General features: G+C 42.8%; 93 protein-coding genes, 2 tRNA genes and 3 pseudogenes. 29 read left to right on the plus strand and 69 right to left on the minus strand.

All coding sequences use genetic code 11. The annotated features are described in order from the left end of the window. A partial coding sequence (locus tag JMW90_RS03320) for a transposase domain-containing protein (protein ID WP_201561682.1) occupies positions 1-108 on the plus strand: 108 nt, incomplete at its 5' end. 92 nt (positions 109-200) lie between these two features. Here JMW90_RS03320 and JMW90_RS03325 read toward each other — a convergent pair. The 3 genes from JMW90_RS03325 to JMW90_RS03335 all read right to left on the minus strand — a co-directional run bounded on the left by JMW90_RS03325 (position 201) and on the right by JMW90_RS03335 (position 2,954). Beyond that, positions 201-1,124, minus strand: a complete 924-nt coding sequence (locus JMW90_RS03325; RefSeq protein WP_201561683.1) for a DUF808 domain-containing protein — start codon at positions 1,122-1,124, stop codon at positions 201-203. Positions 1,125-1,183: 59 nt separating this feature from the next. Then, the gene (locus tag JMW90_RS03330; RefSeq protein ID WP_201561684.1) at positions 1,184-1,708 is read right to left on the minus strand and encodes a TIGR00645 family protein; all 525 of its coding nucleotides are present in this window, start codon (positions 1,706-1,708) and stop codon (positions 1,184-1,186) included. A gap of 178 nt (positions 1,709-1,886) precedes the next feature. Further along, positions 1,887-2,954, minus strand: coding sequence for a DUF475 domain-containing protein (locus tag JMW90_RS03335; protein ID WP_201561685.1), 1,068 nt, complete (start codon positions 2,952-2,954; stop codon positions 1,887-1,889). A gap of 213 nt (positions 2,955-3,167) precedes the next feature. Here JMW90_RS03335 and JMW90_RS03340 point away from each other — a divergent pair, with 213 nt between their 5' ends. The 5 genes and pseudogenes from JMW90_RS03340 to JMW90_RS03360 all read left to right on the plus strand — a co-directional run. Further along, the gene (locus JMW90_RS03340) at positions 3,168-3,797 is read left to right on the plus strand and encodes a DedA family protein (RefSeq protein ID WP_201561686.1); all 630 of its coding nucleotides are present in this window, start codon (positions 3,168-3,170) and stop codon (positions 3,795-3,797) included. A gap of 181 nt (positions 3,798-3,978) precedes the next feature. Further along, positions 3,979-4,557 (plus strand): PepSY domain-containing protein, encoded by a 579-nt coding sequence (locus JMW90_RS03345; RefSeq protein ID WP_201561687.1) that lies wholly within the window; start codon positions 3,979-3,981, stop codon positions 4,555-4,557. Between the two features lie 59 nt (positions 4,558-4,616). After that, complete coding sequence (locus JMW90_RS03350; protein WP_265089215.1) at positions 4,617-5,360, plus strand: response regulator; 744 nt, start codon at positions 4,617-4,619, stop codon at positions 5,358-5,360. Positions 5,361-5,363: 3 nt separating this feature from the next. Continuing rightward, on the plus strand, positions 5,364-6,980 hold the full coding sequence (locus tag JMW90_RS03355) for a sensor histidine kinase (RefSeq protein ID WP_201561688.1): 1,617 nt from the start codon (positions 5,364-5,366) through the stop codon (positions 6,978-6,980). A 531-nt stretch (positions 6,981-7,511) separates the two neighbouring features. Beyond that, positions 7,512-7,667 (plus strand): annotated as a pseudogene (locus JMW90_RS03360) (IS5/IS1182 family transposase); the annotation flags it as partial. Between the two features lie 91 nt (positions 7,668-7,758). On the opposite strand, the gene JMW90_RS03365 reads toward JMW90_RS03360, so the two are convergent. The 4 genes from JMW90_RS03365 to JMW90_RS03380 form a co-directional block, all read right to left on the minus strand. Next, positions 7,759-9,411 (minus strand): BCCT family transporter, encoded by a 1,653-nt coding sequence (locus tag JMW90_RS03365; protein ID WP_201561689.1) that lies wholly within the window; start codon positions 9,409-9,411, stop codon positions 7,759-7,761. Between the two features lie 86 nt (positions 9,412-9,497). Then, positions 9,498-12,005, minus strand: coding sequence for a CoA transferase (locus tag JMW90_RS03370; RefSeq protein WP_201561690.1), 2,508 nt, complete (start codon positions 12,003-12,005; stop codon positions 9,498-9,500). A 260-nt stretch (positions 12,006-12,265) separates the two neighbouring features. Beyond that, positions 12,266-13,756, minus strand: a complete 1,491-nt coding sequence (locus JMW90_RS03375; RefSeq protein WP_201561691.1) for a CoA-acylating methylmalonate-semialdehyde dehydrogenase — start codon at positions 13,754-13,756, stop codon at positions 12,266-12,268. Positions 13,757-13,816: 60 nt separating this feature from the next. Then, a complete protein-coding gene (locus JMW90_RS03380) occupies positions 13,817-15,007 on the minus strand; it encodes an iron-containing alcohol dehydrogenase (RefSeq protein ID WP_201561692.1) in 1,191 nt (396 codons plus the stop codon). Between the two features lie 166 nt (positions 15,008-15,173). Here JMW90_RS03380 and JMW90_RS03385 point away from each other — a divergent pair, with 166 nt between their 5' ends. Beyond that, positions 15,174-15,944, plus strand: coding sequence for an IclR family transcriptional regulator (locus JMW90_RS03385; protein ID WP_201561693.1), 771 nt, complete (start codon positions 15,174-15,176; stop codon positions 15,942-15,944). 300 nt (positions 15,945-16,244) lie between these two features. Here the strand turns inward: JMW90_RS03385 and JMW90_RS03390 are convergent, their stop codons facing one another. The 8 genes from JMW90_RS03390 to JMW90_RS03425 form a co-directional block, all read right to left on the minus strand. Beyond that, positions 16,245-16,433, minus strand: coding sequence for a DUF4172 domain-containing protein (locus JMW90_RS03390; RefSeq protein ID WP_201561694.1), 189 nt, complete (start codon positions 16,431-16,433; stop codon positions 16,245-16,247). 656 nt (positions 16,434-17,089) lie between these two features. Next, complete coding sequence (locus tag JMW90_RS03395; RefSeq protein WP_201561695.1) at positions 17,090-17,764, minus strand: glycosyltransferase family 2 protein; 675 nt, start codon at positions 17,762-17,764, stop codon at positions 17,090-17,092. Further along, positions 17,761-18,558 carry an SAM-dependent methyltransferase gene (locus tag JMW90_RS03400; protein ID WP_201561696.1) on the minus strand — a complete coding sequence of 266 codons (798 nt, stop codon included), beginning with the start codon at positions 18,556-18,558 and terminating at the stop codon, positions 17,761-17,763. The genes JMW90_RS03395 and JMW90_RS03400 overlap by 4 nt, the downstream gene beginning before the upstream one ends. Further along, positions 18,542-19,420, minus strand: coding sequence for a PIG-L deacetylase family protein (locus tag JMW90_RS03405; protein WP_201561697.1), 879 nt, complete (start codon positions 19,418-19,420; stop codon positions 18,542-18,544). Before JMW90_RS03405 ends, JMW90_RS03400 begins: the two co-directional genes overlap by 17 nt. Further along, complete coding sequence (locus tag JMW90_RS03410; protein WP_201561698.1) at positions 19,408-20,496, minus strand: acyl-CoA dehydrogenase family protein; 1,089 nt, start codon at positions 20,494-20,496, stop codon at positions 19,408-19,410. The genes JMW90_RS03405 and JMW90_RS03410 overlap by 13 nt, the downstream gene beginning before the upstream one ends. An 18-nt stretch (positions 20,497-20,514) precedes the next feature. Then, complete coding sequence (locus JMW90_RS03415) at positions 20,515-22,092, minus strand: trehalose-6-phosphate synthase (RefSeq protein ID WP_201561699.1); 1,578 nt, start codon at positions 22,090-22,092, stop codon at positions 20,515-20,517. After that, positions 22,089-22,982 (minus strand): trehalose-phosphatase, encoded by an 894-nt coding sequence (otsB, locus tag JMW90_RS03420; protein WP_201561700.1) that lies wholly within the window; start codon positions 22,980-22,982, stop codon positions 22,089-22,091. Before otsB ends, JMW90_RS03415 begins: the two co-directional genes overlap by 4 nt. 522 nt (positions 22,983-23,504) lie before the next feature. Then, entirely contained in the window at positions 23,505-25,769 is a 2,265-nt protein-coding gene (locus JMW90_RS03425) for a nitric-oxide reductase large subunit (protein ID WP_201561701.1), read from the minus strand. A gap of 795 nt (positions 25,770-26,564) precedes the next feature. On the opposite strand from JMW90_RS03425, the pseudogene sdhB reads away from it, so the two are divergent. Together sdhB and JMW90_RS03435 are read left to right on the plus strand one after the other, a co-directional pair. After that, positions 26,565-26,765 (plus strand): annotated as a pseudogene (sdhB, locus tag JMW90_RS03430) (succinate dehydrogenase iron-sulfur subunit); the annotation flags it as partial. An 11-nt stretch (positions 26,766-26,776) separates the two neighbouring features. Continuing rightward, positions 26,777-28,243, plus strand: a complete 1,467-nt coding sequence (locus JMW90_RS03435; RefSeq protein ID WP_201561702.1) for a leucine-rich repeat domain-containing protein — start codon at positions 26,777-26,779, stop codon at positions 28,241-28,243. Positions 28,244-28,427: 184 nt separating this feature from the next. Here the strand turns inward: JMW90_RS03435 and JMW90_RS03440 are convergent, their stop codons facing one another. The 6 genes from JMW90_RS03440 to JMW90_RS03465 all read right to left on the minus strand — a co-directional run bounded on the left by JMW90_RS03440 (position 28,428) and on the right by JMW90_RS03465 (position 38,212). Beyond that, complete coding sequence (locus tag JMW90_RS03440) at positions 28,428-30,068, minus strand: long-chain-fatty-acid--CoA ligase (protein ID WP_201561703.1); 1,641 nt, start codon at positions 30,066-30,068, stop codon at positions 28,428-28,430. A gap of 162 nt (positions 30,069-30,230) precedes the next feature. Beyond that, complete coding sequence (locus JMW90_RS03445; RefSeq protein WP_201561704.1) at positions 30,231-31,382, minus strand: acyl-CoA dehydrogenase family protein; 1,152 nt, start codon at positions 31,380-31,382, stop codon at positions 30,231-30,233. 328 nt (positions 31,383-31,710) lie between these two features. After that, positions 31,711-33,399 (minus strand): AMP-binding protein, encoded by a 1,689-nt coding sequence (locus JMW90_RS03450; protein WP_201561705.1) that lies wholly within the window; start codon positions 33,397-33,399, stop codon positions 31,711-31,713. A gap of 292 nt (positions 33,400-33,691) precedes the next feature. Beyond that, positions 33,692-34,750 (minus strand): CaiB/BaiF CoA transferase family protein, encoded by a 1,059-nt coding sequence (locus JMW90_RS03455; RefSeq protein WP_201561706.1) that lies wholly within the window; start codon positions 34,748-34,750, stop codon positions 33,692-33,694. Then, on the minus strand, positions 34,743-36,914 hold the full coding sequence (locus JMW90_RS03460) for a 3-hydroxyacyl-CoA dehydrogenase NAD-binding domain-containing protein (protein WP_201561707.1): 2,172 nt from the start codon (positions 36,912-36,914) through the stop codon (positions 34,743-34,745). Before JMW90_RS03460 ends, JMW90_RS03455 begins: the two co-directional genes overlap by 8 nt. 89 nt (positions 36,915-37,003) lie before the next feature. Then, a complete protein-coding gene (locus tag JMW90_RS03465) occupies positions 37,004-38,212 on the minus strand; it encodes an acetyl-CoA C-acetyltransferase (protein ID WP_201561708.1) in 1,209 nt (402 codons plus the stop codon). Positions 38,213-38,472: 260 nt separating this feature from the next. Here JMW90_RS03465 and JMW90_RS03470 point away from each other — a divergent pair, with 260 nt between their 5' ends. Further along, on the plus strand, positions 38,473-39,213 hold the full coding sequence (locus JMW90_RS03470; protein ID WP_201561709.1) for a TetR/AcrR family transcriptional regulator: 741 nt from the start codon (positions 38,473-38,475) through the stop codon (positions 39,211-39,213). Between the two features lie 399 nt (positions 39,214-39,612). On the opposite strand, the gene JMW90_RS03475 is transcribed toward JMW90_RS03470, so the two are convergent. The 3 genes from JMW90_RS03475 to JMW90_RS03485 all read right to left on the minus strand — a co-directional run bounded on the left by JMW90_RS03475 (position 39,613) and on the right by JMW90_RS03485 (position 41,885). Next, positions 39,613-39,942, minus strand: coding sequence for an IS630 transposase-related protein (locus JMW90_RS03475; protein ID WP_201561710.1), 330 nt, complete (start codon positions 39,940-39,942; stop codon positions 39,613-39,615). A gap of 311 nt (positions 39,943-40,253) precedes the next feature. Beyond that, positions 40,254-41,576 (minus strand): MFS transporter, encoded by a 1,323-nt coding sequence (locus tag JMW90_RS03480; protein ID WP_201561711.1) that lies wholly within the window; start codon positions 41,574-41,576, stop codon positions 40,254-40,256. 30 nt (positions 41,577-41,606) lie between these two features. Continuing rightward, positions 41,607-41,885 carry a metal-sensing transcriptional repressor gene (locus tag JMW90_RS03485; RefSeq protein ID WP_201561712.1) on the minus strand — a complete coding sequence of 93 codons (279 nt, stop codon included), beginning with the start codon at positions 41,883-41,885 and terminating at the stop codon, positions 41,607-41,609. Between the two features lie 261 nt (positions 41,886-42,146). On the opposite strand from JMW90_RS03485, the gene JMW90_RS03490 reads away from it, so the two are divergent. Together JMW90_RS03490 and JMW90_RS03495 are read left to right on the plus strand one after the other, a co-directional pair. Next, the gene (locus JMW90_RS03490) at positions 42,147-42,887 is read left to right on the plus strand and encodes a HupE/UreJ family protein (RefSeq protein ID WP_201561713.1); all 741 of its coding nucleotides are present in this window, start codon (positions 42,147-42,149) and stop codon (positions 42,885-42,887) included. 16 nt (positions 42,888-42,903) lie between these two features. Continuing rightward, positions 42,904-43,542: a transmembrane anchor protein gene (locus JMW90_RS03495; protein ID WP_201561714.1), complete on the plus strand. Its 639-nt coding sequence runs from the start codon at positions 42,904-42,906 to the stop codon at positions 43,540-43,542. A gap of 309 nt (positions 43,543-43,851) precedes the next feature. On the opposite strand, the gene JMW90_RS03500 is transcribed toward JMW90_RS03495, so the two are convergent. Together JMW90_RS03500 and JMW90_RS03505 are read right to left on the minus strand one after the other, a co-directional pair. Beyond that, on the minus strand, positions 43,852-44,166 hold the full coding sequence (locus JMW90_RS03500; protein ID WP_227691846.1) for a DUF6122 family protein: 315 nt from the start codon (positions 44,164-44,166) through the stop codon (positions 43,852-43,854). 67 nt (positions 44,167-44,233) lie between these two features. Then, positions 44,234-45,526 (minus strand): ATP-grasp domain-containing protein, encoded by a 1,293-nt coding sequence (locus tag JMW90_RS03505; RefSeq protein WP_201561715.1) that lies wholly within the window; start codon positions 45,524-45,526, stop codon positions 44,234-44,236. Positions 45,527-46,227: 701 nt separating this feature from the next. Here JMW90_RS03505 and JMW90_RS03510 point away from each other — a divergent pair. Continuing rightward, a complete protein-coding gene (locus tag JMW90_RS03510; RefSeq protein ID WP_201561716.1) occupies positions 46,228-47,139 on the plus strand; it encodes a haloalkane dehalogenase in 912 nt (303 codons plus the stop codon). A 42-nt stretch (positions 47,140-47,181) separates the two neighbouring features. Here the strand turns inward: JMW90_RS03510 and JMW90_RS03515 are convergent, their stop codons facing one another. The 9 genes from JMW90_RS03515 to JMW90_RS03555 form a co-directional block, all read right to left on the minus strand. Further along, positions 47,182-49,878, minus strand: coding sequence for a copper-transporting P-type ATPase (locus JMW90_RS03515; RefSeq protein WP_201561717.1), 2,697 nt, complete (start codon positions 49,876-49,878; stop codon positions 47,182-47,184). Between the two features lie 92 nt (positions 49,879-49,970). Continuing rightward, positions 49,971-50,108: a hypothetical protein gene (locus tag JMW90_RS03520; protein WP_201561718.1), complete on the minus strand. Its 138-nt coding sequence runs from the start codon at positions 50,106-50,108 to the stop codon at positions 49,971-49,973. A 448-nt stretch (positions 50,109-50,556) separates the two neighbouring features. Next, a complete protein-coding gene (locus tag JMW90_RS03525; protein WP_201561719.1) occupies positions 50,557-51,051 on the minus strand; it encodes a DUF305 domain-containing protein in 495 nt (164 codons plus the stop codon). Between the two features lie 27 nt (positions 51,052-51,078). Beyond that, complete coding sequence (locus tag JMW90_RS03530) at positions 51,079-52,218, minus strand: copper resistance protein B (protein ID WP_201561720.1); 1,140 nt, start codon at positions 52,216-52,218, stop codon at positions 51,079-51,081. 25 nt (positions 52,219-52,243) lie between these two features. Next, positions 52,244-53,950, minus strand: coding sequence for a copper resistance system multicopper oxidase (locus tag JMW90_RS03535; RefSeq protein ID WP_201561721.1), 1,707 nt, complete (start codon positions 53,948-53,950; stop codon positions 52,244-52,246). A gap of 90 nt (positions 53,951-54,040) precedes the next feature. Then, positions 54,041-54,703, minus strand: coding sequence for a DUF411 domain-containing protein (locus JMW90_RS03540; RefSeq protein WP_201561722.1), 663 nt, complete (start codon positions 54,701-54,703; stop codon positions 54,041-54,043). Between the two features lie 172 nt (positions 54,704-54,875). Next, entirely contained in the window at positions 54,876-55,502 is a 627-nt protein-coding gene (locus JMW90_RS03545; RefSeq protein WP_201561723.1) for a c-type cytochrome, read from the minus strand. Positions 55,503-55,580: 78 nt separating this feature from the next. Next, the gene (locus tag JMW90_RS03550; RefSeq protein ID WP_201561724.1) at positions 55,581-55,853 is read right to left on the minus strand and encodes a hypothetical protein; all 273 of its coding nucleotides are present in this window, start codon (positions 55,851-55,853) and stop codon (positions 55,581-55,583) included. A gap of 174 nt (positions 55,854-56,027) precedes the next feature. Next, positions 56,028-56,324: a hypothetical protein gene (locus JMW90_RS03555; RefSeq protein WP_201561725.1), complete on the minus strand. Its 297-nt coding sequence runs from the start codon at positions 56,322-56,324 to the stop codon at positions 56,028-56,030. Between the two features lie 338 nt (positions 56,325-56,662). On the opposite strand from JMW90_RS03555, the gene JMW90_RS03560 reads away from it, so the two are divergent. Both JMW90_RS03560 and JMW90_RS03565 read left to right on the plus strand, forming a co-directional pair. Beyond that, positions 56,663-57,370: a heavy metal response regulator transcription factor gene (locus JMW90_RS03560; protein WP_201561726.1), complete on the plus strand. Its 708-nt coding sequence runs from the start codon at positions 56,663-56,665 to the stop codon at positions 57,368-57,370. Further along, positions 57,367-58,851: an ATP-binding protein gene (locus JMW90_RS03565; protein ID WP_201561727.1), complete on the plus strand. Its 1,485-nt coding sequence runs from the start codon at positions 57,367-57,369 to the stop codon at positions 58,849-58,851. The genes JMW90_RS03560 and JMW90_RS03565 overlap by 4 nt, the downstream gene beginning before the upstream one ends. 46 nt (positions 58,852-58,897) lie before the next feature. On the opposite strand, the gene JMW90_RS03570 is transcribed toward JMW90_RS03565, so the two are convergent. The 9 genes and pseudogenes from JMW90_RS03570 to JMW90_RS03610 form a co-directional block, all read right to left on the minus strand. Continuing rightward, positions 58,898-60,082, minus strand: coding sequence for an ammonium transporter (locus tag JMW90_RS03570; RefSeq protein ID WP_201561728.1), 1,185 nt, complete (start codon positions 60,080-60,082; stop codon positions 58,898-58,900). Between the two features lie 605 nt (positions 60,083-60,687). Further along, positions 60,688-61,734 (minus strand): annotated as a pseudogene (locus tag JMW90_RS03575) (alpha/beta hydrolase). A 237-nt stretch (positions 61,735-61,971) separates the two neighbouring features. Next, positions 61,972-62,739: a DUF3726 domain-containing protein gene (locus JMW90_RS03585; protein WP_201561731.1), complete on the minus strand. Its 768-nt coding sequence runs from the start codon at positions 62,737-62,739 to the stop codon at positions 61,972-61,974. Then, positions 62,723-64,513, minus strand: a complete 1,791-nt coding sequence (locus JMW90_RS03590) for a hypothetical protein (RefSeq protein ID WP_201561732.1) — start codon at positions 64,511-64,513, stop codon at positions 62,723-62,725. The genes JMW90_RS03585 and JMW90_RS03590 overlap by 17 nt, the downstream gene beginning before the upstream one ends. A gap of 114 nt (positions 64,514-64,627) precedes the next feature. Continuing rightward, positions 64,628-64,951 (minus strand): BCCT family transporter, encoded by a 324-nt coding sequence (locus tag JMW90_RS13885; protein WP_265089216.1) that lies wholly within the window; start codon positions 64,949-64,951, stop codon positions 64,628-64,630. Then, positions 64,890-66,320, minus strand: a complete 1,431-nt coding sequence (locus tag JMW90_RS03595; protein WP_265089217.1) for a BCCT family transporter — start codon at positions 66,318-66,320, stop codon at positions 64,890-64,892. Before JMW90_RS03595 ends, JMW90_RS13885 begins: the two co-directional genes overlap by 62 nt. A gap of 303 nt (positions 66,321-66,623) precedes the next feature. Further along, positions 66,624-67,613 carry a membrane dipeptidase gene (locus JMW90_RS03600; protein ID WP_201561733.1) on the minus strand — a complete coding sequence of 330 codons (990 nt, stop codon included), beginning with the start codon at positions 67,611-67,613 and terminating at the stop codon, positions 66,624-66,626. Between the two features lie 204 nt (positions 67,614-67,817). After that, on the minus strand, positions 67,818-69,293 hold the full coding sequence (locus tag JMW90_RS03605; RefSeq protein ID WP_201561734.1) for an aldehyde dehydrogenase family protein: 1,476 nt from the start codon (positions 69,291-69,293) through the stop codon (positions 67,818-67,820). A gap of 64 nt (positions 69,294-69,357) precedes the next feature. Further along, positions 69,358-69,747, minus strand: a complete 390-nt coding sequence (locus tag JMW90_RS03610) for a RidA family protein (RefSeq protein WP_201561735.1) — start codon at positions 69,745-69,747, stop codon at positions 69,358-69,360. A gap of 170 nt (positions 69,748-69,917) precedes the next feature. Here JMW90_RS03610 and JMW90_RS03615 point away from each other — a divergent pair, with 170 nt between their 5' ends. Beyond that, complete coding sequence (locus JMW90_RS03615) at positions 69,918-70,808, plus strand: LysR family transcriptional regulator (protein ID WP_201561736.1); 891 nt, start codon at positions 69,918-69,920, stop codon at positions 70,806-70,808. Positions 70,809-71,080: 272 nt separating this feature from the next. On the opposite strand, the gene JMW90_RS03620 is transcribed toward JMW90_RS03615, so the two are convergent. The 12 genes from JMW90_RS03620 to JMW90_RS03675 form a co-directional block, all read right to left on the minus strand. Continuing rightward, positions 71,081-71,809 (minus strand): nucleotidyltransferase family protein, encoded by a 729-nt coding sequence (locus tag JMW90_RS03620; RefSeq protein WP_201561737.1) that lies wholly within the window; start codon positions 71,807-71,809, stop codon positions 71,081-71,083. Next, positions 71,802-73,148, minus strand: a complete 1,347-nt coding sequence (locus JMW90_RS03625) for an XdhC family protein (protein WP_201561738.1) — start codon at positions 73,146-73,148, stop codon at positions 71,802-71,804. Before JMW90_RS03625 ends, JMW90_RS03620 begins: the two co-directional genes overlap by 8 nt. 84 nt (positions 73,149-73,232) lie before the next feature. Beyond that, a complete protein-coding gene (locus JMW90_RS03630) occupies positions 73,233-75,686 on the minus strand; it encodes a xanthine dehydrogenase family protein molybdopterin-binding subunit (RefSeq protein WP_201561739.1) in 2,454 nt (817 codons plus the stop codon). 2 nt (positions 75,687-75,688) lie between these two features. Then, entirely contained in the window at positions 75,689-76,681 is a 993-nt protein-coding gene (locus JMW90_RS03635; protein WP_201561740.1) for an FAD binding domain-containing protein, read from the minus strand. Beyond that, the gene (locus JMW90_RS03640) at positions 76,678-77,358 is read right to left on the minus strand and encodes a 2Fe-2S iron-sulfur cluster-binding protein (RefSeq protein WP_201561741.1); all 681 of its coding nucleotides are present in this window, start codon (positions 77,356-77,358) and stop codon (positions 76,678-76,680) included. Before JMW90_RS03640 ends, JMW90_RS03635 begins: the two co-directional genes overlap by 4 nt. 502 nt (positions 77,359-77,860) lie before the next feature. After that, entirely contained in the window at positions 77,861-78,406 is a 546-nt protein-coding gene (locus JMW90_RS03645; protein WP_201561742.1) for a DUF3124 domain-containing protein, read from the minus strand. Positions 78,407-78,422: 16 nt separating this feature from the next. Further along, positions 78,423-79,124 carry a potassium channel family protein gene (locus tag JMW90_RS03650; RefSeq protein ID WP_201561743.1) on the minus strand — a complete coding sequence of 234 codons (702 nt, stop codon included), beginning with the start codon at positions 79,122-79,124 and terminating at the stop codon, positions 78,423-78,425. Positions 79,125-79,174: 50 nt separating this feature from the next. Then, a complete protein-coding gene (locus JMW90_RS03655) occupies positions 79,175-80,935 on the minus strand; it encodes a TrkH family potassium uptake protein (protein WP_201561744.1) in 1,761 nt (586 codons plus the stop codon). A gap of 636 nt (positions 80,936-81,571) precedes the next feature. After that, positions 81,572-82,312: a CopM family metallochaperone gene (gene copM, locus JMW90_RS03660; protein ID WP_201561745.1), complete on the minus strand. Its 741-nt coding sequence runs from the start codon at positions 82,310-82,312 to the stop codon at positions 81,572-81,574. A gap of 59 nt (positions 82,313-82,371) precedes the next feature. Further along, complete coding sequence (locus tag JMW90_RS03665; RefSeq protein ID WP_201561746.1) at positions 82,372-83,031, minus strand: DUF411 domain-containing protein; 660 nt, start codon at positions 83,029-83,031, stop codon at positions 82,372-82,374. A 157-nt stretch (positions 83,032-83,188) separates the two neighbouring features. Further along, positions 83,189-84,136, minus strand: coding sequence for a DMT family transporter (locus JMW90_RS03670; protein ID WP_201561747.1), 948 nt, complete (start codon positions 84,134-84,136; stop codon positions 83,189-83,191). A 41-nt stretch (positions 84,137-84,177) separates the two neighbouring features. Continuing rightward, positions 84,178-84,666, minus strand: a complete 489-nt coding sequence (locus tag JMW90_RS03675; RefSeq protein WP_201561748.1) for a M48 metallopeptidase family protein — start codon at positions 84,664-84,666, stop codon at positions 84,178-84,180. Positions 84,667-85,116: 450 nt separating this feature from the next. On the opposite strand from JMW90_RS03675, the gene JMW90_RS03680 reads away from it, so the two are divergent. From JMW90_RS03680 to JMW90_RS03690, 3 genes are all read left to right on the plus strand, one after another. Further along, positions 85,117-85,192 (plus strand) — tRNA-Asn (locus JMW90_RS03680). A gap of 191 nt (positions 85,193-85,383) precedes the next feature. Then, a complete protein-coding gene (locus tag JMW90_RS03685) occupies positions 85,384-85,713 on the plus strand; it encodes a CopG family transcriptional regulator (protein WP_201561749.1) in 330 nt (109 codons plus the stop codon). A gap of 353 nt (positions 85,714-86,066) precedes the next feature. Then, positions 86,067-86,801 carry a hypothetical protein gene (locus JMW90_RS03690; RefSeq protein ID WP_227691847.1) on the plus strand — a complete coding sequence of 245 codons (735 nt, stop codon included), beginning with the start codon at positions 86,067-86,069 and terminating at the stop codon, positions 86,799-86,801. Between the two features lie 75 nt (positions 86,802-86,876). Here JMW90_RS03690 and JMW90_RS03695 read toward each other — a convergent pair. The 3 genes from JMW90_RS03695 to JMW90_RS03705 all read right to left on the minus strand — a co-directional run bounded on the left by JMW90_RS03695 (position 86,877) and on the right by JMW90_RS03705 (position 90,612). Continuing rightward, positions 86,877-86,967: transfer RNA gene (locus tag JMW90_RS03695), tRNA-Ser, on the minus strand. A 92-nt stretch (positions 86,968-87,059) separates the two neighbouring features. Beyond that, positions 87,060-88,235 (minus strand): type I glyceraldehyde-3-phosphate dehydrogenase, encoded by a 1,176-nt coding sequence (locus JMW90_RS03700; RefSeq protein WP_227691848.1) that lies wholly within the window; start codon positions 88,233-88,235, stop codon positions 87,060-87,062. Positions 88,236-88,671: 436 nt separating this feature from the next. Then, positions 88,672-90,612 carry an AAA family ATPase gene (locus tag JMW90_RS03705; protein WP_201561750.1) on the minus strand — a complete coding sequence of 647 codons (1,941 nt, stop codon included), beginning with the start codon at positions 90,610-90,612 and terminating at the stop codon, positions 88,672-88,674. Between the two features lie 280 nt (positions 90,613-90,892). On the opposite strand from JMW90_RS03705, the gene exaC reads away from it, so the two are divergent. The 4 genes from exaC (at position 90,893) to JMW90_RS03725 (ending at position 95,842) form a co-directional block, all read left to right on the plus strand. Continuing rightward, the gene (gene exaC / locus JMW90_RS03710; protein WP_201561751.1) at positions 90,893-92,419 is read left to right on the plus strand and encodes an acetaldehyde dehydrogenase ExaC; all 1,527 of its coding nucleotides are present in this window, start codon (positions 90,893-90,895) and stop codon (positions 92,417-92,419) included. Positions 92,420-92,518: 99 nt separating this feature from the next. Then, complete coding sequence (adhP, locus tag JMW90_RS03715; protein WP_201561752.1) at positions 92,519-93,547, plus strand: alcohol dehydrogenase AdhP; 1,029 nt, start codon at positions 92,519-92,521, stop codon at positions 93,545-93,547. A 165-nt stretch (positions 93,548-93,712) separates the two neighbouring features. Beyond that, on the plus strand, positions 93,713-94,039 hold the full coding sequence (locus tag JMW90_RS03720) for a DUF779 domain-containing protein (RefSeq protein WP_201561753.1): 327 nt from the start codon (positions 93,713-93,715) through the stop codon (positions 94,037-94,039). A gap of 171 nt (positions 94,040-94,210) precedes the next feature. Beyond that, on the plus strand, positions 94,211-95,842 hold the full coding sequence (locus tag JMW90_RS03725) for a GMC family oxidoreductase (protein WP_201561754.1): 1,632 nt from the start codon (positions 94,211-94,213) through the stop codon (positions 95,840-95,842). Positions 95,843-95,893: 51 nt separating this feature from the next. On the opposite strand, the gene JMW90_RS03730 is transcribed toward JMW90_RS03725, so the two are convergent. Beyond that, a complete protein-coding gene (locus tag JMW90_RS03730; protein ID WP_201561755.1) occupies positions 95,894-96,847 on the minus strand; it encodes a nuclease-related domain-containing protein in 954 nt (317 codons plus the stop codon). 410 nt (positions 96,848-97,257) lie between these two features. Between JMW90_RS03730 and JMW90_RS03735 the strand changes: the two genes are divergently transcribed. Beyond that, positions 97,258-97,860, plus strand: a complete 603-nt coding sequence (locus JMW90_RS03735; protein ID WP_201561756.1) for a YceI family protein — start codon at positions 97,258-97,260, stop codon at positions 97,858-97,860. Positions 97,861-98,142: 282 nt separating this feature from the next. Here JMW90_RS03735 and JMW90_RS03740 read toward each other — a convergent pair whose 3' ends face one another. From JMW90_RS03740 to serS, 4 genes are all read right to left on the minus strand, one after another. Continuing rightward, on the minus strand, positions 98,143-98,757 hold the full coding sequence (locus JMW90_RS03740; protein ID WP_201561757.1) for a TrmH family RNA methyltransferase: 615 nt from the start codon (positions 98,755-98,757) through the stop codon (positions 98,143-98,145). A 19-nt stretch (positions 98,758-98,776) separates the two neighbouring features. Beyond that, entirely contained in the window at positions 98,777-99,265 is a 489-nt protein-coding gene (locus tag JMW90_RS03745) for a hypothetical protein (RefSeq protein WP_201561758.1), read from the minus strand. A 116-nt stretch (positions 99,266-99,381) separates the two neighbouring features. Beyond that, the gene (gene tkt / locus JMW90_RS03750; RefSeq protein WP_201561759.1) at positions 99,382-101,379 is read right to left on the minus strand and encodes a transketolase; all 1,998 of its coding nucleotides are present in this window, start codon (positions 101,377-101,379) and stop codon (positions 99,382-99,384) included. A 277-nt stretch (positions 101,380-101,656) separates the two neighbouring features. Then, complete coding sequence (serS, locus tag JMW90_RS03755; RefSeq protein ID WP_201561760.1) at positions 101,657-102,943, minus strand: serine--tRNA ligase; 1,287 nt, start codon at positions 102,941-102,943, stop codon at positions 101,657-101,659. A 483-nt stretch (positions 102,944-103,426) separates the two neighbouring features. Here serS and JMW90_RS03760 point away from each other — a divergent pair, with 483 nt between their 5' ends. Together JMW90_RS03760 and JMW90_RS03765 are read left to right on the plus strand one after the other, a co-directional pair. After that, positions 103,427-104,089, plus strand: coding sequence for a YcxB family protein (locus JMW90_RS03760; RefSeq protein WP_201561761.1), 663 nt, complete (start codon positions 103,427-103,429; stop codon positions 104,087-104,089). Between the two features lie 258 nt (positions 104,090-104,347). Beyond that, positions 104,348-104,833, plus strand: coding sequence for a Dps family protein (locus JMW90_RS03765; protein ID WP_201561762.1), 486 nt, complete (start codon positions 104,348-104,350; stop codon positions 104,831-104,833). 126 nt (positions 104,834-104,959) lie between these two features. Here the strand turns inward: JMW90_RS03765 and JMW90_RS03770 are convergent, their stop codons facing one another. From JMW90_RS03770 to JMW90_RS03780, 3 genes are all read right to left on the minus strand, one after another. Next, positions 104,960-105,661, minus strand: a complete 702-nt coding sequence (locus tag JMW90_RS03770) for a DUF2057 family protein (RefSeq protein ID WP_201561763.1) — start codon at positions 105,659-105,661, stop codon at positions 104,960-104,962. A gap of 54 nt (positions 105,662-105,715) precedes the next feature. Then, entirely contained in the window at positions 105,716-106,537 is an 822-nt protein-coding gene (gene hda / locus JMW90_RS03775; protein WP_201561764.1) for a DnaA regulatory inactivator Hda, read from the minus strand. 267 nt (positions 106,538-106,804) lie between these two features. After that, a complete protein-coding gene (locus tag JMW90_RS03780; RefSeq protein WP_201561765.1) occupies positions 106,805-107,914 on the minus strand; it encodes an AI-2E family transporter in 1,110 nt (369 codons plus the stop codon). Positions 107,915-108,276: 362 nt separating this feature from the next. On the opposite strand from JMW90_RS03780, the gene purM reads away from it, so the two are divergent. Further along, complete coding sequence (purM, locus tag JMW90_RS03785) at positions 108,277-109,338, plus strand: phosphoribosylformylglycinamidine cyclo-ligase (RefSeq protein ID WP_201561766.1); 1,062 nt, start codon at positions 108,277-108,279, stop codon at positions 109,336-109,338. After that, positions 109,338-110,021, plus strand: coding sequence for a phosphoribosylglycinamide formyltransferase (gene purN, locus JMW90_RS03790; protein WP_201561767.1), 684 nt, complete (start codon positions 109,338-109,340; stop codon positions 110,019-110,021). The genes purM and purN overlap by 1 nt, the downstream gene beginning before the upstream one ends. Positions 110,022-110,297: 276 nt before the next feature. Here purN and JMW90_RS03795 read toward each other — a convergent pair whose 3' ends face one another. After that, on the minus strand, positions 110,298-111,677 hold the full coding sequence (locus JMW90_RS03795; RefSeq protein ID WP_201561768.1) for an NAD-dependent succinate-semialdehyde dehydrogenase: 1,380 nt from the start codon (positions 111,675-111,677) through the stop codon (positions 110,298-110,300). Positions 111,678-112,021: 344 nt separating this feature from the next. Beyond that, complete coding sequence (locus JMW90_RS03800) at positions 112,022-113,011, minus strand: LysR family transcriptional regulator (RefSeq protein ID WP_011514179.1); 990 nt, start codon at positions 113,009-113,011, stop codon at positions 112,022-112,024. A gap of 695 nt (positions 113,012-113,706) precedes the next feature. Between JMW90_RS03800 and JMW90_RS03805 the strand changes: the two genes are divergently transcribed. Then, complete coding sequence (locus JMW90_RS03805) at positions 113,707-115,293, plus strand: isocitrate lyase (RefSeq protein ID WP_201561769.1); 1,587 nt, start codon at positions 113,707-113,709, stop codon at positions 115,291-115,293. Positions 115,294-115,343: the final 50 nt, after the last annotated feature.

The raw sequence follows: 115,343 nt of genomic DNA on the forward strand, positions 1-115,343 counted from the left end.
TTAAACGGCTTGGATGTGTCTGCCTATTTGACAGACGTGCTAAGACGCCTGCCTATTCAAGATGATCTGGATGAGTTGTTGCCTCATCGCTGGGTGCCACCGCAATAGGGGATGGTCGGATGCTTACCTTAAATCAAATTCAAACATGGCTTATTACGCTCTTGAAAAGAAGGTTAAATGAATAAAAATAATCGTTATGTCTAATGCGCAGAAGAGGGTTTATTACCGCGTACTTTACCAATCATGGTAACAATAGCCACGACGATGATACCGACGACTAAGCCTACTAACGCATTTAATAGCATCGTTATTATGCTTTCAAATATGCCTGTTAGGTGCGCTAAATCTTCCACTTCATGATGCAAAAAATCAATCCCATGCACCAAGATACCGCCGCCCACTAGAAACATCGCTAATGTCCCAGCAATCGATAAAAACTTCATCAGCTTTGGTGCTGCAGACAATAAAAAGCCGCCTATTTTCTGTTTTGCATTACTCGTCTGCTTCATTAGATAAAGACCCAAATCATCCATTTTGACGATACCTGCTACCAAGCCATAAACACCCACTGTGATACCAATGGCAATAATGGACAGCACCAAGCTTTTCTCTAAAAGCGTCGCTCCAACTGCCGAGCCTAGCGCAATCACAATAATCTCAGCCGACAGAATAAAGTCTGTACGCACCGCGCCTTTAATTTTCTCTTTTTCAAAAGCAACCAAATCAATCGTCTCATCAGCATTGGCGCGTAGGCGAGCGATTTGGTCTTCATCATGAGGTAAAATATGTGGCCAGAATTTATGAATGATTTTTTCAGCGCCCTCATAAGCCAAATATACACCTCCACACATGAGTAAAAAGGTAACTAAAGGGGGATAAATGGCACTAATAAGCAGCGCTAATGGCACTAAAATAAGCTTGTTAACGAATGAGCCTTTGGCGACTGCCCAAACTACTGGCAGCTCGCGGTCTGCTTTAACCCCTGAAACTTGCTCTGCATTAAGTGCTAAATCATCGCCCAATACACCCGCCGTTTTTTTAACGGCAACCTTGGTCATGATTGACACATCATCTAGTATCACACTGATGTCATCAAGTAAGGTTAATAAACTGGCCCCTGCCATGTGCGCTCCTTAGCGTCTATTTTTATAAATCAATGAATGGATTTTTTATTGAAGTTTTTCTAATGTTTTTTGGTATCACCGACAATCTTATCCATCAAAGCAAATAACAAGCCAGAGAATACAAACGTCATATGGATAATCACTTTCCACATCAATACATTAGCATCACTATCGCTCATGTCTTTCGGTATATCCATAAATGATTTGAGAAGATCAATGGCAGAAATGGCGACAATAGCACCGATGACTTTAAGTTTCAGACCAGAGAAATCAATTTTTCCCATCCATTCAGGACGATCCTCATGATCACCGGTATCAATCTTTGAGACAAAAATCTCATAGCCACTAAAGATGATAATGAGCAATAAGCTTGCAACCAATGACATATCGATAAGAGCCAATGTACCGACGATGATATCGGCTTCAGAAGCAGTAAACACATGGGTAATCATATGCCACAGCTCTTGGAAAAATTTGATAAACAGTAAAATAATACCAAGCACTAATCCCAAATAAAATGGAGCTAGTAACCAGCGACTATTAAATATGGTTTTCTCTAATGTGTGTTCAGCTTTCTTTAGCATGTATATCTCTTGTTTCTGGCAATATGAGTCATAAGGGGAGACGTTGACTTTAGATGATAAAAAGTAATGCGTGGCAGGAAACAGGTCATACCAATTGCTTGATATAACCTGTCATTAATAACGCTTTAAGACAAAATCTTTTTACGTTATGTTGTCTATACACCCTGTTATATAAACACTAGGTAATCGACTTTGCTTGTTGCTTGCGATGCTTGAGTGAAGCAAGCAATGCCCAACCAATAAAGGCAATACCAATCAAACCAGTAATAATCTCTGGTACATGGAATTTCACTGATAGCAGCATGATGATAGCTAAAGCACCAATGGCATAGTGCGCACCATGCTCAAGATAAATGAACTCATCAAGCGTGCCTTTGTCGACCAAAAAGATGGTCATCGAACGTACAAACATCGCACCAATGGCAAGACCTAACATAATCACGATCACGTCGTTGGTAATCGCAAATGCGCCAATCACGCCATCGAAACTGAATGAGGCATCAAGGACTTCTAAGTATAAGAAGCCGATAATACCGCCTTTCATAATGGCGCTGGTCGCTGCGGTACCTGAGCCATTCTCTTTGTTTTCTAAGTCTTCTTCGAGATCACCCTCAAGCATACCAGAAACCACTTGTACGCCAAGGTAAATCAAGATACCCCATACGCCAGCGATTAGGACAGCAGCTGATTGTTCAGGGTTAGCAAATGATACGGCAATCATCAAGACGATAAGTGCGACAAATACGCTCATGGCATCAACTTTGCCTAATTTCGCCAAACGGCTCTCTAACCAGTTAAACCAATGCACTTCTTTTTCATCAAAGATAAAGTTTAAGAAGACGAGCAATAAGAAAATACCACCGAACGCTGAAATTTCAGCATGATGCGCCAATAATCTGGCTGAGTATTCTTTAGGGTCGTTCAATGCCAAATCTATAACTTGCATCATACCAAGGTCGGCAGTCACGGCAACGATGACAATCGGGAACACCAAGCGCATACCGAATACAGCGATTAGAATACCAACTGTTAAAAATATCTTTTTCCAAAATTCATCCCAGCCCTTAAGGACTGAGGCGTTGACCACCGCATTATCGAATGATAATGAAATCTCCATGACGGCCAAAATAGCAGTAATAGAAAGGGTGGTTATCAAACCGCCCATACCGCCATGTGAATATCCCCACCATGCAGCTATCATCAATGCGATAGCTGTAAAGATGAAGTCTAAATAAAAATGTCTCATGACACATCCTGTCTGGTTGCGTAAAGCTAAGTGTATCTGCTAAAGATATGTGGTATAAAAAAAGTGGCTATTGCTAGCCACTTTTCTATGTGTGATTTTTAATGGAATATAAAGTATTTTTGAAAAATCTTCTATAGAAAATTGTGAACGCATTTCAGCTTTACTCTACTACAATAAGAAATAAATCAATCACCAACAATATAAGGTAAATCAATGCATCAAATGAGTGAATGGGTGCTGACTATCATGGCAAAGTTTGGCTATCTCGGCATTATATTTGCTATGTTTGCCGAAAATGTTTTTCCACCTATACCGTCTGAGCTTATTATGCCAGCAGCAGGTTTTGCGGCAGCTAGGGGTGATTTAAATATACTGTTGGTCATAGTAGCGGGTACGTTTGGCAGCGTTTTAGGGGCCTTGCCTCTCTATTATTTGGGAACTTTGTTCAATAAAGAGCGCCTAACAGTATTTACTGAAAAGTACGGCAAATACGTGTTTATTAAGTCTGAGGATGTTTTGTCGTCCAATGCTTGGTTCGATAAACATGGTAAGAAAGCGGTTTTTTTTGGTCGCATGGTGCCTGGTATTCGTTCATTGATCTCCATCCCTGCGGGGATGAATAGAATGCCACTGGTCTCTTTTCTAATATTAACGGCTTTGGGGGCAAGCATTTGGACGACAATATTGACCCTAGCAGGGTTTTACTTGGGCAAAAACTACGAGGTCATTGCGACTATGCTAGCGCCTTACTCTAAGGTGTTCTTGTTGCTTGCTATAGTCATTATTATTGTTTGGTTCATTAAAGGTCGACTGTCTGATCAGCACAATAGTAATAATGTTTAATACAAAACTCATTTATTGATCTTCCAAATTTAAACGACCTCTCTAAATAAAATACGACTAATGTAACTCTTAGTCAGCGCTAAGTCTCTCCTATGTTTTATCCCGTATACTGAAATGATAAATACAGTATACGGGATAGCCCATCTGTCATAAAAAATACTCAAAGACAAAGGATAACATCATGAAAAACTTATCAACCCTAAGCAAATCTATCATTATGGTACTGAGTATTGCAGGTGTCAGCACCGCTGCTATCGCTGTAGGGCAAAGCACCACTACAAAAACCGAAGTCAGTGAAGCCGTAGCAGCGGTACAAAGCAAGATCAGTCTTGAGCAAGCCATTATTATTGCTAAAAAAACCATGAAAGGTGAGATTGTTAGCGCTGACTTTGATCAACATGACCATTCAGCAGGTGGCAATTATGAAGTTAACATTGTCAACAATAATACCGAATATGAAGTAAAGATTGATGCAAATAGCGGTAAAATTTTAAGCAATAAGCAAGATAAGCTTGATAAAGAAGATATAGCAGAATATAACGCCATGAAAAAGTCTAAAACCAGTCTCAACCAAGCGATAAAAAAGGCTAACCAAAGTGTGAAAGGAAAAGTCATTGAAGCAGGGTTTGATATAGATTTTGGCAAGCCTGCCTATAAGATTGAGATTGTCAAAGGAACTCAAGTACATAAAGTGGTTATCGATAGCATGACTGGACAGATTATTCGTAGCCAAGTAGAAGCCGCTGACAGTGATGATTAATAGTACGGCGAGTAAGTGCTAAGATAGTAAATTAACCTATCATATCTAATGATTTCTGAATGGCTCTAAGCGATATTATTATAATGTCGCTTAGAGCGTTTTGGTTTAAAGCTGCCATTACCAATAAAGGAAGGCTCATGCGCGTGCTACTGGTCGAAGACGATTTAATGATTGGTGAGAGCCTGAGCGAGGCGTTGCAAGATGAGGCTTATACAGTCGATTGGGCAAAAGATGGCCGCCAAGCCATCCTAACTTTAAAAGTACAACCTTATGATATTATTTTATTGGATTTAGGCTTGCCTGAGATTGATGGTATGGGCGTATTGACCGTTATCCGAGACGCTAAGATTGACACGCCTGTACTCATTATTACCGCTCGTGATGATGTCAAAGACCGTATTGCAGGGCTTGACTCAGGGGCAGATGATTATGTGGTCAAACCCTTTGAACTCGCGGAAGTCTTTGCACGGATGCGGGTGCTTATTCGCCGTGCTCAAGGCAAGGCGGACAATCAGCTGAGTGTTGGTAATTTACATCTAGATACCTCGCATAAGCGCGTCATTATGGATGACGCTCCTGTTGACTTGACGGCTAAAGAATACATGTTGCTTGCTACCTTTATGCAATCCCCAGAAAAAGTCATGTCCAAAACGGAACTTGAAGATTCGTTATATGGTTGGGGCGGTGAGGTTGAAAGCAACGCGATTGAGTTCTTAATTCATAGTCTAAGAAAAAAGCTGGGACAACACCGAATTAAGAATGTCCGAGGACTTGGTTGGTATGTCAGTAACAATAAGGCGTAACCAATGATGTTCATTCGCCAACTCTTTAAATCCATGCAGTTTCAGCTGATTTTTTGGTCCATGTTAGCGTTACTACTATTAGCGATCGTTGCAGGTGGCTATGGCTTTTGGTACAGCTATGAAGAAATCAATGAATTTCAAGATGACAACCTTAAGAGTATGTCAGCGCTACTTGAACAAACGATTGATATTAAAGCATCTAGCGCTAACCCGTCGGATAAGAACAGTACGCACTTCGAGACCGATGAGGACGATGGTAGTATCACTGTCGATGTCATCAATACAGCGATGACCGCACCCCTAACCTATAGCTCATCTGATAAAGACTCCGATCAAGATAGTACCTCAAAGCATCAAAACGATGACGACTTTGACCATCTTGATTTAAAGCATCTCTCCTCAATCCCAACTGGTATCAGCACGCAGACGATAGATGATAAAGTATGGCGTGTCTATCGTAGTGATGGCACGGGTAAAGTTATCATCGTCAGGCAGCGTACCGAGTTCCAAGAAGATATTGCTACGTCTAGTGCGCTGCAGTCTTTTTTACCTTTAATCGTTGGTATGGCGTTTTTAATAGTGCTGCTACCCTTTATTATGTGGCGGATGCTCAAACCTGTCCGTCAACTACAGACTGACATCGGTCAGCGCCATGAAAGTGATTTGAGTGCCTTACCTGTCAGCAATTTACCGACTGAGCTCTTGCCATTAGCACAGTCTCTAAACCGATTGCTGGCACTGGTGAAGATTAGTATTGAACGGCAGCAACGCTTTATTGCTGATGCCGCTCACGAGCTGCGCTCACCGCTCACCGCTATCTCATTACAGCTGCAACGATTACAGCGTCTCACTGATGATGAGGTGATGACTGCAGGTTTAGACAAGCTTGCCATTCGCCTCAAACGCAACCAACGATTGGTCGAACAACTGTTAACGCTCGCGCGTGCTGGGAACATTAATATTACAAATAATGCCAAGCATGAGCCTGTGTCTGTCAAAGTTATTGTTGAACAAGTCATTGGTTTGCTTATCCCAATTGCTGATCATAAGAATATAGAATTGACCGTCCAGTTATCGACTGAAGACAAAGTGAATATGGACGAGACGGCCTTGTTAATACTTGTTAAAAACCTTATCCAGAACGCCATTATTTATACCTCAGATAACGGTCAGGTAACGGTTAAACTGTTACGATTTGGCGCAACTGCCAAAGAAATAGAGCGTCATAATTCTACTTTACTAAGTAGCCTTGGTGTCCATGTAGTCGGGCTTACAAATACAAAAGTCCTACCTCAGCAGCTTGCTGGCAGACTGGCCTTGCAAATAATAGATTCAGGAGAAGGCATTCACCCTGATGAGTATATAAACGTATTTGAGCCATTTGTCAGGCTGAGTCAGACGACTAAAGCGTCAGATAAACTGCCAGAAAATTCTGATAATGGGTTGCGTTCTGATAGTGTGGACAAGAAAACTGGTGAGACAGAGGGAACAGGACTAGGGCTGTCAATCGTCAAGTCAATCTGTGAGCAAGCAGGTATTGACGTTTTTATGCATGGTTCTATATTGACAGAGTCAAGTCGCAAGGATAATAAAGGATTGAGTATGACGCTAGTATTTTGAGACGTTAATATCCAATCTATCCAAACCTGATTGATCAGAAATTTGACGCACATCATCACGAGGCGTGGGTTAGTAACATTACCTATATTTGGACGCTCTATGGTTGTTTGTACTTAATAACCATGGAGCTTTTACAGTCATTACGATCTACAAAATCATCATGACAGACCAAAAAGATTTTAGGTTTATTAGTCGTGAAGTTATTTCAATAAACAAAACAGATGTAATCTCTGTTTATACAAATTGCATATAAAAATATGCTTTTATAACCGAAATGAACGATATCTGATAAATTTTCTTGATTACTGATAATATCACTATAGTGAGTTCAATATAAAAGAGTTACGCTCAGAATAGCATTATGCTGGTATAAATTTCTCTCGCTTGCTGTGCGCTTCACACTCCAAAGGCTGCGAATAATTAACCTGAACCGCCCTTGGATTGTCGGAGACTCAACATTCTGAGAGAATACGACAATCCAAGAGCGGTTCATATTAGGTGTCCTGAATTAGTTGACCACTACACGATTATATAGACTGGCACTTTTACAAGGCTCGCCACTTAGTAGAAAACGCTTTCGCTAAGCTAAAAAATTACAGAGCAGTTGCAACCAGATTTGATAAGCTCAAACAAAGTTATGAAAATACTGTAGCTTTGGCTTGTGCTTATCTTTGGTTGAAATTATGAATGTTCAACACGCCCTAAGAAACGAGTAAGGTAAAAAACAAATATTCAAGTACTAGATAGTCTATTGTTATACTTGTTGTGTTAACCTAAGTTATTGATCGTTTAAGGAATTTATATTATCTGCATTAGCAGGATTTGTATCATAAAGAATGGCCTTAACTAAGGATATTCCCATAAGCACCATCACAAAGCTAAAAGGCAGTGCACCAATAACCATAGCTGTTTTAATGGCGCCAAGTCCTCCACTGATAAGCAGAACGCCAACAACTGAGGCTAAGATGACACCCCAAAATATAATATGTGGGCGACCTTTTGGACCTTCGTTACCGCCTGAATTGATAATGTTGATAACCAAAATTGCCGAATCTAACGTGGTAACTAAGTAGGTCAATAGTAGAACCAACACTAAAATTGCCATTACCCAAGCGAAACCTGAGGACAGCATTACATCTAGCATAGCGAGTAATTGAGCCTCTTGTCCCACACCCGAAATAGCGTCACCGGCCGCACCACTGAGCGTTAAGTCAATCGCTGTTCCGCCTACCACTGAAAACCAAATAAAGCACATAAGAGCAGGTAGGATAACGGTACCAAATAGATAAGTACGGATACTACGACCCCGTGAAATGCGAGCAAAAAACACACCAACGAAGGGACCAAAAGCAATCCACCATGCCCAGTAGAACACTGACCAGTCTTTTTGCCATGTGGCAAGAGTATCGCCAACGGGCGTACCATCTGGCTGCCAAACGGTAACGAGTAGCTCAGGGAGCGCGACTACGTAGTCGAACAAGCCTACAAAAAATGCAGTTAGACCAAAGAAGGTCGAACCGAATATTAAGAAGAATGCAAAGAGAACAAAGCTTAAGCCCATGTTAATATTAGACAGCCATTTGACCCCTTTACCAAGCCCAGAAAGCGCAGACAGTGTTGCTATCCCAACGATAACTACAAGTGCAACGATAATCGCTGCCGTTGACGATGTGCCATCAGCATTGAGTAACCAATCGCCTAATCCAACTCGATGCATGCTAGAAACAAACTGCTCAACCCCAAATCCTAGTGTCTGTGCAACGCCCAAGATAGTGGCAATAACAGCGACAATATCGATCGCATTACCGAGATTACCAGATAGCTTTTTACCAAATAGTGGCGCAAGACCCGAGCGAATAGTCAGAGGTAGCTTACGACGAAATGAGAAATACGCCATAGACAATCCGACTAAGGAGTAGCAAATCCACGCACTAAATCCCCAATGTAGAAAGGCCCATTTATAGGCATATCGTACATTATCTGCAGCAGAGCCTGTTGCCATACCCTGAATGACTTCAGGATTATTGGCAAAGTGATACATTGGCTCTGCGGTCGCAAATGTTAACATACCCACACCGATACCAGCGCCGAAGATCATAGAAAACCATGAAAAGTTAGAAAACTCAGGTTTATCTCCTTGATCCCCCAAAATCAGCTTTCCATAGCGCGGAATAACGGCCAGTATCAAAGCTAAAATCAAGAAAAAAGCGACGGATAATATATACCATGTCGAGAATTGATTGAGTAAGAAGCTATTGATTGCACCTAGCATAGCCGTTGAGTTTTCGGGGAACACGACTGCCCATAAAATGAACAAGCCCAGTAAAATCTTTGCAGTAACAGTAACGTCTTTATTAAAACCCTCATAAAAGCCTTTGCTTGCAACTTTGATCGGCAGTCTAGTTAAAGGTTTTCTTTTTTCAGGCTTCATGTCTATTCCTTTAGATAGTCTTTCATTGGTTTACCTCAGTATCAAGCTACCCAATCCTTCGGGTAGCTTGATACCTATCATTTGGTTTAACTTGGTAAATACTCACTACTCCAGCTATCGCTCAAATCCCCACTGGCGATACTGGCATCAATTTCCACCACACTATAGCCAAGTTCCAGCATTATTTGACGGGTTGATTGCCCAAACTTTTCAGGTCGAGAAAGCGCGTATACGGCGCTATGCGATGGTCGAACAGCATAAGGATCAAGTTGGGTAACTTTATGACCACTTGGATGGTTCTCATAAATCGAAAAAGAATAACTACCACGATCAGTACCTGGTTTATCATCCGCTATGTGACTATATTCAGTACGTAAAGCATTAATATCCGCACAAATTACAGCAGCAATATCAGCAGCTTGTAAGCGTTTAACCCAATCATGAGCAGGAATTTTTTGAAATGCATTAGACAAAAATGTAGAACGGTCATTTTCATCTAACTGGCTAAAACCTTTTAATCCCTCAACGTTTTCAAACTTTTTCACATCGATTTCAGAAGCGTTTAATAACAAGTAATTCCCTGAAGAGGTATAGTAAAAGCGCGTCAATTCATCATGGCCGTTCGTTTCACGACCTGATGGCTCATCAAATAACCCACGTTTTTCGAAGTCATAACAATATGGAATTTGCAGTAATGCACTATTCGCTACTAATGAAGTACGACCGCGTCCAATACGGCCTGTACGATATTTTTGATATAGCGCCACGCCAATACTCATTGCTCCACCAAAGCCACACATGACATCAATGGTACCAACGTGTGCGTGTTCTTCAGGAGTGTCCATAGCTCCTCCGCAACGCAACATGATGCCAGTAGAAGCCTGTACCACATCGTCATAGCCTATGAAATCACTACTCGGACCCTTACGCACACCACTAAAACAATCAAGCTTGCAAAATATAGCGTCAGGATTTAATGCTTTTAAGCCTTCAGCATCCAACCCCATTTTCTTAATTTGTGTATCTGTCGCATTCCAAACAATAACGTCCACCGAACGAACCAATTTCTCAAATACTTCTCGTCCTTTACCCTTACCAATATCAGCAAGAATTGATCGTTTACCTACCATTTGAGACATACCATAAATGACAGTATTCCAGCTATCGTACAATGGAGATGCAGAATCAAGCTTAATCACTTCTGCACCAAAACGTGCTAAATAGCACGCCGAATGTGGCCCTGCAATGACATTACAAAGATCAAGTACCTTAATACCGTCTAACCAACCACGTTTTTCATCGTTATTACTGACTAAAGGTAACTTGGTTTTGATATTCTTTAATTCTTTTAATGCGCCATCAAAGTCAATAGGTTGCGGCGGTTTCGGTTGCAACATCAACTCACCACACTCTTCTAACCAAACAATCGGGCCTGGTTGAATCATCTTGCCATAAGTTGGATCTTCGACTTCAATCATTAGCCCTGCAGTTTCAGCATGATCATCATGGATCCATTCTTGTAACCAACGCTGTGGCGCTCCAGGTATACCGCGTTTACCAAAAATCTTTTGCCACTCTTTTGAGGTACGTATTAGAAAAGCAGCTTTCATTTTCTCAGCGATACGATCTGCCCAATGTTTTGGCATGGGATAAACACCAAGCGATGTATCAGATTTCCACTGACTAGAAGGCAAATAAGTGTCTTCCTCTTCAGTCAATCCTTCCTCAATTAATTCATCGTATAACCCTAATACTTCTAAACAACGTTTAGCATGATGTTTGTGACTAGGACACACCACGTAAAACATACGCCCATCTTTACACATATAACTGCGGTAAAAAGGATCTAGCAGTTCTTGTAATTCTTCGTAGTCCATATTCATTGGAATACCTTCAACGCGGCGGCGTTGAATTTCAACTTCACGTTGGGTCAAATAACGTTCAGGTAAGTTTTCAATTTCTATTGAATTGTAACAAAGACCTTCCATTACAGCTGCTGCAAGAGGAACTTCAATAGCATCGCCAACGCCAGTGTTTTCCCGTGCTTGTAGAGCAAAAACTACTGAAGAACCTGCTAGCATTGCACCATAAGCAGAGGGAAGTGGAAGGGGTGAGAACGATGGATTAATGCCCATTAGTACACGATTTAAACCCATGTCAGTAAAAACGCCTGAGCTCGCTGATACAATACTTTCATAGGCACGTAGCTCACGGCGCTTTTCATCATTCGAGGCAAATCCAGGAATTGATAGCGTAATCAGCTGCGGACGTTCTTTACGCAGCTTTACCAAATCTAACCCCATTTCTGCCATTTTTCCAGGGCGAAAGCCTTCGATAACGATGTCGCTTTCTAAAATTAATTTTTTAGCCTGTGCCAATCCTTCATCAGTCTTAAGATCGAGTTTTAACATCAATTTATTGCGATTTAATACGGCGTTAGCCGGACTATCCCATTTTGGACCTGACGGTGGATCTATATGAACTACTGTTGCGCCTAAGTCGCCAAGCATCATGCCTACAGCGGGACCTGCAATATATTGACCAAAATCAATGACTTTGACACCTGTGAGTGGTAATTCAGAAGTTTCTCGCATAGCTATCCATCCTTAGAATTTTATTGTACTACTATGAAAAATTAGAATTTAATGAGAGGCGACAGCATAGCCGTAGGTAGCTATCAAACTATAATCAGCCTCACTTCACGCATACATCTGCGTCCGAAATGTAAACGTATCAATAACACTGTACCGAGGTATGTATTGCAAAATTCGATACGGTGTTATTGGACTCTTCTATTTCACAGATACTATAAAGGCACTGCCCATAAAAGAGGTTGTGCTCAAAAATTGGATGGTTAAGTAGGCATAGAGAACTGCTTTTCTTCTCGTAACACTGCGCTAGGCCAGCGTTGCGTGATTGTTTTGCGTTTAGTAAAAAATCTCACACCGTCTGGTCCATACATAGCTAAGTCACCAAATAGTGAACGCTTCCATCCGCCAAAGCTTTGAGAAGCTACAGGTACGGGTAGTGGAATATTCACACCAACCATACCTACTTCGATGTTATCGATAAAATGACGAGCCGCTTCACCGTCTCTTGTATAAATACAAGTACCATTGCCATACTCATGATCGTTTATGAGCTGTACTGCCTCGCTCATGGTCTGCACACGCATAACCTGTAAGACTGGCCCAAAGATCTCTGCCTCGTAACTGTGCATCTCTTTGGTGACATGATCAATCAAAGTAGGACCCACGAAAAATCCTTGCTCGTAGCCTTCTGGTGCAGCATCAGAGCCATCGATGACCAGTTTTGCACCTTGATCGGTAGCGCTTTTGATGTGCTCTAATATCTTAGATTTGTGTGCCTGAGTAATAACAGGGCCAAAGTCGTTACTTTTATCTGAATGAACACCCAGTTTTAGCCCTTGAATAGCAGGCTGCAGTGCCGCAATCATCTTGTCAGCAGTCTCATCACCGACCGCAACTGCGACAGATAGCGCCATACAACGCTCTCCTGATGAGCCGAAAGCTGCCCCTAATAGTGAAGTAACCACATTGTCTAAGTCCGCATCTGGCATGACGATCGCATGATTTTTTGCACCGCCGAGCGCCTGACAGCGTTTACCTTGTGCGGCGGCTGTCGTATAGATGTATTCAGCAATAGGAGTGGAGCCTACGAAGCTAACGGCTTTGACATCAGGATGATGTAAAATAGCATCGACAGCTTCTTTGCCACCATTCACCACATTAATAACACCATCAGGTAAGCCTGCTTGCTGCAAGAGTTGTGCAATAAAGAGTGTGGCGCTTGGATCACGCTCAGACGGTTTTAATATAAAGGTATTGCCGCAAACGATAGCCATAGGGAACATCCACAGCGGCACCATCACAGGGAAGTTAAAGGGGGTGATACCAGCGACTATGCCCAATGGATGAAACTCACTCCAAGAGTCTATATCGGTAGCAACATTACGACTGTGCTCACCCTTTAATAGCTCAGGCGCTCCACAAGCATATTCGACATTTTCAATACCACGCTGTAGCTCACCGGCGGCATCATGAACGATTTTTCCATGCTCCTCACCGACTAATCTGCATATCTCATCAGCATTTTGCTCTAATAATTCTTTGAATTTGAACATGACGCGCGCGCGTTTTAATGGTGACGTTTTGCTCCATGCTGGAAAAGCAGCTTTAGCCGCAGCGACTGCTTCACCGATAGTTTTTTCACCACCCAAAGCCACTTGCTTACTCACTTCACCCGTTGAGGGGTTGTAAATATCTTGAGTTTGGCTGTCATTATTTGACATGCTGCCGTTAATTAAATGTCCGATAGTTTGCATAATATTTTTCCTTTTATAGCGTTTGGATTAAGGTTAAGTTAGTAGCGAATCAAAAGGTTATCAACTTGGTGAGACGTCAGCGGTACTATGACCATCCCATAGCAAGGTATACAGCTGAATCATCTCTTCTAGACTGGGTATTCGAGGATTGTTATTAGGGGAACCTGAGGCGAATGCTTGCTCACACATCGTATCGATGAGCGCATCAAAATCTGCTTTTTGAACGCCAAATTCTGCCAGTGTGGGAACTTGTAGTTCTTTATTGAGACTTTTTAGATACTTAACCAAACTGGCGTTTGCTTGATCATCTGATTCACTGTGATCCGATATTCCTAATGCGCGCGCGCAATCAGCATAACGATCGGGTGCACTAGAGATACCAAACTCTGTAATGGTTGGCAGTAGCATCGCGTTCGACAATCCGTGCGGTACGTGAAAAAAGGCACCGATTGGACGGCTCATACCATGTACTAAGGCGACTGAGGAATTGCAGAAGGCAATGCCTGCTAAGGTAGAGCCTAGCATCATCGCCTCACGGGCTATTTCGTCTTTTCCATTATGATAAGCGGTTTGGATATTAGGCCCAATTAAGCGTAAGGCTGCGAGCGCCTGTTGATCGCTATAAGCATTACGTTTAGGACTGATATACGCTTCAATAGCATGGGTCATGGCATCGATGCCGGTGTCTGCGGTCGTACGCGGTGGTACGCTCATCGTCAGACTGTAATCGATAATTGCCGCTATGGGCATGAATCCCATCCCAACACACAACAGCTTTTCATTATTAGCTTCGTCAGTAATGATGGTGAAACGTGTAACCTCTGATCCTGTACCAGCTGTCGTCGGTATGGCGATGATAGGTAGGCCTGTTTCATCGACTTGACGGGGAAATTTATAGTCACGAATGACGCCACCAAACTTACCCAAGATAGAAATAGCTTTAGCACTATCAATAGGACTGCCGCCACCTAGGGCAATTAGGCCATCGTAGTCTTGAGCTTTTACCTGAGATACTCCAGCCTCGATAGAGCTTTCAGTGGGTTCGGGTACGGTATCTGAGAATACATCTGCAGTAATGTTCACCTTTTTCAAGATGGTTTGCACATTATCAACGTAGCCGAGTTTCACCATCATCTCGTCAGTAATGATAAGTGGCTTTTTTACACCTAAGCTGGCTAATATTTCTGGTAGCTTTTGGCAGGCATCGCGTCCAATTTCCATTGTCCTTGGCAGAAGGATACTGTGTGACATAGTTACTCATCCTTGTATTAATAAATTTCACATAACGATAAAAATCCTATCGATATGTGAAATTTAACAGAATATTTTTGTAATAGCAAGACGCAAAAAGATAAATTTTATCGTTATAATGGATAAATTTATTCGCTGAGAGTCAGCTAGAGGTTTAGAGTAGGAAATGATTAATACCAAAAAGAAGGGTTCAAGCGTTGAGCGCGTTTTACAGATAGTAGAAGTGTTAGCCAGTTCACAAAGGCCGATGAGTGTCAGTGATCTAGCAGAAACGTTAGAAGTGCCTGTGCCCAGTATGTATCGGTTATTGGATCAACTGCACGGTCTTGGCTTCGTGCAGTTAGATTTGCCAGGGAAGGTCACCTGCGGAAAACGCATGTATAAGCTTGCCATGAACTTATTGCAAAACAGTGATTTCAAAAATGAAAGGCTAGCCATACTGAATGAGTTGTCAGCAAAAATAGGAGAGACGGTAGGTATTGCGATTTTACAAGACTTAGATGTGGTTTATATCGATCGCGTCATGTCGGATTGGCCGTTGCAAATATTTCTACCTTCTGGCACTCATGTTCCCGTCTGGGCCAGTGCCAGTGGTAAATTATTATTAGCACAATTATCTGATGAAAAATGCAAGCGTATCGTTGAGAAAATGTCGATACATGCGCTAACGACCAATACGCAAACAGATAAAAAGCAACTGATGCAAACGATTACAACAACACGCGATACTGAAGTTGGGGTAGATAACGAGGAGTTTATTCCAGGTATGGTAGCCTGTGCTGTGATGATTCCTAATAATGACCAACAAGCATTTGCTACGGTGTTTACCCACGGTCCGACAGTTAGAAAAACTTTAGAAGAGTTGCTCAGTTACGTGCCTCTTATGCAAGAGGCAGCTAATGAGCTATCAGTAATTTTTAATCAAAACTATGAGTAAAATATCGTCAAAAAATCGCTGAAAAACTTGAATATAAATGATTGAATAGCTTTAGATTTGTAGAATATCCATTGATCTGGGTAGAAAACTACCTTGCTATCACGTAGCCCTGTGTTTATAGAACATTTAGTCATAACTTGTCATTCTTCAGTGGTCAGCTTGAAAAGTTAATGAGTAAGATATTCAGTATTGTTACTTGTCGATCATTCAAAACGTGCTATGAATGTGTCTGTCAGAAACTGGCTTCATTGTTAATATATCCGTAGTCTTTTAAGAAGCGATCAGAGCTTGCTCTAGAATTTATAAAAACAAGACCAGCCAATCAGTGATATCCCTGTCAACTTTGAGATCGAATTCAAAGGTTTGCAACTTTCCAAGCAAACGACCCTGTAGTATCCGCACACGACTGACCAATGGCAGCAGTTTTTTATCTGACCATCGCCACTCAGTCCAGTCTGAATGTTCATGAATATAGGTAATATGCTTCATATTTTTCTCAATTATATGCAGAGATTAAAACATTAATCTCCTTATATTTTACAGAGAATAGAAAAAGGATACAGTTCGATGCCTGTATAGTGACCCCTGCCCTCAAATCCATTCACATAAGCTTGGAAGATTTCAATTGAGCAACCTAACGATAAAAGTCAAACCACATCTGCCTTAGCATTTTATAGCGTAAACCCTTCTGAATTCTAATCCCACTCGAGCATAGATCTTATCTTATGTCGCTGCAAAGCAGTGCTTTGCTAATCGCTCCTCGCTATACTTAAGCTCACTGTATTTAATAATGTCACTGAACCACGCCTCGTTAGAGCGATTCGCAGCAAACGGCTAGTCTTGCAGGTTTGGGTAGATATGCTTATGATGATTTGAGCTGATGGTGACTTAAAAGCGCTTATGACAACGGCATTGAATGCCATATTGTGTAATGCGTCTGACCCTGTATCGACTGATGTGATGATCTTGCTCTGAAAGATAAGCAAGCAATCGCTAAGAAGCACCATAGCGCTGCTTAGTGTCATTATGATCTGCTCTGACCAGTGATTCACATCGATTGTGATGGATCTGCTGGTTACTAGTATCACGATTTATTCAGTCGTAGTATATTGAAGGCTTAACAGCTAATACTTTACCTTAAAATGCTACTTTAAATGATTATTTTCTAGATTCGCTAAAAACGCTGCAAAACCTTTTGTCGCCCGAGCTTGCAAGCGGCTACTGGTCTGTACACGAACGCGATTGCTCCAAGTGATGGCATAGCCTTGATCTTCAAACCTTTTAACCAAATCCACATCTTCATGGCATGGCAAATGCGCAAAGCCGTCAACAGCCAGATAAGCTGCACTGCTAAAGCTTAAATTTGCCCCATGAATATGACGATGTCCCATTCTATCTTGGTAATGAGCAATATAATCTTCGCGCGTTTGCGGCGTCAAATGAGCCCAGCTATCAACGTCTACCACGCCGCAAATCATATCAATCGGCTGCTGGGAAATATGTTCAATCTGCTGTAACAACCAATCCATAGGAACTGTTGAGTCAGCGTCTGTACAGGCAAGCCATGTTACACCATTTGTAATCGCATGACGAATGCCCATGTCTCTCACTTGTCCCACACAATGATAGTCACAGCATAGGTAGTCAACACCCTCGGCTTTGACGATGGACTGCGTATCATCGGTGCAGCTATCCAACACCACTAATATAGATGCCTTAATCGTTAAGGGTAATTGCTCGATAGCGGTCTGCACTGATGCCAAGCACTGAGCGATAGTCATCGCCTCGTTATGAGCTGGAATCACAATACCGATTTTCATATCAGGTTTTCTTGCATAGCGACTGAATCTGTAGAACGTTGCCAAGTGTCTAATAGGAAATCTCTGTCTATCAGTTGGCTTTGATGAGTGAACGCAATTTGACGCTTGTCATTATTTTCGGCATTAAAAGCATGGTATAAGCGCTGATGCACGGTCTCACCTGTCATGGAAAAGTCATCAATAGCATAGCGCCAATGACAGCACAGTAATGTACCGCCTATAGCAAGGTTTTGCTGAGTCCAAGTGATTACCGTGTCAATATCATTGGGTGATAAATAATATAAAATCTCACTAATGACAATTAAATCAAAGGGCGACTCTCTAGTAGGCGTATCACTCGATAAAGGATAAGTGTCCAAAAGGGCATTTTCTAAAGTCAATAATCTATTAGGGATCACACCTTGAATGACCTTAACATGAGGTAATCCTGACAAGCGCGCTTTGGCAAGTTGCACCGCCTGATGATTGCCATCAATACTGACCAAAGCCTGACAACGTTGAGCCAATAGTTCACTCAGCATACCGTTACCGCAGCCTAACTCAATACCATACTTATATTGAGATTGCGGCAGTATCGCTAGACACATATCACGTTTTCGTTTTTCATACCAACGAGTTTGATACTGCCATGGGTCGCTATTGCCATTATATAACGCATCAAAATAAGATTCTAAATAAGCAGCTGATTGGTTACTAATAGCAGTACCGCCAGCTGAGACAGTTTTAGAATACTCTAAACTATCGACTAAGTTACCGGTATCTATTGGTGGCTTAGGTTTAGGGGTGTGACTCATATAAATAAACCTCCCAAGGTTGGCTGATTCTAGCAATCGCTTGCGCGGATAAAATCGGTGGGCTGCCCGTACTTTCATCAATAGTAATTTGACTCTCAAAGCACGAGATGGCTGCAATCTTACGTCTTAACTGCTCGTTAGTTAAATCAAGTCTTATAGCTTGGTGCCAAGGAATACGGCTATCAGCAGGTTTTGCCCAATGCCATGCCCAAATTAATACTTGATAACAGGCTAAATGATGCTGCTTAGCAAATGAGGCAACCACTTGCCCGGTTGCCTCGTGGTCGGGATGCCCATCGCGCATAAAAGTGGTTATTAAAATATCGTCAGCTTGGATAATAGAGGTTAATTTTTGCTGAAATTGCTCTTGTTGGGTAAAAACTTCGCCATCTGCTAAGTTTAAAGCAACAGTCGTGACCTGATGAGCCACACCCAGTATCTCTAATGCTTGCATACTCTCTTGCGGACGAATGGTATTAAGTTTTTCTTGTGTATAGATTGTCGAGTTTGGATGACTTTGCGTGCCGTTCGTCACGTGAATAAGAACGATAGGATTGCCATTCGCCGTAAGTTGTTGCAACAGACCGCCACAGCCTATGATTTCATCATCAGGATGCGGGGCGAAGATGCAGACACGCTGATGCGGGGCAAAGCTTTTTGTAATGTCAAATCGAGGCATGTCTTGCAGTCCTGACCAATTTTTCCAAGCCTCTTGACTGGTACCATCGCCTTTGATAACACGATCACCCACAATCGGATGGTGTCCTTCATTACCTTCATTACCTTCAAAGGTAGCAGCATGCGTGACAGCGTCATCTTTGACTGTAAGCTTTATAGTCTTACTAGATATTATAGTTGCCATATATTCTCCTGCCCATCGGTTAAGTCATTGGCTACAACGCTAGATAATTCGCCGATTTTCTGTAAGTCAAAAGCGCCATGGCTTTGGCGGATAAACACGGGCAGATCTGCTGATAATCTTGCAAAATGGGCATTGCGGCAAAATGGCGCTGCCCCCAATGCCTGCCCGACAACTTCCATTACTTGGCGAGCGACTTTTTCAACTTGTGATCTCAACTGACGTATGGCAAGTTCATGGCTGAGCTGTGGCTGACTATCTATTAAATCAGCAACATGATAAAAATACTGCTGAGTGACTGCCAATGCCGTACTAACTTGACCCAGATACAGGGCTTTATAATCGTTTGGTTTTTGCTGATAGGCGCTGATTAAATAGTCTGCTAGGTAAGCCGTTGCTCCATACCAGCAAGCAGCAACCCCTGCCGCCCCATGCCAAAATCCTGCCCGTTCTAGATAGATATTTGCGGCACCAACTTGACTGACCGTGACCTCATGGAACTGTATAGTAGCCGTATCAGTGGCTTGCATCCCCACCGCTTGCCATTCACTATTGTCACTCTCAATACCAGGTTGGTGCATATCTACTATAAGCAGTTGCGCGTGACCATCAGTATTACGATATGTTATGAGCCCATGATCAACCACACTAGCCCCTGAACACCACGCTTTGGTACCACTGACTTTTCCTTGTTCATAGCGTATAGGATCGGGATGACCTTCTGCTGCCCAAACTGCCCACAACCCTTGATCCGCTTTATCATAACCCACTTCATATAAAATGCTTAGCGCATCCAAGTGCGACTCAAACCATTTTGCAATTGTTAAATCAATGCTGGCAACATAAGCCAAAACCTGCCAACGTATTAATGTGCCTGAGCTTGCATCATCTGCATTGGCAATACCACTTGCGGGATGCGGGATTTGCTCGCTATAAGTGATTAAGGTTTTTAAAATATCATGACGTAATTTGTCAGTTAAGCTAAGCGTCCTACTGGTTTGATTATCAGCACGTATGATATTTTCTATACTGGCTTTTATCTCTGATAATAAAGGATTTTTTGTATTTAACAGTAGCATGAAGTCTCCTAATTATTCTTATGAGTCGGACATTTGGACTGCGGCAGGTTTCAAGTTATCTGTTTGACGTTTTTTGCCATCATACAGACCTTCCAAAAAACGTTGCTGCCAAGCCTGTAAGTTATCTTGCTGTAGTCCTTGCAGTAACGACTGATAGCGCGACTGCCGCTCACTTAACGGCATCGTCAAAGCAATGCTTAAACCCTCTATCATGCTTTTTGGCTTATGTGGATCGATAATAACCGCGGCTTGCATTTGCTCGGCTGCCCCTGCATAACGTGAGAGCAATAACACGCCAGGATTGTCAGGGTTTTGCGCGGCAATATATTCTTTGGCAACCAAATTCATACCATCTTTAAGCGAATTGACCCAGCCGATATCACTCTGCCAAAATAGGGTCATTAATGTCTCATGGCTTATGACGCTTTCGCAATAGTTGATAGCTTGCCAACTATTTATAGTATTCTCATTTTCAGAAATATCATTTCTACACGTGCTAAGTAAGAACTGCTGATTAATATCGTTGATAGTATATTTAACGTCATCATAGAGACGCTGATAAGCAGGCACATTTAGGCGACTAGGACAGGCAATTTGCAATAATGTCAGCTGATTCTGATATAAAGGATTTTGCTGTAAAAAATTGCGGTATGCTGAAAAACGCTTTAACAACCCTTTTGAATAATCGATTCTATCCACCGCAATAATCTGCTGGGCAGCAGATTTTATAGTCTTTTTATTCTGATTGGCTTTGTCATATTGCAAGGATAAGTGGCTAATTTGCTGCTGTATTCTTGTCACATTTATGCCTATTGGATATGCATCAATCCGCAAATAGTGAGGATGATTTAGACCTAAGTTAAGCATAATCTGCGTATTTTTTGACTGGGTAGAGGTGCTAAAACCTTGCGGGGCATATAAGACGTTTATTAGCGAATCTTTTAAATAATATTGGCAAACAAAAATACAGTTGGCTCTATCTTGCTGGGTTTGTGTGCCAAGTACATCGTAATGGGCAAGATGCGTAATGAGCTCACCGCTTTTATCAAGCGATTGCCAAAATGGTAATGAGACAAAGGGGATGTGGAAAAAAAAGCCGATACGATTATGAACTCCTAATTGCCTACAATGATACGCCACACTTAAAAAATGATAATCATGCACCCAAATCACATCATCAGGCTCAATAATCTTCTTTAATTGCTTAGCAAAGAGGTGGTTTACCGTTTGATAGCCTGCGTAATCCTCTGGCGCTTGACTGATTAAATCAACTCGCTCGTGTAGTAGTGGCCACAGTACATTGTTGGCAAAGCCGCAGTAAAACTGCTGATACTGCTCAGTAGTAAGTGCAGTGGTCATATAAGTGATGAATGTATGCGCACACGACCCGTCAGCGTCTGCTAAAGCAGTTTGTTTGATACTACTAAATTCATTAGTATAATCATCATTATAGTGTTCGACAATTTCACCATTCCAGCCCATCCAAATGACTGATTTTCCATTTAATACGTCTTGCAGTGCTATTGCAAGTCCACCTGCCATTGGTTTGTCATCGGGAATTTTAACCCGATTAGATAAGACGATTAGGCGGCTCATATCACGCGCCTCCCTCTCACTCTCACGGTTGCTTCTACTGGCGCAGTATGTTTTTGGCAAAAGCTTAAAAAGCTATTCAGTAAAACAGTCACCTCATGAGTATTACGAACATAATAATCGGCATGCGTGGGCTCACAACCGACCTTAATCCCCATCCCTTTTATTAACTGTGAATCGTCTTCTAGCGATTTACTTTCACCTTGCACAGCCACAAACCCTGCTTCATCGGTAATATCATCACCCATAAAAATAGGACAAAGGCTCTCACTACTTTGCATTTTTTCTAATAAGGTTAGAATGGCTGTACCTTTATTCACCCCTTTTGGCACCACCTCCCACACATATTTACCGGATTTCAATGACCAATTATTATGAGTTTTTAAGGTTTCTGCCATAATGGCATACGCCTCATCAGCCAAAGCAGGATTTTTCCGGAAATGGAGCGCAACAGAATAAGGTTTATTTTCTACAGTGAAGTCATCGAAAGGAATACAAGATTGAATAATAGACTGCTTGATTACAGCGAGTTCCATGGTGTCAACAGATACAACGTTTGTCTGGTTAGTATCGCTACTATCATCAAAGGCTATTTCTAGTCCATGCGTTGCTGCAATCGGTAATATCAAAGGAGACAGCATTTGCCTTGCTTCAGCCAGACTACGTCCTGTCACGACAGCGATTTTTATGCCATGACTTTGTATTTTTTGTAAAAGTATTAAGGTTGAATCTGGAATGACACTGTCTTTAGGATTCATTGTAAAGTCAGCTAACGTGCCATCTATATCTAAAAACAAACAGTACTCTTGCTGATAGGATAAATAGTCAGCAAAGTTTTTTGGCGGGATATAGATAGGTCGCCTATTTATGCTGGGGCTTCTTCCTGAAGTCACGTTGCTTCCTTTTTAATATAGCGTCATATTTCAGACAAATATGCTCTACATTTGAAATAATTCGCCTATCAAAAGCCGTTGCGGTTTTTAATATGGACCTATAAGAAGGCGAATATTAAGCCATTGAATTTAATAAGAAGTGTGCCATAGCCACAGTAAAAATCTAGTGACCAGAGTGTGCTATTTGACGTGTGTTCTGTAACTTATTAAACACGGTTGTCATTTATAACAGGCCGCTATATATAGTATGTGTTTCAACATAGTCAGTCCTAAATAAAAGAAATACAAATATTACAAGTTACTGCTGCTATCAATTTTTCTTGCTTGCTGGGCCTACGCAGACAGAGGCTGCAAATAATTAACCCTAGTAACTCTGTATCCTTTTAAAAGTGGATTAACTATAGCACTTAGCTTTTCACGTAGCGATCTCATTTGTAATTCGCCGTTTCTGTAATACTCTCTATATCCATAAAAAATCCCTGCTTAAAGCAGAGATTTTTTTATTCTTATAATTATTAAAATCTACTTTTTACTTGGCTTATAGTTGGCGTGTGATGGTCTTGCAAATGCTAACTTAGCCGTTTGTAATGCCACACATAATGCACCGATGATAAAAATCACGTCGCCAAAGGTACGAATCCAACGCAGCCTCTGTAGGAAGTCTTGTTGCATGAACCCTTCACTACGGGCATACCACAAGCCTTCAGTCAAAGAAGCCTGAGCCTGATAAATTCCGATAGGAAGTAAACTGGTAGATATCATTAGTACCAAACCGATATTAAGTGCCCAAAAGCCAGTTTTCATTAGCTTTTCACTGAACACATAATCTGGGCGGATATATCGCATGACCAGTAGAACAAATCCGATCGATAAGAATCCATATACCCCAAACAAGGCGGCATGAGAATGCGTTGCCGTGGTGTTCAGACCTTGTAAATAAAACAAAGATACAGGTGGGTTAATCATAAAGCCAAAAACACCCGCCCCTAACATATTCCAAAAGGCGACGGCTACGAAGCACATGATAGGCCACTTGAGCTTCTCCATCCAAATGGCTTGACGCTGCATAGACCAATGCTTATAGCCTTCATAGCCTAATACTACTAGCGGTACGACTTCTAATGCACTGAATGAGGCCCCAATAGCCATGATAGGCGTGTTCGTACCTGAGTAGTACAAGTGATGAAAAGTACCAGGCACGCCACCTAATAAAAATAAGGCAGCAGACGCAATGGACGATGCGGTAGCAATGCGCTTGCTCACCAAGCCTAAGTTATAGAAGATAAAGGCCAGAGATACAGTGGCGAAAACCTCAAAGAAGCCTTCAACCCATAAATGCACGACCCACCAGCGCCAGTATTCCATAATAGTAAGATGCGTGCGCTCACCATAGAATAAACCTGCCCCGTAGAACAAACCCACACAAAGAACAGAAGCTACGAAGATGGTGAGTAAGTTTTTATCACCGTGTTGCTTAAAGCCATTAACACAGCCACGCATCATTAATACGAGCCAAAAGAGTATGCCGATCCACTTAAGAATTTGCCAAAAACGACCAAGGTCAATGAACTCGTAACCTTGATGACCGAACCAAAAGTTGTACTTAGCTGGCAAGATATCTGCCAAAGCAAAATACTGACCCGCAAAAGAGCCCACGACGACCACAATTAATGCGACCCAAAGTATATCAACCCCAAGCTTTTGGTATTTAGGATCTTTACCACCGTTGATGATTGGGCTTAAAAACAGACCCGTCATTAAGAACGCAGTGGCAATCCAGAATAGCGCTGATTGAATATGCCATGTCCGTACCAGTGCATAGGGGAAATAGTCAGAGACCGGAATACCATAGAAGTTCTGACCCTCAATAGTATAGTGAGCCACAAAACCACCGATGAAAACCTGAAATACAAATAAAGCCATGACCAATATGCCATATTTTGCGAGTGCTTTTTGTGAGGGCGTCAGTGCAATTTTGGTCAATGGATCAGCGTCAGGCGTGAGGAGATTGATGTCTTCGTCTTTATGCAAGAATGCCCAACCCCAAATTAAGAAGCCCACACCGGCGATTAAAAAAACCACACTAGCAATAGACCACATGATATTTTCAGTGGTAGGCACATTATCAATAAGGGGTTCATGAGGCCAATTGTTGGTATACGTTGCTTCAGTACCCGGGCGTTCTGTGGATGCAATCCAAGTGGTCCAAAAAAAGAAATTGGTGAGTTTCTGTCTGTCTTCTAGATCTGGCATGGTGTTATTTTTCATTGCAAAGCTTTCACGCGATGTTTGCAATGATGGCTCGTTACCATATAGACCTATATAGTAAGGCGCAATTTTAGTCATCGCAGCGATACGAGTCGCTGACAAAACCACTTGAGCTTTATCGTTGACGGTGCTTTTTCGATATTCTTTTTTTAGCTGAGCGTTCAATACGGCTTGCTGGTCATCATTGAGAGACTCAAAATCACTGCCATAGAGTTCTTGCCCTCTGATATCAAGCCAAGCGACGAGCTCGCGATGTAGCCAGTCGGCTGTCCAGTCAGGTGCTTGATAGGCACCATGACCAAGCACAGACCCCAACTGCTGACCACCCGTACGTTGCCAAGCAGACTGACCGTCTAAGATATCGTCTTTGGTAAGAATGACTTGACCATTAGTATCAATAAACTGCTCAGGAATAGGAGGTGCCGTACGATAAATCTCGACCCCGCCCCAACCTAATAAGGTAAAAGTGACGAGAATAATAGCTACTAAGCCAAACCAGTATTTTTTGTACTCACCCATTTGCCGCTCCTATTGCGAAACAAAGGCAGATAATAACTTAAAGATATATTTTAAATGAATCTTTAAGGATACTATAACACCTATAATGCATTATAAAATGACGCTGAAAACGATTGAAACCCGCTGCTGTCGATATGACGCATGGTTCCAATACTCATCCCATCATACGAATTGCTTCTTTTGAGTTAAGAATAATATCTCTGATATTTTGAAAATCACAGAAATCTATAAAATATCTTTAGATTAACTTAAATATAGCCCTTATTGTATCATTGATTTAATCATTAGGTTCAGTCTTAATTTAATTTAATTTCGTGCATACTCAACAGTCATGTCTAGCGCTTTAGTACCGCCTTCGTTGTAAACGAGATTTCACTGATTTCAGTTGCGAATATGACGCTACTTTGTAAATTCCAAAGCATCATCTATTGTTATTAATATATTTCCGAATAACGCTACGCTCAATATTTAGAGTCTTATTCTTAAATTTGATGCTTCTCTCTCTAAACTTTATTTTCTCCGCTAAAAGTGTTACTGATCTAGTACTATCTATAGTTAAAATATCTCAAAAACGCTACAGTGCTGCTGGTATAAATTTTTTGCAGCCTCTGTCTGCGTAGGCACAGCAAGCAAGAAAAATTAATATCAGCAGCACTTGATGTATCGATATTACTTTTCCCTGACTATATATATGGCGATCTCTATTGGCTGAGAAATTAGTATATAGTTAAGTATAGCTATAAATTCTATAAAAAGCGGATTGTGAAGGTATTTGTGGCTCTGATGGTATGAATATCAATGGTAGAAAACGCTAATCGCTTTGCGGTTGATAGCTGTGATACCGACATTCGGGCGCGTTTGGCACGCCTAGAAGATCCATTTAGTTTATTCCGTTGCCGAGGCATTATAAATTGCGTGTTGTATTGTCCAAAGGGCTTAAACCCCACTAAAGCTATTGGTAACTTGCGTAATATGCTAATCAATCAAGCAGGCTAAGGAGCAAGGCTATGTTTCAAGTTAATAATAACTCTCATCAAGAAACTTCTAACACTTCTAACAAAACGTTAGATATAGACGATAATTGGGTTAAGAAAATATGGGCATGGGCAGACGAGTTTGAGTTGCTTGACTCTGAAGTCCCTCGTGCTAAAGAGGCATTACTGGACATGAAAAAGCTAGCAATTTTAGAGCCTGAGCTTGATGAACAACATTCTAGAGATGCCCATAGAGTGGGCTATATACCCGACGAACTCACTAACCTTATAAATCTCACAGAAATAGATATTAGTGGTATTGATGCAAGTTATTTACCGCAGAATATAGGTCAATTGACTAACCTAACCAAACTGTCTATTAGGCATTCTAACCTCGTAACATTACCGGATAGTATCGGACAGCTCACTAACCTTACTGAGCTCTTTATTGATGAAAGTAAGCTTGAAAAGCTACCTGATAGTATCGGACAACTCACTAACCTTTACAGAATGTTCATCGGTCGCTGTCAGCTTCAATACTTACCTGACAGTATTGGACAGATGAGTACCCTTAAGATACTTGATCTCATTCATTGTGGTCTTGACGAGCTGCCTGACAGCATCGGGCAACTCGCCAATCTTGCTAAGCTATTTATTAGTTATTGTCCACTCAAGAAATTGCCTACCGACATTGGGCATCTCTCTAATCTTACGGAATTTGATCTTATTCACTGTAATCTTACATATCTACCTGATAGCATCGGAAAACTTACTAATCTTGATAAGCTGTATATTAATCATTGTGAGCTTATACAGCTCCCTGAGAGTATCGGGCAACTTCGTAATTTAACTGAGCTCTTTATTAGTCATTGCCCTCTTCAACAGCTCCCTACTAACATTGGACAGCTCTTAAACCTAAATAAACTGGATCTTATTCACTGTGAGATTAAAGAATTACCTAATAGTATCGGGCAGCTTGCTAACCTTGCTGAGCTGAACCTTATTGACTGTCAGCTTAAGTATTTGCCTGACAGCACTGGGCAACTCAGTCATCTTGCTGTACTTAATCTGACTCACTGTGAGATTGACGAGCTACCTGAGAGCATTGGGCGACTTACCAATCTTGCTGAGCTTTTTATTAGCTATAGCGAGCTTAAACATCTACCTGACGATATTGGGCAACTGACTAATTTAACTAAGCTTTATATCAATCATGGCGATATTAAAAACCTACCTGATAGCATCGGACAACTTAAAAATCTTACTGAGCTATTTATAAGCCATTGCGATCTTAAATATCTGCCTGATAGTATCGGGCAACTCACTAAGCTAACTAAGCTTGATCTGATTCACTGTAATCTTAACAACTTGCCTGACAGTCTTGCTCAGTTAACCAATTTAGACTGTATTAATCTTAAGGGAAACCCGCTTAATAATCTGTCTCCAAATATGCTGGATTACTTGCATTCTATAGAGACTGTATACGGTTTAAAATTATAATAATGGGTGTAGTAGTCAAAAATCCCCTTTCCCCTGAATAAATCAAAAAAGCCCTACCTGCTATGACTGACACAGCAGGTAGGGCTAAACGATAAATGGTAGCTTTTAAATGATACCTTTTAAATGATATTGTCATCACCAAGGTTTAAAATGAAAACCATTATCGTTTTTGATAATGGCTCAATCAGTCGATCAAACCGCGCTCGATAAGATGATTACCATACTGCTCGCGTAAGTCTTTTTTGAGCATTTTTCCCGTACCATTTAATGGCACTGCTTCTACGAAGATGACAGCATTAGGAAGCTGCCACTTTGCGACCTTACCTTCATAATGAGCGATGAGAGCTTCCTCACTTACCTGCTCGCCAACCGCCAGTTGGGTAATGATAATTGGACGCTCATCCCATTTTGGATGTGCGGCGCCAATGACCGCTGCCATCGCTACTGCCGGATGCGACATGGCAATATCTTCTAACTCTACTGACGATATCCACTCACCACCCGACTTGATTAAGTCTTTAGCACGATCTCGAATTCTTAAATAACCATCTTCGTTGATCGTTGCAATATCGCCCGTATCAAACCAACCATCGGACTCAAGCGCCGACTGTTCATTATTAAAGTAAGTATCGACAATCCAATACCCTCTGATTTGTACGTTACCCGAGGTCTTACCGTCATTAGGTAGCAGTTTGTTATTCTGCTCGCTATCCACTATACGAATCTCAACGCCAAATGGTGGGCGACCCTGTGACAAACGGACAGTCAGCTTATCTTCCTCTGATAAATCGCTATGCTTAGCTTTGAGCTGGTTGGCTGTCCCTAGTGGACTGGTCTCAGTCATACCCCATGCATGCAGGGTCTCACAACCGAACTCATCACGGAAAGTCTTAATCATAGAGGACGGACACGCTGAACCACCGACCACGTTACGTTTCAGACTAGGCAGCTTAGTGCCCGTCTCTTTAGCAGCGGCTAGTAAGGTTTGCCAAATAGTCGGTACGCCAACAGCGACATTAACCTTATAGTCATCAATCATATTCGCCAAACTGTGCCCATCTAGATTTGGTCCTGGTAGCACTAATGAGGCACCAATCATCGCTGCGGCATAAGGCAGACCCCAAGCATTGGCATGGAACATCGGTACTACGGGTAGGACAACATCTTGTGCCGATAGATTGATGGAATCGGGTAAGCTAATACCAAAGCTATGCAACACCGTACTACGATTGGTGTATAGCACCCCTTTAGGATTACCCGTCGTGCCTGAGGTATAGCATAATGACGCTGGTGCATTTTCATCAAGCTCAGGCCATTCAAACTCATCCGACTCTTCATCGACGATATCATCATAGAAGATGACGTTGGGCAGTTGCGCTCTGACTTCTTCATCTGGCGCGGTCATACAAACGAAATGTTTGACCGTCTTTAGATGATCTTTGACACCCATTACTAGCGGTAAAAATGTCTTTTCAAAAAACAGTACTTGGTCTTCGGCATCATTGACAACATAAATGATTTGCTGTGGGAATAGACGCGGGTTGATCGTATGGCATACCATACCAGCGCCAGACACCCCGTACCAGATCTCAAGATGGCGACGGTTATTCCAAGCGATAGTCGCTAAGCGATCGCCTTGCTCCATGCCAAGCTTAGCTAAGGCATTTGCAAGACGCTTACTATTACTATGTATGGTTTTCCAATCGGACAGAGTGGTACTACCATCAGTCTCACGCGAGATGATTGGGGTATCGCCATGATATTTGGCTGCATGTTGAATTAGATGACTAATCAATAATGGACGTTGCATCATTTGTCCGAGCATACTTTCCTCCTTGAAAGTTTCGTTCTAAAAAGTTTTATTCTAAAAAGTTGGGTGTTACCTCCTCTAACAAATTCATCAAAAGTTTAATAAACCGAAATGAAAACGCTACTATTGATAACACCCAAAAAAGTTATTTTGATACTTTATTTAATAAATTAAAGATTACATAAAGCGTGACGCCAGCTCCTTCATAATCTCATTGGTGCCGCCATAGATTTTTTGTACCCGTGCATCAGCATATAACCGGGCGATAGGATATTCCATCATATAGCCATAGCCACCGAATAATTGCACGCATTCATCCATCACATCACACTGCTTTTGCGTGACCCAATATTTGATTAGCGCGGCGTGTTGTATGGTTAGCTTCTTCTCTAACAAGGCTTCTATAGCGGCATCACATAGCGCACTTGCAGCAATATAATGACTGTTACACTCAGCTAATTTAAAGCGGGTATTTTGAAAGCCCCATACCGGTTTGCCAAAAGCGGTACGCTCTTTGGTATAGTCAATGGTCAAATCTAGTGCTAACTTCATAGCACCAATACCAGCAAGTGCGACGATCAAGCGTTCCTGCGGCAACTCTTGCATCAACTGCATAAAGCCCATACCTTCGACCGTACCGAGCAAATTCGCTTGCGGAACACGCATATTGCTAAAGAATAGCTCTGAGGTATCTTGTGAAGCCAAACCTAGCTTTTTCAGCTTTTTACCGCGCTCAAATCCTGGCGCATTGTCAGTTTCTACCACAATTAGCGAAACGCCTTTAGCACCTTGCTCTCTATCCGTTTTACAAGCAACGATGATTAAGTTGCCTAGTTGACCATTAGTAATAAAAGTCTTTGAGCCATTGATAATATAGTCATCACCATCTTTGACCGCAAAGGTCTTGATGTTTTGCAAATCAGAGCCTGTACCCGGCTCAGTCATAGCAATAGCGCCAATAAGCTCACCGGTCGCCATCTTCGGTAGCCATTTCTGCTTTTGCGCCTCTGTTCCGTGATGCAAGATATAAGGTGCGACGATTCCTGAATGCAAAAAGCCGCCAAACCCTGCTTGGTTGGCTTCTGCCTGTGCATAAATCAAAGCTGCTTCGTGACGAAAGTCACCGCCTGCTCCGCCATACTCTTCTGGAATAGAGGCACATAAAAAGCCCATCTCGCCAGCTTCTAACCATGCTTCCCGATCCAGCATGCCACTTTCACGCCACTTTTCATCATGCTGCTCCCAATCTTTAAATAGCTTCAATGCACTCTCGTGCAGCATTTCAATCTCTTCGTCAATCCACTTCGGTTTAAAACAGGCGATAGCCATAAAGTCTTCCTTGATTGTGTGTTGATCTTAAGTTAATAAATAATTTATAAAATAACTTATAAATTATTCAGGGTTTTCTCAAAACTTATTTGTGAGATTTATGATTAAAGTAAACGACTTCATTAATAAAAATGTACGGTAATAAAAATTACTATTAATATTTAATATATTGCTTAATACCCTATTATTTGTCAATATTCCGATAGTAGTCAAGCATTAAATGAATTGAATTGAATTACAAATAGTAATCAAAATTACCATTGGTATTAGAGGCGGGTACAGATAGAGATACTGTTAGCCTCATGAATAAAATAACATTCCTTAATGTCTAAGCTGCCTGATTTGCTTGTTTTCTCAGTTCATGACGGAGTATCTTACCAACCGTTGACTTGGGTAATTCAGCAATAAACTCAATATCACGAGGACACTTGTAGCCTGCCAAGCCTTCTTTGCAAAACGCTTTAATGTCCTCCTCGGTGACACTAGGATCTGACTTTACTACGTAGGCTTTTACCGACTGACCTTGTGATTCACTATCAACTCCGACCACCGAACATTCAGCCACTTTGGAATGGGTCTCAATGACATTTTCGACTTCATTGGGATACACATTGAAACCACTCACAATAATCATATCTTTTTTGCGATCGAATATTTTTACGTAGCCTTTGTCATCCATAGTGCCGATATCACCTGTCTTTAGGTAACCATCAGCGGTGAAAAAACCCGTATTGTCGATATTATGATAACTGGAAATCACATTATCGCCTTTGATACAGAGCTCCCCGACTTCCCCTATCTCTAGGACATTTTCATTTTCATCACGAATATTGATGTCTACACCGGGTAATGGCATGCCGATGCTACCGTTAAATTCTTTATTGGTAAAAGGATTGGCGGTGCCCACGCCGATGGTCTCTGACATGCCCCAGCCTTCTAAGATAGGATGACCCGTTGCTTCAAGCCATTTCCTAGCGGTTTCTGGCGTTGCTGCCATACCACCAGCCACCGCGATTTTAAACGCTGAAAAATCAATTGTTTTAAACTGAGGGTGCGCCATTAATGCCTGAAACAGGGTATTTACTGCTGGTAAAAGATGGAATGGACGCGATTTAAGCGTTTTGATAAAACCATCTATATCACGCGGATTGGTAATCAGCGTTAGGTGCTGTCCCACTCTGATCCCTACCATAGAGATTACAAAAGCAAAGATATGGTACAGAGGCAAAGCAACGATAGTGTTTATTTGCTCTTTACTAGTCATTCCATCATAAATAGGTTGAAACCAAGCCTCATACTGTGAGGTTGCAATTTCCACATTGTGATGGCTGACGATAATTCCTTTAGCCATGCCAGTCGTACCACCAGTATAAGTCAGCAGCGCTACGTCTTTAGCATTCATCTGCGGTCGGGTATAGCGCATACCCTTACCCTTTCTTACAATAGACTTGTAAGAGTGAACTTTATACTGGCTATTGGATTTGAGCGTGTGGGCTGGAACCGCTTTTTTGACATATTTGGCCGCCAAATCGACGATTTTACCTTTGACAGTACCTAACATATCGCCGATATCGCTACACACAACGGTTTTTATACCGGTTTCACCGATTATTTTTTCAAGCGTTGCGCAAAAAGGTGTCAAAATAAATATGGCTTTACAGTCAGAGTCATTAAGTTGGTGCCTAAGCTCTCGTGCGGTGTATAGAGGATTGACCAAGGTAATGATCAGCCCTGCTCGCAGAGCACCAATCACAATAGGTAGATACTGATTGACGTTGGGCATCATGATGGCAACCACCGACCCTTTCTTCAGACCCACGCCTTGCAGCCAAGCGGCAACCGCTTTTGATGCCTCATCAACTTGAGCGTAGGTATAAGTTACGCCCATATTGGTGATCAGCTCATCTTGAGAAAATTTTGCAAAAGAGCTCTCAAATAGCTCTAAAAGGGATTGGTTGGTCGCTGAGACATCAGCTACGACACCTTTAGGATAATTCTCTAGCCAAACCTTTTTCATAACAAACCCTCCTTGGTTTTGATCCTTGATGGTTAATTCGATGAGCTATAGTCAAAATACTCTAGAAACACTACGGTACTGCTGGTACAAATTTTTTGCAGCCTCTGTCTGCGTAGGCACAGCAAGCAAGAAAAATTGATACTAGCAGTACATAATGTGTCGATATTACTTTTCATTGACTATATAGTCGGTTCAATATAATTTGGATATAAGGAAGGCGAATAAAAGTACTACAAATAGTAGACTAAGCGAGCCTGACACCGTATCTGATTTATATAGGACTGACTGTGTTTTACTGCCAGCCTAGTGTTGCACTGTGTTCATCTTGATGGGCAAATAAAGGATGCGCGCGGGCTTCCTCCAACGTCAACACCGGAGTAACACAAACATCCGCTGTTTCAAAAATCTGCTGCCAATGCGCAAGATCATGACTGGCAAAGGTATCAGCGACCACTTGAGCCGCCTCTTGACTGTCTTTGGTATTTGGCATGACACCCATTTGCCAGTGTTTGGTCTTAAGCTCCGGCAATTCTAGTACTTCACACAACCCTTGCCAGAACTTTAACTCTAGCGAACCGACTGCCATATAGCGATCGTCGGCTGTTTTATATAAACGATAACAAGGCAGTAAGCCTCCTAAAAAGTCATGCTGCGGCTTTGGATTTTTACCAGAGAAGCTTTTTACTAGCTTACCAGTCGCTTTTGGCATGACCATATGCTGATATAAGCTGTGCGTCATGCTGACCGCGACGTGACGACCTTGGCCGGTACGCTGTGCTGAAAACACGGCGGCCAAAAGTGCAATCACTGCCGTGTCACTACCGCCTGCCAAGTCTGCAAACTGGATATTAGGCATGGCCTGCTCGCCAGCGGCAGTCTTGAGCTGGTCAAGCACGCCGCTCATCGCCATAAAGTTGATATCATGACCAGCTTTGTCAGCCCAATTATGTGTAACGTCATCACTATCAGCCATGCCATAGCCAGTAATCGATACCATGACCAGCTTGGGGTTGAGAGCATGCAAGGTTTTGGCATCCAGTCCCATACCTTCAAGCACTTCAGGACGAAAGCTATCAAGCATGACATCGGCATCTTTAAGATGCGCTTTGATTGACTCAATACCTTGAGGATCACGGAAGTCAACTTTCTCAATCGTCTTGCCGTGATTGAGTGCGCTAAACAAATCACCCAACGCGCGCGCAGGATCTCCATTTTTGGGTTCAATCTTGATAATCTCTGCGCCCAAATCGGCAAGCAGTCTGGTGGCAAAAGGTCCGGGGAGATTGCGCGTCAGATCAACGACGCGCAAACCATCCAAGCAATCTGTCATAGTATTAGCTACATTAGCCATCGACAAACTCCTCACCCTTTTCGGCCATTTCTACTAAGATCTGAGCAGGCTCAAAACGCGCGCCGTACTTGCTAGCAAGCTCGCGGCTACGCTCAACAAACTTTTTAACGCCTACTGAGTTAATGAACTGCAATGTACCGCCTTGGTTAGGTGCAAAACCCCAGCCAAAGATAGAGCCGATGTTGGCATCCGCCACAGTACGTACGACATTTTCCTCGAAACATTTCGCGGTCTCATTCGCTTGAACGTATAATAAACGGTCTACCAAGTCTTGCTGCGATGGTTGCTCCTCTTTGGTTGGATATAGCTCAGTGAGCTTGGGCCATAAGCGTTTTTCACCATTTTCAGGATAATCATAAAAGCCTTTAGCGACTTTTTTACCTTCTCGGCCAAGCTCACTCACCATTTTTTCAACCACTGGCATGGCAGGATGTGGCGTGAACGTTTTACCTTCAGCTTCTAGTGCGCGCTTGGCTTGTTGCATGACATGTAAGGACAGGCTGAGCGATACTTCATCTTGTAGCGCCAGTGGCGGCATAGGCATGCCAGATTTCATACCAGCCACTTCGATGCTGCGTGGATGTATGCCTTCACCGAGCATCGCAATACCTTCTGAGACATAAGTGCCAAACACACGAGAGGTATAAAAACCGCGGCTATCGTTGACGACGATTGGCGTCTTAGAGATTTTACCGACATAGTCAAAAGCTTTGGCTAAGGTTGCATCATCCGTATCTTTACCAACGATAATCTCAACCAACGGCATCTTATCGACTGGCGAGAAGAAATGCAGACCAATGAACTGGCTTGGACGTATGCTGGCTTTTGCAAGCTCAGTAATAGGCAGCGTCGATGTATTTGAGGCATAAACAGCAGTTTTTGGTATCACTGCTTCAGACTTACGGGTACATTCTGCTTTAATGTCTACATCTTCAAAGACCGCTTCGATAATTAAATCACAGCCTTCTAGATCGTCATAAGACACCGTCGTTTTGATTTTATCTAATAACGCTTGTTTTTTGTCCTCGTTTGATTGACCACGGCTGATCGCTTTATCTAACAATTTAGTAGAATAGTTTTTGCCTTTTTCAGCGCCTTCGATAGCCGTATCTAAAAGAACCACATCTATGCCCGCTTTGGCTGAGACATAAGCGATACCTGCGCCCATCATGCCAGCACCGAGGATACCGACCTTTTTAGTTTTATAACGCTCAAAACCATCAGGTCGTGATTGGCCTTTTTTGATGCTATTCAGCTGTGTCCAAAGGGTGTTAATCATATTTTTGGATTCAGCAGACAACACACAAGCGACAAAGTAGCGTGACTCGACCTCAAGACCGGTATCGATATCGACCATGCAACCTTCAAACACGCAAGACATAATGTGCGTGATCGCAGGATAGTTGCCATGTGACTTTTGATTGGCCATCGCAGGTGCAATAGAGAATATCGGTACTATTTTAGGATTTTTGCTATCACCACCTGGGATCTTAAAGCCTTTCTTATCCCACGGTTGCTGAGCATTTGGATTGGCTTTGATCCACTCTTTGGCTTGCGCAATCATATCTGCTTTATCAGTGGCAACGGCATCAATCAGACCGATATCTTTTGCCGCTTGAGGGCGCAGCTCTTTACCTTGAGTCATGAGCTCTAATGCCGCTTGAATACCAACCAAGCGCGGTAAACGCTGAGTACCGCCACCGCCCGGTAGCAGACCCAATTTGACCTCTGGTAGACCCAGTTTGGTTTTAGGCGAATCAATCGCGATACGATAATGACAAGCCAATGCCAGCTCTAAGCCACCACCGAGTGCCGTACCCGTCATTGCAGCGACGACAGGTTTTCCTGATGTTTCAAGTTTACGTAAGCTAGTTTTGAGATCTTCCACTAAGTCAAATGCTTGTTCGGCGGTTTGAATGCTTGCCAATTGGTCAATATCGGCACCGACGACAAAGGTTTCTTTGCCAGAGGTTAAAATCAAACCTTTGACGGACGCATCGTTGATAAAGCTATCGGTCATGGTGGCAAAGGCTTCTGTGAATCCATCACCGATGACATTCATTTTTCGATCTGCTTGATCGATAGTAACGGTGATAATTCCATTATTAGATTCGGCAGAAAAGTGGTTCAATGCATTGATGGCATCTACGCTATTTGTGCTCATATTAAATCCTTCTTATATTATTGTATTTTGCTTTAATCACTAAAAACTAATGACAATCACTAAAAATATATCCGCGCTGTCTATCAGTGCTAGACACGCTCAATGATAGTCGCAATGCCCATACCACCACCGACGCACAAGGTGATCATCGCTGTTTTTAGGTCGCGACGTTCAAGCTCATCTAGGACGGTCGTCATAAGCATCGCGCCTGTCGCGCCAAGAGGATGACCCATTGCGATAGCGCCACCATTGACGTTGACGATATCAAGTGAGATACCAAAGTCGTTAGCCGTATTCATTGGTACCGCTGCAAAAGCTTCGTTGATCTCCCAAAGATCGATATCCGAGGCTTGCATGCCAGCTTTATCGAGGGCTTTTTGACAGGCAGGTGTCGGACCTGTCAGCATGATGGCAGGTTCTGAGCCGATGACTGCGGCCATAGTGATTTTCGCACGTGGTTTTAGACCAGCTTTCTTACCAGCAGCAGCGCTACCGATTAAGCAAAGCGCAGCGCCATCGACGATGCCTGATGAGTTACCCGCGTGATGGACGTGGTTGACGTTTTCAATGGTAGTGTATCTGTCCAAGATAACGCTATCAAAACCCATTTTCCCCGGCATAATAAACGAAGGGTTAAGTCCAGCTAAGGTCGCCACATCTGTGTTTGGACGAATGGTTTCATCTTTATCCAACAGCAGCATGCCATTCATATCAGTGACAGGAACGACTGATTTATCATAGTAGCCTTGCTCCCACGCTGCAGCAGCACGGCGGTGCGACTCAGTGGCAAACTCATCGACATCCGTACGGCTAAAGCCTTTCAGCGTTGCTATAGTATCTGCACCAACCCCTTGCGGGACAAAGTGTGTCGCCTCGTTGACGCGTGGATCCATGTACCACGCCCCACCATCAGAACCCATCGGTACGCGACTCATCGATTCAACGCCACCTGCGACCACCATATCCTCCATACCTGACATGACTTTGGCAGCGGCAAGATTGATCGACTCAAGGCCTGAGGCACAGTAACGTGACAACGTCACCCCTGCAACACTCTGATCCCAGCCGGCATCAATGACCGCAATGCGGGCAATATCAGAACCTTGTTCGCCAACGGGCGTTACACAGCCAAGCACCACATCATCAACTAAGCTGGTGTCTAAGCTATGACGCTGCTGCATCTCTTTTAACAAAGTGCGAACCAGCCAAATAGGCGTTGCTTGATAAAGCGAGCCATCTTTTTTTCCTTTGCCACGTGGTGTGCGAAGTGACTCATAAATGTAGGCAGTCTCAGTCATAAAAAATCCTTTTTTGTAGATGATAAATAAAGTTGGAAAATAACAGCTATATTATATTTATAAAATAATGGTAATATATATTACCTTTAACTATAATGCTTATAATCTCATTAAATACTAATCTATATGGCTATTATATTAGAAAATTAATACAAGTTATGCAATAAATTAATTTATAATGGTAATATATATTATCTTTATAAATTAATTATAAACGCTAAAACTATTCAACAGCGAATACCATAAAGGATCAATAAGGTATGAAAAACACTCGCTCAAAACCACAACTTAGTGCTGATACTGGCGCTAATCACAGAGCTAGCAAGACTCATGCTAAGACTAATAGTAAAACCAATAGTACAGCCTCCAAAAAAGAGGCTCAGAGTAACCCCTTATCCTTAGCTCCTTTATCAGAGATGCGCCCCGCCACTTTAGACAAAATAGAAAAAGCAGTGCGCCAATTATTTGCAGGTCATGATGCAAGCGATATCACTATGATACAGATTGCAAATGCGGCAAACGTGTCGCTGCAAACACTCTATAAATATTTTGGTGATAAGCAAACGGTGCTCTACACTATTATGGACTTGGTACTCGGAAGATTAGCGGCGAGAATGATGGATCATCTACAAGGTATCGACAGTGTGGAGGATCGCTTACGTAAGACATTATGGGTATGTCTTGATTTTGTAGATACTCAGCCTGATGCTGTGATGGTGCTATCTAAAGTATCGATAGCGCGTTTTCACAACATTGCTATTTATAAGAATAAAGAGCTTATTGATGCATTTTTGAGTGTACTAGAGGATGGTCAAAAGCGAGGGGTGCTCGTCGATACAGTGCCACTGCATATTCTGTTCGATGTGTTTATGGGATTCGTCAGTCGACTTGGCATTATGCAGAATATCCGTCAAGCAGATACGCCGCTAAATGCAAATTTTGATGTTTTATTCGGTATGTTGTGGCGCTCAATGTCTAAACCTGAAATATCGGCACCCTAAAGTAGCATGAAAGTTGCTGGCAGCATTGCTCATAATAAAATAGCTCTATAGTTAATCCCCTTCTAAAAGGGTACAGAACTACTGGGGTTAATGATTCGCAGCCTCTGTCTGCAAAGGCACCGCAAGCAAGAAAAATTAACCCCAATAGTGATTGATAATATTTGTCTTTCTTTTATTTAGGACCGACTATAGTCTTTAGGATTTTGGAGTCTTTAAGATTTTGGACGCTAATTTATATGGTCAACCTTAAACAAAGAGATACATTCCATATCATGGAACGGTTTTTTCAAATGATTTTCCATCCATCTTTGGCGTAGAAAGTTAGCTTGTGCCCACTTGTTCTCTATGGGATTTAGATCAGGATCTCGGGCAAAGCAGTGCTTTGCTTTATCCTCGCTCCTATCCATCACAATCACGCACTTGGTTTTGAGGTTTGGAATAAATGCCAAGACGTTTTAGAGCGGCCTCGATGCCTGACTTGCTACAGTTAAAACGCTGTGCTCGCTCGTACATGTAGTCGTCTGGATACTGTTCAATGTCTTTTAATAGCGCTTCATTAGGTATTTTACTTGGCGGTTTATTGCGAGTTAGTTTGATACTAGGATCTTTGAGCCAACGTTGTAAAGTGGTTTTACTGATATTGTAAAAAACACAAGCTTGACGAATGCTCATGTCTTTCTGTTTGATATTTTTAACGACTTGGTCACGAAAGTCTGCAGAGTAGGTCATAATTATTTATATCGCTTTGCCTGTTTTAAAGCAATTGTATCTTATTTATAAAAGACTGGCTATATATAAGATAACGATATATTTCAGCGGTTGGTCGACCTACTTTAACATATAGTCAAAATATGCTAAAAACGCTCCGGTACTGCTGGTACAAATTTCTTGCAGCCTCTGTCTGCATGGGTATAACAAGCAAGAAAAATTGATACCAATAGTGATTTATAACATTTGTACTTCTTTTATTTAGGACCAACTATTGCATAGCAGAGTACTTTTCAATATGAAATAGCATTTCTTCATGTACAGACTCTATATCAACGACCAGAGCTTGGCCAACGCGGATGATAGTCATCGACTACAAAAGGATGGGTATGGCGTATGCCGTTAGGTGTAGGAGATCCAGTAGCATGGACATGACCTTCTGGCAAATCCGAATGCTCGTGTTCAATCTCTTTTAAATCAATAGATGGCCAGACTCTAAAAGCCGCCCATACCGCTAGTGCAGCCGCACCGCCTAGTACTGCAAAAGCTACGGTCATACTGTAGCGAGCACCTAACCAACCCGCCAAGGGATAAAACACCAACCAACTGACATGAGACAAAGCAAACTGAGCGGCAAATAAGGCAGGGCGATCTTCTTGATGTGAGGATCGCCATAACAAGCGTCCAGAAGGGGTTTGAGCAGCAGAATAACCCAAACCTAGCACGAACCATAAAATCATAAGCGAGTTTTGTCCCATCATCACTGTTCCAGCGAACATCCCCACTACCAACAACCCCACGCCGCTCAACATCACACTACGGTCTGTCAGCTTAACCAATAAGCTTGGCAAAGCTAGGGCAGCAATCATAGAACCAGCACCGAAGCTCGCTAATGCTAATGCGACTGCACTCTGAGTGAGTCCCATGCCACCCTGAATAATCACCACTGTATTCACAAAAACCATAGACGCAGCAGCGGACACAGCAACATTGACCGCGAGTAATCCGCGCAGTCGAGGGGTGGCTAAATAGATTCGAATGCCGCGCGTGGTTCTATCATAAATGCTACGGCGCGCGGGCATTGCATGCGCAGGTAGCGTGACTGATACCACCAATATGGCAGACGCTAAAAATCCCAGCACCGTCCCCGTAAACAGATTGTGAAAGCTCATTACTGTCAGCAATGCCGCCGCTAACATGGGACTGACCAGACTTTCCATATCGTATGCCAAGCGTGAAAGTGATAAAGCTTTAGTGTAATCCGCTTCATCAGGCAGAACATCAGGAATAGTGGCTTGAAAAGTAGGCGTAAAGGCTGCTGAGGCGGCTTGCAATACAAAGATCAGCACGTAAACTTCCCAAATTTGGGAGACAAATGGTAAAAGCAGGGCGACACCTGCTCGTATCATATCCAGCGTTACCAGCATCGTACGTTTGGGCAGCCGTTCGGCGAATGCTGCTGCAATGGGGGCTATACCAACATAGGCAATCATCTTGATAGCCAATGCCGTTCCCATAACCACTCCAGCGTTATTACCTGCTAAATCAAACGCCAAAAGCCCAAGCGCCACAGTAGCTAAACCTGTGCCAATCAAGGCAATCACTTGCGCGGCAAATAAATGGCGATAAGTTCGGTTTGCAAAGATACTGAGCATGGGCTGTCTCTTTAGGTCAGTCGATTGATCTTATAGGTAACGGGTTATTTTCTTGAACTCCTCGATAGAATCCTGTTGATCTTTATCAACAGACCCTAGCAAGTCTTCAAGGCAATGATCCAAATGGTCTTGAATTAAAATTTTCTTTGCTTGATGAATGGCATTCTCTACCGCTTGCAGTTGCTGCGCTATATCAAGACAAGTTCGACCTGCAACTAACATCTCTATCGTACTGCTTAGATGACCATTAGCTTTTTTAAGGCGTGTGATAACGGCTGGGTGAGACTCGTGAATGTGTGGTTTTTTCATAATGGAAATATCCTTCCTCTAGGGAGCATTATTATACCTTATAAAAAACTTAAACTTTTCATTGACCTTATCCCCCCCTAGGGGATAATATCATACTCCTTAGTTATTCGTTTTGCATTCAAAATTTTTATGATTTTAAGTATTACTCTATAAAGAAGCACTTAGTCATGAAAACCATAATGCCTTTTTTAACTGATATCAGAAGTTTTAATGGTATTACATACACCGCGTATCCACTATTTTCACATCATAGGAATTCTAATGCACAGCCATGTCTACAATAGGCTTCCAAGATCGCCATGGGCGACTTGGCAGACCCGTCTACTATTGTTCTCAGCACTTCTTATTTATCTTTTTATTGGTAGTAGTGAAGCTTTGGCTCACGCGGTAACCGCAGGGGACAAAGGCTACATTCAGGAAATTTCAGGGGTTAATATTTTACCCTTTATGTACTTGGGCGCTAAACATATGATCACGGGATATGACCACATCCTGTTTCTCTTCGGGGTTATCTTCTTTCTCTACCGTATGAAGCATATCGGCATCTATGTGAGTTTATTTGCGTTAGGTCATTCTACAACGATGATCTTAGGCGTGTACTTTAATATCGGTATGAACAGTTATCTGATTGATGCCATTATTGGCCTCTCTGTTGTTTACAAAGCTTTAGACAATATTGGTGCTTTTCAGCGATGGTTCGGGTTTCAGCCAAATACCAAAATAGCGGTGCTTATATTTGGACTTTTCCATGGCTTTGGGTTATCAACTAAGCTCCTTGAATATGAGATGTCGCCTGACGGCCTGCTACCTAATTTGCTTGCATTTAACGTGGGTGTGGAGATTGGGCAGCTACTGGCTCTAGCAATCATACTAATCGGTATGAGCTATTGGCGTCGTACGCTAAGTTTCATCCGTAACGCTTACACCGCCAACGTCGCCATGATGAGCGCAGGATTTATATTGGTGGGCATGCAGCTCACTGGCTATTTAATGTCTTCTTAATTCAAGGATTTCTAATATGTATAACAGTGATACCCCAATACAAGCTGAACTTCCCTCTTCGCAGAAGCTTATAAAATCTACTATTTTAGCTGCCATTTCAGCAGTGGTTCTTTTATTTACGGTGGTTCTCCCCGCTGAATATGGTATTGACCCCACTGGGGTTGGTAGTATTCTGCAATTGACAGAGATGGGACAGGTTAAGCAGCAATTGGCTGAAGAAGCTGCCGCAGATGCAGCTGGCTTACTAGCAACTGATACGATGACATCCGAAACAACAGACATTAATAATGTGACCGAACAAGCAATGAGTGACACACTTGCTGATACTGCTGTCGCTAGTGGTGAATGGCGCGATGAAATTCCATTCACCTTGACATCAGGGGAAGGAATAGAGATTAAAATGAAAATGGATTCAGGTGGCAAGACTGAATACTCTTGGGTCGTGACTGGCGGTGATGTCAACTTTGATACTCATGGCGATGCATTAGGCAAAGCCATCAGCTATGAAAAAGGTCGCGGAGTTGCCGCTGATGAAGGCGTTCTAGAAGCTGCTTTTACAGGCAATCACGGCTGGTTTTGGCGAAATCGCGGCGATTCAGATGTTCAAGTAGTTTTACGTACCCGTGGCGATTACAGCACTATTAAAACGATGTAAAAAAATAGTGGTTAGTGCGATCTTACTGTTGCCTACTTAGAAACTGAATTGTCTTATCAAACGTGCATTAAAAAATCAAATCACGCCGATCCTTGCAGTAGAATATATTTGGTCTGCTGCTGGGATTTATTTAGGATTGTATATCAAAACACAGTTGCCGCCTTTGGAGTTATTGAATAAGTGATTTATGAAAGAAGCGCAAAAGAATGTGGTCACGGCCGTATCAAAACTTAGTGGCTCTGGCAAGCCATTCTACCAATTCACGGGCAGGCGCCTCACTCAAACACTGCGGACAATTAAGATAGGTCATTATGCAGTCATTATGCAGTCATTCAAATCGGTTAGCATATGTAGCAATAACCCCAGACCAATTATTTTATAGGGCTTAGGTAGAAATAGCATAGCCGCATATGCTGCCATTGCATAGTAAGTATGCAGTGGATGAAAGTTAATACTACAGCGATTGGGCGCAAAAATAGGCGTGGCCAGCAGATGATCTAAATCTACTAGCATGGTGGCTAAAAGAATCAAATATACGCGTTTATAGTCGTCACGAAAAAACATACAGGCGATGATCAACGGCATACCAAAGTGTAGAAAATAATGGATAACGGTTTGAATCATCGCTTTTTCCGAATTAACAGGGTATTTTAAAAGTGTACTAAGAGTCGCATACCATCAGAGGTATACCTCACACCTGAAAGACAGGTGCAAATCCGCCTCCTAACGTACGGAAATTGGTCGCCTGACCCTGATACACACGCGCCGCAGGTAGTAGCAGTTTTCCGCCATATGTATAAAGACGTATATCTACCTTTCTTATTGCTACAGTGTCATCTATTTTCAAGGATCGCTCTGTTGCCGGAATAAAAGTCTGTGCGATATAATCCTCATCCAGAATGTTTTCGAAGACTCGGCGCGTCAGTTTGCTACCGCGATAGACGCCTTTGCTTCCATAGCCAGAAACTGGCTTAAAAAACAGTTGTCTTCGAGTATGCCACAACTCTGCCGCATCGTCTCTTGATACGATTTTTGTCCTTGGTACAGACCTTTCGAGGCACTCCACTGCAGCCTCATCTAAACCCCAATCGCGTAGTGTTTGCGAGTCTGACAGCAAGGTCAGGTTTTGCTTATTGGCCAACATGGCATGCACATGGGGATTGGGTGTCACTACCACAGCACCCTCTAGATAAGCCTGCTTCAGTAATACATGGTCAGGTTCTTCAAATGCGAAATCGACAAGCCGATTGTAAACCATATCAATTTTTTGACCATGAGCTGTTAACGCACCATCGACATACTCAAGTTCAGAGGGATCAAGTATTACGGTATCAATACCCCTAGCTTGAAGCAGTTGACAGGCTAACTCAAACTCTAAAAACATGAACTGACTTTTGGGATCATTATCCACGATAGCTATCCGATTGGGCATAGCAACAGTAGATTGTCGCTGCCATTCCTGTATGAACATATTAGTAACAGCTTCTTCAAACCCCTCAAGCATTTTAGTAGTAACGAAACTTTGCTCGGAAGGCTGACAGCATTGTTTTTGTGCGCGGGCAAGTGCTACGTTTAAAAATGCGCCTCCAGCATTGGTATTGACTTCGATGAGCTGAGGACCATCGCTACCTAAGTGAAAGTCATAACCCATAAGCGCCCCTATTGGACCCGGATCGAAAGCAGCGATTTCTGGTGCCCACGACAGCACTCGCTCTTGATAAGGCGGCAATCTAGCAGCTGACTCGATAGCTTTGACGATCCGTTCCATCGCCTCTATCTCTGTTTTGGGAACGAACACTGGTGTTGCAGAAAAAAGCTTATTAAGCTCATTCGCTCCTATTGGATTGTTTCTAGTTTCTGCCAATTGATTTTGGAGGCTTGTATTGAGCGCTTTGCGATCAAGAGTAATGCAATAGCATTTTTGGTTTAGTCGATCTGCGAGACTATCATTCGTTTTATGGTTATTGCTGCTTAGATTTTCCATGTGGCTCCCGTCGCTAACTAGATAATTAAAGCTATCATCAATAAAGGATTCAGTGGGTCATCATCAGTCCGGATTGTAATCTAGCCCTGATGCTTTTCCAGTAAATATGCGTGTGCCTGTATTTAACTACTTTTGAGCCACGTGTCGTTGATCCACTTTTAAAAGAGCACAACACTACTGGGATTCATTATTCGCAGCCTCTATCTGCGTAGGCACAGCAAGCAAGAAAAATTGATACCAGCAGTACCTAATGTGTCGATATTACTTTTCATTGACTATAGTCAGTAGTATCTTCTTAAGATAAAAACTCAATAGGTACTTACACGCTATCACGGCGACCGTGAAACAGCAGAATAAAGACCTATGTCCAGCTTTCTTATTGTCGCAGTGCCGTAAATTTTCAGTAATCGCTCTATTGTAGGAACCAAGGTTTGTGCGCTATAGTCTTTATTGAGAATATTTTTGAAAATGCGTCCGTTGAGTTTGCGGTCGTGCTAGGCGTCGCTGCTTGCACAGCCAGAAACTGGCTTGAAACACAGTTGTAGCCGAGTACACCCCAATTCTGATCTTGATTCGCATTTGATAAATCTGAGCGAGAACTGGTCAGCCTCAGCTATCTGGTTCGACTGCCTCAGTGATAAGCCGGCTTTCCGGCAGCTGCGTGAGAATGCGCGGTTATTTACCCAATACAAGGATGACATATGAAAACGCTTAGAACCCCTGATTCGTGTTTTGAGAACCTTTCCGATTACGATTTTGCGCCGCACTATGTAATGGTCGACGATAGCGAAGGGGGTGAGTTGCGAGTACATTACCTCGATGAAGGCCCAAAAGATGCCGATCCAATATTGCTACTGCATGGAGAGCCTTCATGGTGCTATCTGTATCGCAAAATAATCCCGATATTAACCGCAGCAGGACACCGCGTCATTGCCCCAGACCTTCCCGGTTTTGGACGCTCAGACAAACCTATGTCTCGTACTGACTACACCTACCAGCGCCATGTCGACTGGATGCAATCGGTACTCGACCAGCTAGATTTGAAGAACATCACCCTATTTTGTCAAGACTGGGGCGGCCTAATCGGACTGCGCTTGGTTGCAGCGCATCCAGATCGGTTTGCTCGAGTAGCCGCTGGCAATACTATGCTGCCTACTGGTGATCACGATCCAGGGGAAGGTTTTCGTAAATGGCAGCAATTCTCACAGGAAACGCCGACATTCAATGTCGGAGGAGCAATCAAGAGCGGTACTACTACAGAGCTGCCACAGGCGGTGATCGACGCCTACAACGCGCCCTTCCCTGACGAGTCTTATAAGGAAGGTGCCAGACAGTTTCCTCTGCTCGTACCTACGACACCAGATGACCCTGCTTCAGAGAAAAACCGCGCAGCTTGGGTGGAGCTGAGTAAATGGACGAAGCCTTTCATTACGCTGTTCAGTGATTCTGATCCGGTCACTGCTGGCGGCGATCGGGTAATGCAAAAGCTCATTCCCGGAACCCAAGGTCAGAGCCACACAACCATTGTCAACGGCGGGCATTTTTTGCAAGAAGACCAAGGCGAAAAATTGGCAGAGCTTTTACTCCAGTTCATTCATGACAATCCTGAATAACTTGCAACCCTTAAACATTGAACATTGAACAAGGGCTGCATATCATAGCTTTAGACGACGCAATCTTAACGCGTTGCCAATGACAGATACTGACGAGAGACTCATCGCCGCCGCCGCTATCATTGGGCTGAGTAATAGCCCGAAAAACGGATACAGCACACCAGCAGCAATCGGTACCCCAAGGGCATTGTAGATAAACGCAAAAAATAGATTCTGCCTGATATTGCGCATTGTGGAGCGGCTTAATTTGTGTGCTCTCACAATCCCCATTAGATCGCCCTTAACTAGCGTGATACCAGCACTTTCCATGGCCACATCTGTGCCAGTACCCATTGCTATACCGACATCTGCCTGCGCAAGCGCGGGCGCATCATTGATACCGTCACCTGCCATAGCCACGACTTTGCCGCTGCTTTGTAGCTCTTTGATAATTCGGTTCTTGTCCTCTGGCGAAACATCAGCATGTACTTCATCGATGTTCAGCTTACTGGCAACTGCTCTAGCCGTTATTTCGTTGTCGCCTGTCAGCATAACGACACGTAGTCCAGCTTCGTGCAGCAGAGATATGGCCTCACTGGTACTTGACTTGATCGGGTCAGCGACTGAGATTAGACCAGCAGCTTGGCCATCTACGGCGACGAACATGACGGTTTCGCCGTCTTTTCTGCGTTTGTCAGCACGGCTTGAGAGCTCACTATCAAAGCTATTAAGGCGTTGCATAAATTTTGAGTTGCCTACCGCGACCTGCTTACCATTCACCAGCGCCTGCGCGCCTTCACCCGTAGTTGAGCTAAAATCGCTTGCCTTAACCATATCGAGAGATTTTGCCTTTGCAGCATTGACGATAGCTTCTGCCAAAGGATGCTCGCTGGCAGTCTCTACCGCTGCGACAAGCACAAGGAGCTCATCTTCATCTAAGCCGCCAAGCGCTTCGATAGCAGTAAGCTCTGGCTTACCTGCGGTCAACGTGCCTGTTTTGTCCACAACGATGGTATCGACTTTTTCCATGCTCTCTAATGCTTCAGCGTTTTTGATAAGCACGCCATTTTGCGCCCCTTTGCCAGTACCAACCATGATTGACATCGGCGTAGCAAGTCCCAAGGCACAAGGGCAAGCGATAATTAAAACTGCGATGGCATTGACCAGCGCAAAAGCCATTGCAGGCGCAGGTCCAAACATTGCCCAGACAATAAAAGTAATGACGGAGCAGATAAGTACGATGGGCACGAACCAACCTGCTACTTTATCAACGAGTTTCTGTATGGGCGCACGGCTACGTTGGGCTTCAGCAACCATCTTGACGATCTTGGATAATACGGTGTCATCACCAACGTCAACCGCTTTAATCAATAGGGTTCCCGTACCGTTTACCGTACCGCCAGTAACCGTATCGCCTTGTGCCTTTAAGACTGGGATTGGTTCACCAGTCACCATCGATTCATCGATGCTGCTACTACCATCAAGTACCGTACCGTCTACCGGAAGCTTTTCTCCTGGCTTCACTCGCAGTGTGTCACCGCTGATGACTTCGTCAAGAGCGACCTCTACCTCAGTACCGTTTTCATCCACACGTCTTGCTGTCGGCGGTGCTAACTCAAGTAAAGCTCGAATTGCGCCTGAGGTCTGACTTCGGGCCTTGAGTTCTAACACCTGCCCCAATAGCACCAATGTCACAATGACCGCTGCCGCTTCGTAGTACACCCCTACTTGGCCAGTGGCGTCCCTAAAGCTGTCTGGAAAAATATCCGGAAGGAAGGTTGCTACCAGACTGAAACCAAAAGCGGCGCCTACGCCCACTGCTATCAGAGTGAACATATTCAGGTTTCGGCTTTTTATTGATTGCCAGCCACGAATAAAGAACGGTGCACCTCCCCATAACACGACGGGTGTTGCAAGCGCTAGCTGAATCCACTGAGCGATCTGTCCAGAGATATCACCCTGAATAAGGTTGTCTAGGTTTAGACCTACCATATGGCTCATTGCATACAAAAACAGCGGTATGGTGAGCACCGTACAAATCCAAAAACGGCGTGTCATATCGTCGAGCTCTGAGGTATCTTCCTCACCAATGGTAGCCGTCTCTGGCTCAAGTGCCATGCCGCATATCGGACAGCCGCTATTCTTCACGTCCCTGACTTCGGGATGCATCGGACAAATATAAACGGTACCATTATAGTCAGCTGGCACTTTGTCGTACTTGCCGCCTTTGACAGGCTTTACCTTAGTACGGTCAGTATCTTTGCCATGACAATGTGAATGACTGTCCTTATCAGCAACCTCGTCTTCAGGTTTGAGGAACATACCACATATCGGGCAATCGCTTTTTTCAACATCTCTCACTTCGGGATGCATCGGACAAATATAGACCGTACCGCTATAGTTTTGTGGTACTTTGTCATACTTACTATCTTTAGTAGGATGGGCATCGGTATTCGTCACGCTGTGACAGCTTGCATGATCATCTTTTATTGCTGCCATCTCGGCAACATTGTCTTCGGCAACATTTTCTTGGGCAACAGTGTCTTCAGGTTTAAGGGACATACCGCATATTGGGCAGCCACTATCCTCAATGTCTCTCACCTCTGGATGCATCGGACAGCTATAAACGGTGCCATTATAATCAGCTGGCACTTTGTCGTATTTGCCGCCTTTGACAGAACTTATATCTTTATTCTCCATACCCTCGCAGCTTGTATGATTAACATCCATGTCACTTTGTTCATGTCCATTATTTTTCATAAAGTTACTCCTACAATATAGTGAATATAGATTTAGACTCTGCGCAATTGATACCCAATCATTGTGTCTCTACTGCCAAATACAGTTGTTTATTATGAGATTTTATCTGGTTTACGTAGATATTTAAGAAATGCTATAACTGCCAACACAAGTACAGCAAAAAATAGTAGCGCAAACAACAGGCAGAGAATCATCCAGCCCATGCCCTGCATCATCGTTCCGTTCATCATAGTATTTCTCCAGGATTCATAGCACAAATATTAACAGGGGTGAGCGAGCGTATACTTTTAGATGCTTACTATCACTCAAGAATAGCAATCGATAGCTATTGAACATTTCATAGGCATAAGAGGTTTTGAAATAGCAGCAGTAAAAAAAGCGCAGTTGCAGCAGTTGAACAAGTTATAGTCAGTGAAAAGTAATATCGACACATTATGTGCTGCTGGTATCAATTTTTCTTGCTTGCTGTGCCCATGCAGACAGAGGGTGCAAAAAATTTGTACCAGCAGTACCGTAACGTTTTTAGAGTATTTTGACTATAGGTAAAAAATCACATTAATTATCTGTGCAATCTGTCCTTTTAAGATAAAGATACCAACGCAAACTATGACACCGATACCATATCACCATTTTTTTAGAATCAATTTCTTATCTTGCCATACCACTATAGATAGCCGTCTATTCGAGCTCTTCAATAAGCGCTTGCATCTCACCGATTTCACGCTTTTGTGCTTCGATAATGCCATCCGCTAACTCTCTTACCCGTGGGTCTTCTATATTGGCACGCTCACTGGTCAAAATAGCAATCGAGTGATGCGGTATCATTGCTTGCATCCAATCGACTTGATCGACTGTTTGTTGTGAGCGCACTCCCCATAGACCAAAGGCAAATAACACCACACTAACCCCATAAACCATCAGGTTTATCTTGGTTTTTTTGTACATATTACCCATAAAGGCGAGCATGATAATGGCCATCACAGCGCCCATGTAGAGCGCCATATAAGCTCGGGTCTCACTAAAATAAACATGATCCAATTGATAGGTATTAAAATACATCATAATAAACATTACAATCGTAGACGTCAGAATCATCAAAGTGAATTTCACATAAGGGTTCATACCCTGTTGGTGGCTTTGATGATTCATGTTGTTTTGATCTGAAGGATTCATAGTGTATCTCCTATCAATTTAATAATGTTAGAACCAGAATTTAACCCCGGCCGTCAAACTACTGCTATCAACCGATTCATTTTCTTGACGTCTTTGACCACGAGCACTGCCAAGAGCCGTCTCATAACTTACACCGACGTAAGGTGCCAGTTGGCGACTTAATGTCTCATAAGTAAGCCTGACTTCAGCATCTAATTCATTAAAGCCTTTAGTAATATGATTGTCGCTGTCTTCTTTACTAAATGCCGTTAGTTCTAACTCCGGTATCACAACCCAGCGCTGACTCAAACGCCACTCATATTCTGCACCAAGGTCCAATCGGACTTGTCCATCAGAATACAGATAAGCTCTAGCATCGGTTTCAATAAAGTAAGGCATGGTACCGACAATACCGGCCATAAGGGCAGGCTTATCATTCTTGGTATCATAAGCGACACCTGCTTCACCATTCCAAAAAATACTCAACGGCTTCCAGTAAGCCAGTGAGCTCAAGCTGTCAATGTCTTTCTCATCTTGAGTCTGTATACTGCCTTCACTACGCAAAGATAGACGGCGCTCATCTACGCCATACCAAGCATCAACCTCATAATTAATCTGATCATCATCAAACTGATAACCTAAATCATCTACAGAAACACCCCATAATGGCATGTCACCCATCATCATAGGCTTACCATACTGTCCATAAGGAACGCCGTTTGAGTAGTCGGAACTTCGTGCATCAGCTGGAGCCTCACCACCTTGCATACCTGACATATCCATACTGCCATGATCCATACCTGACATGTCCATTTTGCTATGGTCCATATCCGACATGTCCATACCTGACATGTCCATTTTGCTATGATCCATATCCGACATATCCATATCTGACATATCCATTTTGCTATGGTCCATATCCGACATATCCATGCCCGACATGTCCATTTTGCTATGATTCATACCTGACATATCCATACTGCTATGGTCCATATCTGACATATCTATACCTGACATGTCCATATTGCTATGGTCCATATCCGACATATCCATTTTGCTATGGTCCATACCTGACATAGTTATATCTTTTTTAGCAGTGGCAGGGTCAGCAGCGTTTGCTAAAGGTGACATTAGTAGTAGCAAAGATGAAATGCCAATAAACGATAGACCTACTTTATATTTTTTCATAATAAGGCTCACATTCAAAGGTTTATTAAACAACGGCAACTTCTCTAAACATACCAGCTTCCATGTGATAGAGCAGATGACAATGCCATGCCCATCGACCAGCCTCTCCTGTGACATCAAAGCTGATTTTTTGTGCCGGTTGCACCATCATAGTATGCTTACGCACCTGAAACTCACCGTTAGGCATGCGCAAATCGCTCCACATCCCATGTAAATGCATCGGATGGTTCATCATCGTGTCATTGACTAGAGTAATGCGCACGCGCTCACCCGGCTTAATATTAACCGGTGTCGCCTCACTGAACTTAACCCCATCAAACGCCCAGATATAGCGCTCCATGTTACCGGTTAAATGTAGCTCGATCTCTCTAGTAGGCTTGTGCTGCTCCGCAAATATGGCTTCATCGACAGAACGCAGCTGGCTATAATTCAACACTTTTCTATCAATATTGCGCAGGTTGATACCGGGATCATCAATGTTCATACGTGGACTGTCCACACGCATATCGCTCTTGAAGTCGTATTCTGTTTTGGCATGTTTAGCTTTATACCCATCAGCGCCCATAGCGCCCATCATATCTGCCATGGTGAGCCATTCGATTTTGTCCATGGCAGGCGTTGCCGCACGAGCGCCTTCTTTAGTGGCAAGCGTCGCTGCGACATAGCCTGAACGGTCTATGTTTTGGGCAAATATGGTATGTGCCTCTTTGGTCGGGGTGACGATGACATCATAGGTTTCAGCCACGCCAATACGAAAATCATCAACACTTACAGGCGCTACATCGTTGCCATCCGTTGAGACGACTGTCATCTTCAAACCCGGAATACGCACATCAAAAATGGTTTGCGCTGATGCATTGATAAAGCGTAGCTTAACGCGCTGTCCTGCTTTGACGATTTGCGCCCAATTAGCCGCGGTTGTTTTACCATTCATCAGATAAGTAAAGGTATTTTCGCCCGACAAGTCCGTAAAATCAGTGGGCATCATGCGCATCTGATTCCACATTTTGCGCTTATCAAAGGCGGTTTTCATATCTGTTTCGGCAATATCAGCAAGCAGTTTTTTGAAGTCTGGTAGATGATAGTTATCAAAATCTGAGCGCTGTTTGAGCAGCTTTAATAGATTATGCGGGTTGCGGCTGGTCCAATCACTAAGCACGATTACGTGGTCTTCTTCGATAGGATGGCGCTCACGACCTTTAGGTTCAATCACAATAGCACCTAACATACCGGTTTGTTCTTGGAAGCCACTGTGTGAGTGATACCAATAAGTGCCTGATTGTTTGAGCTTAAATTTATAAGTAAAGGTGCTGTTCGCAGGAATACCGTCAAAGCTAATGCCCGGCACTCCATCCATCTCAAAAGGTACCAACAATCCATGCCAATGAATGGAGGTTGATTCATCCATCTGATTATGAACACGTATCACCACCGTATCGCCCTCACGCATCTTTAGCGTCGGTGCTGGCAGTGAATCATTGATGAGCGTTGCCATGCTCTTTTTACCATTCACAATAGCGGACTGTTTACTGACGTATAAATCAAACTCTTTACCGGTCAATACCGGTACTTTATGCGTGTTTTGATCACTGTTGATAGTAGCGCCCTGACTGCCTGAGCGACTCGAATGTCCCAATGCACTACTGGCAATGGTCGGCAGCAAGGAGGCGCCAAGGACAACAGAGGACCCAGTTAAAAAACGTCGGCGGTTCAATATGTTCTGTTTATTCATAATGATGACCTAATTTAATTTGAGAGATGATGAGCTTATAGTTATCATATTTTCGATATTTAACAGCATCTATTCATAGCTAAGCCAACACTATAGTTGCTGCTGAACAGACTCAATAGCAGCATACACTTCTGTGCTGCCATCCTTGTTGATCTGCATCACTTGATAAGGCGTAAATTTGTCTCCATTTTTCATACCCGGACTACCGACCGGCATACCAGGTACGGCAAGCCCAATCGCATCACTTGGTGGGCTGGCTAAAAACTGTGCCATGTGTTTGGCCGGAACATGACCTTCAAAGACATAACCGTCTGTAGTGACCGTAGTGTGACAAGCGCGCATATTCTGTGGCATACCATAACGCTCCTTGAATAAGGATACATCTGCAACATCGTGCGTGGTTGCGCTTAATCCATTATCTTCTGCATAGCCTACCCATTCTTTACAGCAGCCACAGTTGGCATCTTTATAGACCGTCGCTGAGACGTTTTTGAGTAACGTGGACTGAGTGGTTACGGGGGTCATAATCGGTGCAACTTCAGCTTTTCTTACTTCTTGAGTAGTAATTTTAGCTTCTTGTACTGTTTGTGTGGTAATAGCATCAGACTGGTCAGGCTTTGCATCAGAGGCGCTGGTATTAGATTGGCTGCAAGCGGCTAATGTGAGAGGTAGTGCCGTTATCGCCATCAATAAAAGGACACGACCGGATAACCAGTGATGTCCATTAGAAAATACGTGTGCGTCATGTCTCATTAAATCACCTCTAAATGTCTATTGTTATGCTAGATATCCTAAAAATCAGACCCTATATTTATGACCTTAACTACTTAACTACTTAACTACAAACGTTAAATGCAGCACCATTCAGTACTGCATTGTTAATAACGACACCCGCGAGTGATGATGCTTTTATATCTAGACAGGGTTAATGCTGCATTCCAGATCCATCATCCGACATATCCATATCCATGCCCATACCATCATCCGACATATTCATATCACCATCAAATGACATGTCCATCATATCGTCATTGATCCTAGTGGTTAGAATTGTGTACTGAGCTTCATCTAATTCAGGTAACGATCTGATAAAAGCCACCATTGCCCACATTCTATCATCATCATGAGAGGCGCCCCATGCAGGCATTCCCGACGCCATAATGCCGTGTTTGATTACCCAAAAGCCTTGCTTTGCACCATCCTCAGTTTGATAACGCTTGACGATATCAGCCTTGGTAAAGTTAGGCGGCTTTGGATATAAGCTTTCGCTAAAGTCAGTTTTTGCCACTCCCGGAGACAAGTGACAGCCTGCACACATATCCTTATAATCCGCGCCACCAGAGCTGATCATGTCAACCTTTTCTAAGTCTGGTACCACAATATCTTTACTGGCGTTTTTTATAGAACGATTGCGCGCGGTCTCTAAAAAACTATACATCATTGGGTTATGCTCTTGGTCGGCACCCACATTGACAACGCCGCTGCTAACAACCGCAAATACGCCGACGATTGCCACAAATACAGTAAAGAGCGCACCCAATAAAAATTTCATATACTTTCCTAAAAACTTATTTCCGTTAATTTTTCTCTGTTGCTAGAGAAGAGCTATGATTTAACAGAGCTGAAATTTTTAAGATTTACTGTCAGTAGTCACGCAATGTTTTTGGTACATTTGCTTCATTTTACTCATGTTAGCCATCATGGCTTTCATGGCAGGATCAGCCATGTCCATCTTGCTATGATCCATTTTTCCCATCATCTGCATATGTTTTTGCATCTTTTCACAGTTCATTTGATCTTTTTCAGCATGCATTTTGGGGTCATGAGCCATCGCTGAGGTTGATACAACAAGAGCAATGGCAGTAAGGGCGATTGATTTAGACAGTGATTTAAATTTTGACATAATTAATTCCTATTTATTTATTGAAAGTTATTAACGCCTGAGTCTGTTTAAAGTCAAGACTGTTAAATTGATTTAAATAATACCTTATTCATTCTGACTGGTAGATGACAATAAGATTACAATGCTGTCAGACTTCTACTTTTGTATTTTAATATCGCAGATAATCTTTTAGTATTACTTCTCACTACCATATTTTTTCACAAAATACTTTTCAGATTGCAAATGTTGATCTTGATGCTGAACCTGACAAGCCACTCTAGCATCGATATAACCTTTCATTTGAGCATCAGATATCTTAGCATCATTATGATCAGCGTTTTTTGCAAATTCAGTAACCGCATCGCAGTTATCAATAATTGAAGTACTTAAGTTGGTCGTATGCGCATTGGCCGCTGACATGCCGACTAACATCGATACTGACATTGAGACTGACAGTAACGCTGCTTTTTTTAATGAACTATAATTTTTCATATAAAACCCTTTTAAGATAAATAAACTATGTAAGTAAGATAATCGCTTAACTCATAGAAGCGGTCTGTATCAAACACAAGCCTCTATGTGGCGTTGATTTAGAATACTAAATGGTGGCTGACAGTTAGATGACACCAACATGACATGTTTGTTAGAAACAAAACAATATTGTCATCTTATTGTCATTAAAACCAAATACCAGCATCCACTTTTATCCAGAGCGCACCGTTATAACACAGATTCTTGATAACACAGGTTCTTCAGAAATGTACAAATGATAAGCTAACCACCTTAGTGATATGCTATTGACAACTATAATGATATGAAGGAAAGCTGCGGTGAAAGTACTGTTAGTAGAAGATGAGGAAAAACTTGGCGAATATATTAAGAAAGGCTTAACTGAGGCCGGTTTCATCGTGGATCATCACATGACAGGTTTAGATGGCTATCATGCGTTGATGACTGAAGAATTCAGTGTGGTGCTGATGGATGTGATGCTACCTGACGTCAGTGGCTTTGAGCTGGTACAGCGCTACCGTGCCGCTGGAAAGCATACGCCTGTTTTATTTTTAACGGCTAAAGATGATTTAAGCGATCGGATCAAAGGTATTGAAATTGGTGGCGATGACTATCTGACCAAGCCTTTTGCTTTCGCTGAGCTGATTGTCAGAATAAAAAGTTTGCTGCGACGTGCCAATCAATCGGACTATAAAAGCACGGTCATACATATCGCTGATCTAAAAATGGATATCACCAAACGTATAGTGCACAGAAATAGTGTCGCTATTAAACTAACGGCAAAAGAGTTCTCTCTACTGCAATTCTTTTTAGAGCGTCAAGGCGAGGTACTGCCGCGCTCTGTCATCGCCTCGCAAGTATGGGATATGAATTTTGACAGTGATACGAATATCATTGACGTTGCTATCAGACGTTTACGAATCAAAATCGATGACGACTTTGATACTAAGCTGATTCATACAGTACGCGGGATGGGCTATCGGTTAGATGCGCTGGCGGCCGACAGTAACAAAGACGATCTAAAATGAGATATAAATTTAAGAATCGACGTTGGCCGCTGTTATGGCGCACTGTCTTTTTATTGACCATATTTGTTGTCATCTCTCAAGTCATTATTTATATATGGGTTCAGCGCTCTGTTAACGAGCACTTTGAGCAAATGGACTCAGAAATCATTACTCATGCTGCGTTTAATCTGCGCAAGCGTATGATTGCCTTGGACAAAAAAATAGAGCCATTAACCGCTTCAAAGACCCAATCACTCATTGATGCCAATCACCTGCATTCTTCTTGGTTAGATTATGATTTAAAAACGCTAATATCAGACAAAAACGGAAATTTATTGTCTAGCGATCCCAGTAGTTTTATCCATGATTTACCGGCAGGTTTTAGCTTGTTACACCTACGGCAGAACTATCGCGATCAGCAGTTTATGATCAAAATAGGTAGTAGACATTATCGAGCGATGGTCATTGCAAACCAAGAGGCTTTGGCGCTTATTGCACTGCCTATCGATGTTCATCATCAGTATCTCATCCAGTTTAACCGTCATCTGATTATGATACTGATTGCGATCACACTATTACTGGTGTCAATTGCCGCATTGAGTGTCTATTGGGGGTTTGCGCCACTAGCGACTATTGTCCAAAAGATGAAAGGTATCGATCCTGAACAGCTGGATGAAAGAGTGGTCGTCGGTAACATGCCGCAAGAGCTACGACCATTGGCTGAGTCTTATAACTTAATGATGGAGAAGCTGGAAAGTAATTTTGAATCATTATCACGCTTCTCAGACAATATTGCCCATGAGCTACGTACTCCGCTGGCGACGCTTGGCACTCAAACCCAAGTGATGTTGACTAAGCCTAGAGAAAGCCATGAATATGTGGAGCAGCTGCACCATCAGCATGACACCCTTGAGCAGTTATCTACGCTGATTAATAACATGCTGCTGCTGGCAAAGACACAAAAGGGCTTGTCTGACTCACAGCTCAATCGGGTTGATACTGAGTCAATGTTCACTAAGCTCATTGATTACTATGAGCTGATCGCAGAAGATCGGAATATAACTTTTGAAAAGACGGGCAACTTTAGAGCCGTATTAGGAGATGAAAGCTTATTGCAAAGACTGTTCGCCAATCTCATGTCAAATGCCATTTACTATGCTGCTAGTGACAGTATGATCACGATTGACGCCTCTAATATTGAGATATCAACGGTTACTCATACTGGCACGAGTGATAAGCAAAACATAAAATCCTCTGTGTTAAAGCCCGCCTCTTTCAAAGTAGTGATCTCTAATCGCTTGGATCAGCCATTGACTCAAGTAGAGGCAGATAAACTGTTTGAGCGCTTTTATCGTCATCATAGAACGAATACCATGCATTCGGGAACAGGCTTAGGCTTATCCATCGTGCAGGCTATCGCCAATGCCCATAATGGCAAAGTCAGTATTACTATAAAAGAGGAGTATTACTTTCAAGTCAGTGTCGAGCTGTTGCTGGCTTGATCGATAAGAGCAAAAGAGATAAACATACAAATATCCATTTTGATGGCTAAAATCCATTTTCACCATACGTCGCAGACACTTTGTGTATGGCTAAATCAGCACCGTCGAACTCATCTTCTTCACTTAGACGAATACCGATCGTATACTTCAACATACTATAAACCAGTAGCCCGCCTATAGTAGCGAAAAGTATAGCTGCGACACTGCCAATCAGCTGTGAAACTAAGCTGACGCCACCGAGGCCACCCAATGCAGCGCTACCAAAAATGCCTGCTGAGATACCACCCCAAATTCCGCAAATGCCATGCAAAGGCCAAACACCAAGGACATCGTCGACTTTGATTTTGTTTTGCGTGATCGTAAACATATAGACGAATATTGCGCCTGATACTGCGCCAATGGTGAGCGCTCCAAGCGGATGCACTATATCAGAACCTGCGCAAATAGCGACTAACCCCGCCAATGCCCCATTATGCATAAACCCTGGATCGTTTCTGCCGATGACCGTAGCTGCCAATACGCCACCTGCCATTGCCATCAATGAGTTGAGCGCCACTAAACCTGAGATACCCTCCACTCGCTGCGCACTCATTACATTGAAGCCAAACCAGCCAACGATTAATATCCAAGAACCTAGTGCCAAAAAGGGAATAGAGGACGGTGGATGCGCATTGACACGACCATCCTTGTAACGACCACGTCTGGCACCAAGCAATATTACAGCGCTCAAAGCAATCCAACCGCCCATAGCATGGACAACCACTGACCCTGCAAAATCATGGAAAGGCGCGCCAAAGCTAGCCTCAAGCCAGTCTTGAAAGCCAAAGTTACCGTTCCAGATGATGCCTTCAAAAGTAGGATAGATCAAAGCGACAATTACGAATGTGGCAATAAACTGTGGCCAGAGTTTCGCACGTTCGGCGATACCGCCTGAGATGATAGCGGGAATGGCAGCGGCAAAGGTCAATAAAAAGAAAAACTTAACGAGCTCATAGCCACTAGATTCGATCAGCTCGCTGGCGCTTACGAAAAAACTGACATCATATGCTACATAGTAACCAATAAAAAAGTAGGCCATGGTTGAGATGGCAAAATCACCCAAGATTTTACTAAGCGCATTGACTTGATTCTTCTCACGTACTGTACCTACTTCTAAAAAGGCAAATCCTGCATGCATTGCCAAAATCATGATAGCACCAAGTAAAATAAACAGTACGTCGATTGGAGTCATCGTGAAAAGCCTTTTGTAGAGTGAGGTAAGTATTAAGTTATGAGAAAAATATAAAGATTGAATAAAAAGTTTAACTTCGCCAATAATTTATCAGATAACGGCATATGGTAAAGAAAAAATATATCTCTATAAATACCGCGCTAATTCTGCCTGAAAATACATTTTTGCTCAAACTTATAACATAACCTCGTCAATTCAACATTATCCTGATGCTCGCTTAATATTGGTTACTTATGATTTAATAGTAGACCTATAAAATACTTAGACTGACGAAACTTATACCATTATCAATTAGGCAAAAATGCTGATAGTTATCGATTTAACGACTTATGACTCATATAGTCAGTCCTAAATAAAACAAGTACAAATATTATCAATCACTACTGAGGTTAATTTTTTGCAGCCTCTGTCTGCGTAAGCACAGCAAGCAAGAAAAATGAATATCAGCAGTACTTGATGTATCGATATTACTTTTCCCTGACTATACCATTACACCAATGAATAAAAGATAGGGTTTAGGACGCCGCATAAAAAAGGGTAGGACTGAGTCCTACCCTTTTTTGGTCATTTGGAAGCAAGAACCTACTAACTACTATATAAAATAATTATTTAGTGAAGTTATTTTTTAAGAAATTCGCCGCTTCCGTAATTGCCGTTTTCGTCGCAGGCGTTTGTGCATATGGGTTTAGCATCACAAAATCATGGGTTGTAAAGTCGTAACGCGTGCTCTGCGTCTTCACGCCAGCTAGCGTCAGTTTAGAGGCAAAAGCTTCACCCTCGTCACGTAACACATCATTGGCATCCGTAATCACGAGCGCAGGTGGTAAGTTTGCAAGATCTTTTTGGCTATAGTTCAATGGCGACACGCCTGGATTGGAGCTGTCGACACCTTTAGGTAGATACGCATTCCAGAACCATTGCATACTTGCCTTGCTAAGCCATGGACCATTTGCAAAAAGCTTGTAAGAATTACTGGTCAAGTCTGCGGTAGTCACCGGATAGAACAGAACCATTGAGTCGAGTGGCAGACCTTCGTTTTTGGCACGTACAGCATTGATGGCGACCATCTGACCACCGACTGAATCCCCTGCGATAGACAGCTGATTGGCATCAATACCAAACATAGCAGCATTCTATGATACATACTTCAGTACAGCATAGGTCTGATTAAGCTGAACGGGATGCTTTTTCTCAGGGGCAGGACTATACTCTACAAAGACCATCGCCGCATTTGCTTGGGTCGCTAAATCACGCATCAACCTTTCATGAGTGGTAAAATCGCCCAGTATCCAACCGCCGCCGTGGAAGTAAACCACACCCGGCAGTGCCTTACCTTTTGTGCCCACTGGACGGACCGTATAGACTTTGAACTCACCATCCATACCGACTTTAAAAGTCATCTCTTTCACATCTGCAGGTGGCATAGCAGTGACACCTTTGGTTTGGGTATCGATCAAGACCTGACGCGCTTTTGCATAAGGCAGTTGATTGATCGGCGTCGTTCCTTTTAGGCTATCAATGAACTGTTGTGTGGTTTTTTCTAGGACGACCGTTGGAATATTGGTATTCGGTACTGAGTTATCATGGGCGAAACTCAAAACTGGCATAGCAAGAATGGCAACGCTGGTTGCAAGGGTACGAAAGATCATCATATAAGTCTCTTTATTCAGTGAGTTTGTGAGATAAATTCAGCAGACAATGACCAAATCATGTTCGAATAGAAAATCTGATCCAGAGTTCACCTACGTAGACAGAGAGAATAATTGAAAATAAAAAGTAATGAAAAACAATACCTTCTGTGTACTACCTTAATCTCGTAAGGTTTTTTACCTTACCACACTATTACAGAATTCCTTTTATAATTTCGTAATGAGTGCTTGTTCTATAGCCTATATACCTCCTGCCCCTTTACTTGATGCCTCACTGTTTTCGACCAATATTGCGGTAGCGCTTTTTTTCAGAACTGCCCACTGCTCGTCATCAACATAAATGCCTTCTTTCCATGCCCGCTGATGGGTTGCATACAGCTCATCTGTTGATACTTTATAATCAAAGTGCTGAATATCCTGTTCAATATCAAAGTTGGCTGTTGATAGCTCAATGACCATGTCATTGGTATTGGTATTGGTATTGGTATTGGTATCGGTATCGGTATCGGTATTATAGTTAGCCTGCGCCTCATTAAAAAAATACAGATCAGGATAAACAAACCTTTTATCTAATGTAAATATCGTATGTTTGGGTGCGCTGCCATTGTCCCATTTAGCCAAACAAGCGATGCCTTTTGCCGCCAGTTTTGCAAGCTCACTATAAGCCAGCCAGCGGTTATGACAATTTTGCAAATATACTTTAAAATGATCGCGACTGCCCATCTTTTCAATCACATAATCCATCACTGCGGGTAGATGACAGACCAAACTGCTCCCATGCAAGTCTAATCTGACTTCACCCTCGCCTTGATAGATGATATCAATCGCAACATCACGCTCAGACAAAATAAAAGGACTGGCATTATTGAAATGCAAAATACCATTTAGACCAGCCATTTGTAGCTCAGCTACCATGGAAGCAATAAGGTCAGCTTCACCTACTTCACGTTGCATGCCCAAAAAAGCTTTATTCACCATGGTCACTATTTCATTATGCGATACGATCATGGGTTACCTCTCTTTCTGATACAGATAAATCCGGTAATAAAGGAAACAGCCACTCATCGCTGTGTACTTCGGCAAACAAAGGCGCACCTTGGAATAGCGTGACACGCACCCAGCGATCTGATCTTGGATCGAACTTGGTCGCGCCAAACATAGACAATTTACAACGTAACAAATGCATTGGTAATGCCGTCTTTTGCAGCACATTAATCTGAATATCGCCCATCTTTTTATGCCCCATTGTCCAGACGCGCCGAGCAATTGAGCGATACTTTGGTTGTTTTAAGATAAATTCTGATAACAGTTGCTGTGGATCCGCTTGTTGTAATGCCAGATATAATGTATTCGCCTGCCTACCAATATCTAATAGGAACTCCTTATCATCACCACGCTCTTGTCCGCGCACACCCATTCTTGGCTCTTCTTTATCTTCTGAGCGATACCAGAACCAATAGACATTATCTTCTGCCTCAAAATCAATACTGATCGCCCACTGATAACGCGCTTCTAATACGTCAATCAAATCTTGCACGACTTTGCCGCTAGGTAGTGACATAGTTTCATCAGCATTGGCTTGCCCTGCAAACACATCAACAAGCTCAGGATACAGCTCCATCAGGCAAGAAGTAATGACCTCTTGGCTCTCAAAACTAAGGTGTGCCTGACGCTGTAAAAAATCAGCCCACGTAACGCATCCTTCAATCTCGCTCATAAAGTTATTTTGTAGCTTATTCAGCTCATCAACGACGGTACTATTCAATAGAATTTGCGGCTCATTGATAGTCACCACTTCAGAGAAATGCTGGATAGCGCGCTTTATTAAATTTGAGAGCTGCTGGATTTTATTATTGTTATTGTTGTTATTGTCATTGTCATTGTCATTGTTATTGCTGTTATTGTCATCTTCAATATCACAGACCAACACCGCTTGTAGCGCCCCTTCACGAGCACTCAGCCATTGATCAACGACACAAGGATGATTGATCAAATAAGGCGCCATGCCAAGACCAGTCGCATTACCTATGCCCAGATACCGCTTAATCTCCGGATGCAAGCTGGCCGCTTTAGCGCCACCCTTTTTTTGAGCCAAATAATCGACCCAATCAAGGCTAAACTCTCGAATGAGATACACCGCACACATCTGGGCTCGAAAAGATTGATTAAAATCCTCGCTGTGATCCAGCGGTTTAAAGTCATAAATACCGAATTTACCGTTGCCATAAACTGCTGTAGTACGCAGGATATAACCCACTTGCGCCAGTACGTCCAAATCAGGCTGCTGACCTTTAGCTAAGGATGAGACGATATGGTCAAAGACCCGCACGCTTTTATTTGCACGTGCCAGCACCATTACCATGTTGGAGTTACGACCCGCTTCTTGCAATGGCACATTGGCTTTTAGATTGGCAAGTAGCTCGTCCCCTATTTCGCCATAGACGAGGGCAAATGTGACATCCCATTTTTGCGCAATGACGCGATCGTTACGCTCTTCATCGGCAATCTGATTGCAAAACACCACCAGATGATAAACATGCTCAGGGGTTTGCAAGCGATAAATGACCTGTCCGTAGCCGTCGTTATCTAAATCCCATAGGTGCTTGCTTAATGTCCAATGCTCTTTGTCGATTTTACGCAATAACGTACGCACGAAGCTGATACGCGTTTGGTGCATGGCACCCAGTCGTTCAGAATGCATCACCACGTCGGGTGTACGGAAGCTGACTGCATCTAGCTTATCGTTGCTTGTGTCACCATTGATTAGTAGGCTATGTTCCATATAACGATCACCTTAAATAATAGATTAAACCAGCAACTCATTTGATACTTGTATACTGACGTCAGCTGACAACGTCAATATACAAGCAAGGTGTTGGCTATAGTAATAACTCACTCAGTCGATTTTTTTGACCGTTGTTTCTTTAGCAAGCTTTTCCTCAGCGATTCGATGATCGGTCTCAACTCGGTTAGGACGATAAAGGTCTTGATCTCGCGCCATTTGCTGAGCAATTTTGGGTCCGTTCCATAACGACGGCAGAAGAACAAAGGACACCGGAACAGCAGTAATCACGATAAAGGATTGCAAAGCGGTCACCCCGCCTGAACCAAGCGATATCAAAACGATAGCCGTAACCCCCATCATAACGCCCCAAAAGCTACGAATCATAGCGTTTGGTTCGTGCTCGCCACTGATAACGACACTGATGGTATAGGTCATCGAGTCGCCTGTAGTCACGATAAAGATCATGGTCAAAACAATAAACAATAAACAATAACGAGGTAATTAATGGAAATGGTAGCTGCTGAGTGATGGCAAGCAGTGCGCCAGGAAGATTAAAGCCTTCAAATGCGGTACTGACACTACCAGGGTTAGCAATCTCAAATGCAAGACCCGAACCACCGATGACTGTGAACCAAAAGCAGGTAACCAATGGAGCAATGATACAAACCGTCGTAATCAATTGGCGAATAGTGCGACCACGAGAGATACGGGCAATAAAGATAGCCATCATCGGACCATAACCTAAGAACCAGCCCCAAAAGAATACCGTCCAGCCACCAAGCCACCCTTCATCACCGCGATATGTTGCCATCGGGATAAAGTTTTGCACCATAGTGCCAACACCTTGTATGTAACCATTAACAATAAATTTGGTAGGACCAAACATCAGAATAAAGACCATCAGACCAAAGGCTAATATGACATTAAAACGACTAAGCAGCTGCATACCTCGAGCAAGGCCACTGATCGCTGAAATGGTGTATAGAACAATAGCAAATATAATAATAATAAGCTGAGTGACAAAAGTATCAGGAATACCAAATAGCGTGTTGAGCGCATAGCTGGTTTGTAGACCCAAAAAGCCAATAGGACCGATCGTACCGGCGGCAACGGCGATAATGCAGCAAGCATCAATAATCGCTCCGGTATGACCTGTGAGCACACGGTCACCAAACACAGGATATAGCAGCGTACGCGGCTTAAGTGGCAAGCCTTTATCATAATGCAGATGCATCACTACAATAGCAGTCAAGCTACCGACAATCGACCAAGCCAAAAAACCCCAATGCATAAAGGATTGCGACAATGCGTTAATAGCGCGTTGTTGTATATCAGCGGATTCACCATACAAGGGCGGTGCCGACACAAAATGGGCAATAGGTTCAGCAGCAGCCCAAAAGACGCCACCACCTGCAAGTAGCGTACAAAACAGAATGGCCATCCACTTAAAGGCATCCATTTCAGGCTTAGGCAGATTACCTAAAATAACTTGCCCAGTGCGCCCTGCAGCGACCGCCAAAGCAATCACAAAAGTAGCTAACAATAATATTTGCCAAAACGGACCAAAGATCTTAGCCGACCAAACAAAGCCTGCATTAACGATGGTAGCCAGCTGTGCCTCAGCAAAGATTGCCATAAGTACAAAAGCAATAATAAAGCCGCCGCTGTACCAAAATGCGGGGTTTTTGAGTCCTAAAGTATCGGTAGAACTTTGTACCTGCGTTAAATTATCCGCTATCTTATCGGCTTCGTGAGAGCGTCCTTGCTCATGTCGCTTACTGTTAAATCCTTTTAAATCAGCCATGATGTGATTCCATATGATAATGTTGCGTCATTTAAATTGGCGTTTTATCTAAACCGTCTTACCTATCTATACTTTAATGATGGACTTTAATGATTGACTTTAATGCTTGTTACTTTAAGTTTTAGCCAGTCTTTCAGAAAGCTATAGTCAGTCCTAAATAAAAGAAATACAAATATTATCAATCAATACTGGGATTAATTTTTCTTGCTTGCTGTGCCTATGCAGACAGAGGCTGCGAATAAGGAACCTCAGTAGTTCTGTACTCTTTTAAAAGTGGATCAACTATATCTAGGTGCCTAGCATTTATACTAAAGGCTGAATGCCACTCTCAAGAAAATCAAACCAGTTTTGTCCAATGATTTTTCCAGCGTCTGTATCATCAAAACCATGTTTTAGTAGACCGTTATAAATATTCTCCATTCCGTCCTTGCCTGCAAACCATGGCAAAGTATCCGGCCAACCAGAATTGTTGGCATTGCCCTCGCCATAATCCATCGCCTTTGACCAGCGTCCATTGCGCATCCATTCAAGCACCGCTTGCGGCTGGTTTAGGCACAAGTCACTGCCAATGGCCAAATGCTCAGTACCGTATTTATCGGCACAATCAGCAATCATGCTGCAAAAATCATTGAGCGTGCACGCGCTACCATTCGGCAAATGAAATGGATATAAGCTAAAACCCAACAGCCCGCCCGCTTTGGTTAAGGCACTAATGACCGCATCAGATTTATTACGTAGCGCATCGTGTGCAGCAGTTGGATTGGCATGACTGATACAAATGGGACGGCTCGATATCTCGATGGCCTCAAGCGTTGATTGCTCTGCGCTGTGCGACATATCGATAATCATTCCAACCCGATTCATCTCTGCTATCGCTTGCTGACCAAAGCGCGTAATACCACTGTCATTGTTCTCGTAACAACCCGTTGCTAGTAAGCTTTGGTTATTATAAGTCAGCTGCATGATCAGTAGTCCTAAACGGCGCATCACGCTGATCAGACCAATCTCATCATCAATCGGTGAACAATTTTGCGCGCCAAAAAGGATACCAACTTTACCTTGCTGCTTTGCCATTTTAATATCTTCAACACAATACACAGGCAATATCAAATCGCTATTTTGCTCAAAGCGTGCATGCCATTCTGCAAAGCGCGTCATCGTCTGCCGCGAATCCTCGTGATAAACCAAGGTGGCATGTACCGCATTGATACCGCTGGCTTGCAGCATTTTGAAATAGTCACGGTCCCAGTTGCTATACTGTAAGCCGTCAATGACGATATGGTCTTGATACATTTTTTATTCCTTTTATACTTTATAGATATAGTCAGTACTAAATAAAATAGAGTTATAAATATTTTCGTATAGCTGGTAAAAATTTTTCTTGCTTGCTGTGTGGCTACGCCACTCCAGAGGCTTCGAAAATTTCTCCCAGCCATACTGTAACAATCTTAAATCTGCCTTAACTACATCTCTAAACACTTTCTAAAACAGCAACGATTAATACGCTTTTTGATAAGCCGTTTTGACAATGGTATAAAACTCTTTGGCATACGAACCCTGCTCGCGTGGACCGAAGCTGGACTGTTTACGACCACCAAATGGCACATGATAATCGGTACCAGCAGTTGCCAAATTAACCATGACGCAACCTGCTTGTACTTGCTCTTTGAACATCGCGCTATTACGTAAGCTTTGGGTAATAATGCCGCCAGTTAGACCAAAGCGAGTATCGTTGGTCATCGCAATCGCTTCTTCTAAACTGCTAACGCGCATGACACAAGCTAATGGCGCAAACACCTCTTCTTGGTTGATATCCCAGCTGTTATCGGTCTCGGTAAACAAGGTTGGCGACATATAATAGCCATCATGTGGCATATCTAAACGCTCGCCACCAAAGGCTAAATTGGCACCGGCTTGCTTGGCTTTTTCAATCCAGTCTAGGTTAGAAGCAAGTTGCTTATCATCAACCACAGGACCCATAAAGATACCTTCATCAAGCGCATGACCAACTTTTAGGGTTTTCATTTTTGCGATGACACCATCGACGAAAGCATCATGAATACCATCCATGACAATCAAGCGTGAAGATGCCGTACATTTTTGTCCTGAACCGCCAAACGCACCTGCGACCGCAGCATCAATAGCGACTTGTAAATCAGCATCATCAGCGATGACCAAAGCATTCTTACTACCCATCTCCAGCTGGCAACGGACAAAGTTTGGTGCGGTTGCCGCAGCTACTTTACGACCGGTTGGCACAGAACCTGTGAAGCTGACCGCATCGATATCTTTTGAATGAATGAGCGCATCGCCGACTGATGAGCCGCCGCCCAATACTAAGTTAAATGTCCCTTCAGGCAACCCTTGACGGTGAATGATTTCAGCTAATGCTACCGCACTGGCTGGTGTTAAATTGGCAGGCTTCCAAATGACGCTATTGCCAAATGCTAAGGCTGGGGCGATTTTCCACACAGCAGTTGCGGTTGGGAAGTTCCAAGGAGAGATAATGGCGACGACGCCGACTGCCTCACGAGTCACTTCCACTTTGACCCCTGGACGTACTGAATCCGCAGTATCGCCCATTTGGCGTAATACTTCAGCGGCGTAATAATGAAAGAACTGACCTGCACGATAAATCTCACCGCGACCCTCAAGAAAGGGCTTGCCTTCTTCACGTGACAACAAAGTACCTAATTCATCGCAGCGGGCAATCATTTCATCGCCAATCGCCTGCAGAATCGATTGCTTCTTCTCTAACGGCGTTGCCTCCCACTTTGGCTGCGCTTGGCGGGCAGCAGCAATAGCATCCTTAACTTGATCGCTACTGGCTTGGGCGAACTCGCCGATAGTTTCAGTGATATCAGAGGGATTAATATTAGTAATGGTATCGCTACCCGCTTGCCATTCACCATTGATATAAAGGGATTGCTGTGGGTCTTGCTGTGATACTTTGTGTATGTTTTGAGCTGACATAGTGGCGTCCTCAGTTTATTAAAATTCAAATGATTGAAAGCGTTGTATAAATATAGTGGAAAAACTATGGTACGTTTGCATAAACGACTAGCTCAACCAACATCTCTTCACGAGCAAGTCCTGCTATCACTAACGCTGCACGATTTGGGTATGGTGCTGCAAAGTACTGCGCATAGACTTGATTGACCGTTTTTAGATATTCACGATCAGTAACATAAATGAGTACCTGTAAGACTGAGTCCATGCCTACATTGGCACATTCTAAAGTATGCTTTAAATTATCAAGGGTTTGCCGAGTTTGGGCTTCGATACCACCTGCGACCACATCACCGTTTTCATCAATAGGAATTTGCGCGGTGTATAATGTGCCATTACTTGTAATCGCCCATTCAAGAGGTGCTTTTGAGGCATAAAGTGAAGTCTGAACCGCTTGTTTGGTTGAGGGAGTCGTCATATCGTCATATCCTTTGAATGAATGGTTTGGCAATTTCTGTGTTATTGATTATCCTACGCAATAAATAATGACAAATCTAACTAATTAAATGTTAAATATGATAGATTTAATCTATCGCTATAATGAATAGCTTCTGATCAACGGCAGCAAGCACAAAGGCACTAACGATTATGAAACTACAACAGTTACGACATTTTTTATTTGTGGTAGAAGAAGGGGGTTTTCGTGTGGCAGCCAACCGCGCTAATAGAACACAGGCCGCATTATCCGCCTCTATAAAAGAGCTGGAAAAAACACTGGATCAGCGTTTATTTGAAAGTGGCAATAAAGCAACACTGACGCCGTTTGGGGAAAGTTGCTTGCCAAAGATTCAGCAGTTCATCAGTGTTTATCAAGCATTTGAGGAGGACTTAAGAGCGACCGCAGCAGGCGATAAAGGGAAGATAAGAATTGCTAGCGTGCCATCACTGGTGACTAAGCTATTGCCTAGCGTACTGGTCGCCTATTCAAAGAAATACCCTGACATTGAAATTGTTTTGATAGATGATAACGCGGTTGGCGTTGCAAATCGGCTGCTCACGGGCGAGGTGGATTTGGCGTTAGGTAATTGTACGAGTATCAATCAAACAGATATTGATTTTACCCCACTGATATCAGACCCTATCGGGGTAGTTTGTCTTAAAAGTAATAAGCTAAATAATGAATCAAGTCAATCTCAGGGGCTAAAATGGCAGCAACTCATGGCAGAGCCTTTTATTTATAATGGCACCTGTCGATTACTCGAGAACACGCCAGCCGAAGTGCTCAATCGCAAAGCTCGCTACACGGTAGAAAACATCACTTCATTGTTCTCATTGTTAAGAAACGATCTTGGTATTACTACCCTACCGAAACTTGCCTTTCCCTCTAATGAGCCCGAATTGGTTTGGCTAAATTTGCTTGACCCTTCTTTAAACAGACAAATCGGTATCTTTAAACTGGCTAATAAGACCATCTCCCCACCCGCTCAAGCTTTTTATGAGCTGTGTGTGACTTATGTGCAAGAGCACTATCTATTGTGATGCATTAACACTATTTCGTTTATTCAATAAATCATTAACGCATAAAAAAAGGTTAGATTTGGCAGTACTATGTCTATATATTCTTCTCACTTATATGCAGAGATTAGAACGTTAATCTCCTTATATGATGCAGAGAAAAGAAAAGAAAATGCACACCAGTCTCAACTATAAGAAAGTAGCTTAAATAATAATATGAGATAACCATTTTTTGATCATAAAAGTATTATTTTTGGCTTAAATGACGCTAGAGTGCAGGTAAAAATACTATTGCGTCAATCAAGCCAGCGCTGCTGTCTGGCATAAAAAAGCTGCTTGGGCGTATCGATATCATAGCTAAGTTGATGGTTTATGACCGTACTTAATTGATTGGACGGCAAGGCTCTAATCAAATGGCGCAGACCTTTATCCCCTATCAGTGCTGGTTGCCACTGTTTGAGACACTCAACATCAATGACTATCGGCAGACCGACGATATTATTTTTACTTGTATCAGTAGAAGAAGCTTCATCTAGACATTGATAGCTACTAGCGACCACTGTGCTCTTAGCGGCAAACAACGCCGTTAAATGATCAGTATCTAACAATACTTGATCCACGCCCATGATTAACACCCGATTCATTAACGAGATCTTCGGGGTAATCAAAGCATCAATACCAAGAGACAAGCTATGTGCCATACCCGTTTTAGGTATCAAATTAATCACAGAATGGATTGTTGTATTTTGACGGACCAACCCATGAATCACATCAGCAATTTCTGGTTGGTCTTGCGGAATGACCACAATAACGGCAAGAGGCTTTGTGGCTAATGCTATTTTAGTCATATAACAGATGAGCGGTTCGCCATGCTTGCTGAGCAGTTGCTTAGATTGACCAAGACGCTGGCTCAGACCGCTTGCCAAGATAATAACAGCGTGGTCTTTTTCATTATTTTCTGTACTGCTAGGCATTGGCGTTTTGGGTGCTAAAACAGAATGATTAGTATCAACGTCGCTAGTCATGGGCGTAATCATTTTTATAGGTATTGACGTCTGATTGCTCTGAGGTTTGCAGATTATATTGGCTATTTGGCAGTATTGTTTGCGGCGTGTGTCCGTGAATCACCGCGCTCATTTGTGCCATGATACTGAGTGCCAATGCTTCAGGTCCCTCCCCACCCAATTTATAACCGATAGGATAATGCAGTTTACGAATACCATCTGCTAAAATATGCGGGTTAGCACTTGTCTGACTAATCTCTTTGATTAAACGCTCAGTACGATAGCGAGGTCCCAGTTGTCCAAGATAATGACAGTGAGTAGCGTGTTCTAGTAGTACGGCTAGTCGAGCGCGGTCTTGGGCCAGACTATGAGACATCACAGCAACGGCGGCGCCAGCACTAAGCTTAAGCAATGTTTCGCTATCATCCAAGGCTAAACACAACACTGAATCTGCTTGGCTAAAGCGCAAACGTGTCGCATATTGGGGTCGACTGTCTATGACGGTGACATGCCAATCTTGTAGCTTTGCCATTGTCACCAGCGGTATAACATCGTTACCTGCCCCGCAAATGAGTAATCGTGTCTGTGGGCAAATCCGCTGCAATAACCATTCAGTCTCATACTGACGATGACCTATAGCTTGTAACTCTAATTCGCCCGTTAACTTAATATATTCAGCATTTTTTTTATGAAACTTATACTTTGATAATTTTTCAATCGCATTTAACAACACATCATCTATGACAGTATTCGAGTTGCTTGCCATATTTCGCTTCAAATATACATCAGCCAGACTTTCTGCTTTTAGATACTCATCTAAATAAATACGGGTACCAACTTTCATTTCTGGCACTTTAATTTTAGGAATATCAGACCTAATAAGAGTGGCAATCGTTACTGGTTGTTGAGTATGACGAACCTGACGGATTAAATCGAGTAGCGGTATTGCTGTCGCTAAACGCTCAAACAATACATGAACCCGACCATTACAACCCAAACCAAAATTGAGATCACCCTCCAAAAAATCGTCTTCAGACATATCCTCATCTTTGACGGTAGGGTCTTCTACAGCAGTTGACTCAGGATTGCCATTGTTGCGATATCCAATGTCATCGCCTGTCTGATAGACTTGTACATTCGCACCGTTTCGAGTCAACCAAAACGCGCGTTTGATAATATGCGGCTCAAGGCAGCCACCACTAATCATCCCCACCGAACGTCCATCGGCGCAGATAAGCATCATCGCACCCGGTTGCCGATATGCCGAGCCTTCTGTACGAACCACGGTGGCTAATACGGCATCGATGTCTTGTTGTATCGCTTGCGCAGCAAGGTCAAGGATATCAGCAGTTTGATTCATAACATTCCTTATAGACTTAGCAATAAGCTAAAAAAACCCGCTGTTTAATCGGGTTTCTTTAAGCAAAACAGTATTTGATAACAATCAATCTGGCAGTTGGTCAATAAGCTTATCTAGAGTAATCGGAAAGTCTCGAACCCGGATACCGACCGCATTATAGATAGCATTTGCAATCGCTGCTGCAGCGCCTGAAATTGCTGTTTCGCCAATCCCTTTGATATGCATTGGATTGGTATAACGATCATCTTCTTCTAACAAAATGACATCCAGTTGCGGTACGTCAGCATTAACAGGAATATGGTATTCAGAGAGATCATGATTACACAAGCGCCCGTCATGCTTGTCATGGATAACCTCTTCCATCAACGCTGAACCTATACCAAAAACCATACCGCCATAGCACTGTGAAGTAGCAGTTTTATGATTGAGGATACGCCCTGCAGCAAATACTCCCGTCATACGCTTGACTCGAATCTCACCCGTCACTCTGTGTACAGCGACTTCCGCAAAGTTAGCACCGAATGAAGATTGACGATGGGTTTTTTCATTTTTACCCGGCTTAATCTCCCCTTTGGCACTGAGCTTTTGGTCGTCATATTGCGCAATAATATCGGCTAGTGAATAATTTTTATGGCGACTAAAATCATATCTGTTTTGCTTGGCCTTTTGTTCTTCTGGCAAGAGGTCTAATACAGAGTCAGGAATAGCCACGCTCGTCTTTTCTGCTAACTTCTCTACAAGTTCGGTGGCGACATTTTTACCAGATTCGATGATAGTCTCTGTTACTGTAGCTTCCTGCTCCCCTATTTTGCTTATCTGCCCGTTATTTAATTGGATGGTGTCGGAATGTAGCCCGACTTTGTCTGCTAGCATTTCACGCAATTGCTGACAAGCCAGATAAATACTGCTACCTGAGCTTGCCGCGCCCATGCTACCGCCTGAACCAACGGCAGGCGGCAGACTGGTATCGCCAAGTTTCATCTCAATATGGTCAACCGGTAAACCCAATAAATCAGCAGCAATTTGGCTAAATACGGTATAAGATCCCGTACCAATATCGGTCATATCCGTCTCAATAATGGCTTTGACCCCAAGCGTTTTTGAGCCATCGATTTGTAGGGTTGCTCGTGCTTCAGAAAGCTTTAACTTGTTACCACGGGCAGAGGCAGCCATACCAATCCCCAACCACCAGTCTCCTTCTAAGCACTTAGCAGGCATCTTATTGCGTTTTTCCCAACCAAACTGCTCAGCCCCTTTTTCCATACAGGCAATCAGTTGCCGAGTTGAAAAAGGTATCTCTTGACTAGGATCTTGCTCAGGCTCATTACGGCGGCGTAGCTCTATAGGATCCATATCTAATTGAATCGCCAATTCATCCATCGCGCATTCAACGGCAATCATTCCAACGGCCTCACCAGGAGCACGCATAGAACCTGATAGTACTTTATTGACATCAACCATCTGATAGTCGACCTGACGATTTTCACCGCGGTATAGATAGTGAGTAGACAGCGCTGTAGGCTCAAAGAAGCTCTCACCGGGTAAATTACTGGTGATGGTATTATGAATAAAGGTATTAATAACACCTTCTTTATCGCAGCCAATGCCGATACGTTGACGCGTATCTGAGCGCCTTATGGTGGTTTCCATGACTTGCGGACGAGTCATCACAATCAATACCGGACGCTTTAGCTCTTTTGCAGAAATGGCTGCGGCAATTGATTCGGGGGCAATACCAAGTTTGCTGCCAAAACCGCCACCAACATAACGAGCAATCAGTTGCACATTATTTGGATCCAAATTTAAGGCATCTGCCACTTGTTGTTTGCAAGAAGACAACATCTGGTTGGCCGTATACAAGACTAACTTTTCATCCTCCCAATACGCCAATGTAGCATGTGGCTCCATAGGCGAATTACTTTGGCTTGGCGTATGATAAATCTGATCAAACGAAACCTCAGACTCTTTAAGTCCTTGCTCTGGGTTGCCCTGTTTATGATTTTTGTCCGAGCCTTTCTTTTCATCAACCGGATGCGCATCTGTCAATGCTGAATCAAAATCTATCACAGCATCTTCTGTTTCGTCTTGATAAGTCACCTTGAGCGCTTTTGCGCCTTCAGTAGCCGCTTCAAAGGTTTCAGCGATCACGGCAGCTATTGGCTGACCATGGTAAAAAATCTCAGCGACTCCTTGAGTGGGTGCTTTTTTCTCTCCGCCTTGCTGAGCATTACGCAAAAAATGCTTGGGGTCAGTGACCACTTTAATAATGCCTGGAAGCGCCTCTACTGCACGACTGTCGATGTGCTTAACCTTGCCTTTAGCAATAGTCGCACCAACTAAGACGCCGTAAACCTGTCCTTCAATATAAAATTCTGCGCTGTAAGTCGCTTGTCCACTGACTTTCAAGGAGCCATCGACACGGTTAATTGGCTTACCAACCAGTTTGCTCGCCGTCGTACTGAGCAAGGATTCAACAGGCTCATCCATGGTCATCTTTTTGGTAGGTTCTGATGGCAGTACTGCGTCCAATAATGACATGATTATGCTCCCTTACCCGTTAGTGCGCGCTCAATGACTTGTTTTAACAAGCGACGCGTCAGCGGTATCTTAAAGTCGTTTTGACCACTACCACTAGCATCCTTTAATAACAAATCTGCCGCTTGCGAAATAATGCCAAAATTACCATCTGTGCCTGTGAGTAAGGCTTCAACCGCTTCATTACGCCAAGGCTTAGTGCCAATACCACCAAATGCCAAACGTACGGTTTCTAATTCTCTTTGATTATTAACATTGATTACTGCAGCACATGATACTAAAGCAAAGGCGTAAGAGGCGCGATCACGAACTTTGTCATAAGTGTGCATCCCTTTCATTGGAGCTGGGAGAATAATATGAGTAATCAGCTCTCCTGTCTCTAAAACAGTTTCGATATGTGGCGTATCTTTTGGCAAGCAATAAAAGTCTTTAATCGCAATCTGGCGAGAAGTGCCATCTGCTTTTAGAGTCTCAATGGTGGCATCGAGTAAGCGCATAGCAACTGCCATATCTGATGGGTGCTGTGCAATACAATCGTCACTCGTTCCTAAGATGGCAAGTGGGCGGTTTTCACCATTGATAGCTGGACAACCAGAACCCGGCTCGCGCTTGTTGCAGGGACTGTCCGTCTGATAAAAATAGTAGCAGCGAGTACGTTGTAATAAATTGCCGCCCGTCGTTGCTTTATTACGCAATTGCCCTGACGCCCCTGCTAACATTGCCCGCGCTAGTACGGGATAACCTGCTGTAACCGCTGGGTGCGCGGCCAAATCACTATTCGTCACCAGCGTGCCGATGCGTAATCCACCATCAGCGGTAATCTCTATTTGTTGCAGCGCTAAGCGCGTAATATCAACCAATTTTTGAGGAGTCTCAATCTCAATCTTCATTAGGTCCAATAAATTGGTGCCACCGGCTATAAATGAAGCGTCTTTAGGCGTGGCAAACATCACAGCTTGTTGCGGTTCAAGGGCACGGATATATTCAAAGCGTTTCATGAACGTTCTCCTTGAGCATTGGCAGCATTGGAAGCATAGTCAGTCGGCTTTATTATTGACTGATTGCCAATTTGTGCCTCGCTTGGCGGCGGTGACCAAATACCGCTAATAGTGACATCGGTCGCCTTATCATTAGGCGCATTGTCGCTCACTGAAGAGGAATTTGACACTTGCTTTTCGAGCACCTGTGAGATGGCTCTGATAATATTAGGATACGCTGAACAACGACAAATATTGCCACTCATGCGCTCAGCAATTTCTTGTACAAGCAGTCCATTAGGATTTTGCAAGTCAGTAGTCACATGACTTGACCACTGTTGCTTGACTTCTTCTATCAATGCCGTTGCTGAACAAATCTGTCCCGGCGTACAATAACCACATTGAAACGCATCGTGATCTTTAAAGGCTTGTTGCAATTCTGATAGCGATTCAGGCATACCGATACCTTCAATGGTGGTAATCTCATCACCATCATGCATGACCGCTAATGTCAAACAAGAATTGATTCGCCGACCATTAATAAGCATAGTACAAGCGCCGCACTGCCCATGATCGCAGCCTTTTTTTGGTCCGGTGATATGTAGATGGTGACGACATACATCCAGTAATGTCGTTCGCGGATCAAGATTATCAAACTCATAATCCTGCTGATTAATGGTTAACGTTAAGTTAGACATGCTGGCTTCTCGCTGGCAAAAGGTAATAAAATATTAGAGTAGGTCTTGTCACGAGTCTATAGGCTAAATGTTAACCACGGATGACGTCACCGTCTTTGTAAGTTTGCTGTCGCCCACCCATACTACTGCTGATATATTTAAAATATCTCAAAAACGCTACAATGCTGCTGGTATAAATTTTTTACAGCCTCTGTCTGCATGGGCACAGCAAGCAAGAAAAATTGATACCCGCAGTACATCATGTGTCGATATTACTTTTCACTGACTGTATTTTGCACAAAAAGGGTAGGCATTATTTTAAAATAGAGTTGATCCACTGTTAGAAGGAGGAGTCGTTTGATGCTTCAATCAGCGTGCAAGCGGCGCGCGCTTTAATCTCGAGGGTGTGGTTTCGTTTTTTCGTTGTCGTATTTTCTCAGAATGTTGAGTCTACGACCATACTGGGACGGCTCACTTAATGAGCATTCACGCTGGGCATACATTTATCAATGTACAACAGGTATCAATGTACAACAGGCTTACCCTCAGTCATAAAAGCAAAGCTTTTATTGCTAAAATTACCGATCATGACAGCCTCAATGACAGGCGTAACGGTATCGTCTATCCCTTCTACCTCAATAATAAAGTTGGCACCAGAGCCGCCCTTATCTTCTTCTTTTTCTACAATATAATTTAGAGTTGCCATCGCTGGCAGCTCAATAGGATCTCTTAAGTAGGACTTTACCAGTGTGCCGCCAGTATCGTAATAATCAATTTTATTAATATATAGTGATTTTTTTAACGTGGTATTACGTACGCTGAGGGTTGCAGAAAGCAATACTTTGCGATTGTCTTTATCGGTATAAATGTCTGAATATATGGGCACATAAAACGTTTGCTTATAGCCAAACTGGCTATGATCCGTTTCTTTTGACGTCTTTTCAAGCTCCTTAATTGGATCCTTATGCTTCTCTGAAAACACCACATTTGGATCTTGTATAGACCGATCACAACCTGAAAAAAATATCAGGGCAGTCACACATAGCATAGATACTCGATATTTTCTCATGGCCTCTTTCCTTAATCTAATGAGCTTTAACCCCAACACTCCGTAGAAACTTATTAATATGCTTATTAGCACCATAAATGACCAGCACATCATCATCTTGTAGCACTTGTTCAGGTGTTGCTAAACCTTGTATATTTGGCTTGGTTTGCATACGACCAAAGCTGTCTTTATAATGCTCATAACGCATAGTACTGAGCAACTTTATACTAAATCGATGTCCAAGCTGTAGCTCGCCGATGGTTTTACCAATCAAATCGCTAGGAATACTAATCTCAACGATACTAAAGTTGTCACTCAATTCGAACGAGTCTACAAAATAACGCAATGACAGCCGTTTTGCCCAGCGCATTGCCGCCTCCTTCTCAGGATGAAAAATATCATCAACCCCAATCGCCTGTAGGACTTTCTCGTGTAGTGGATTGATACTGCGACTGATCAAACGCCGTGCTTTTAGTGTTTTAAAAAGGGCGGTCGCCATAACATTGGCACCTTGGTCTTCACCAATGGCTACCACGACAATATCGGTGTCTTTAATCGGTAGACCATTGACCGTATATTCATCGGTCGCATCCATACAGATGGTATGGGTAATCACTGTCTTATAAGTTTCGACCTTTTGCATACTGCAATCAATAGCAATGACCTCATGACCTTGACTGGTCAGCGCCATACCAAGCGAAGACCCAAAACTGCCCAAACCTGCGATAATGAATTTCATAATACTCCTTTTCACTCATCTCTATACTAGAGTGGTAGCGATGGGACGGGTTAGTTGATAGTAATCTCTTCTGTTGGATAACGGTAGTTACGCTCATCTTTATTTTTGAGTAAGGCAATAAAAATTGTCAGCATACTAACGCGCCCAACGAACATAATGACTGAGACCACAATTTTGCTAAAAGTGGACAGCTCAGTGGTCAGATTTAAGCTTAAGCCCACCGTGCTATAAGCTGAAAAACACTCAAATATCACTTTAATCAAATCAAGCTCAGGCTGATCATAACTGATCAAAGTCACACCAAAGCCAATGACCAATAAGGACAGCCACATAATAGAGAACGCCCGACGAATAGAGTTATCTGCAATTTCTCGTTTGAACACTTCAATCCTTGTCTGTCCACGCGCCAAACTAAACGTATTTAGCACAGCAATGGCAAAAGTGCTGGTCTTAATACCACCACCAGTGGAGTTTGGAGATGCTCCAATCCACATCAAAAAAATGGTCAGCATGATGGTTGGAAAAGCCAAGTCAGTCAGGTCGATATTATTAAAGCCTGCGGTCCGCGGTGTCGCAGCAGTAAAAAAACCCGCTATCAGCTTGCCATACCAGCTGCTGTGCTCAGCCAACACACCATGGTATTCAAACATCATAACCCCAATAAGCCCTACTAACAGTAAAGCGCCCGACGTGATCAAAGTAATCCGACTATTAATACTCAGCAGCCATGGCTGGTAGGCATAGCGCTGCCCATCACGACACATCGCTCTTTGCATACTGTAACGCAGATAGCGGAGCAAGTTAACAACAATCAAAAAACCCATACCGCCAAATAAAAAGGTGATACTGATAATCAGCTGTAAAGGATAGTTGAAACGTAGTGACTCATCGTATAAACCTGCACTAAAAGTAGAGAATCCAGCATTACAGAATGCCGAAATAGCATGAAACACTGAAAAGAATATACGCTCAAGTACGCTCATTCCCGATAAGTCATAAATACTGATATAAATCAGGATTGCTGCCAGTGCCTCGATACCAAAGGTGACATATAAAATAGACTTTAAGGTTGTTACCATATCGCCCATACGTGACGAGTAAGTCATCTCACTGATACTAAGCTGGGTCTCATAACTGATGCCCCCTTTAAAAAAGTAGCTAAAATAAGTCACAAAAGTTAGGATGCCAAGACCGCCAATTTGGATGAGACCTATAATAATCACTTGACCAAAGGTCGTAAAATGGGTTGCGGTATCGACGACAATGAGCCCCGTTACACAGACGGCGCTGGTGGCAGTGAATAATGCGTCTATAAAGGAGATGGGTTGATTCGTAGCATTTGGCATCATTAGCAACAATGATCCGATTAATATCACCGATAAAAAACTTAAGATGAAAATTTGACCGGGGTTCAAAAAACCTCGGTTGAGACTGAAGTTGTTGTCCGATATTTCGCGGATGAACGTGACCAGTACGGCAATCTTGATAGCAATAAAGCCATCAGCGGGCGCAGACAACCCAGATTGAAACAATTCAGTAAAATGCAGGACGAGCAAGACTAAGATTGCAATGCTGATCAGCAAATCAAAAACAACCACCTTATTGACCGTCAGACGTACTTTTGGACGCGTATAACGTCTTACTGTATTAACAAAACTGAGTAAAATGATACTCATATAAAACAGATGAAACAGTTGTTGTAGCCATACTGACAATTCAAAACCACTGTCAATTAAGGCGACACCGACACCAATAAGGCTAATTACAACGATAAATTTATTCAATAACCGATACGGTATGGTCACGTACATAGCCTAGATCCAGAAAAGGAATAACCAGAATACTTATACTCCTTTTTTTCGGCAGATACTAAGCGGGGCGTTAGATAATTGTAACCAGTTATGTGTTCTGGCAGCACTCAATAAAGTGCGCAATATGCTTAGTTGACGAGTGTTTGTTTTAGCAAGTTTATCTCTACTGTTTTTCCAGCAAAGCACCTATGTTCAAAAGCACTATCTATTGTAAAGCATTAACAATAAAACCACTGATTGCTATATGGATTATTGCCAGACTGAATAAACGATCAAGGACGAGGATGCATTATGAAAACGACTTTTAAAGATAGCGTACATTCATTGATACCGACGGTACATTATAATACTGGCTGTACCTGCCCAAAGTGTGGCTGCAGCGCCCCATCAACTTGTGATAAATGTGATCGATGTTCGAAATGCTGTGAGTGTGGTGAAAAGTAATAAGCGTTATCACTTTAAACTTTACGGTCTGTCTATAGCCATACAGTACCAATGATAATTAAAAAGCAGCACTCTAGGAATCTATTCTAGAATGCTGCTTTTGTATGTTTCAAATTGACAAAACACTTGTTAAATAAAGGTTCTAAAATTTATTATCTTAAGGTTGAAGGTTTAAATTTATGATGACCATATCTAACCTTTATTTGCTGCAATCCAGCTCTTCATCTGCTCAATTTCAGGCTGCTGTGCATCGATAATTTCTTGCGCCAGTGTACGCATCTCAGAATTTTTACCATATTTAAGCTGCGTTTCTGCCATATCGACTGCCCCAGTATGATGAAGTAACATGCCACGAGCAAAAGCCATATCTGGTATTGGATCGGCAATGGCTGCCATCATGTCACCATGCATCGCATCCATACCCTTAGCATAAGCTTGCTGCATGGCTTTGGTATCCGCTGTTGGCGTTTTGGCATCAGGATTGTTGGCGAACCATGCCTTCATCTGCTCAATCTCAGACTGCTGGGCGTCGATGATTTCTTGCGCCAGCTTACGCATCTCTGCATCGGTGCCGTATTTTAGCTCAATCTCTGCCATATCTACCGCGCCAATATGATGAGCAAGCATGCCCTGAGCAAATGCCGCATCTGGATCGTTATAATCCATACCAATCATATCTTCATTCATTTTAGTCATTGAGTCAGTGTATTCTTTGAGCATAGCCGTCATTGGTGTTCCGTCTGCTACCATAGCGCCTGCACTCATGTCATGAACTGCATGCGGGTCCGCTGCAGCAGTATTTTCTTGTACGGTTTCTTGCGATGCTGCATTTTCTGTGGCGGTCAAGTCAACCTTATCATTGGTTGGTTGACAGGCGCTTAGTGCCAATAAGACACTGGTAGCGAGAACAAAGGTACTTAATTTATTATTCATGGTACCGCCTTGGCTGATAACGATTTAATTTAGGTATTACAAAGCAAAAAAGCGCCAACTTATAGCTGTTGCTCGGTTGAGACAATATCAGCATAGACCTCAGTAGTGCCGTCTTTATTAAGCTGCATAATCTGATAAGGGGCAAATTTGTTTTGATACTCCATACCTGGGCTACCAACTGGCATACCGGGTACCGCAAGACCCAGTGCTTGTACGGGTGGGTTTTCTAAAAACTGCGCCACATATTTCGATGGTACATGACCTTCAAAGACGTAACCGTCGGTTGTGACCGCAGTATGGCAAGAGCGCATCTCAGCGGGTACGCCGTAACGCTCTTTAAATACTGCCAAATCCGTAACATCTTGCGCAGTAGCGCTCAGACCATTATCTTCTGCATGGCTTATCCAGTCTTTACAGCAGCCGCAATTGGCATCTTTGTAGACCGTTGCTGAGACGTTCTTTAATAGGTCTGGATTGCTAGCTGTTGTCGATATGAGCGGTGCCGTTTGAGCGTTTGACTCAGCAACGTTTGATTCAGCGACATTTGCTGTGACCGCCGTGCCTTTGTCATTTTGTAAGGAGCTTGCAGCAGACGCGCTGGCGTCAGGTTGACTACAGGCGAATAAGGTTGATAGAGCAGCCAAGCACACTGCACTTTGCAAGAGTTTATAAGACTGACGTTTAAAAGTAGGGCTAGACTCGGATGTAAAGGCATTCATAATGCAATCTCATGTATTTTTTGTATTATACCAAAGAACACTTATACTCAATCAAGACAGTCAGTCGCTTAATACCCTGACATTAACAAAATATGACATTCAGATAACAATGCGGGCACGTTGGCATATCATTAACTTTAGCCTAATATCAAACAACCTAACTTACTGACCCTCTCTCTGCCCTCAACATCTTTACGCCACCATAGCTGACCAACATCACCCCAAGTCCGATTAATGAAGCACCTAAGATTAGCCCTTCTGGTGGACTTTCATTTTGTAAAAAAATAGCTATTGGCACACCGACTACTGCCCCCACTGCCCCTAATAAGCTCAGCAGCACAGGACCTCCTGTTTTTTGTAGTAAAAACAACAGTAAAAACTGCGCAGCAAACACAAATGCTTGTAGCACAATTAAACCAAGTGGTAAAAGCGCTGTCATCGGGACCGCTAAAGAGTAATGAGGAACGATACTGACCAGAGCCAGTAACCCTGACGCCGCAATCAGCATACCAGGCGCAAGCGCACTAGCAGAGAGATTGGCTGGCCAATATAGCGTCCGATAAATATTACCAATGGCAAGCAAAACAGGACCACAAAGCGTCAAGACGATCCAAAATACACTGGCATCTGGCGCAGAAAACTTACGCGCTGCCAATACGCCCGCTCCCGCAAGTGCCGCGACCACGCCAAGCGCTCGGAGCTTAGTAAATGGCTCTATACGCAACACGATTGCGGCAAGGTAAGTAAGCAGCGGCGGCAAGGAGATAATCAAAGCGACAAAACTTGCGCCAACGTGTGGAATCGCTGAGAAAAATATTAAATTGGAACCTGCAACACTGACCAATGCTGCAACAAAATAATAGCTGAGGATAGGTTTGTTTAAAGGCGGTAGCTCACGACGCAGCAGCGCATAGATAGATAAAATAACGGCGGCACCGGTAATGGACCAAAACAGAAATGCCAGTGGCGTCAGACCAATCTCGCCTGCATATTTTGCCAAATTGGTAGAGATGCCGATTAGAGCGCCGCCAGCGAGCAGACAAAGCAGAGGAATGAGCCATGCTTGCCTTTTACTCAAAGTCCCTTGTTGCGCTGACGCCGCCATAGCCTATCCTACTCATCCATTATTATGCCAACCACGATAAATTAGCACTCGTGCCATTGCAACCACAAACGCGTATCCAGCTCCAACTGATGATAATCAGGCTCCATATGACAGCACAGCTGATAGAATGCTTTGTTATGCTCCTGCTCTTTGAAGTGCGCCAATTCATGGACGACAATCATCCGCAAAAACTCAGGCGGTGCCTCTTTGAATAAGCTTGCAACCGTAATACTATTATGCGCTTTAAGCTTACTCCCTTGCACGCGAGACTGATAAGTATGAATGCCCAGCGCATGTTTGAGCACCGTGAGCTTCCTATTATAAGTCACTTGGGTCAGCGAATTGCTTTTGCGCATGTACTGATTTTTTATGTCATTAATATAATGGTACAACGCTTTGTCGTTTTGGATTTGGTGTCTCTGGGGATAGTTTTTGTCCAAATAATCGCCCAGTTTGCCGCTGCTAATTAACGTGGCAGCTTGGCTTTGAATCTGCTCCGAATAATGAGCAATATATTTTAAGGTGGTCACCGCTTTTGTCCTTTATCTTTATGCGCCATATTTTTGTCTATCAATTATACGGTAAGGATAGCTTTTTGCTTTAATAGTTTGCTCAAATATAGTCAATGAAAAGTAATATCGACACATTATGTACTGCTGGTTTCAATTTTTCTTGCTTGCTGTGCCTACGCAGACAGAGGCTGCAAAAAATTTGTACCAGCAGTACCGTAGCGTTTTTAGAGTATTTTGACTATAGATAGTGGTTATTCTATTATTGAGTCATGCTAGCTGTTATTAAAGTAGACAATATAATGGTGTTATGGTTGTTATTTGGATAATTATGATTAGATTCATAATTAATCTCATAATAAGGTTGACAGCCTATGACTACTTGGCTAAAATGTGCCCCACATAACGCAAACAAGATAAGCAATTAGGTCTCTTAAAGCCTTTTTAGAACTTGTGGTTATTACCAATTATTCTCCAATAGCTCAGTTGGTAGAGCAACGGACTGTTAATCCGTGTGTCCCTGGTTCGAGCCCAGGTTGGAGAGCCATATACGAAAAAACCTTCATCACTTATTTGATGGAGGTTTTTTTATGGTTGACGTTTAGAACCCTAGCAATACGGCTATTAATACAGCGCTGGTGTTCTTTTGGGTACTTTTGTTGTATGGTAAGGGGAGATATGACCAAGTCAGTTTTGCCTGAGTGCTTTATTCCTACTCACTAATAGTAATGGTTTATTATGATACCTACACGTATAAAAAATAAGTTCTCTGATTATCCGCAAAAAATCATGCGCCCTGTCAGTATTCGCCTATCTGAAGAGATGATTGAGCTTTTGACGGCGACGGCATCAGAGCTTGGGTTTAAGCGTATTCAAGGTTTGATTCGACTATATATTCGTCAGGGTCTTGACCGTGATCACCAAGACTATACGCTTGCCTATGATGAGGTTTTTATTGAGACGTTACGCAAAAAAGGCGTGAGCCAGCGCATTATTGACGAGGCAATTGTGGTGACTCATAATAATAATATTACCCATTCGTTGTCTGAGCTGCAAGAAAATAAATAGCAGTAGCATTTGAATATTTGTGCGTTTAAGCAGGTAATATTCGAAACCTTAATAAAGTTCGAAACCTTAATAAAGACTGAGTTCACCTAACGGTGCTCGGTCTTTTTTTCGATTGATGATACGGCACTCACTTTCATTTGGCGATAAATAAATATACATAATCGTGAGATATAGTCAAAATACTCTAAAAACGCTACGGTACTGCGGGTATAAATTTTTTGCAGCCTCTGTCTGCGTAGGCACAGCAAGCAAGAAAAATTGATACCCGCATTACATAATTTGTCAATATTACTTTTCACTGACTATACAATATATTAAGATAATAATTATCACAGCTCATATGGAGGTATCAGATGATGGGTTTAGATAACCGTTTCAACAAAGTGCTGTTATTGACTATGAGCTTGGGGCTGTTTCCTGCCCTCTCCGGTTGCGAACAGCCGCAAGTGGATCCTAGCCAGCAAGCCATACCGACCAACTCTGATCAGTGGCAAAAGACACTGGGCGATACCTTTGAGCGTTTACCTGAAGCAGATAGAAAGCTTCTCAGCCGTTATATGCTACGTATGAAGCTCAGTAGCGCTTATGAGTCAGGTGCCATGCCGCGTATTACTATTAAACAAGCTTTGACCCAACAGCGCGAGTATGAGCGTCTACATCCAAACAACCCAACGGGTAAAAAAAGCCCTATTGTGATCAGTCAACAGATAGAAACTACAAATAACCTAAACTATCCTGTCGACTTACTACCAGTCAAAACCAGCGAGAGTGATAGCTTAAACCAAGTGAAGCTACAGTTTATACTGTCAAATCATGGCAAAGTGGCTATCGAGAGTTTTCAAGGTACGCTCACGATGCAAGAGAAACGTTTGACCAAAAATAAACGTTTCAATGTACCATTGACCCAGTTTGAGCCACCTATTGCCCCAGAGCAATCTGGCAGGATAGTCATTGAAAGCAGTATTGAAGACATCAATGTCATGCGAGCCATTAAAAATAACAAAGGGGTAAACATTGAGATTACTGAAGGTAAAATAATGTTAGCGGGTGGACAAGAAATCGAGTTCGATGAGTTGCTAGAAAAATAATACGAAGGTTTTAAAGCGTCTGGAAATATCGTATAAAAAAATCCCCAATCATTACTGATTGGGGATTTTTGAATTTGGCGGAGACGGAGAGATTCGAACTCTCGAAGGGCTATTAACCCTTGTCGGTTTTCAAGACCGGTGCATTCAACCGCTCTGCCACGTCTCCATTTGTGCATTATTATAGCGATCTGAAATGAGAATGCAAGCAGTTATCTCAAAAAAGCTAAATTAATTTCTTAACTGCTTATAATCTCTAGTCTAAGGCTTGCTAGAAGCAAGATGTAAGCACATATCTAGCATACGATTAGCATAGCCCCATTCATTATCATACCAAGCAAAAACCTTGTATTGATTGCCCACTTGCATCAGTTGCTGACCATCGATAATCAGCGACTCAGGCTGGTGGATAAAGTCACTTGATACCAGTGGCTCCTCTGTATAATCCATGATCGTCGCCAAATGTGCCTGACTCGCTAATTTTAAAACATCACGTATCGCGTCAATACTGACATTTGGCGTCTCAAATACAAACGTTACATCAATTGCAGCAACATCAATCGTTGGCACGCGAATAGAATGACCATTGATCTTACCCACCATATTCGGTAGCACACGCTCAGTAGCCGCGATACTACTTGAAGTCGTCGGAATGATATTATAACCGGAAGCTCTCGCACGTCTTAGGTCACGGTGTGCTTGATCAAGAACGGTTTGATCGGCCGTCACTGCATGAATCTCGGTCATCATAGCCGATTCAACACCAAACGCCCGATCAAGGGTATCGATGAGTGGTACGAGCGCCTGAGTGGTACAAGAGACGCTAGAGATAATGGGCAGATCACGCGTCAACGTCTCGCTATTGACACCCATCACGATACAAGCATCGACATCATCGAATGGTGCCGCCCCAATAATCACTTGCTTAGCGCCCGCCTCTATATGCAAGCTTGCCTGCTCATATGAGCGGTAATGTCCGGTACATTCAAGCACCACATCGACCTGCAAGTCTTTCCATGGTAGTGTTTTTGGGTTCTCTCTTGATAATAAACGGATGCAGTAAGTAAGATTGTTTTTGGTCAGGCACAGCTGAATGTCATTTTTTGCTGTTGCACAGGGCTTTTGCTGATGATCGGTGAAGCCATCTTGGACGATATCAGCGGTCACACCCAGTTGGCTCAAACGCCCATGCGTACTATCGAACCTAAGTAAATGCAACAAGGTTTCGGCGGGCGCCAAATCATTAATTGCCACTACATGAATGGCGCGTCCTAGCACCTCAAAGCGCTCTAGTAGCGCACGCAACACATTACGTCCAATACGACCAAAACCATTGATGGCCACTCGCAAAGGCTGAGTCTGGTCACTGGTCGTATGAAACCCTGCTGTCGCAGGGTTAGACGTCAAACGGTAGGTGGCACTAGAAAAATCAGGCATAACAAATTATCACTGTAATAGAAATAAAAAATGAAGGCTAAAATCGAATGTCATCGACCGATCAAAAAAGAACCACGCAGAATATATAGTGAGTTTACTACAAAAGTGTTATAGCGCTATTAGTATGAATTTTGCGCAGCCTCTGGGAACGCAGCATGCCAGTAAAATTTATACCAATAGCGCGTTTAAATTTTCATAACATTTTTATTTTCATCTGACTATAGTGGTTCGCGAATAAAAGAAATACAAATGTTATAAGGTACTACTGGAGTTAATTCTTCTTGCTTGCTGTGCCTACGCAGACAGAGTCTGCGAATAATGAACCCCAGTAGCTCTGCACCCTTTTAAAAGTGGATTAACTATATAGGCAGCCGCGAATAAAACAGTTACAGATGAAAGAATCATCTGTAAAAACGTACTTATGACTTAAGAATTACTAAGGGGTAATAAATATCAATGCCAAACGAATGGTATTGTAATCAGCACTTTGTTTTAAATGCTCAAATATCGGACGCAGCTTAATACTACCATCATCATTAAAGTCGTTCGGGTTATTAGCGACTTTAATCGCCACATAAGCATTACCCACTGCCGTCATCACTTCATCCTCTGGACGCAAATGATCACAAGCAAGGCTGGGATCTTGAGATTTCAGCTCAGCAATATGACGCATAATGGTAGATTGTGACAGCTGACGCGCTTGCGAAATCTCTGCAATGGACAAACTTTCCTCTAATAATAGCCGTGTCGCGAGCAAAGTACTGTCTGACTTATCCGAAACTTGATTGCCAAGTTTCTGTTTTTTTCCTATTTGCGCTTGCTGCTGTTCACGGCGCTTTGTTTGTAGGTTTGCGTAGGCGTCAATCACTGACTTGCTTAATGTACCGCCCGATTTTAAAATAAACTTCTCATGCGCCTGTGTCATACTTTCTTCATCAAGCATTGCATAATTGGCATCCGCCTCATCAGATAACACCAAAAAGCGCTTATCTGCACCGCGTGCCAGTGGATCAAGCTGCAAGCTCATGTCATTCATACCAAGCAGTTGCAATCCCGCCAGCGATTTTAACCGTGATAACGCCACATAGCCTTGCCCAAGCTCAAAGGTACGTGACAAGTCAATCTCAGCAGCTTCAAGCGTCATACCCTGCGACTTATGAATGGTAATCGCCCATGCCAAACACAACGGCACTTGCTCATAGCTTGCGAGCACATCGCCCGTCTCGTCCTCGATAATCCACTCTTCCGGCTCAGCGATAACCTCACGCCCAGTATTTAATCTAACCACTGGCATTTTCTGTGTCGTCGGCTTTTTAATTTTTGCTTTATCTTTTTTGGCTTTTTCTTTTGCGCTTTTGGCAGCCTGCTTATCGTTATCAACATCACCGTCTTTATCGCTACCAATATCATCGTCTTCGATTAAATCGTCACTACTGTCTTTGCTATCATCAACCTTAACAGCGGCAAAGCCAATAAGCTCACCCATAGTGCCATTAGACACGCCAAGCTCGGTATTGTTTTTAATAAACATCACTTTTGAGCCGACTTTTAATACCAAGTCATCTTGGGTACGAACCGTCTTCTTTAGCGTCTCAACCAGTTTACTATCGCCAACAGATGTGGCTTCAAAGCGCATCATCTCACCAGATAAATCAGCAAGCTCTTTATCATTAATCTTATTGACGTTGAGATTGTGGGTATAAAGACGCGTACGCTTGATATCGACATTTTGATCAAAGGTAGCTTCTAAGGCGGCAATCGCCTCAAAAGTCACTTCTTGACGACGAATTTGATTGAGAATATCGTCCAAATCAAGCCCACCATTCGCCGCTTCACTGACCTGTCGATGTTGCTCAGACAAATAGCAGATATGGAACTTAGCATCGAGCCAAGCTTCCGACATAAAGGCAAACTTCTCACGATTACTCTCGCCCTTACTGCCAATCGGTGGTAACTGAAAAAAGTCTCCTGCAACCACCACCTGAATGCCGCCAAAGGCTTTGTCACTTTTACGCACGTGTTTAAGCACTTGGCTGACCAAATTAATCTGCTTGGCATGCAGCATGGATATCTCATCGATGATAAGTACCGCGGTGTCTTTTAATCTATCTGCCAAAAACTGCTTGCGTGATAAATTGGTTAAATCGCGATCCGTTAGCTCATCTTTGATGCCGATACCTGACCAACTATGAATGGTCGTGCCGTTCATATGTGTCGCCGCGATACCCGTACTCGCGGTGACGGCAACAGGTACACGGCGCGCGCGTAGATAATCGATATATTGATTGAGCGTATAAGTCTTACCTGAACCTGCTGAGCCAGTCAAAAAGACATTTTGACCTGTTTTTAAGATATCAAGAGCAGAAGATTGACGCATATATCCAAACCAACCAAGAGTATAAGAAAAGAAAGCTGCCATGATTAAAGGGATAACCATGACGAGCTAAAAGTATTTGACCTCAATTATAACAGCTACATTCATTTTGCGAACCACTTTAACCACCCTACCTCACATAACTTTAAGTTATGTGATACAAAGCATATCATTATAAAAAGTCATTATCACTTGGAGACAAAGCTCAGTACGATAGAGTGATAACTTGGTCAGGAAGGTCAAGTATTCTCAAGCAACCATAATACACAACAAGGAATCGTTCATGTTATACGCTTATCCCAATACTGAAAACAGTCCCGTCCAATTCCGCGAAAAATACGACAACTTTATCAATGGTGAATGGATCGCACCAATCGATGGCGAATACTTTGACAACTCAAGTCCAATCGACGGTAAAATCTTCTGCCAAATCGCACGCTCTAAAGAAGCAGATGTGGAAGCTGCGCTAGATGCCGCTCATGCCGCCAAAGACGCTTGGGGCAAAACCAGCGTCACTGAACGCTCTAATATGTTGCTCAAACTTGCCGACGGTATCGAAGCCAATTTAGAAGCTATCGCTATCGCTGAAAGCTATGAAAACGGTAAACCCGTCCGTGAAACTCTAGCCGCAGATATTCCAATTGCAATCGACCATCTGCGTTATTTCGCTGGTGTCATCCGCGCGCAAGAAGGCGGCATTAGCCAAATTGATGAAGATACCGTCGCCTACCATTTTCATGAGCCACTAGGCGTTGTTGGTCAAATTATTCCTTGGAATTTCCCTATTCTAATGGCGATTTGGAAAATTGCCCCAGCGCTTGCCGCAGGTAACTGTGTCGTCCTTAAGCCTGCCGAGCAAACCCCTGCTTCTGTTTTATATATGCTTGACTTAATAGGCGCGGCGGATATTTTACCAAAAGGCGTACTCAACGTTATTAACGGCTTCGGTGTAGAAGCCGGTAAGCCAATCGCTTCTAATCCACGTATCGATAAAGTATCCTTTACTGGTGAGACCACGACTGGTCGCTTAATTATGCAATACGCTAGTGAAAATATCATTCCAGTAACGCTAGAGCTGGGTGGTAAGAGTCCGAATATCTTCTTTGCCGATATCATGGATGAAGACGATGACTTCTTAGATAAAGCGGTCGAAGGCTTGGTGATGTTTGCGCTGAACCAAGGTGAAGTCTGTACTTGCCCATCGCGCGCCCTCGTCCACGAAAGCATCTATGACGAATTTATGAAACGCTGTATCGCCCGCGTTAAAGCCATCAAAATGGGCAACCCGCTCGATACTGATACGATGATTGGCGCGCAAGCCAGCTCAGATCAGTTAGAAAAAATCCTATCTTATCTCGATATCGGTAAAAAAGAAGGTGCTAAAGTCTTAGTCGGCGGTGAACTTGTCAAACATGATGGCGATATGGCAAACGGTTATTATGTGCAGCCAACCATCTTCGAAGGCACCAATGATATGCGGGTGTTCCAAGAAGAAATCTTTGGTCCTGTGCTTGCCGTCACTACTTTTAAAGACGACGAAGAAGCGATGGCGCTTGCCAATGATACCTTATATGGTCTAGGTGCTGGCGTATGGACGCGTAATGGGACTCGTGCTTATCGTTTCGGTCGTGGTATCAAAGCGGGCCGCGTTTGGACGAACTGCTATCACCTTTATCCTGCGCATTCAGCATTTGGTGGCTATAAGCAGTCTGGTATTGGCCGCGAAAACCATCTAATGATGCTTGATCATTATCAGCAAACCAAAAACATGTTAGTCTCTTATAGTCCTAAAGCGATGGGCTTCTTTTAGGTCATTAGCGGACAGCACTTCATTTACAAAATCGTTGAATCATAAAGTAGATAGTTTTTTCATATTAAAATCAAAGATAAATAACTAGGAAGTATTATCATGAGTAATAAAATGAAAGCAGCTGTTTTACATGAGTTTGGTCAACCTTTGCAGATTGAAGAGGTTGATATTCCTACTCCAAGTTCAGGTGAGATCGTTGTAAAAATGCAAGCCTCAGGAGTCTGTCACACTGACTTGCATGCTATTGATGGCGACTGGCCTGCCAAACCTAACCTACCCCTTATTCCTGGACACGAAGGCGTTGGCATAATCACTGCCGTTGGCGATAACGTCCACCATGTCAAAGAAGGCGACCGTGTTGGGGTCCCTTGGCTGTATTCTGCTTGTGGTCATTGCACTTATTGTTTAGGCGGCTGGGAGACCTTATGTAAACGTCAAAAAAACAGTGGCTATTCGGTCAATGGTAGCTTCGCAGAATACATACTAGCCGATGCCAACTATGTCGGTATTATCCCTGACAATGTTGACTCTGTTGAGATTGCCCCTATTCTATGTGCTGGTGTCACAGTATATAAAGGTCTAAAAATGACCGAAGCTACAGCTGGTGATTGGGTGGTCATCTCAGGAATTGGCGGACTTGGTCATATGGCAGTACAGTACGCGGTTGCTATGGGATTTAATGTCGCTGCTGTCGATATTGATGATGATAAGCTTGAATTCGCCAAAAGCTTAGGGGCGACAGTCACTGTAAACGCTAAAAACACTGATCCTGGTAAGTTCCTAAAAAAAGAGATTGGTAGTGCTCACGGTGTGCTTGTGACCGCCGTCTCTTCAAAGGCGTTTGATCAAGCGCTAAGTATGGTAAGACGCGGTGGTACAGTAGTTTTTAATGGTATGCCCACTGGTGATTTTCCTTTGTCCATCTTTGATACGGTGTTAAATGGTATCACCATTCGCGGTTCAATCGTAGGTACTCGCCTTGACTTACAAGAGTCCTTAGCAATGGCAGCAGCAGGTAAAGTAAAAGCGACTGTCACCGCTGAACCGTTAGAGAATATCAATGATATTTTTGAGCGTATGCGTGCTGGGAAAATCGAAGGTCGCATTGTAATCGACTATGCTATGTAGCTACATGCTAGCTTGGTGATTAACACGCTTAATCATTAATAATGGGTCGTATTATTTTCAGCCACATGCTATCAGTGCTGTGACTGGATATGATACGACCTTTTATTTTTTATTGGCAACACTTATCTTTAATAAAATGAGTGTGCTAATGATAAGGAGTTTGGTATGAAAATTACTGCTACGGAATCCTGCAAAGCGCTCATTGGGCTTTTAATATCCAAACACGGCGAGCTGATGTTTCATCTATCAGGAGGCTGCTGTGATGGCAGCTCGCCGATGTGTTATCCATTAGGTGAGTTCAAAGTGGGTGGTCAAGACGTGCTGATTGGTGAGCTTGCTGGCTGTCCGTTCTATATGGGCAAAGCACAACATAAATTGTGGCAAAATACCGATCTAACCATTGATGTGGTCAATGGTCGCGGTGCCAGTTTCTCCTTAGAGATACCCGAAGGCAAACGATTTATCGTACGCTCAGAAGTTTGTGCGGTATAACTTCCTATCAAATAACGACAAACGTAGACTTAACTTTGCAGCACTTTTATGCCATATTATGTTTGGATAAAGACACGCTCTAGTCATTTTTATTTTGATATTTCAGCAAAATAATAGATACTGTAGAGCGTAAGCTATTTTAATGAGCATGGACGCTATAAGGAATATAAAATGGAATTTGATTATGTCATCGTTGGTGGTGGCTCAGCAGGTTGTGTACTTGCTAGCCGTCTTACAGAAAACCCAGATATTAGTGTCTGTCTCCTAGAGTACGGTGGCGACGGTAAAGATTTGGCAGTCCGTGTCCCAGCTGGTCTAATTCTTTTGGTACCGGGCAAACCGCTTAAATTAAACAACTGGTGTTTTCATACTGAGCCACAAACTCATCTAAACGACCGTCGTGGCTTTCAACCTCGTGGTCAGTGCTTAGGCGGCTCCTCAGCTATCAATGCTATGGTTTATACGCGTGGTAGTGCACTAGATTATGAGCGTTGGGTTGAACAAGGCTGCACGGGCTGGGGCTTTGATGATGTGCTGCCTTATTTTATCAAAGCTGAAAACAACGTTCGCGGTGGTGATGATTTACACGGTGATAGCGGACCGCTTCATGTCAGTGATCTATTAAGCCCACGTGATATCTCAAAAGCCTTTGTAGAAGCCGGCATTGCCAACGGGCTTGATCATAACGAAGACTTTAACGGTGAGAAACAAGACGGCGTGGGTCTCTATCAAGTCACCCATTTTCATGGCGAAAAGCAAGGTCAACGCTGCTCTGCTGCGGCCGCTTATCTGCATCCTGTACAGAGCCGGCCCAATTTAACCGTTATCACCCACGCTCAAGCCAATCGCGTCATCTTTGATGGCAAGCAAGCGACTGGTGTCATCTACGAAAAAGACGGTACTAAACAAACGGTGATGGCTCGTCATGAGGTTATCCTCTGCGGTGGTGCGTTTGGTTCACCGAAAGTGTTGATGCTATCTGGCATCGGTCCCAAAGATCAGTTGCAAGCGCTAGGTATCGGAGTGGTTGCAGATGCGCCAGAGGTAGGTGAGAACCTACAAGACCATTTGGATGTGGTGTTCGATTATGAAGTCAATACTACAGATGTGTTTGGCGTTGGCGCAGTCGCTGGTATGAACTTCTTTAAAGCCATGCGTCAGTGGCGAAAAGATGGAACGGGTCTTTTGTCGACTAACTATGCTGAAGGTGGCGCATTTTTCAGCGTCGGTGATGATCCAAAAGAATGGCCGAATACCCAACTGCATTTTGCCATTGCTCGTGTGATGAACCATGGTCGTGATCTCAAACTTGGCTATGCTGTCTCCTGCCATGCTTGCTACTTACGCCCAGAAAGTCGCGGCACAGTCAAGCTTGCTTCTAACGATCCCTCAGCTGCGCCACTCATTGATCCAAACTATCTTTCGCACCCAAAAGATATAGAATATATGGTCGCAGGCGCAGAGCGTACCCGCGCTATTATGGCGGAGGCGCCAATGGCTAAGTATATTACTGAGGACTACCCGGCTCCCTATATCGAAAAGGATGGCATGCTAGGCTATATCCGTAATAGATCTGACACTATTTATCATCCTGTCGGCACTTGCCGTATGGGTTCAGATGAGCGGTCAGTAGTTGATTTAGAATTAAAGGTCAGAGGGGTACAAGGATTGCGAGTCATTGACGCATCAATTATGCCGACTTTAATTAGCGCCAATACCAATGCACCAACGATTATGATTGCTGAAAAAATGGCAGATCTTATCAAAGCCAATCACGTTAATAAAGAGCCAGTGCCAGCCTAAAATGTATTAGGATAATTCATTGAGTTCAAAATAAAAAATATTGTTTTGGGCTCAATTTTTATTTATTACCCCGCGGCATTGTGGGAACTGGCTACAGCCATAAAATATCTGACCTTGACGCGCGCCTTTTTTTGCCACGCGTTCAACCATCTCGCCCTGACAGTTTGGGCAATTAGGCATTTGCATCAAGCTATCAGAAATTTGCTTAATAGCAGCAACTTCGATAATTTTATTTTTAGGTTCAGACTCTACAACGTCAAATGGGGTGATAAAGACCATGTCGTCATTGCTGAGCTGTCCATCAATAAGCTCAACTTCCGTTTGACCAGACCAGCGCATGACTTCTCTACTGTTAGCAACCTCTCTGTTTGCAGGTTTAAGGACAGGCTTCACTACTGGCTTTGTATTACGATGACTGCTTAAAGGTTTATCAGGTTGGCTATGCTTATCCTTTAAGTAGGCTTGATGCGCTTGATTGGTTCGCCACGACTTACTAAATCTATTATTTTCAATCTGGGCAACAATAGATTGAACCTCATCTTCGCTTAATATCTCATGCTGCTTTCTTTTGATATAAGACACCATCCCACTCGTCAATACATGCTCCGGCAACTCATCACGGGTTTTTAGCTCACACTCACCTATGAAGGCAATCATCGAATGAAAGTAGCTCATATCTAGCGCTAATAAATCCGCCAGCGTTTTAATATGCAAATAATTCTGACGTAATGGGTTTTGGAATTTGTACTTGCGACCCATAATGACTTGTGTCCACTGTCTTTGCGCCTCATTACCAAATATCCAACCTTTATAGTTTTTGGTTTCGATGACAAAGATGCCATATTTAGAGACAATGACATGGTCAATTTGGGTACTACCACCATTGGTTAATGGTAAAGTGATATTATTTAAACGATGATATATGTCTTTTTCAAGCTTAAGCCACATGGCTAAGTTGATGACCGTTTCGCCTAAGACACCTTTGAAGCTAGACATGAGGGACATAATATTCTTCCGATATAGAGGTAATAAAAACACTTATTCTAAGCGGTAAATAACTATAGTCAGTCCTAAATAAAAGAAATACAAATATTATAAAGTCCTACTGGCGTTAATTTTTCTTGCTTGCTGTGCTTACGCAGACAAAGGCTGCGAATAATCAACCGCAGTAGTTATGTACTCTTTTGAAAGTGGATCAACTACAGTGATACTTACTTCTTTGGTTCCTTATAACTTTAATAATACATTGAAAACGCTTAGTTGTAGTACGCTGTCGCATTATTACTTATCGCATAAACGACCAAAAAATGTATAGATTAGCGCACAGCCTCATCAAACATCTTAGTTAATAAGTATCTTAAGTAAAAATTGTCTTAAGTATCGATCATTTTTATATTACCATCTGGATTATACCTATGAATACACCTGTCACTTCTTTGTTGAAAATCACATTAAGCACCTGCCTATTAGTATCATTACCAGCAGTGACGTTGGCCGCGACCGTTCCACAAAAATGGAAACTGGACGTACCAAAAACCAATGTGGACTTTGAGGTTAAATATTTGGGTAAGGCCACCACCGATGGTAAGTTTAATAAGGTGAATGGCGCCATCAATTATGATGTGAAAAATCCAACAAGTACGACCATTAATTTTACTGTTTATACCAATAGTATCGATACAGATCGCCGCTTGAGAGATTCCTTTTTGCGCCGAAAGGAGCTGCTAAATACGAAACAATATCCGACGATGACTTTTGTTTCCAAAAAAGTCAGCATGATAAATCCTAAAGAAGCCAATGTGACTGGTGACTTTACAGTGTTGGGTCAGACCAAACCTTTGACGGTGAGAGTAACGCTATCAGATGTAGAGAACGACCCTATCACCTCTAAACCTACTTTAAAATTTCGCGCAACGGGCTTGGTAGATCGTTATAGCTATGGGGTCACAGCTTTTCCAAAAGTGATTAGCAATATCATTCCTCTTGAGATATCAGGAAAATTAATTGCTGCTAATTAATTTGAAATAGCTTAAAAAACAACCAAAAAAAAGAGTTACTAGATATTTTAGTAACTCTTTTTTAGTTTGAAGTTTGTATGTTTTACAATTAGAAAAAGATTAGCCTCTAGATATGAGTGCTTTAAAAGTGGGAAAATATGCGAAGCATGAGTCATTTTTCTTTAATGGTTTCGCTCTGCGCTCGTCCCTCGCGTATACACTTTCATTATTGTAATTAGACAAAGTATTGCGTAGTTTTCGAATGTCATAAGCTTAAACCAGCCTAGCCTACGTTCACTAAAACTAAGCTATATTCTTAGCAATAGGAGGATTAACTCGTCTACCTCGTTTATTCATATTCTGATACTCACGACGTTGTTTCGTTATTTCATAAAGTACAATTCCTGTAGACGTTGCTAAATTCAAGCTTTCAATCATGCCGTACATTTCAATCTGTACACATGCGGAGCTATTTGCAATGACAAGTTCACTTATACCTCGAGACTCATTTCCAAACCAAACAGCAAGACGTTTTTGCGTATAGTCACCATTTTGCAATAGCACATTATTTTGTCCTTTTATATGTGGCGACGTCACTATAGAAGTAAAGCGATGCTTTTCTAAATGTTGTAGACAGTCTTCAGTGCTTCGAAACACTTTTATAAAGCTCCACTTAATCGCTGACACGGACGGTTTGAGTAATGACTTCCTCTCCCTCATGACTTCCCAGTTATCAGGAAATAGTTGACGACTATCTACTACATAAAGTGTATCTACCCCGAGGGCGTTAATATTACGGATAACAGTTGCTAAGTTCCTCGAGTCATTAGGCTCTTCTAGAACAACAATTAAGTTTTTACATTGGAATTTTTTTATAGCATCAGCACGCTGACGTATTGTTGATTTTTGAGTAGTCATATTTTTATACTTAATTTATTTAGATAATATATTCTAGAGCAGTTTTTTCAAACTCATCAAACTCTTTAAAAGGAAACTCATCTTTCCTAGTCAGCGAAAACTCTTTACCTTTCATTAACTCAAATATCTTCTTAAACTCATAATATAACATTCGAACAAGTTGTATTTTATTAATCTGAAATTCAAGCTCTGCTCGGCCTTTGGCTAGCTCTTCAAAATTCAGCTCTTGACCATAATTCACTTCTATATCAATAACTTTAATATAAACATCTTTACTTAAATTTTCTATTTCATTTAATATGACCAAGTTTCCACCAGGTTCCCCATACCAGACAAATGAAGTAGATTTATCTCCTTTCATAATTTTCATTAATGACTGCATGCAAACTACCATGGGGTCATCCCCAAACGAATGAGAAATATTTACTTCATACGATCTACCATCTTTGTAAAACCAACAAACACTCCATCCATATGGTGCTAAAAAGTAGCTAATGTTCGTACCCATATCTACTTCCCTCTTTCTTAAGGCACTAAATCGAAATCTAGAAAATAATTTACCATAAAAAAAGAGCCACCTGAATAATCCAGCAGCTCTTAATAAACTTAAAAACTAAGTCTTAATTAAACCAAACTATTCACTGCATCAATAACAGCTTCAGTCGTAATACCAAACTCTTTATATAACTCATCAGCTGGAGCCGATTCGCCATAAGTGGTCATGCCGATGACTTTGCCATCAAGACCAACGAACTTATACCAGTAGTCCACATGAGCGGCTTCTACTGCGACGCGAGCACGGATATTGGCTGGCAATACAGCTTCACGATAGCTAGCATCTTGCTCAACGAAAATCTCTGCACATGGCATAGAGACCACACGCACGCCAACGCCATTTTCGCTTAACGTCTTATACGCTTGCATAGCAAGACCGACTTCTGAGCCAGTTGCGATGATAATTGCTTGTAGCTCGCCTTGCTCTTTAGCTAATACATAACCACCTTTGGTAATGTTAGCGACTTGCTCGGTATCACGTGCTTGATGTGGCAAGCTTTGACGGCTGAAAATCAAAGCAGATGGGTTATTTTCTGATTTAATCGCTTCTACCCAAGCGCTTGCAGATTCAGTCGCATCACAAGGACGCCATGTACGTAGGTTTGGCGTGGTACGTAAGCTGGTCAATTGCTCAACTGGCTGATGCGTTGGACCATCTTCACCCAGACCGATTGAGTCATGGGTATAAACATGAATCACACGCTGCTTCATGAGTGCGCCCATACGTACGGCATTACGCGCGTATTCCATAAACATGAGGAAGGTCGCAACATAAGGAACAAAACCACCATGTAACGCGATACCGTTAGCAATCGCCGTCATACCAAATTCGCGCACGCCATAATAGATATAGTTGCCAGCGTCATCGTCTTGAATACCTTTGGCGTCTTTAAATAGCGTGAGGTTTGAGCCTGCAAGATCTGCTGAACCGCCAAGCAATTCTGGTAGTAATGGCTGTAAGGTATTGATGGCATTTTGGCTGGCTTTACGGCTGGCAACATCGCCGCCTTGGTCTTGAGTTTGCTGGATATATTCTTGCGCTTTTTGCTCAAAATTCGCTGGCAAATCCCCTTCTAAACGACGAAGTAACTCAGCGGCTAGCTCTGGATAAGCCTTCTTATAAGCTGCAAAGTCAGCTTCCCAGTTCTTTTGTTGTACATCGCCTTTGGCTTTACCATCCCACGCTTGATAGATTTCATCCTCTAATTCAAACGGCGCATGCGTCCAAGATAGCGCATCACGGGTTAAAACGATTTCGTCATCGCCGAGCGGCGCGCCATGACTGGCAGCCAAACCTTGTTTGTTTGGACTACCTGCACCGATAGTCGTTTTGCAAATGATTAAGCTAGGCTTGGTGATTTCTTTAATCGCTTGCTCAGTCGCTTGCGTAATCTCATCGGTATCATGACCATCGACCTTGATGACTTGCCAACCGTAAGACTCAAAGCGCGCCCCAGTATCGTCAGTGAACCAGCCGTCGACATTACCATCGATTGAGATGCCATTGTCATCATAGAAAAACACCAATTTGCCAAGCTTTAACGTGCCCGCCAGCGAACACACTTCATGGCTGATACCTTCCATCAAGCAACCATCGCCCAAAAACGCATAGGTATGATGATCAACGATATTATGACCATCACGATTGAACTGTGCTGCCAACGTTTTTTCTGCAATCGCAAAACCAACCGCATTGGCAATACCCTGTCCTAATGGACCAGTCGTCGTCTCAACACCGGGTGTATAGCCAAGCTCAGGATGACCTGGCGTTTTCGAATGCAATTGACGGAAACCTTTCAGATCATCAACGCTAACGTCATAGCCTGATAAATGCAGCAATGAGTAAATCAGCATCGAGCCATGACCGTTTGATAATACAAAGCGGTCACGGTTGTGCCAGCTTGGGTCAGCAGGATTGTGCTTCAAAAATTTGCGCCACAAAACTTCGGCAATATCAGCCATGCCCATTGGCGCACCTGGGTGCCCAGAATTGGCTTTTTGAACCGCGTCAAACGACAGTACGCGGATGGCATTGGCTAATTTACGTTCGCTAATTGGAGCTGGCATAGAGTGTCCTAATATTCGAATGAGAAGTATAAAGCATCAGAGGAAAATCAATTGAACAGTAGAATAAGAACGCGACAAACGCTCTTTGGAATAAGATATTTAATTAAACGGCAATATTAACATATTCGCTATCAGCCAAGCCAAAAATGGACTGGCAATATCGTTTGTATTTAACAATCACTCATATCAGTTTTGTTAAATCATAAACAATTATAGAGGTCTATAAACAAACTACGAGACAACCTATTGACTCGCAGTTCATACCGCTAAAATTTTATTAAGCAGAAATCGTTTCAGCACCGCCCATAAACGGACGCAATACTTCTGGAATCGTGATGCTACCATCAGCGTTCTGATGATTTTCCATCACCGCCAATAACGTACGACCTACTGCCAAACCTGAACCATTCAAGGTGTGAGCAAGGCTGGTTTGTTTGCCGTCTTTGACACGAGTGCCCATACGGCGTGCTTGGAAATCACCACAGTTTGAGCAGCTTGAGATTTCACGATAGGTCTCTTGGCTTGGCAACCATACTTCGATGTCATAAGTTTTTTGCGCGCTAAAACCCATATCACCGGTGCACAATTTGACGGTGCGATATGGCAAATTAAGCTGCTGTAAAATAAATTCTGCTTGTCCAGTCATCGCTTCAAGCAGCTCATCTGATTGTTCAGCTGTGGCAATATTGACCATCTCGACTTTCTCAAATTGATGCTGACGGATCAGACCACGGGTATCACGACCATGTGAGCCGGCTTCACTACGGAAACAGGGCGTATGCGCGGTGAATTTTAATGGCAGCTCTTTGATGTCCAAGCGCTCACCACGTACCAAGTTGGTCATCGGTACTTCCGCCGTTGGAATGAGATAAAAATCGATACCATCATTATTGGTATGATTGGTCAATTTAAATAAATCATCTTCAAACTTAGGCAATTGACCCGTGCCTTTTAAGCTTTCAGAATTGACGATATAAGGCACATAAGTTTCAGTATAGCCATACTTCATGGTATGGGTATTGAGCATAAATTGAATCAAAGCACGATGCATCTGTGCAAGCTGCCCTTTTAAGACGTTAAAGCGACTGCCAGTCAGCTTGGTCGCGGCTTCAAAATCGAGCATACCAAGGGTCTCGCCAATATGCGTATGATCCTTAATCTCAAAATCAAACTCGCGCGGCGTACCCCATTTGCGTACTTCAACATTGTCGTCTTCTGACGTGCCAACTGGGACATCGGCGGCTGGTATATTCGGTATCTGCAATGCCGCTTGGTTAATACGCTCTTGCAAAGTCCGCAGCTCATCTTCTGCGGTTTTAATCTCACCGCTCACGCTTTGCATCTCAGCAAGCAACTCACTGGCATCTTCGCCAGATTTTTTGAGTGCGCCGACTTGTTTGGCGCCCGCATTACGGTGCGACTGCAACTCTTCGGTTTTTACTTGCAGAGACTTACGGTCATTCTCAATATTTTGCCAGAATGCTATATCAAGCGTATAACCACGGGTGGTCAATTGCTGCTGTAAATCTGTCAAATCGCCGCGTAAGAGTTTTGGGTCTATCATAATAGGTGCCTGTCGCGCTAAAAGTGGATAAAAGGTCTAGAAAAGATGAAAGGCTGGACTGGAATGCCCTATTTTTCTTAAAAGTAGCTGGTAGCCGCTATAATACCAAGCTGCGGCTGTTTTGACCATGTTTTGGCGGTTTTTTACCCATCTCATGAGTGCTATTAGGGTTAATTATTTTTGCTTGCTATGCTTACGCAGACAGAGGCTGCGAATAATTGACCCTAGCAGTTCTGTACCTTTTAAAAATGGATTAACTATATAATTTAAGGCCGCAAGCTCTCTATAAATACTACATACCTTTATAAATGACTTTAATATGGCGTCTATTAGTCAACAGAGTGGCTTATATGTTTCATTTGAGGACAGTTTTCGGTAAGATAAGCGCATATCTTTATTCTATTTCCAGCCAAATATTGCCTTGCTGTTGACGTTTGGCGCTTTTAATTTAACGCATTTACTATAAGTCTTTGAGAAACCTTTATGGCTCTGTACCCCTACACGCTGCAACCTGTTGCCTTGAACCTAACCGAGGCAGAATTCCATCAAGCACAGTATGAGCTATTTGCTAGTGCCAGCCCGTCATTTGGTCTGTCGAGTATCAAGCTTAAAGAATGGATTATCATGGCAGTCGCTGTGATATTAGCTGTTGCTGGTCTGGTCTTTTTGACGGGTTATTCGACCATTATCTTTTGGGTCATGCTAGCAGCCGTTGTCATTTATCTACTGGTTCGTACCCTTGGTTTTAAATGGTATGTCAAAAGAGAGTTTGAAAAGCAAGTCGCTGAGCAAGAAATGCCTGATGAGATGCGCCAAATGAAACTGGGTGTACAGAAACATGGGATTGTGATGGCAGTGCCGGTCAATCAGTCAGAGATGCTTAATAGTAATAAGATGCGCGGTATGCAGATGCGTGCAGGCAGCACCCAACAAGCGGTGATTCCATGGTCGGCGGTCAAAAGCTGGGATGAGACGGATGACTATATCTTTATGATGTTTGAGATGAAAGGTCAGCAAGGCAGTCAGATTATCCCTAAGCGCCTGCAAGCGCAAAAGTTCCCTATCGATACGGTACGCCAGCATTTATTAGAAGTGGTTGCCGTAAAAGGCTTAAATACTGAGAAATTGCAGCTACCAGTCAAATAGTCTTAGCGCTTTACCTTAGACCAAAGCTATAGTTGTTTTATAAAATATATTACAAATTTTAATTTGATTCATTTAACTTATTCTTGATTGCTTGCTATGATAGTAAGCATCAAAGTTTAAGCAACAAACAGCTAAGCTGTTGTTTGTGTTTCAGGCTAATACTAGCTCACCGTAAGTTGCTTAAGTTTAAAGGCTTAAAGGCTTAAAGGTCTAATGATTTAATATTTGATACCCACACTCAATGAAAAGGATAATACAATGAGTAACAATAATAGTGATACCAACCAAATCGGTCTAGAAAAAGCAGATATGAGCGAGATTATCGCTAAGTTAAACAGCTTGTTATCAAGCTACCATACGTTCTACATCAACGTCCGTGGGTATCATTGGAACGTTAAAGGTGAGCACTTCTTCACTCTACATCCAAAGTTTGAAGAGCTATATACTGCGCTACAAATCCAAATTGATGAAATCGCTGAACGTATTTTAACCTTGGGCGGCACCCCGCTACATGCTTATAGTGATTTTGCTCAGCATACCAGTATTCAAGAAGACAAGAACGTTAAAGACGGTACTATTTGCGTCAAAGGTGTCGTGACAGGCTTGCAAACTCTGATCGAAGAACAACGCCAAGTATCAACGCTAGCAAGCGATTCTGACGACCAAGGTTCAGCAGATCTTGTTGATGCGTATGTACAAGAGCAAGAAAAACTAATATGGATGTATAACGCCTTTTTGGGTTAATCGTTTCATGTCGATAGTCTAAGTTTACTAGAGATTTCCTAAAAACCATGAAATTTGAAGCAGAAAAAAGCACCTAAATAGGTGCTTTTTTCTGCTTAAGCGCTGTACCTTTTCATCATTCAATGCTTATTTTTGCATCCATTGACGCATTTTTTCACGCTCAGCAGGCGTGGCTTTTAGCCAAATCTGCATAAATTGATCAAGTGTGCTAGCAGAGGCATTGATACTCGTTGTTTGTGTAGCCGTAGCACCCGTATTTGCCGACGCTTTAGTGCTTACAGACGGCTGATCGAGCGCGGCTATCGCACGCTGGTTCTGTAGCTCAGCATCGCCACTACCACCGAATACGCCGCCCAATGCTTTGCCAAGTCCTGAGAATAAGCTGTTGTTATCACCGCCGACACTTTCTTGACTGGCGATGACAGTATTATTAAGCTGTATCGCTAGCGTTGGACGCTTAGCATATTCCTTAGCAGCGGCATAATCTTCTGGCTGATTTGGCATGGTTAAGCGATAGGTTTGATTGTCTGCCATTTCAGCCGCAACACTGACATTACCCGAACGCAGATAATCGTGCTCATCACGGCGCAAATCATAGAGACGATCATATTTGGCCGTAATCACATGCTTGCCAGGCTGCAAGGTAAATGACTTGGTTAATGGCTGAAAAACGCTCTGTGTCAGCTCTTGACCATTGATAGCTGTCACTTTTATATTGTCATCAACCACTAAAGTGACTGCCGCTTGCGACAGCATAGAGACAGAAGCTGCACCAACAAATACAGTACTGATAGACAGTTTTTTTAGCAAAGACGCGTTTGATTTCATAATTCTTCCAGTAATAGTAGAGATATTTTGAATAGAAAATTTGTATTCTGACGGCTAAAAGTCAAGTGGCATTGTATGCTGGGTATGCTGGGTATGCTGATCTTGATCGGCGGCATCGTTGTCTACTTGCGACTCCTGTGCGATATCAGCAAGTTCGGCGGCAAGCGTCTGCTCATCAATCGTACGTAGGGCATCACCAATCACCGCTTTTGATATATTACTACGACCTAAATTTGAGAACATAGGCTGAATATAATTAAGCACCTCCATCATTGCCCCAATACGATGGGGTCCTTCGGTAAGCAGATAATTGGTAATACGCTCATCAAACTGCCAACCCCGTCTGCGCAATATCGACTGCAATAATGCTTCACGATCTGCAAAATCATGACCTGTCGGTACTTTAAATGAAGGCGCTTGTGCCAAACGCGTGAGCAAATCTCTTAACTCAAATGGCAGCTCGGATGCGGGTTTATTGGCGGCAAATAAGAGCTGACGCTGCCCTTCACGGCTACGATTGATCAGATGAAATAAAGCTTCTTGCCATTGACTGTTTTGTTCAATAACTTCTAAATCATCAATCGCAATCAAGGAAAAATTCTCTAGTGATGAGAGGACATTGACATCGGTATGAATCAGCTCATTTAATGACAGACAAATCGCTGACTTGTCCATCTCAATAAACGACTCGCAAATAGCGGATAATAAATGTGATTTGCCAGTAGCAGGATCGCCAAATAGGTATAGCTGACCAATCAGGCCGACATGTAACTGCCGCACTGCATCGATAATAGACATCCAACCCGGACCGCTAAAGTCGCTAAGACTTGCATCATGCTTAATGTCCAGATTGAGACTTAGCTGTGCTTCTGCCATGAATCATCAACTCGGTTTGCGTAGCACAATCAATAAAAAGGCTAAACGACTAATATACTTATAAACTGGCTTGAAAAAACTTACTCAATTCAAAGCCAACCTAGTAACGGTCAATACCGTTACTACTGCGCCTATATATAACATATTTGCAAAATGACTGACAAGTCTTTTACCTATAACACGTAATCAATCTACTTTTATTCAGCAAGTGACTGATGGTCATGAGTCATATAAGCTAATGTCTTTATATTAAATAAACTTACAAGGTCAGTATTTTTTGTCAAATAACGCTAATTGCTTACGTCCTTTATAAAAATCAGTGGTTTGATAATAAGCATATAAATGACGGAATAACACATTAAGGACAGCAGACACTGGCAGCGCAATCAGCATACCCACGAAACCCAGTAAACTTGCGCCTGCTAATACGGCAAATATCACCCATAATGGCGATAGACCAATTTTGTCACCCAATAATAACGGCTGCAATATATAGCCTTCGGCCGCTTGTCCAATCAAAAACGCGCCCACAATCAAGGATAAATATGTCCAATCTAAACCAAACTGGAACAGACAAGCGATAATCGCGGCGACAAAGCCAATACCAAAGCCCAAATACGGGACAAAGCTGGCAATACCAGCAACCATACCGATAATCAGCCCAAGCTCAAGCCCAATGAGCTGTAATTGTATGGCATAAATAGCACCCAGTAATACCATCACCAATAGCTGACCTTTAATGAAAGCCATCAGCGCAAGGTCACACTCTTGGGCAATTTGAACCACTTTTTTACAGTACGGCGCAGGTATCGCCACTTTCCATGCCTGTAAGCGTTGATCCCAATTAAATAAGAAATAAAAGGTCAGAATCGGTACCAACACAATGAGCCCAGCATTATTAATAAAGTTCATACTGGACACCAATATTTGGCTCATCATGGTACCAGCATCTTCAAACTTATAATTGGTTTGCATGTATTCAACCAAGGTCTCAGAGAAGCCTTTGGACTCAAGCTCTGGCAGGCGAATACGGCTATTACTTACAAACCATCCACGCACCACTTCATTATACCAAGTTAAAACCTTTGGCAGATAATCCCATGCCGCTTGCAGCTGATGCCACAATGTCGGTATCAACCACCATAACAGCAGTACCATGCTCAGCGTAATGGTCGAATATACGATAATAATGGCAATCCAGCGTTTGATATATTTCGACAAACGCCTGACAAGTGGATTAAACAGATAAGCCAATACAAAAGCAAAGACAAACGGCACAATGACCGGCATCATTAAATACAATAAAACCATAACCACAACAATAGCAACGACGATAAATAGGCGTCGAAAAAAGGGGTCTATTGATCGGTTTGTCATGAAGGCTAGTCCTACAAATGGGCTGATTTAAAAGGATAATTTTATTAAAAATTGATTATAGATCTTATTGAACGACGATACGCCAATAGCAAACAGTTATTGACCGTAATTTCAGCCTTATATTATCGCAAAGTACTATAAAAAAGCCGTCATTTTTTGTTTCTGGTTTTTTATCTCATTTTTATTGCTGTCTTTCTAAAATATTAGCCAAATTCCGTTCAATTTAGGTCAAATAAAAGCAAGTTGCTTTGCGAGTAAGGGTGGTTTTTGGGTATAATGCGCGCACAATCTGCAAAATTCATATGACCGACACGCGTTTTTACTGACTGACCTTCATTCCCTATAAAATTTGTGAGATGACCATGAGTAACAAGCCTTCTTTAAGCTACAAAGATGCTGGCGTTGATATTGATGCTGGCGATGCGTTGGTACAACGTATCAAATCCGTGGCAAAAGCCACCTCACGCCCTGAAGTGGTGGGCGGACTTGGCGGCTTTGGGGCGCTTTGTCGTATTCCGACTGGTTATACCTCACCTTTACTCGTTTCTGGTACTGACGGCGTGGGCACCAAGCTCAAACTGGCATTACAATTGAACCGCCATGACACCATCGGTATCGATTTGGTCGCCATGTGTGTCAATGATCTATTGGTATGTGGTGCTGAGCCGTTATTCTTTTTAGATTACTATGCAACTGGCAAACTTGACGTCGATGTCGCAGCTACTGTCGTCACGGGTATTGGCGAAGGCTGTAAGTTATCAAACTGTGCGCTTATCGGCGGTGAGACGGCTGAGATGCCTGGTATGTATCAAGACGATGATTATGACTTGGCGGGATTCTGTGTCGGCGTGGTCGAAGAAGCGGAGGTCATCACCGGCGAAAACGTCACTGAAGGTGACGTGCTTATTGCCCTTGCTTCAAGTGGCGCGCATTCGAATGGCTATTCATTGGTACGTAAAGTTATCGAAGTCAGCGGTGTGGATGTCACTACTAGCAATGAGCAGCTAGATGGTCAGTCTATTCAAGATGCCCTCATGGCTCCTACCCGTATCTATGTTAAGGCGATTAAAGCACTACAAGATACGCTTGGTAGCTCAGTCCTGCATGCGATGTCGCATATCACTGGTGGCGGCTTAACGGATAATTTACCTCGCGTTCTTCCTGATAATTTAGCGGCTAGTATCGATACCGCTAGCTGGAAGTTCTCAGAGTTATTCACTTGGTTACAAACCCAAGGCAATATCGAACAAAGCGAGATGTACCGTACCTTTAACTGCGGCGTTGGGTTTGTCATCGTCGTACCAAAAGATAAAGCAGAGGCTGCTATCAAAACCTTGACCGATGCTGGCGAAAAAGCATGGAAATTAGGTGAAATGGTCAAACGCAACACTGATGACCAGACGGACGCCGTGGTGTACCTTTAATGTTAGACAGTCTTACAAAAGTTAATAATAAGCTGTTACGCATTGCTGTTCTGGTATCTGGTAATGGTAGCAATCTGCAAATATTGATTAATGCCATGCAAGCTGGTGCGTTACCGATTGAGATTGTCGGCGTTATTAGTAACCGTGAAGACGCTTATGCCCTCACACGGGCAAAAGATGCTGACATTCCAGTGGCGGTATTATCTCACGTTGCTAGCGGCAAACGCATGGGCATTAAAACCTTTGAGACTCATGCCAGTACACAATTATCTGCATGGCAGCCCGATTTGATTGTATTGGCAGGCTTTATGCGAGTGTTAAGCGCAGGATTTATCGACAGCATCCCAGTGCCTATGATCAATCTGCACCCTGCTCTATTACCAGCTTATAAGGGGCTTGATACTCATCAGCGTGCCATACAGGCGGGCGAGCGGCATCATGGCTGTAGTATTCATGTCGTCACAGCCGAGCTCGATGCAGGTGCTGTTTTGACCCAAGCCTTGCTAGAGGTGTATCAAAAAGATACTGCTGATAGCCTACAAGCCCGTGTGCAAAAACTTGAACATCAGCTGTTACCTTGGACTATTTTGTTATTAGCTAAAAGTGTAATCAACCTGAATAATCAGGGCAAAGAGACTTTTTCTATGTTACCCACCTTACCTTTAAAGCTATATTTAAGTTAAAACAATGGCAAGAAGAAAAGAAAGATATAGTCAGGGAAAAGTAATATCGATACATCAAGTACTGCTGATATTAATTTTTCTTGCTTGCTGTGCCTATGCAGACAGAGGCTGCAAAAAATTTATACCAGCAGCACTGTAGCGTTTTTAAGATATTTTAACTATAGCACTCATTTAAAAGTGTAGATCACAAAAAGCCCGGTCACTCAATTTATGAATGACTGGGCTTTTCGTTATTTAATATTTAAGACGTTTTAGCTTTAAAATCCGTATACAGTCTTAGCTGTTATGAACATGTACACCTTTGATGTTTACGAATTCTTTAATACCGAAACCACCATGCTCACGACCATGACCCGAGTTTTTCACACCACCAAATGGGAGTGCTGGATTTGCAAGACCATAACCATTGATATAGACCATACCTGTATCAAATTCTTCATTGGCTAGGCGGATCGCTTTGTCTTCGTCTTTAGAGAAGATAGCACCACCTAAACCATAACGGCTATCATTAGCAATACGTAATGCATCGTCTTGATCTTTAGCGCGTATCAGCGAGGCGACCGGACCAAACAGCTCATCATCATAAGCTGGCTGACCTTTTTCGACATTTTCCAAGATAGTCGCTGGATAAAAGCTGCCTTTACCTTCTGGCAATTTACCACCAACAGATATAGTAGCGCCTTTACTCACACTTTCCTCTACTTGCGCATGCAATTTTTCTTGCAGATCTTTACGCGCTAGTGGACCAAGATCAGAGCTGTCATCCATAGGGTCGCCCGCTTTTTTACTTGCAAACTCTTCAACGATGCGTTTACGGAACTCGTCATACAAGCTATCAACGACGATAAAGCGCTTTGCCGCAACACAAGTTTCGCCATTATTTATAAGACGCGCTAGAGTGCAGGTTTGTACTGCAAGCTCTAAGTCAGCATCCTCTAAAACGATAAATGCGTCATTTGAGCCCAACTCTAAGACTGCTTTTTTGATTGCCTTTGCTGCTTGTTGACCGACGATACTACCTGCACCATCACTACCAGTAAGCGTCACGCCGCGTACTTTATCATGACCGATCAACGACTCTGATTGGTCGTGATCGATTAAAATCGTACGGAACAAATCATCGGGTAAGTCAGACTCGTGGAATATTTTTTCAATTAATAAGCCAGAACCAGTCACGTTTGCTGCGTGCTTAAGCAAAATACTGTTACCTGCCATCAAATTGGCGATGGTATAACGGAACACTTGATAAGCTGGGAAATTCCAAGGCTGCATGCCATAAATAACGCCAATGGGCTGATAAGTGACAATGCCTTTTTTGAGACCTTCGATGTCACGTTCATCATCAGCAAGCGCGGCCACACCCTTCTCTGCAGTATAATCACAAATCGCTTTACATAGATCAATTTCTTGTAGACTTTGACTATAAAGTTTACCGCGCTCCTCCGTCATAAGACGAGACAGCTCCTCTTTGTACTTCATCAAGGTCTCGCCGATAGAGTTAATAACCTTTGCACGCTCTTCATGGCTAGTTTTTCGCCATTCTAGAAACGCTTGATGCGAGGCTTCAACAATGTTGTTCACTTCATCATTACTCATATAGCTATATTCTTTAATGTCTTCGCCTGTTGCTGGGTTTACAGTAGTAATATCTGCCATGATTGTTGCCCTTATTTGATTTATTAGAATGTCTTTTATATATAAAACAACCTTTGATAACGGTGCAACATTATAGAGCACCTTAACAATAGAGATTTTATTCGTCATTTTTCTTAATGTTTCATTATCATAACAAAGTGCTTGGTGAGTAGGTTTACAAGTTATAAAGAATTGTGCGTAAGATGTTAAGAATGTGACGGTGTTATTAAGCAAACCTAAATCTTATATAGATTCTCTTATATAGAGTCTTTCGACAGTTTTAGAAAAATAAAAAACCAGCACGGTGGCTGGTTTGATACGTAATTGCGCTTTAGAAGACCATGTACAGTTGTACAATAAACAATTTAAAACAAGTGATTGATCACAGGGATTTCTTGTGGAGGATTTTCTTCATCATTAACGATTTGACGTGCGACGTGCATAATCAGCTGGCGTAACCAGCGATGCGCCGGATGATGCTGCAATAACGGCGACCACGCCATGGTCAGCTCAAATTCTGGTATAAAAAACGGTGGTTCTTCCATAATAATGCTGTCGTTATTGGCCTGCATTTTTGCCACACGGGTCGGTAAGGTCGCAATCAAATCTTTATTAGCGGCGAGCATGGCTGGCATTTGATAGTGACGGGTAAATACGCTGATTTGGCGCTTTTGTCCCAAACGCTGCAAGGCTTGATCGATAGAACCTAAGCCACCCGATTTTTCTGGATTGACACCGAAGCCCACGCCCATACCGGTTTTAGACACCCAAACGTGCTGCGCTTTAAGATAATTTTTAAGATTAAAGCGATGAGCATACGGACTTTCAGAGGACAATAGGCAGCTAAAAGTATCACGCCATACCAACACTTGATGGAAACTTTGCGGGATTTCATTAAAGCGGTTGATTGCCAAATCTACTCGCCCCTGCTCCATATCACGGTAGGACACATCCGATGGTGTTAAGAAATCTAAAATGACATTGGGCGCCTCTGAACGTAACGCCTTCACCAATTTCGGTACTAGCGTCGCTTCAGCATAATCTGAGGTCATGATACGAAAAACACGTGAGGTACTATAAGGACGAAACTCAGTACGTGGCTCTAACACTTGCGTCAAATCGGCGAGTATCTCACGGATACGAGGCTGTAGCTCAAGGGCGCGTTCAGTCGGCGTCATCCCTTCTGATGAGCGCACCAATAAAGGGTCGTTAAATAACTTACGCAAGCGGCGCAAAATGTTACTCATGGCAGGCTGAGTAATGCCAAGTTGCTCAGCGGCGCGCGTTACGTTTTTTTCTCGCAACAATACATCCAAATGTACCAATAAATTTAAATCAACCCGCTGCAGATTCATATATTTGTCTCTTTACCTTAGAATAAACACCATTACAGACGTGGCATTTTTTGTCCTATTATTTATTACAATTCATCTATAACAGCATGATATAAGAATATTTTTATGTTAATTTTTTTGGAATATGCTTATTATAACTGAATTTACCCATCACAAACCATTGTTTTGTATATACTATAATCAAACGAAATACCCAAGATAATAATCATAAACTAGATAAATCAAGGCAACCTAGCTATAGTAGCTAGCAAGCGCTCATTAGGCATTGTTCAATATTAGACCGTTACTATGTGTTTTAATGGATGAGCTATCAAGTGCATTTTATCGTATTTTCATGCTGAAATACGGACATAAAATTCATTACAACCTCTTATAAAAACTTAATTTTTTGCGCTTGTTTTTTAAGCTTGGATGAATATATTAATAAGCTTGAAGATGACAGTTACTTCAGCCGTCGAAAAACTCTTCTAAAACAACCAATTAATCATAAAATAACCGTTCAAAAAATAGACTGGAAAATAAAAGCTGACCAAAGCGACAGGTTTTAATTGCTTTTATCACAGTTTTCTTATAGTTTAGTAGAGATTGCTCACGCAAGAAGCTTATATTGCAAATTTTTACTTCTGCCAGCATCTGTCTATACAGACCAAAATTATCTTAATTTACTCATTTATTCACCACCAAGGAGACTATAGATGTCAACTGCATATAAATCAGCGATCGATTTAGTACGTGAACTAAAACAAAAACACGGTAACTGGCAAAATATCAGCGAAACCGATGCGGCACGTATGATGTCACAAAACCGTTTTAAAACGGGTTTAGATATCGCTAAGTACACCGCAAAAATCATGCGTCAAGACATGGAAGAGTATGACAATGATACGTCTCAATACACCCAGTCTCTAGGTGCATGGCATGGTTTTGTTGCACAGCAAACCATGTATGCGAAGAAAAAATACTTTGGTACAACGTCTAAAACGTACATCTACCTATCTGGTTGGATGGTAGCTGCCCTACGTTCTGAGTTTGGTCCTCTACCTGACCAATCTATGCATGAAAAAACGTCTGTACCTAAGCTGATTGCAGAGATCTACACTTTCTTGCGTCAAGCCGATGCAAAAGTATTGAACGACTACTTCCGCGAGCTAAATGCTGCTGAAGAAGCTGGTCAAGATACCTCAGCTATCTTAGAAAAAATCGAAAACTTTGATTCGCATGTTGTGCCAATCATTGCAGATATCGATGCAGGTTTCGGTAACGAAGAAGCCACTTACTTGCTAACTAAGCAAATGATTGAAGCGGGTGCTTGTGCCATTCAGGTTGAAAACCAAGTATCTGATGCCAAGCAATGTGGTCACCAAGCGGGTAAAGTTACTGTACCGCATGAAGACTTCATCTCTAAAATAAACGCGATTCGTTATGCATTCTTAGAGCTTGGTGTTGAAGACGGTGTTATCGTTGCTCGTACTGACTCTGAAGGCGCGTCACTCACGCAAAAAATCCCAGTATCAAATGAGCCAGGCGACCTTGCTTCTCAGTATATCGATTTTATCGAGATGGAAGAAGTTACGCTTGAGAATGCTAAAGAAAACGACAGCCTGCTTAAGCATAACGGCAAACTAGTACGTCCAGTTCGTTTGCCTAACGGTCTTTATCAGTTCCGTGAAGACACCAATATCGACCGCGTTGTCCTTGACTGTGTAACTGCTCTAGAAAACGGCGCTGACCTACTATGGATCGAAACACCGACTCCAGACGTCGCACACATCAAGATGATGGTTGATCGTATTAAAGAGCAACAGCCAAAAGCCAAGCTTGTATACAACAACAGCCCGTCATTCAACTGGACGCTGAACTTCCGTAAGCAAATCATCGCTCAGTGGGAAGAAGAAGGCAAAGACCTATCTGCCTACAATAAAGATGACTTGATGAGTGCTGATTACGACGGTACTGAACTTGATACAGCAGCTGACGAAGCGGCTAGAAACTTCCAACGTGACGCAGCTCGTGAAGCGGGTGTATTCCATCACTTAATCACCCTACCTACGTATCACACCACGGCTCTTAGCGTACATGAACTTGCTAAAGGCTACTTCGGTGAAGACGGTATGCTTGCTTATGCAGCTGGCGTACAACGTAAAGAAATCCGTGAAGGCATCGCTTGTGTTAAGCACCAAGCAATGGCCGGTTCTGACCTTGGCGATGATCACAAAGAGATCTTCTCAGGTGAAAACGCCCTTAAAGCTGGCGGCGGCAAGAACACCATGAACCAGTTCTAATGTCCGACCACTTATAAGTCCATTTTATAAGTAAAAGTTTTAAGAAAAGC

It is taken from the genome of Psychrobacter glacincola, from assembly GCF_904846215.1.
In the GTDB taxonomy this organism is placed as follows: domain Bacteria; phylum Pseudomonadota; class Gammaproteobacteria; order Pseudomonadales; family Moraxellaceae; genus Psychrobacter; species Psychrobacter glacincola.

What these genes read in the sequence shown, in the direction of transcription:
- JMW90_RS03325 (WP_201561683.1), bottom strand. Translation starts at nt 1,124, where the DNA reads ATGGCAGGGGCCAGTTTATTAACCTTACTTGATGACATCAGTGTGATA.
- JMW90_RS03330 (WP_201561684.1), bottom strand. Translation starts at nt 1,708, where the DNA reads ATGCTAAAGAAAGCTGAACACACATTAGAGAAAACCATATTTAATAGT.
- JMW90_RS03335 (WP_201561685.1), bottom strand. Translation starts at nt 2,954, where the DNA reads ATGAGACATTTTTATTTAGACTTCATCTTTACAGCTATCGCATTGATG.
- JMW90_RS03340 (WP_201561686.1), top strand. Translation starts at nt 3,168, where the DNA reads ATGCATCAAATGAGTGAATGGGTGCTGACTATCATGGCAAAGTTTGGC.
- JMW90_RS03345 (WP_201561687.1), top strand. Translation starts at nt 3,979, where the DNA reads ATGAAAAACTTATCAACCCTAAGCAAATCTATCATTATGGTACTGAGT.
- JMW90_RS03350 (WP_265089215.1), top strand. Translation starts at nt 4,617, where the DNA reads ATGGCTCTAAGCGATATTATTATAATGTCGCTTAGAGCGTTTTGGTTT.
- JMW90_RS03355 (WP_201561688.1), top strand. Translation starts at nt 5,364, where the DNA reads ATGATGTTCATTCGCCAACTCTTTAAATCCATGCAGTTTCAGCTGATT.
- JMW90_RS03365 (WP_201561689.1), bottom strand. Translation starts at nt 9,411, where the DNA reads ATGAAGCCTGAAAAAAGAAAACCTTTAACTAGACTGCCGATCAAAGTT.
- JMW90_RS03370 (WP_201561690.1), bottom strand. Translation starts at nt 12,005, where the DNA reads ATGCGAGAAACTTCTGAATTACCACTCACAGGTGTCAAAGTCATTGAT.
- JMW90_RS03375 (WP_201561691.1), bottom strand. Translation starts at nt 13,756, where the DNA reads ATGCAAACTATCGGACATTTAATTAACGGCAGCATGTCAAATAATGAC.
- JMW90_RS03380 (WP_201561692.1), bottom strand. Translation starts at nt 15,007, where the DNA reads ATGTCACACAGTATCCTTCTGCCAAGGACAATGGAAATTGGACGCGAT.
- JMW90_RS03385 (WP_201561693.1), top strand. Translation starts at nt 15,174, where the DNA reads ATGATTAATACCAAAAAGAAGGGTTCAAGCGTTGAGCGCGTTTTACAG.
- JMW90_RS03390 (WP_201561694.1), bottom strand. Translation starts at nt 16,433, where the DNA reads ATGAAGCATATTACCTATATTCATGAACATTCAGACTGGACTGAGTGG.
- JMW90_RS03395 (WP_201561695.1), bottom strand. Translation starts at nt 17,764, where the DNA reads ATGAAAATCGGTATTGTGATTCCAGCTCATAACGAGGCGATGACTATC.
- JMW90_RS03400 (WP_201561696.1), bottom strand. Translation starts at nt 18,558, where the DNA reads ATGAGTCACACCCCTAAACCTAAGCCACCAATAGATACCGGTAACTTA.
- JMW90_RS03405 (WP_201561697.1), bottom strand. Translation starts at nt 19,420, where the DNA reads ATGGCAACTATAATATCTAGTAAGACTATAAAGCTTACAGTCAAAGAT.
- JMW90_RS03410 (WP_201561698.1), bottom strand. Translation starts at nt 20,496, where the DNA reads ATGCTACTGTTAAATACAAAAAATCCTTTATTATCAGAGATAAAAGCC.
- JMW90_RS03415 (WP_201561699.1), bottom strand. Translation starts at nt 22,092, where the DNA reads ATGAGCCGCCTAATCGTCTTATCTAATCGGGTTAAAATTCCCGATGAC.
- JMW90_RS03425 (WP_201561701.1), bottom strand. Translation starts at nt 25,769, where the DNA reads ATGGGTGAGTACAAAAAATACTGGTTTGGCTTAGTAGCTATTATTCTC.
- JMW90_RS03435 (WP_201561702.1), top strand. Translation starts at nt 26,777, where the DNA reads ATGTTTCAAGTTAATAATAACTCTCATCAAGAAACTTCTAACACTTCT.
- JMW90_RS03440 (WP_201561703.1), bottom strand. Translation starts at nt 30,068, where the DNA reads ATGCTCGGACAAATGATGCAACGTCCATTATTGATTAGTCATCTAATT.
- JMW90_RS03445 (WP_201561704.1), bottom strand. Translation starts at nt 31,382, where the DNA reads ATGGCTATCGCCTGTTTTAAACCGAAGTGGATTGACGAAGAGATTGAA.
- JMW90_RS03450 (WP_201561705.1), bottom strand. Translation starts at nt 33,399, where the DNA reads ATGAAAAAGGTTTGGCTAGAGAATTATCCTAAAGGTGTCGTAGCTGAT.
- JMW90_RS03455 (WP_201561706.1), bottom strand. Translation starts at nt 34,750, where the DNA reads ATGGCTAATGTAGCTAATACTATGACAGATTGCTTGGATGGTTTGCGC.
- JMW90_RS03460 (WP_201561707.1), bottom strand. Translation starts at nt 36,914, where the DNA reads ATGAGCACAAATAGCGTAGATGCCATCAATGCATTGAACCACTTTTCT.
- JMW90_RS03465 (WP_201561708.1), bottom strand. Translation starts at nt 38,212, where the DNA reads ATGACTGAGACTGCCTACATTTATGAGTCACTTCGCACACCACGTGGC.
- JMW90_RS03470 (WP_201561709.1), top strand. Translation starts at nt 38,473, where the DNA reads ATGAAAAACACTCGCTCAAAACCACAACTTAGTGCTGATACTGGCGCT.
- JMW90_RS03475 (WP_201561710.1), bottom strand. Translation starts at nt 39,942, where the DNA reads ATGACCTACTCTGCAGACTTTCGTGACCAAGTCGTTAAAAATATCAAA.
- JMW90_RS03480 (WP_201561711.1), bottom strand. Translation starts at nt 41,576, where the DNA reads ATGCTCAGTATCTTTGCAAACCGAACTTATCGCCATTTATTTGCCGCG.
- JMW90_RS03485 (WP_201561712.1), bottom strand. Translation starts at nt 41,885, where the DNA reads ATGAAAAAACCACACATTCACGAGTCTCACCCAGCCGTTATCACACGC.
- JMW90_RS03490 (WP_201561713.1), top strand. Translation starts at nt 42,147, where the DNA reads ATGCACAGCCATGTCTACAATAGGCTTCCAAGATCGCCATGGGCGACT.
- JMW90_RS03495 (WP_201561714.1), top strand. Translation starts at nt 42,904, where the DNA reads ATGTATAACAGTGATACCCCAATACAAGCTGAACTTCCCTCTTCGCAG.
- JMW90_RS03500 (WP_227691846.1), bottom strand. Translation starts at nt 44,166, where the DNA reads ATGATTCAAACCGTTATCCATTATTTTCTACACTTTGGTATGCCGTTG.
- JMW90_RS03505 (WP_201561715.1), bottom strand. Translation starts at nt 45,526, where the DNA reads ATGGAAAATCTAAGCAGCAATAACCATAAAACGAATGATAGTCTCGCA.
- JMW90_RS03510 (WP_201561716.1), top strand. Translation starts at nt 46,228, where the DNA reads ATGAAAACGCTTAGAACCCCTGATTCGTGTTTTGAGAACCTTTCCGAT.
- JMW90_RS03515 (WP_201561717.1), bottom strand. Translation starts at nt 49,878, where the DNA reads ATGAAAAATAATGGACATGAACAAAGTGACATGGATGTTAATCATACA.
- JMW90_RS03520 (WP_201561718.1), bottom strand. Translation starts at nt 50,108, where the DNA reads ATGATGAACGGAACGATGATGCAGGGCATGGGCTGGATGATTCTCTGC.
- JMW90_RS03525 (WP_201561719.1), bottom strand. Translation starts at nt 51,051, where the DNA reads ATGAATCCTTCAGATCAAAACAACATGAATCATCAAAGCCACCAACAG.
- JMW90_RS03530 (WP_201561720.1), bottom strand. Translation starts at nt 52,218, where the DNA reads ATGAAAAAATATAAAGTAGGTCTATCGTTTATTGGCATTTCATCTTTG.
- JMW90_RS03535 (WP_201561721.1), bottom strand. Translation starts at nt 53,950, where the DNA reads ATGAATAAACAGAACATATTGAACCGCCGACGTTTTTTAACTGGGTCC.
- JMW90_RS03540 (WP_201561722.1), bottom strand. Translation starts at nt 54,703, where the DNA reads ATGAGACATGACGCACACGTATTTTCTAATGGACATCACTGGTTATCC.
- JMW90_RS03545 (WP_201561723.1), bottom strand. Translation starts at nt 55,502, where the DNA reads ATGAAATTTTTATTGGGTGCGCTCTTTACTGTATTTGTGGCAATCGTC.
- JMW90_RS03550 (WP_201561724.1), bottom strand. Translation starts at nt 55,853, where the DNA reads ATGTCAAAATTTAAATCACTGTCTAAATCAATCGCCCTTACTGCCATT.
- JMW90_RS03555 (WP_201561725.1), bottom strand. Translation starts at nt 56,324, where the DNA reads ATGAAAAATTATAGTTCATTAAAAAAAGCAGCGTTACTGTCAGTCTCA.
- JMW90_RS03565 (WP_201561727.1), top strand. Translation starts at nt 57,367, where the DNA reads ATGAGATATAAATTTAAGAATCGACGTTGGCCGCTGTTATGGCGCACT.
- JMW90_RS03570 (WP_201561728.1), bottom strand. Translation starts at nt 60,082, where the DNA reads ATGACTCCAATCGACGTACTGTTTATTTTACTTGGTGCTATCATGATT.
- JMW90_RS03585 (WP_201561731.1), bottom strand. Translation starts at nt 62,739, where the DNA reads ATGATCGTATCGCATAATGAAATAGTGACCATGGTGAATAAAGCTTTT.
- JMW90_RS03590 (WP_201561732.1), bottom strand. Translation starts at nt 64,513, where the DNA reads ATGGAACATAGCCTACTAATCAATGGTGACACAAGCAACGATAAGCTA.
- JMW90_RS13885 (WP_265089216.1), bottom strand. Translation starts at nt 64,951, where the DNA reads ATGACCTATACCATCAGTGTCGTTATCAGTGGCGAGCACGAACCAAAC.
- JMW90_RS03595 (WP_265089217.1), bottom strand. Translation starts at nt 66,320, where the DNA reads ATGGCTGATTTAAAAGGATTTAACAGTAAGCGACATGAGCAAGGACGC.
- JMW90_RS03600 (WP_201561733.1), bottom strand. Translation starts at nt 67,613, where the DNA reads ATGTATCAAGACCATATCGTCATTGACGGCTTACAGTATAGCAACTGG.
- JMW90_RS03605 (WP_201561734.1), bottom strand. Translation starts at nt 69,293, where the DNA reads ATGTCAGCTCAAAACATACACAAAGTATCACAGCAAGACCCACAGCAA.
- JMW90_RS03610 (WP_201561735.1), bottom strand. Translation starts at nt 69,747, where the DNA reads ATGACGACTCCCTCAACCAAACAAGCGGTTCAGACTTCACTTTATGCC.
- JMW90_RS03615 (WP_201561736.1), top strand. Translation starts at nt 69,918, where the DNA reads ATGAAACTACAACAGTTACGACATTTTTTATTTGTGGTAGAAGAAGGG.
- JMW90_RS03620 (WP_201561737.1), bottom strand. Translation starts at nt 71,809, where the DNA reads ATGACTAGCGACGTTGATACTAATCATTCTGTTTTAGCACCCAAAACG.
- JMW90_RS03625 (WP_201561738.1), bottom strand. Translation starts at nt 73,148, where the DNA reads ATGAATCAAACTGCTGATATCCTTGACCTTGCTGCGCAAGCGATACAA.
- JMW90_RS03630 (WP_201561739.1), bottom strand. Translation starts at nt 75,686, where the DNA reads ATGTCATTATTGGACGCAGTACTGCCATCAGAACCTACCAAAAAGATG.
- JMW90_RS03635 (WP_201561740.1), bottom strand. Translation starts at nt 76,681, where the DNA reads ATGAAACGCTTTGAATATATCCGTGCCCTTGAACCGCAACAAGCTGTG.
- JMW90_RS03640 (WP_201561741.1), bottom strand. Translation starts at nt 77,358, where the DNA reads ATGTCTAACTTAACGTTAACCATTAATCAGCAGGATTATGAGTTTGAT.
- JMW90_RS03645 (WP_201561742.1), bottom strand. Translation starts at nt 78,406, where the DNA reads ATGAGAAAATATCGAGTATCTATGCTATGTGTGACTGCCCTGATATTT.
- JMW90_RS03650 (WP_201561743.1), bottom strand. Translation starts at nt 79,124, where the DNA reads ATGAAATTCATTATCGCAGGTTTGGGCAGTTTTGGGTCTTCGCTTGGT.
- JMW90_RS03655 (WP_201561744.1), bottom strand. Translation starts at nt 80,935, where the DNA reads ATGTACGTGACCATACCGTATCGGTTATTGAATAAATTTATCGTTGTA.
- copM (WP_201561745.1), bottom strand. Translation starts at nt 82,312, where the DNA reads ATGAATAATAAATTAAGTACCTTTGTTCTCGCTACCAGTGTCTTATTG.
- JMW90_RS03665 (WP_201561746.1), bottom strand. Translation starts at nt 83,031, where the DNA reads ATGAATGCCTTTACATCCGAGTCTAGCCCTACTTTTAAACGTCAGTCT.
- JMW90_RS03670 (WP_201561747.1), bottom strand. Translation starts at nt 84,136, where the DNA reads ATGGCGGCGTCAGCGCAACAAGGGACTTTGAGTAAAAGGCAAGCATGG.
- JMW90_RS03685 (WP_201561749.1), top strand. Translation starts at nt 85,384, where the DNA reads ATGATACCTACACGTATAAAAAATAAGTTCTCTGATTATCCGCAAAAA.
- JMW90_RS03690 (WP_227691847.1), top strand. Translation starts at nt 86,067, where the DNA reads ATGATGGGTTTAGATAACCGTTTCAACAAAGTGCTGTTATTGACTATG.
- JMW90_RS03700 (WP_227691848.1), bottom strand. Translation starts at nt 88,235, where the DNA reads ATGCCTGATTTTTCTAGTGCCACCTACCGTTTGACGTCTAACCCTGCG.
- JMW90_RS03705 (WP_201561750.1), bottom strand. Translation starts at nt 90,612, where the DNA reads ATGCGTCAATCTTCTGCTCTTGATATCTTAAAAACAGGTCAAAATGTC.
- exaC (WP_201561751.1), top strand. Translation starts at nt 90,893, where the DNA reads ATGTTATACGCTTATCCCAATACTGAAAACAGTCCCGTCCAATTCCGC.
- adhP (WP_201561752.1), top strand. Translation starts at nt 92,519, where the DNA reads ATGAGTAATAAAATGAAAGCAGCTGTTTTACATGAGTTTGGTCAACCT.
- JMW90_RS03720 (WP_201561753.1), top strand. Translation starts at nt 93,713, where the DNA reads ATGAAAATTACTGCTACGGAATCCTGCAAAGCGCTCATTGGGCTTTTA.
- JMW90_RS03725 (WP_201561754.1), top strand. Translation starts at nt 94,211, where the DNA reads ATGGAATTTGATTATGTCATCGTTGGTGGTGGCTCAGCAGGTTGTGTA.
- JMW90_RS03730 (WP_201561755.1), bottom strand. Translation starts at nt 96,847, where the DNA reads ATGTCCCTCATGTCTAGCTTCAAAGGTGTCTTAGGCGAAACGGTCATC.
- JMW90_RS03735 (WP_201561756.1), top strand. Translation starts at nt 97,258, where the DNA reads ATGAATACACCTGTCACTTCTTTGTTGAAAATCACATTAAGCACCTGC.
- JMW90_RS03740 (WP_201561757.1), bottom strand. Translation starts at nt 98,757, where the DNA reads ATGACTACTCAAAAATCAACAATACGTCAGCGTGCTGATGCTATAAAA.
- JMW90_RS03745 (WP_201561758.1), bottom strand. Translation starts at nt 99,265, where the DNA reads ATGGGTACGAACATTAGCTACTTTTTAGCACCATATGGATGGAGTGTT.
- tkt (WP_201561759.1), bottom strand. Translation starts at nt 101,379, where the DNA reads ATGCCAGCTCCAATTAGCGAACGTAAATTAGCCAATGCCATCCGCGTA.
- serS (WP_201561760.1), bottom strand. Translation starts at nt 102,943, where the DNA reads ATGATAGACCCAAAACTCTTACGCGGCGATTTGACAGATTTACAGCAG.
- JMW90_RS03760 (WP_201561761.1), top strand. Translation starts at nt 103,427, where the DNA reads ATGGCTCTGTACCCCTACACGCTGCAACCTGTTGCCTTGAACCTAACC.
- JMW90_RS03765 (WP_201561762.1), top strand. Translation starts at nt 104,348, where the DNA reads ATGAGTAACAATAATAGTGATACCAACCAAATCGGTCTAGAAAAAGCA.
- JMW90_RS03770 (WP_201561763.1), bottom strand. Translation starts at nt 105,661, where the DNA reads ATGAAATCAAACGCGTCTTTGCTAAAAAAACTGTCTATCAGTACTGTA.
- hda (WP_201561764.1), bottom strand. Translation starts at nt 106,537, where the DNA reads ATGGCAGAAGCACAGCTAAGTCTCAATCTGGACATTAAGCATGATGCA.
- JMW90_RS03780 (WP_201561765.1), bottom strand. Translation starts at nt 107,914, where the DNA reads ATGACAAACCGATCAATAGACCCCTTTTTTCGACGCCTATTTATCGTC.
- purM (WP_201561766.1), top strand. Translation starts at nt 108,277, where the DNA reads ATGAGTAACAAGCCTTCTTTAAGCTACAAAGATGCTGGCGTTGATATT.
- purN (WP_201561767.1), top strand. Translation starts at nt 109,338, where the DNA reads ATGTTAGACAGTCTTACAAAAGTTAATAATAAGCTGTTACGCATTGCT.
- JMW90_RS03795 (WP_201561768.1), bottom strand. Translation starts at nt 111,677, where the DNA reads ATGGCAGATATTACTACTGTAAACCCAGCAACAGGCGAAGACATTAAA.
- JMW90_RS03800 (WP_011514179.1), bottom strand. Translation starts at nt 113,011, where the DNA reads ATGAATCTGCAGCGGGTTGATTTAAATTTATTGGTACATTTGGATGTA.
- JMW90_RS03805 (WP_201561769.1), top strand. Translation starts at nt 113,707, where the DNA reads ATGTCAACTGCATATAAATCAGCGATCGATTTAGTACGTGAACTAAAA.